At 75.8% G+C, this 114,229-nt stretch carries 106 protein-coding genes (1 of these 106 cut by a window edge); 62 read left to right on the top strand and 44 right to left on the bottom strand.

Annotation, left to right across the window (positions count from 1 at the left end; all coding sequences use genetic code 11):
- Positions 1-1,703, top strand: partial view of an acetyl-CoA acetyltransferase gene (locus G1H19_RS23135; RefSeq protein ID WP_162392249.1) — the 3' portion only. 673 nt of this gene lie to the left of the window's left edge; the window shows 1,703 of its 2,376 coding nt (coding positions 674-2,376); the start codon falls outside the window, past its left edge; it ends in the stop codon at positions 1,701-1,703.
- A 252-nt stretch (positions 1,704-1,955) separates the two neighbouring features.
- Here the strand turns inward: G1H19_RS23135 and G1H19_RS09915 are convergent, their stop codons facing one another.
- A complete protein-coding gene (locus G1H19_RS09915; RefSeq protein ID WP_162392248.1) occupies positions 1,956-2,105 on the bottom strand; it encodes a Zn-dependent oxidoreductase in 150 nt (49 codons plus the stop codon).
- Positions 2,106-2,404: 299 nt separating this feature from the next.
- On the opposite strand from G1H19_RS09915, the gene G1H19_RS09910 reads away from it, so the two are divergent.
- From G1H19_RS09910 to G1H19_RS09885, 6 genes are all read left to right on the top strand, one after another.
- The gene (locus tag G1H19_RS09910) at positions 2,405-3,169 is read left to right on the top strand and encodes an amino acid ABC transporter substrate-binding protein (protein WP_235927880.1); all 765 of its coding nucleotides are present in this window, start codon (positions 2,405-2,407) and stop codon (positions 3,167-3,169) included.
- Entirely contained in the window at positions 3,166-3,834 is a 669-nt protein-coding gene (locus tag G1H19_RS09905; protein WP_174278031.1) for an amino acid ABC transporter permease, read from the top strand. Before G1H19_RS09910 ends, G1H19_RS09905 begins: the two co-directional genes overlap by 4 nt.
- Positions 3,831-4,586, top strand: a complete 756-nt coding sequence (locus G1H19_RS09900; protein ID WP_152727646.1) for an amino acid ABC transporter ATP-binding protein — start codon at positions 3,831-3,833, stop codon at positions 4,584-4,586. Before G1H19_RS09905 ends, G1H19_RS09900 begins: the two co-directional genes overlap by 4 nt.
- Before the next feature lie 236 nt (positions 4,587-4,822).
- Positions 4,823-5,275, top strand: coding sequence for a YybH family protein (locus tag G1H19_RS09895; protein ID WP_152727647.1), 453 nt, complete (start codon positions 4,823-4,825; stop codon positions 5,273-5,275).
- A gap of 47 nt (positions 5,276-5,322) precedes the next feature.
- Positions 5,323-6,243, top strand: a complete 921-nt coding sequence (locus G1H19_RS09890) for an alpha/beta fold hydrolase (RefSeq protein ID WP_152727648.1) — start codon at positions 5,323-5,325, stop codon at positions 6,241-6,243.
- 90 nt (positions 6,244-6,333) lie between these two features.
- The gene (locus tag G1H19_RS09885; protein WP_152727649.1) at positions 6,334-6,918 is read left to right on the top strand and encodes a TetR/AcrR family transcriptional regulator; all 585 of its coding nucleotides are present in this window, start codon (positions 6,334-6,336) and stop codon (positions 6,916-6,918) included.
- A gap of 75 nt (positions 6,919-6,993) precedes the next feature.
- Here the strand turns inward: G1H19_RS09885 and G1H19_RS09880 are convergent, their stop codons facing one another.
- From G1H19_RS09880 to G1H19_RS22585, 3 genes are all read right to left on the bottom strand, one after another.
- Positions 6,994-7,911 carry a hypothetical protein gene (locus G1H19_RS09880; protein WP_152727650.1) on the bottom strand — a complete coding sequence of 306 codons (918 nt, stop codon included), beginning with the start codon at positions 7,909-7,911 and terminating at the stop codon, positions 6,994-6,996.
- A gap of 88 nt (positions 7,912-7,999) precedes the next feature.
- Positions 8,000-8,512 carry a peptide-methionine (S)-S-oxide reductase MsrA gene (msrA, locus tag G1H19_RS09875; protein ID WP_162392247.1) on the bottom strand — a complete coding sequence of 171 codons (513 nt, stop codon included), beginning with the start codon at positions 8,510-8,512 and terminating at the stop codon, positions 8,000-8,002.
- A 50-nt stretch (positions 8,513-8,562) separates the two neighbouring features.
- On the bottom strand, positions 8,563-8,823 hold the full coding sequence (locus tag G1H19_RS22585) for a DODA-type extradiol aromatic ring-opening family dioxygenase (protein ID WP_202925738.1): 261 nt from the start codon (positions 8,821-8,823) through the stop codon (positions 8,563-8,565).
- Positions 8,824-8,892: 69 nt separating this feature from the next.
- Between G1H19_RS22585 and G1H19_RS23130 the strand changes: the two genes are divergently transcribed.
- Genes G1H19_RS23130 through G1H19_RS09860 form a run of 3 tightly spaced genes read left to right on the top strand, consistent with a single transcriptional unit; the run spans position 8,893 to position 11,349 of the window.
- Positions 8,893-9,591: an amidohydrolase family protein gene (locus tag G1H19_RS23130; protein ID WP_235927879.1), complete on the top strand. Its 699-nt coding sequence runs from the start codon at positions 8,893-8,895 to the stop codon at positions 9,589-9,591.
- 47 nt (positions 9,592-9,638) lie between these two features.
- The gene (locus tag G1H19_RS09865) at positions 9,639-10,310 is read left to right on the top strand and encodes a HEAT repeat domain-containing protein (RefSeq protein WP_152727651.1); all 672 of its coding nucleotides are present in this window, start codon (positions 9,639-9,641) and stop codon (positions 10,308-10,310) included.
- A gap of 4 nt (positions 10,311-10,314) precedes the next feature.
- The gene (locus G1H19_RS09860) at positions 10,315-11,349 is read left to right on the top strand and encodes a HEAT repeat domain-containing protein (RefSeq protein ID WP_162392246.1); all 1,035 of its coding nucleotides are present in this window, start codon (positions 10,315-10,317) and stop codon (positions 11,347-11,349) included.
- Positions 11,350-11,442: 93 nt separating this feature from the next.
- Here G1H19_RS09860 and G1H19_RS09855 read toward each other — a convergent pair whose 3' ends face one another.
- Entirely contained in the window at positions 11,443-12,174 is a 732-nt protein-coding gene (locus tag G1H19_RS09855) for an SDR family oxidoreductase (RefSeq protein ID WP_152727652.1), read from the bottom strand.
- 95 nt (positions 12,175-12,269) lie between these two features.
- Here G1H19_RS09855 and G1H19_RS09850 point away from each other — a divergent pair, with 95 nt between their 5' ends.
- The gene (locus tag G1H19_RS09850; RefSeq protein ID WP_162392245.1) at positions 12,270-13,118 is read left to right on the top strand and encodes a LysR family transcriptional regulator; all 849 of its coding nucleotides are present in this window, start codon (positions 12,270-12,272) and stop codon (positions 13,116-13,118) included.
- A gap of 41 nt (positions 13,119-13,159) precedes the next feature.
- Positions 13,160-13,678, top strand: a complete 519-nt coding sequence (locus tag G1H19_RS09845) for a hemerythrin domain-containing protein (RefSeq protein ID WP_152727654.1) — start codon at positions 13,160-13,162, stop codon at positions 13,676-13,678.
- Positions 13,679-13,707: 29 nt separating this feature from the next.
- Here G1H19_RS09845 and G1H19_RS24490 read toward each other — a convergent pair whose 3' ends face one another.
- Together G1H19_RS24490 and G1H19_RS09835 are read right to left on the bottom strand one after the other, a co-directional pair.
- Positions 13,708-13,911, bottom strand: a complete 204-nt coding sequence (locus G1H19_RS24490) for a zinc-ribbon domain-containing protein (protein WP_162392244.1) — start codon at positions 13,909-13,911, stop codon at positions 13,708-13,710.
- 45 nt (positions 13,912-13,956) lie between these two features.
- On the bottom strand, positions 13,957-15,234 hold the full coding sequence (locus tag G1H19_RS09835; RefSeq protein WP_235927878.1) for a multidrug effflux MFS transporter: 1,278 nt from the start codon (positions 15,232-15,234) through the stop codon (positions 13,957-13,959).
- Positions 15,235-15,358: 124 nt separating this feature from the next.
- Between G1H19_RS09835 and G1H19_RS09830 the strand changes: the two genes are divergently transcribed.
- The gene (locus tag G1H19_RS09830; protein ID WP_152727655.1) at positions 15,359-16,024 is read left to right on the top strand and encodes a hypothetical protein; all 666 of its coding nucleotides are present in this window, start codon (positions 15,359-15,361) and stop codon (positions 16,022-16,024) included.
- Between the two features lie 21 nt (positions 16,025-16,045).
- Here the strand turns inward: G1H19_RS09830 and G1H19_RS09825 are convergent, their stop codons facing one another.
- Both G1H19_RS09825 and G1H19_RS09820 read right to left on the bottom strand, forming a co-directional pair.
- A complete protein-coding gene (locus G1H19_RS09825) occupies positions 16,046-18,070 on the bottom strand; it encodes a purple acid phosphatase family protein (protein WP_152727656.1) in 2,025 nt (674 codons plus the stop codon).
- A gap of 143 nt (positions 18,071-18,213) precedes the next feature.
- Positions 18,214-18,573 carry an ArsR/SmtB family transcription factor gene (locus tag G1H19_RS09820; protein WP_162392243.1) on the bottom strand — a complete coding sequence of 120 codons (360 nt, stop codon included), beginning with the start codon at positions 18,571-18,573 and terminating at the stop codon, positions 18,214-18,216.
- Positions 18,574-18,656: 83 nt separating this feature from the next.
- Between G1H19_RS09820 and G1H19_RS09815 the strand changes: the two genes are divergently transcribed.
- The gene (locus G1H19_RS09815; RefSeq protein WP_152727657.1) at positions 18,657-20,075 is read left to right on the top strand and encodes an FAD-dependent oxidoreductase; all 1,419 of its coding nucleotides are present in this window, start codon (positions 18,657-18,659) and stop codon (positions 20,073-20,075) included.
- Positions 20,076-20,099: 24 nt separating this feature from the next.
- Here the strand turns inward: G1H19_RS09815 and G1H19_RS09810 are convergent, their stop codons facing one another.
- The 3 genes from G1H19_RS09810 to arsB are packed head-to-tail and all read right to left on the bottom strand — an operon-like array spanning position 20,100 to position 22,128.
- Positions 20,100-20,561: an arsenate-mycothiol transferase ArsC gene (locus tag G1H19_RS09810; protein ID WP_152727658.1), complete on the bottom strand. Its 462-nt coding sequence runs from the start codon at positions 20,559-20,561 to the stop codon at positions 20,100-20,102.
- Entirely contained in the window at positions 20,561-20,983 is a 423-nt protein-coding gene (locus G1H19_RS09805; protein ID WP_162392242.1) for an arsenate reductase ArsC, read from the bottom strand. Before G1H19_RS09805 ends, G1H19_RS09810 begins: the two co-directional genes overlap by 1 nt.
- 11 nt (positions 20,984-20,994) lie before the next feature.
- Positions 20,995-22,128, bottom strand: coding sequence for an ACR3 family arsenite efflux transporter (arsB, locus tag G1H19_RS09800; protein WP_152727660.1), 1,134 nt, complete (start codon positions 22,126-22,128; stop codon positions 20,995-20,997).
- Between the two features lie 121 nt (positions 22,129-22,249).
- Between arsB and G1H19_RS09795 the strand changes: the two genes are divergently transcribed.
- Positions 22,250-22,615 carry an ArsR/SmtB family transcription factor gene (locus G1H19_RS09795; protein WP_235927877.1) on the top strand — a complete coding sequence of 122 codons (366 nt, stop codon included), beginning with the start codon at positions 22,250-22,252 and terminating at the stop codon, positions 22,613-22,615.
- Positions 22,616-22,680: 65 nt separating this feature from the next.
- Here G1H19_RS09795 and katG read toward each other — a convergent pair whose 3' ends face one another.
- Genes katG through G1H19_RS09780 form a run of 3 tightly spaced genes read right to left on the bottom strand, consistent with a single transcriptional unit; the run spans position 22,681 to position 25,947 of the window.
- Complete coding sequence (katG, locus tag G1H19_RS09790) at positions 22,681-24,942, bottom strand: catalase/peroxidase HPI (protein WP_162392241.1); 2,262 nt, start codon at positions 24,940-24,942, stop codon at positions 22,681-22,683.
- The gene (locus tag G1H19_RS09785; protein WP_162392240.1) at positions 24,939-25,424 is read right to left on the bottom strand and encodes a Fur family transcriptional regulator; all 486 of its coding nucleotides are present in this window, start codon (positions 25,422-25,424) and stop codon (positions 24,939-24,941) included. Before G1H19_RS09785 ends, katG begins: the two co-directional genes overlap by 4 nt.
- A gap of 52 nt (positions 25,425-25,476) precedes the next feature.
- Positions 25,477-25,947 carry a heme-degrading domain-containing protein gene (locus G1H19_RS09780; RefSeq protein WP_162392239.1) on the bottom strand — a complete coding sequence of 157 codons (471 nt, stop codon included), beginning with the start codon at positions 25,945-25,947 and terminating at the stop codon, positions 25,477-25,479.
- Between the two features lie 131 nt (positions 25,948-26,078).
- On the opposite strand from G1H19_RS09780, the gene G1H19_RS09775 reads away from it, so the two are divergent.
- The 7 genes from G1H19_RS09775 (at position 26,079) to G1H19_RS09745 (ending at position 32,862) form a co-directional block, all read left to right on the top strand.
- Positions 26,079-27,215: a lycopene cyclase family protein gene (locus G1H19_RS09775; RefSeq protein ID WP_162392238.1), complete on the top strand. Its 1,137-nt coding sequence runs from the start codon at positions 26,079-26,081 to the stop codon at positions 27,213-27,215.
- Between the two features lie 47 nt (positions 27,216-27,262).
- Positions 27,263-28,000: a beta-ketoacyl-ACP reductase gene (gene fabG, locus G1H19_RS09770; RefSeq protein ID WP_268895977.1), complete on the top strand. Its 738-nt coding sequence runs from the start codon at positions 27,263-27,265 to the stop codon at positions 27,998-28,000.
- 1 nt (position 28,001) lies between these two features.
- Positions 28,002-28,784 carry an enoyl-ACP reductase FabI gene (gene fabI, locus G1H19_RS09765; protein WP_152727664.1) on the top strand — a complete coding sequence of 261 codons (783 nt, stop codon included), beginning with the start codon at positions 28,002-28,004 and terminating at the stop codon, positions 28,782-28,784.
- Between the two features lie 221 nt (positions 28,785-29,005).
- Complete coding sequence (locus G1H19_RS09760) at positions 29,006-30,151, top strand: ferrochelatase (protein WP_202925737.1); 1,146 nt, start codon at positions 29,006-29,008, stop codon at positions 30,149-30,151.
- A 160-nt stretch (positions 30,152-30,311) separates the two neighbouring features.
- A complete protein-coding gene (locus G1H19_RS09755) occupies positions 30,312-31,316 on the top strand; it encodes a cyclase family protein (RefSeq protein WP_235927876.1) in 1,005 nt (334 codons plus the stop codon).
- Positions 31,313-32,080 (top strand): SDR family NAD(P)-dependent oxidoreductase, encoded by a 768-nt coding sequence (locus tag G1H19_RS09750; protein WP_202925736.1) that lies wholly within the window; start codon positions 31,313-31,315, stop codon positions 32,078-32,080. The genes G1H19_RS09755 and G1H19_RS09750 overlap by 4 nt, the downstream gene beginning before the upstream one ends.
- Positions 32,077-32,862 carry an SDR family NAD(P)-dependent oxidoreductase gene (locus G1H19_RS09745; RefSeq protein WP_162392237.1) on the top strand — a complete coding sequence of 262 codons (786 nt, stop codon included), beginning with the start codon at positions 32,077-32,079 and terminating at the stop codon, positions 32,860-32,862. Before G1H19_RS09750 ends, G1H19_RS09745 begins: the two co-directional genes overlap by 4 nt.
- Positions 32,863-32,890: 28 nt before the next feature.
- Here the strand turns inward: G1H19_RS09745 and G1H19_RS09740 are convergent, their stop codons facing one another.
- Positions 32,891-33,673 carry a hypothetical protein gene (locus tag G1H19_RS09740; RefSeq protein ID WP_162392236.1) on the bottom strand — a complete coding sequence of 261 codons (783 nt, stop codon included), beginning with the start codon at positions 33,671-33,673 and terminating at the stop codon, positions 32,891-32,893.
- A gap of 57 nt (positions 33,674-33,730) precedes the next feature.
- On the opposite strand from G1H19_RS09740, the gene G1H19_RS09735 reads away from it, so the two are divergent.
- On the top strand, positions 33,731-34,168 hold the full coding sequence (locus tag G1H19_RS09735; protein ID WP_235927875.1) for an NfeD family protein: 438 nt from the start codon (positions 33,731-33,733) through the stop codon (positions 34,166-34,168).
- 83 nt (positions 34,169-34,251) lie between these two features.
- The gene (locus tag G1H19_RS09730) at positions 34,252-35,403 is read left to right on the top strand and encodes an SPFH domain-containing protein (RefSeq protein WP_235927874.1); all 1,152 of its coding nucleotides are present in this window, start codon (positions 34,252-34,254) and stop codon (positions 35,401-35,403) included.
- 128 nt (positions 35,404-35,531) lie between these two features.
- Here G1H19_RS09730 and G1H19_RS09725 read toward each other — a convergent pair whose 3' ends face one another.
- Positions 35,532-36,476 carry an RNA polymerase sigma factor SigF gene (locus G1H19_RS09725; protein ID WP_235927873.1) on the bottom strand — a complete coding sequence of 315 codons (945 nt, stop codon included), beginning with the start codon at positions 36,474-36,476 and terminating at the stop codon, positions 35,532-35,534.
- The gene (locus G1H19_RS09720; RefSeq protein ID WP_152727666.1) at positions 36,473-36,967 is read right to left on the bottom strand and encodes an ATP-binding protein; all 495 of its coding nucleotides are present in this window, start codon (positions 36,965-36,967) and stop codon (positions 36,473-36,475) included. Before G1H19_RS09720 ends, G1H19_RS09725 begins: the two co-directional genes overlap by 4 nt.
- Before the next feature lie 243 nt (positions 36,968-37,210).
- On the opposite strand from G1H19_RS09720, the gene G1H19_RS09715 reads away from it, so the two are divergent.
- The gene (locus G1H19_RS09715) at positions 37,211-39,031 is read left to right on the top strand and encodes a SpoIIE family protein phosphatase (protein ID WP_152727667.1); all 1,821 of its coding nucleotides are present in this window, start codon (positions 37,211-37,213) and stop codon (positions 39,029-39,031) included.
- A 57-nt stretch (positions 39,032-39,088) separates the two neighbouring features.
- Positions 39,089-40,096 (top strand): DNA topoisomerase IB, encoded by a 1,008-nt coding sequence (locus tag G1H19_RS09710; protein ID WP_235927872.1) that lies wholly within the window; start codon positions 39,089-39,091, stop codon positions 40,094-40,096.
- 89 nt (positions 40,097-40,185) lie between these two features.
- Here G1H19_RS09710 and G1H19_RS09705 read toward each other — a convergent pair whose 3' ends face one another.
- Both G1H19_RS09705 and G1H19_RS09700 read right to left on the bottom strand, forming a co-directional pair.
- Positions 40,186-40,587: an STAS domain-containing protein gene (locus G1H19_RS09705; protein WP_162392235.1), complete on the bottom strand. Its 402-nt coding sequence runs from the start codon at positions 40,585-40,587 to the stop codon at positions 40,186-40,188.
- A gap of 270 nt (positions 40,588-40,857) precedes the next feature.
- Positions 40,858-41,292, bottom strand: coding sequence for a hypothetical protein (locus tag G1H19_RS09700; protein WP_152727670.1), 435 nt, complete (start codon positions 41,290-41,292; stop codon positions 40,858-40,860).
- A gap of 180 nt (positions 41,293-41,472) precedes the next feature.
- On the opposite strand from G1H19_RS09700, the gene G1H19_RS09695 reads away from it, so the two are divergent.
- From G1H19_RS09695 to purU, 5 genes are all read left to right on the top strand, one after another.
- Positions 41,473-42,048: a DUF1360 domain-containing protein gene (locus tag G1H19_RS09695; protein ID WP_152727671.1), complete on the top strand. Its 576-nt coding sequence runs from the start codon at positions 41,473-41,475 to the stop codon at positions 42,046-42,048.
- Positions 42,049-42,181: 133 nt separating this feature from the next.
- Positions 42,182-43,135, top strand: coding sequence for a non-homologous end joining protein Ku (ku, locus tag G1H19_RS09690; protein ID WP_152727672.1), 954 nt, complete (start codon positions 42,182-42,184; stop codon positions 43,133-43,135).
- 41 nt (positions 43,136-43,176) lie between these two features.
- Entirely contained in the window at positions 43,177-44,124 is a 948-nt protein-coding gene (ligD, locus tag G1H19_RS09685) for a non-homologous end-joining DNA ligase (protein WP_152727673.1), read from the top strand.
- On the top strand, positions 44,121-45,056 hold the full coding sequence (ligD, locus tag G1H19_RS09680) for a non-homologous end-joining DNA ligase (protein WP_162392234.1): 936 nt from the start codon (positions 44,121-44,123) through the stop codon (positions 45,054-45,056). The genes ligD (G1H19_RS09685) and ligD (G1H19_RS09680) overlap by 4 nt, the downstream gene beginning before the upstream one ends.
- A 50-nt stretch (positions 45,057-45,106) precedes the next feature.
- Positions 45,107-45,979 carry a formyltetrahydrofolate deformylase gene (gene purU / locus G1H19_RS09675; RefSeq protein WP_202925735.1) on the top strand — a complete coding sequence of 291 codons (873 nt, stop codon included), beginning with the start codon at positions 45,107-45,109 and terminating at the stop codon, positions 45,977-45,979.
- Between the two features lie 15 nt (positions 45,980-45,994).
- Here the strand turns inward: purU and G1H19_RS09670 are convergent, their stop codons facing one another.
- Entirely contained in the window at positions 45,995-46,858 is an 864-nt protein-coding gene (locus tag G1H19_RS09670) for an alpha/beta fold hydrolase (RefSeq protein ID WP_162392233.1), read from the bottom strand.
- Positions 46,859-47,281: 423 nt separating this feature from the next.
- Between G1H19_RS09670 and G1H19_RS09665 the strand changes: the two genes are divergently transcribed.
- From G1H19_RS09665 to G1H19_RS09620, 10 genes are all read left to right on the top strand, one after another.
- A complete protein-coding gene (locus G1H19_RS09665) occupies positions 47,282-48,241 on the top strand; it encodes a hypothetical protein (protein WP_235927871.1) in 960 nt (319 codons plus the stop codon).
- Positions 48,238-49,278 (top strand): methyltransferase domain-containing protein, encoded by a 1,041-nt coding sequence (locus G1H19_RS09660; RefSeq protein WP_235927869.1) that lies wholly within the window; start codon positions 48,238-48,240, stop codon positions 49,276-49,278. The genes G1H19_RS09665 and G1H19_RS09660 overlap by 4 nt, the downstream gene beginning before the upstream one ends.
- Positions 49,275-50,345 carry a Gfo/Idh/MocA family protein gene (locus G1H19_RS09655; protein ID WP_162392232.1) on the top strand — a complete coding sequence of 357 codons (1,071 nt, stop codon included), beginning with the start codon at positions 49,275-49,277 and terminating at the stop codon, positions 50,343-50,345. The genes G1H19_RS09660 and G1H19_RS09655 overlap by 4 nt, the downstream gene beginning before the upstream one ends.
- Positions 50,342-51,217 (top strand): MBL fold metallo-hydrolase, encoded by an 876-nt coding sequence (locus G1H19_RS09650; protein ID WP_174278030.1) that lies wholly within the window; start codon positions 50,342-50,344, stop codon positions 51,215-51,217. Before G1H19_RS09655 ends, G1H19_RS09650 begins: the two co-directional genes overlap by 4 nt.
- On the top strand, positions 51,214-52,674 hold the full coding sequence (locus G1H19_RS09645) for a YcaO-like family protein (RefSeq protein ID WP_202925734.1): 1,461 nt from the start codon (positions 51,214-51,216) through the stop codon (positions 52,672-52,674). Before G1H19_RS09650 ends, G1H19_RS09645 begins: the two co-directional genes overlap by 4 nt.
- Entirely contained in the window at positions 52,671-53,534 is an 864-nt protein-coding gene (locus tag G1H19_RS09640) for a sugar phosphate isomerase/epimerase family protein (RefSeq protein WP_152727676.1), read from the top strand. Before G1H19_RS09645 ends, G1H19_RS09640 begins: the two co-directional genes overlap by 4 nt.
- Positions 53,531-54,739, top strand: a complete 1,209-nt coding sequence (locus G1H19_RS09635; protein ID WP_162392231.1) for a glycosyltransferase family 4 protein — start codon at positions 53,531-53,533, stop codon at positions 54,737-54,739. Before G1H19_RS09640 ends, G1H19_RS09635 begins: the two co-directional genes overlap by 4 nt.
- Positions 54,736-55,446, top strand: coding sequence for a PIG-L deacetylase family protein (locus G1H19_RS09630; protein ID WP_162392230.1), 711 nt, complete (start codon positions 54,736-54,738; stop codon positions 55,444-55,446). The genes G1H19_RS09635 and G1H19_RS09630 overlap by 4 nt, the downstream gene beginning before the upstream one ends.
- A gap of 158 nt (positions 55,447-55,604) precedes the next feature.
- Positions 55,605-56,912 (top strand): MFS transporter, encoded by a 1,308-nt coding sequence (locus G1H19_RS09625; protein ID WP_152727678.1) that lies wholly within the window; start codon positions 55,605-55,607, stop codon positions 56,910-56,912.
- Between the two features lie 1,701 nt (positions 56,913-58,613).
- Entirely contained in the window at positions 58,614-59,864 is a 1,251-nt protein-coding gene (locus G1H19_RS09620) for an AI-2E family transporter (RefSeq protein WP_162392229.1), read from the top strand.
- 38 nt (positions 59,865-59,902) lie between these two features.
- Here G1H19_RS09620 and G1H19_RS09615 read toward each other — a convergent pair whose 3' ends face one another.
- A complete protein-coding gene (locus G1H19_RS09615) occupies positions 59,903-60,853 on the bottom strand; it encodes a proteasome assembly chaperone family protein (protein ID WP_162392228.1) in 951 nt (316 codons plus the stop codon).
- 163 nt (positions 60,854-61,016) lie between these two features.
- On the opposite strand from G1H19_RS09615, the gene G1H19_RS09610 reads away from it, so the two are divergent.
- Positions 61,017-61,340 (top strand): DUF3253 domain-containing protein, encoded by a 324-nt coding sequence (locus G1H19_RS09610; RefSeq protein ID WP_235927868.1) that lies wholly within the window; start codon positions 61,017-61,019, stop codon positions 61,338-61,340.
- A 22-nt stretch (positions 61,341-61,362) separates the two neighbouring features.
- On the opposite strand, the gene G1H19_RS09605 is transcribed toward G1H19_RS09610, so the two are convergent.
- On the bottom strand, positions 61,363-62,592 hold the full coding sequence (locus tag G1H19_RS09605) for an AI-2E family transporter (protein WP_235927867.1): 1,230 nt from the start codon (positions 62,590-62,592) through the stop codon (positions 61,363-61,365).
- 270 nt (positions 62,593-62,862) lie between these two features.
- Here G1H19_RS09605 and G1H19_RS09600 point away from each other — a divergent pair, with 270 nt between their 5' ends.
- From G1H19_RS09600 to G1H19_RS09590, 3 genes are read left to right on the top strand one after another with little or no spacing between them, the layout of a single operon-like run.
- Entirely contained in the window at positions 62,863-63,330 is a 468-nt protein-coding gene (locus G1H19_RS09600) for a PPOX class F420-dependent oxidoreductase (protein WP_152727680.1), read from the top strand.
- Between the two features lie 38 nt (positions 63,331-63,368).
- A complete protein-coding gene (locus G1H19_RS09595; RefSeq protein ID WP_152727681.1) occupies positions 63,369-63,983 on the top strand; it encodes a hypothetical protein in 615 nt (204 codons plus the stop codon).
- Positions 63,980-64,507, top strand: coding sequence for a hypothetical protein (locus G1H19_RS09590; RefSeq protein WP_162392227.1), 528 nt, complete (start codon positions 63,980-63,982; stop codon positions 64,505-64,507). Before G1H19_RS09595 ends, G1H19_RS09590 begins: the two co-directional genes overlap by 4 nt.
- Positions 64,508-64,516: 9 nt before the next feature.
- On the opposite strand, the gene G1H19_RS09585 is transcribed toward G1H19_RS09590, so the two are convergent.
- Both G1H19_RS09585 and G1H19_RS09580 read right to left on the bottom strand, forming a co-directional pair.
- Positions 64,517-64,894: a hypothetical protein gene (locus G1H19_RS09585; RefSeq protein ID WP_152727682.1), complete on the bottom strand. Its 378-nt coding sequence runs from the start codon at positions 64,892-64,894 to the stop codon at positions 64,517-64,519.
- A gap of 316 nt (positions 64,895-65,210) precedes the next feature.
- Positions 65,211-66,770 (bottom strand): UDP-N-acetylglucosamine 1-carboxyvinyltransferase, encoded by a 1,560-nt coding sequence (locus G1H19_RS09580; RefSeq protein WP_152727683.1) that lies wholly within the window; start codon positions 66,768-66,770, stop codon positions 65,211-65,213.
- 112 nt (positions 66,771-66,882) lie between these two features.
- Here G1H19_RS09580 and G1H19_RS09575 point away from each other — a divergent pair, with 112 nt between their 5' ends.
- Together G1H19_RS09575 and G1H19_RS09570 are read left to right on the top strand one after the other, a co-directional pair.
- On the top strand, positions 66,883-67,446 hold the full coding sequence (locus G1H19_RS09575) for a hypothetical protein (RefSeq protein ID WP_162392226.1): 564 nt from the start codon (positions 66,883-66,885) through the stop codon (positions 67,444-67,446).
- A 40-nt stretch (positions 67,447-67,486) separates the two neighbouring features.
- Positions 67,487-68,242 (top strand): dienelactone hydrolase family protein, encoded by a 756-nt coding sequence (locus tag G1H19_RS09570; protein ID WP_152727684.1) that lies wholly within the window; start codon positions 67,487-67,489, stop codon positions 68,240-68,242.
- Positions 68,243-68,287: 45 nt separating this feature from the next.
- Here the strand turns inward: G1H19_RS09570 and G1H19_RS09565 are convergent, their stop codons facing one another.
- Genes G1H19_RS09565 through G1H19_RS09555 form a run of 3 tightly spaced genes read right to left on the bottom strand, consistent with a single transcriptional unit; the run spans position 68,288 to position 71,717 of the window.
- Positions 68,288-68,629, bottom strand: coding sequence for a UBP-type zinc finger domain-containing protein (locus G1H19_RS09565; RefSeq protein ID WP_162392225.1), 342 nt, complete (start codon positions 68,627-68,629; stop codon positions 68,288-68,290).
- Complete coding sequence (locus G1H19_RS24485; RefSeq protein WP_152727685.1) at positions 68,626-70,056, bottom strand: ATP-binding protein; 1,431 nt, start codon at positions 70,054-70,056, stop codon at positions 68,626-68,628. Before G1H19_RS24485 ends, G1H19_RS09565 begins: the two co-directional genes overlap by 4 nt.
- Positions 70,053-71,717, bottom strand: a complete 1,665-nt coding sequence (locus tag G1H19_RS09555; protein WP_152727686.1) for an NAD(P)/FAD-dependent oxidoreductase — start codon at positions 71,715-71,717, stop codon at positions 70,053-70,055. Before G1H19_RS09555 ends, G1H19_RS24485 begins: the two co-directional genes overlap by 4 nt.
- A gap of 286 nt (positions 71,718-72,003) precedes the next feature.
- Between G1H19_RS09555 and G1H19_RS09550 the strand changes: the two genes are divergently transcribed.
- Positions 72,004-73,074, top strand: a complete 1,071-nt coding sequence (locus tag G1H19_RS09550; RefSeq protein WP_152727687.1) for a lysylphosphatidylglycerol synthase transmembrane domain-containing protein — start codon at positions 72,004-72,006, stop codon at positions 73,072-73,074.
- Positions 73,075-73,093: 19 nt separating this feature from the next.
- Here the strand turns inward: G1H19_RS09550 and G1H19_RS09545 are convergent, their stop codons facing one another.
- Both G1H19_RS09545 and G1H19_RS09540 read right to left on the bottom strand, forming a co-directional pair.
- Complete coding sequence (locus tag G1H19_RS09545) at positions 73,094-73,486, bottom strand: cupin domain-containing protein (protein ID WP_152727688.1); 393 nt, start codon at positions 73,484-73,486, stop codon at positions 73,094-73,096.
- 84 nt (positions 73,487-73,570) lie between these two features.
- Positions 73,571-74,995 carry a lipopolysaccharide biosynthesis protein gene (locus G1H19_RS09540; RefSeq protein ID WP_152727689.1) on the bottom strand — a complete coding sequence of 475 codons (1,425 nt, stop codon included), beginning with the start codon at positions 74,993-74,995 and terminating at the stop codon, positions 73,571-73,573.
- 76 nt (positions 74,996-75,071) lie between these two features.
- Between G1H19_RS09540 and G1H19_RS09535 the strand changes: the two genes are divergently transcribed.
- Both G1H19_RS09535 and G1H19_RS09530 read left to right on the top strand, forming a co-directional pair.
- Positions 75,072-76,814, top strand: a complete 1,743-nt coding sequence (locus G1H19_RS09535) for a hypothetical protein (RefSeq protein WP_162392224.1) — start codon at positions 75,072-75,074, stop codon at positions 76,812-76,814.
- Positions 76,811-77,017, top strand: coding sequence for a hypothetical protein (locus G1H19_RS09530; protein WP_152727690.1), 207 nt, complete (start codon positions 76,811-76,813; stop codon positions 77,015-77,017). The genes G1H19_RS09535 and G1H19_RS09530 overlap by 4 nt, the downstream gene beginning before the upstream one ends.
- A 152-nt stretch (positions 77,018-77,169) precedes the next feature.
- On the opposite strand, the gene G1H19_RS09525 is transcribed toward G1H19_RS09530, so the two are convergent.
- The gene (locus G1H19_RS09525) at positions 77,170-78,339 is read right to left on the bottom strand and encodes a glycosyltransferase family 4 protein (RefSeq protein ID WP_202925732.1); all 1,170 of its coding nucleotides are present in this window, start codon (positions 78,337-78,339) and stop codon (positions 77,170-77,172) included.
- Positions 78,340-78,405: 66 nt separating this feature from the next.
- Between G1H19_RS09525 and G1H19_RS09520 the strand changes: the two genes are divergently transcribed.
- The 3 genes from G1H19_RS09520 to G1H19_RS09510 are packed head-to-tail and all read left to right on the top strand — an operon-like array spanning position 78,406 to position 84,572.
- Positions 78,406-79,167, top strand: coding sequence for a class I SAM-dependent methyltransferase (locus tag G1H19_RS09520; protein WP_202925731.1), 762 nt, complete (start codon positions 78,406-78,408; stop codon positions 79,165-79,167).
- A gap of 54 nt (positions 79,168-79,221) precedes the next feature.
- The gene (locus tag G1H19_RS09515) at positions 79,222-80,220 is read left to right on the top strand and encodes a PorA family protein (RefSeq protein ID WP_152727691.1); all 999 of its coding nucleotides are present in this window, start codon (positions 79,222-79,224) and stop codon (positions 80,218-80,220) included.
- Positions 80,221-80,276: 56 nt separating this feature from the next.
- On the top strand, positions 80,277-84,572 hold the full coding sequence (locus G1H19_RS09510; RefSeq protein WP_152727692.1) for an alpha-(1->3)-arabinofuranosyltransferase: 4,296 nt from the start codon (positions 80,277-80,279) through the stop codon (positions 84,570-84,572).
- 309 nt (positions 84,573-84,881) lie between these two features.
- Here the strand turns inward: G1H19_RS09510 and G1H19_RS09505 are convergent, their stop codons facing one another.
- Positions 84,882-86,501: an acyltransferase family protein gene (locus tag G1H19_RS09505; protein WP_152727693.1), complete on the bottom strand. Its 1,620-nt coding sequence runs from the start codon at positions 86,499-86,501 to the stop codon at positions 84,882-84,884.
- 220 nt (positions 86,502-86,721) lie between these two features.
- On the opposite strand from G1H19_RS09505, the gene G1H19_RS09500 reads away from it, so the two are divergent.
- Entirely contained in the window at positions 86,722-88,056 is a 1,335-nt protein-coding gene (locus G1H19_RS09500) for an MFS transporter (RefSeq protein ID WP_162392223.1), read from the top strand.
- Positions 88,057-88,141: 85 nt separating this feature from the next.
- Here G1H19_RS09500 and G1H19_RS09495 read toward each other — a convergent pair whose 3' ends face one another.
- From G1H19_RS09495 to G1H19_RS24480, 4 genes are all read right to left on the bottom strand, one after another.
- The gene (locus G1H19_RS09495) at positions 88,142-88,675 is read right to left on the bottom strand and encodes a GNAT family N-acetyltransferase (RefSeq protein ID WP_162392222.1); all 534 of its coding nucleotides are present in this window, start codon (positions 88,673-88,675) and stop codon (positions 88,142-88,144) included.
- A gap of 86 nt (positions 88,676-88,761) precedes the next feature.
- Positions 88,762-89,931 (bottom strand): benzoate/H(+) symporter BenE family transporter, encoded by a 1,170-nt coding sequence (locus G1H19_RS09490; RefSeq protein ID WP_152727695.1) that lies wholly within the window; start codon positions 89,929-89,931, stop codon positions 88,762-88,764.
- Between the two features lie 194 nt (positions 89,932-90,125).
- Positions 90,126-90,758, bottom strand: coding sequence for a hypothetical protein (locus G1H19_RS09485; RefSeq protein ID WP_152727696.1), 633 nt, complete (start codon positions 90,756-90,758; stop codon positions 90,126-90,128).
- Positions 90,755-91,879 carry a type VII secretion protein EccE gene (locus G1H19_RS24480; protein ID WP_152727697.1) on the bottom strand — a complete coding sequence of 375 codons (1,125 nt, stop codon included), beginning with the start codon at positions 91,877-91,879 and terminating at the stop codon, positions 90,755-90,757. The genes G1H19_RS09485 and G1H19_RS24480 overlap by 4 nt, the downstream gene beginning before the upstream one ends.
- Before the next feature lie 207 nt (positions 91,880-92,086).
- Between G1H19_RS24480 and eccB the strand changes: the two genes are divergently transcribed.
- The gene (eccB, locus tag G1H19_RS09475; protein WP_152727698.1) at positions 92,087-93,535 is read left to right on the top strand and encodes a type VII secretion protein EccB; all 1,449 of its coding nucleotides are present in this window, start codon (positions 92,087-92,089) and stop codon (positions 93,533-93,535) included.
- Between the two features lie 5 nt (positions 93,536-93,540).
- Here the strand turns inward: eccB and G1H19_RS09470 are convergent, their stop codons facing one another.
- Positions 93,541-94,881: a S8 family serine peptidase gene (locus G1H19_RS09470; RefSeq protein WP_152727699.1), complete on the bottom strand. Its 1,341-nt coding sequence runs from the start codon at positions 94,879-94,881 to the stop codon at positions 93,541-93,543.
- Positions 94,878-96,308 (bottom strand): type VII secretion integral membrane protein EccD, encoded by a 1,431-nt coding sequence (gene eccD / locus G1H19_RS09465; protein ID WP_162392221.1) that lies wholly within the window; start codon positions 96,306-96,308, stop codon positions 94,878-94,880. The genes G1H19_RS09470 and eccD overlap by 4 nt, the downstream gene beginning before the upstream one ends.
- Positions 96,309-96,452: 144 nt before the next feature.
- Between eccD and eccCa the strand changes: the two genes are divergently transcribed.
- The 5 genes from eccCa to G1H19_RS09440 all read left to right on the top strand — a co-directional run bounded on the left by eccCa (position 96,453) and on the right by G1H19_RS09440 (position 103,165).
- Positions 96,453-100,451 (top strand): type VII secretion protein EccCa, encoded by a 3,999-nt coding sequence (gene eccCa / locus G1H19_RS09460; protein ID WP_162392415.1) that lies wholly within the window; start codon positions 96,453-96,455, stop codon positions 100,449-100,451.
- 110 nt (positions 100,452-100,561) lie between these two features.
- On the top strand, positions 100,562-102,118 hold the full coding sequence (locus G1H19_RS09455) for a hypothetical protein (RefSeq protein WP_152727701.1): 1,557 nt from the start codon (positions 100,562-100,564) through the stop codon (positions 102,116-102,118).
- A complete protein-coding gene (locus G1H19_RS09450; protein WP_152727702.1) occupies positions 102,115-102,456 on the top strand; it encodes a hypothetical protein in 342 nt (113 codons plus the stop codon). Before G1H19_RS09455 ends, G1H19_RS09450 begins: the two co-directional genes overlap by 4 nt.
- Before the next feature lie 75 nt (positions 102,457-102,531).
- On the top strand, positions 102,532-102,852 hold the full coding sequence (locus G1H19_RS09445) for a hypothetical protein (RefSeq protein WP_152727703.1): 321 nt from the start codon (positions 102,532-102,534) through the stop codon (positions 102,850-102,852).
- Positions 102,853-102,865: 13 nt separating this feature from the next.
- Positions 102,866-103,165 carry a hypothetical protein gene (locus tag G1H19_RS09440; protein ID WP_152727704.1) on the top strand — a complete coding sequence of 100 codons (300 nt, stop codon included), beginning with the start codon at positions 102,866-102,868 and terminating at the stop codon, positions 103,163-103,165.
- Positions 103,166-103,199: 34 nt separating this feature from the next.
- Here G1H19_RS09440 and G1H19_RS09435 read toward each other — a convergent pair whose 3' ends face one another.
- From G1H19_RS09435 to G1H19_RS09415, 5 genes are all read right to left on the bottom strand, one after another.
- A complete protein-coding gene (locus G1H19_RS09435; protein WP_162392220.1) occupies positions 103,200-104,039 on the bottom strand; it encodes a 5-oxoprolinase subunit C family protein in 840 nt (279 codons plus the stop codon).
- Positions 104,036-104,668: a 5-oxoprolinase subunit B family protein gene (locus G1H19_RS09430; protein ID WP_152727705.1), complete on the bottom strand. Its 633-nt coding sequence runs from the start codon at positions 104,666-104,668 to the stop codon at positions 104,036-104,038. The genes G1H19_RS09435 and G1H19_RS09430 overlap by 4 nt, the downstream gene beginning before the upstream one ends.
- A complete protein-coding gene (locus G1H19_RS09425; RefSeq protein ID WP_152727706.1) occupies positions 104,668-105,420 on the bottom strand; it encodes a LamB/YcsF family protein in 753 nt (250 codons plus the stop codon). The genes G1H19_RS09430 and G1H19_RS09425 overlap by 1 nt, the downstream gene beginning before the upstream one ends.
- Positions 105,421-105,476: 56 nt before the next feature.
- Positions 105,477-106,961: a S10 family peptidase gene (locus G1H19_RS09420; protein WP_152727707.1), complete on the bottom strand. Its 1,485-nt coding sequence runs from the start codon at positions 106,959-106,961 to the stop codon at positions 105,477-105,479.
- A gap of 67 nt (positions 106,962-107,028) precedes the next feature.
- Positions 107,029-108,387: a cytochrome P450 gene (locus tag G1H19_RS09415; protein WP_152727708.1), complete on the bottom strand. Its 1,359-nt coding sequence runs from the start codon at positions 108,385-108,387 to the stop codon at positions 107,029-107,031.
- Positions 108,388-108,713: 326 nt separating this feature from the next.
- On the opposite strand from G1H19_RS09415, the gene G1H19_RS09410 reads away from it, so the two are divergent.
- Complete coding sequence (locus G1H19_RS09410) at positions 108,714-108,881, top strand: hypothetical protein (protein ID WP_162392219.1); 168 nt, start codon at positions 108,714-108,716, stop codon at positions 108,879-108,881.
- 6 nt (positions 108,882-108,887) lie between these two features.
- On the opposite strand, the gene G1H19_RS09405 is transcribed toward G1H19_RS09410, so the two are convergent.
- Positions 108,888-112,250 carry a phosphatidylglycerol lysyltransferase domain-containing protein gene (locus tag G1H19_RS09405; RefSeq protein ID WP_162392218.1) on the bottom strand — a complete coding sequence of 1,121 codons (3,363 nt, stop codon included), beginning with the start codon at positions 112,248-112,250 and terminating at the stop codon, positions 108,888-108,890.
- 214 nt (positions 112,251-112,464) lie between these two features.
- Between G1H19_RS09405 and G1H19_RS09400 the strand changes: the two genes are divergently transcribed.
- On the top strand, positions 112,465-113,541 hold the full coding sequence (locus G1H19_RS09400) for an aldose epimerase family protein (protein WP_152727710.1): 1,077 nt from the start codon (positions 112,465-112,467) through the stop codon (positions 113,539-113,541).
- The last annotated feature ends 688 nt before the right edge of the window (positions 113,542-114,229 follow it).

Below are 114,229 nucleotides of genomic sequence, written 5' to 3'. Positions count from 1 at the left end.
ACGCCGCGGCGCCGGTGGAGCGCGACGCCGTCGAGCTGGTGACCCCCACGGAGCGGAACAGGCCGATCGCCGATCCCTACCCTCGGTACCTCGTCGCCCGCGACCAGGTGAACCAGGGCGCAGCCGTGCTGCTCATGTCGATCGCGGCAGCGCGACGGCTCGGCGTACCGGAGCAGAAGTGGGTGTTCCTGCACGGGCACGCCGACCTGCGCGAGCGTGACCTGCTCGAGCGCGCCGATCTGGGCAGCGGGCCGGCCTCGGTGCTGGCGGCCCGGCACGCCCTGCAGGTCGCCGGCCTGGCGGTGGACGACATCACGACGTTCGACTTCTACAGCTGCTTCCCCGTCGCCGTGTCCACCACCGCCGTGGACGGTCTCGGCCTCGCCGCGGACGACCCCCGCGGACTCACGCTGACCGGCGGGCTGCCCTTCTTCGGCGGCGCCGGCAACAACTACTCCATGCACGCCGTCGCCGAGACCGTGCACCGGGCGCGCACGGCCCCGGGCACCTTCGGGTTCGTGGGTGCGAACGGCGGCATGCTCAGCAAGTACTCCGTCGGGATCTACTCCACCACACCCGTGGCATGGCGTCCCGACGACAGCGCCGCCCTGCAGGCGCAGATCGACGCGTGGGAAGCGCCGGCGCAGACGCTCAGGGCGAACGGCTGGGCCATGGTGGAGACCTACACGGTCAAGCACGACCGCGCCGGCAACCGCACCGGGATCGTCGTCGGCCGGCTCGAGGCCGATGGCCGCCGCTTCCTCGCCATGACGACGGAGGGGGACGAGGCGATCCTCGACGTGCTCTCGGTCGGTGAGCCGATCGGGCACCGGGTCCACGTCAGGTCGACGTCGCGGGGCAACCGGGTGACGACCACCGACTCCCGGATGGCCGAGCTGCATCCGGTCCGTGTCCCCGGCTTCCGGGACCACTACGACGACGTGCTGATCCGCCGGGACGGTCACGTCCTCGAGGTCACCATCGACCGCCCGGAGCAGCGCAACGCACTCACGCCGCCTGCCAACGACGAACTCGACGACGTCTTCGACGCCTTCTTCGCCGACCCGGACCTGTGGGTGGCCGTCCTCACCGGCGCCGGTGACAAGGCCTTCTCCGCCGGCAACGACCTGCTGTGGACCGGCAGCGGCAAGCCGATGTGGGTGCCGGAGAACGGCTTCGCCGGCTTGACCAGCCGCCCCTCGCTGCCCAAGCCGGTCATCGCGGCGGTCAACGGCTTCGCGATGGGCGGCGGTTGCGAGATCGCGCTCACCTGCCACCTCGTCGTCGCCGACGAGACGGCGGTGTTCGCGCTCAGCGAGGTGCGGGTCGGCCTCATCGCCGGCGCAGGTGGTCTCGTCCGGCTGCCGAGGACGGTGCCGGCGAAGCTCGCCAACGAGATGATCCTGACCGGCCGACGGCTCACCGCCGACGAGGCGCTCGCGCACGGGCTGGTCAACCGCGTGGTCCCGGCCGGCACCGCACTCGAGGGTGCCCGCGCCCTGGCCCGGGACATCATCGCCGCTTCCCCGACCTCGGTGCGGATCTCGTTGCAGGTCATGGAGGGGACCCAGGGCATCGCCGACACCATCGAGGCCGTCACCCACCCCACCGCCGCGATCGACGACCTCCTGCTCAGCGAGGACATGGTGGAGGGCCTCACCGCCTTCGCCCAGAAGCGCGCGCCGCAGTGGAAGAACAGGTGACCTGGTGAACGGGGTCCACGAACCGGTCGTCACCACGCGTTCGCGACCACGGGAGTCGAACGGTGACCCCGCAGGTCGCTCGGCCCGCCCGTGGCCACTGCACGGCGCTCGCTGCTGCGCCAACGGATCGACGCTCGGTTCGACATGACCGCACTCACCTGTCGACGATCACGGTGCCGCGCTCATCTCTGAACCAGCTGGCGGCCTCGACCGGCGGGCGGTCGGCGAGGAGCTCGCGACCTCGGGTGGGTCTCACGACAGCAGGTGGTGGGTGTCGGCGGACTGCACGCCGGCCGGGGAGGCGTCGTGCAGGGTGTGACCTGCACCCGCGTCCGGCTCGGGGACGTCGACGACGTCGAGGACCTCGAGCCCGCCGGAGCGGATGACCTGGACTGCACGCATGCCCGCAGGCGATGCGGCGGCGGGACCGACGGCGGGCGGGCGGCCCCGCCCCGGCGGCCGCACCGCGCGACCGTGCCGGCGGACGCCGTGGTGCTCCGGCCGTTCGCGCGACGACCGGTGACGGGCATCGACCGTGGCCGGGGGAGGAGGAGATCCGGTCGATCGCGGTGTGCGACCGGCGACCCTGCGGAATGCTCCGGCCCGGGAGCGGTTGTCCACGTGGCAGGACACAGACCTGCCGCGAGTCCACCTCCCCTGACCCCATGAACCCGGAGCCCAGCGTGCGTACCCGCCTGCCCGTGACCGTTGCTCTTGCCACCGCCCTGCTGCTGACGTCGTGCGGCGGGAGCTCCGACGACGCCGGAGGCGGCAGCGGCTCGGACGACGTGCTGCGCGTCGCGACCGAGGGCACCTACGCGCCCTTCTCCTTCCACGACCCGGAGAGCAACGAGCTGACCGGCTACGACGTCGAGGTGGCCCAGGCCGTCGGTGACGAGCTGGGCATGCAGGTCGAGTTCAGCGAGACGCAGTTCGACGCGATCTTCGCCGGCCTGGAGGCCGACCGGTACGACGTCATCGCCAACCAGATCGGGGTCAACCCCGAGCGCCAGGCGAAGTACCTGTTCTCCACGCCGTACACCTACTCGAACGGCGTCGTGATCACCCGGGCCGACGACACCAGCGTCAGCTCGCTGGCCGACATCGCGGGCAAGAGCAGCGCGCAGTCGACCACCAGCAACTTCGCCGAGGTCGCCACGGGGGCCGGCGCGACGATCGAGGCCGTCGAGGGCTTCACCCAGGCGATCACGCTGCTCAAGCAGGAGCGCGTCGACGTCACCGTCAACGACAGCCTGGCCTTCCTGGAGTACCAGAAGACCACCGGTGACCAGGACGTGAAGATCGCCGCCGAGATCGACGACGCGAGCGAGTCGGCCTTCGCGTTCCGCAAGGACGAGACCGACCTGCAGACCCGGGTGGACGGCGCACTGGAGACGCTGAAGGCCGACGGGACGCTGGCGGAGCTGTCGGAGAAGTACTTCGGCGAGGACGTCAGCGCGGAGTGAGCGGGATCGACTGGGACCTGGTCCGCAGCAGCCTCTGGCCGCTGGGCCGGGAGCTGCTGCAGGGGACGCTGCCGCTGACGGCGGTGACCTTCGCGCTGGGGCTGGCCCTGGCCGTGCTGGTCGCGCTCATGCGGCTGTCGGGCAACCGGCTGGTCTCCGCACCCGCCCAGTTCTACGTCTCGGTCATCCGCGGTACCCCGCTGCTGCTGCAGCTGTTCATCATCTTCTTCGGGCTGCCGTCGCTCGGCCTCACCCTGGACCCGTGGCCGAGCGCGATCATCGGCCTGTCCCTCAACGTCGGGGCCTACGCCTCCGAGGCGGTGCGGGGCGCGATCCTCGCGGTGCCGCGCGGGCAGTGGGAGGCGGCGATGACCGTCGGGATGGGGCGGGTGACCACGCTGCGCCGGGTGGTGCTGCCGCAGGCGGCCCGGATCGCCGTCCCGTCGCTGGGCAACACGCTCATCTCGCTGGTCAAGGACACCTCGCTGGTCTCGGTCGTCCTGTTCACCGAACTGTTCCGCCAGGCCCAGATCATCGCCGGGCAGACCTTCGAGTACTTCACGCTCTACGGCGTCGCCGCCGTCTACTACTGGGTGGTGTGCCTCGTGCTGTCCTTCGGTCAGACCCGGCTGGAGGCCAGGCTCTCCCGGCACGTGGCCGCATGACCGCCCCGCTGCTGGAGGCCCGCGGGCTGGTCAAGTCCTTCGGCGACAACCGGGTGCTGCGCGGCGTCGACGTGGCGGTGCCGGCCGGATCGGTCACCTGCCTCATCGGGCCCTCGGGCTCGGGCAAGACGACGGTGCTGCGCAGCCTCAACGGGCTGGAGACGCCGGAGTCCGGCACGGTCCGGGTCGGCGACGTCGAGCTGGACTGGTCGGCCCGGCCCGACGCCCGCGCGGTCGCCCGGCTGCGCGGGCAGAGCGGGATGGTCTTCCAGGCCCACAACCTCTTCCCGCACCTGACCGTGCTGGACAACGTGACCTCCGGGCCGGTGTTCGCCCAGGGCCGGCCGCGTGCGGAGGCGCAGGAGGAGGCGCGGGCGCTGCTGGCCCGCGTGGGCCTGGCCGACAAGGCCGACTCCTTCCCGGTGCAGCTGTCCGGCGGGCAGCAGCAGCGCGTCGGCATCGCCCGGGCGCTGGCCACCCGGCCGGAGGTGGTGCTGTTCGACGAGCCGACCAGTGCCCTGGACCCGGAGCTGGTCGGTGAGGTGCTGCAGGTGATGCAGTCACTGGCCGCCGAGGGCTGGACGATGGTCGTGGTGACGCACGAGATGCGCTTCGCCCGGCAGGTGGCCGACCAGGTGCTCTTCCTCGACGGCGGCGTGGTGGTGGAGCACGGCCCGCCCTCGGCGGTGCTCGTCGAGCCGCGCGAGGCCCGTACCCGGCAGTTCCTGCAGCGCCTGCTCGACCCGCTGTAGCCGCGACCGGTGGGTGGCCGGATGGGGCGGCGCCGTGTCGGGTCGACGGCGCAGACCGCGGAGGTGCCGCCGCCCCGACCGTCGTGCGACGGGTGACACCCGGGGTGCGGTCGTCAGGCTGTCCGGTCCGACGGGGGGGCTCGGTCACATCCTCATCTTGGAACGAATGGTCCAACATGGGTTAGGGTGGTGATCTCCCACGCATCGGTGGGTGCACCTGAACCGAGGAGTTCGAGTTGTCTTCTCCGACCACCATGTCCGAGGACGAGGTCGCCGTGCGGGCTCTGGTCGAGCGGCGGGCGAACGCCCTACGCACCAAGAGCGCCGTGCAGACGATGGCCACGCAGACCGCCGACTACGTGCAGTACCCCCTGGTGGGGGTGCTGGAGTACGCCGGGGAGACGGCGATGACCGAGGCCGACTTCGACGCCGTCTTCGCCGGCATGGACGGCCCGGTGTCCTACGAGACCCACGACCTGCACGTGACGATGGCCGACCGGGTCGCCGTCACCCGGAGCCTGTCGAGGATCAGCGCCACGATGGTCACCGGCGACGTCATGCAGATGTGGTTCCGCAAGACCCTCGTCCTGGAGAAGGTCGACGGGACCTGGCTGATCAGCCACGAGCACGAGTCGGTCCCGATCGCCGGCGACGGCACCGGCGCGGCCGCGACCGGCCTGGCCCCCTGACCGGTCCCGCGACGCGACCACCCCACCATCCACAGAAGGGCACGACCATGACCGCAGTACAGGACACCACCGGGCACAGCGAGGCCCTCGCCCGCGGCTTCGAGGGCTTCGCCCTCCGGTCGGTCACCCGGGACGGCGTCACCATCGGCTACCGCATCGCCGGCACCGGCCCCGCGGTGCTGCTGGTCCACGGCTGGCCGCAGAGCGGCTACACCTGGCACCAGGTGGCCGCCGACCTGGTCGCCGACCACACCGTCGTCGTCCCCGACCATCGGGGAGCCGCCGGGTCGGACAAGCCCGACGCCGGCTACGACAAGGCGACCATGGCCGCCGACCTGCACGCGGTCCTCGCCGACGCGGGCATCCCGGTCGCCCACGTCGTCGGCCACGACATCGGGACGATGATCGCCTACGCCTTCGCCCGCCGGTTCCCCGACGCGACGGCGACGCTCACCTTGATGGACGGCTTCGTCCCCGGCACGCCGATGTTCAGCACGGTCATGAGCAGCCTCGGGCCCTGGCACTTCGGCTTCCACAGCCAGGTCGACCTCGCGGTCGCGCTCGTCACCGGCCGCGAGCGCGCCTACTTCGACCACTGGTACGACTCCGTCATGGTCGACCCGGCGCGGATGCCCGACGCGGATCGCGACTTCTACGCAGCACAGTTCCAGGCCCCCGGCGCCCTGGCCGCCGGCTTCCGCACCTACCAGGCGGCCACCACGGTCGACGCGGCCGAGAACGAGCGCGCCCTCGCCACCGACGGCCGACTGACGCTGCCCGTCCTGGGCATCGGTGGCGCGGCCTCCCTCGGCCCCTACCTCCCGGCCGTCCTCGCCGATGTCGCCGACGACGCGGCTGTCGTGTCGATCGAGGGCGCCGGGCACTTCCTGGCCGAGGAGGACCCCGACGCCGTGGCCACGGCCCTCCGCGACTTCATCGCGGCCCACCCGGGTGATGCCGCCCGGTGACGGCGTTGCACCATCGTCACCGGGTCCGGTCGGTGGCGGGTCGCACGGCGCGCGGTCGCCCCGGGCTCCACGGCAGAGGAGGTGTCGACGATGGTCGGGCGCAAGCAGTTCGACCCGGACGTCGCCCTGGACGCCGCCACCCGGTTGTTCTGGGAACGGAGCTACTCCGCTGCCAGCATCACCGACCTGGTCGCGGCCACGGGTCTGAGCCGCGGGAGCCTGTACGCGACGTTCGGCGACAAGCAGGCGCTGTTCCTCGCCTGCCTGCAGCGCTACGTGGAACGCGTCGGTGAGGCGTCCCGCACGGCGGTGGCCGTCCCGTCCGACGACGTCCGGGTCCAGGTGATGGCCGGCTTCGATGCCGTCCTGGACCGGATGGCCGACCCGACACGGCCCGCGGGCTGCCTGCTGGCGCAGACCGCCGCCGAGTCCAGCGCGTTGGACCCGCGCGTGCAGGCGGCGGTCCAGCGCATCCTGGACGACGAGGTGGAGCAGATGTCCCGCGTGCTCCAGCCGCACGCGCATCGGGCCGACGTCGACGTGCGCTCGCTGGCCCGGTTCCTGGTCGGCACCGCGCAGGCCCTGGCGGTGCTGCACCGGGCGGGCACGCCGGTGGGTGAGCTCCGGGAGACCGCCGCGCACGCACTGCGGGCGCTGGACGTCCTGCGGCCCTGACGAGCCGGGACCCACAGCGCTCGGACCGGGCACCGCGCGACCGCGGCTGCCCGGCGCCCGGCCGGCCGCGCCGGCTCAGGTGACCGGCAGCGTCGCCAGCCGCGCGGCCAGGTCCGCGTTGCGACGCAGGAACGGTGCCCACCCGTCCGGCGCACCGGTGTCGGGCGTCGCCCGGGAGCAGGTCTCCTGCTCCCAGGCACGCAGCCGCCCGCCCCGGAACCGGAGTCGGACCAGGACACCGTCGGACCAGGCGGTCACGTCCCGGGCGGCGTCCGCACCGGGCACGGTGACGCGCTGCGGCGCGACCACCCAGGCCAGCGCCTCGATCTCCTGCTGGAGCCGGGCGGCGGCCTCGTAGGCCTGCCCCTCGGCGGCGGCGTCGCGCCGGGCGGTGAGTGCGGCCAGCGCGGTGGCGACCGCCGTCGGCTCGCGGTCCAGCACGGCCGCCACGGCGTCCGCGAGCTGGGCGACGGGGGTGACCCGCCCGCCGCGCACCCGGGCCAGCTCCCGTTCAGCGGCGGTGCGGGCCGGGCCGGCGTGGCCGATCGGGTACAGCCGCCCCAGCCCGGAGACGGCGAGCTGCACCTTCGTGGCTCCCAGGTAGGGCCCGAACAGCCGCACCCCCGGTGCCGGCCGCCGTGCCGGGGCGAGCCCGAACAGCGGCGCCTCGGGGCAGGCGTCCAGCCGGATGCAGACCGGCACCTCCGCGCCGCCGACGACGCGGTTCCACGGCGGCAGCCCCCGCTCGAGCAGGTTGCGCTCGGCCCAGGCCGCCTCGTGCGCGGAGTCGCAGACCAGTGCCTCGATCCGGGCGACGCGGGGCACCATCCGGCGCAGGTGGCGCCGGTCGCGCAGGTCGCCCCAGTAGGAGCTGACCCGGCGGCGCAGCTCCCCGGCCCGCCCGATGTACAGCACGCCCCCGCCGGCGTCCCGGAAGCGGTACACGCCCGGGGCCACCGGCAGTGCGGCCACGGCGTCGGGTCGGGTGGGCACGCCCCCATGATGGGTCCGGGCGCGGCGCCGGTGACGGCGCCGCGCCCCACGTCCCCCGCCGGTCACGCCCGTGACCGGCGGGACCGGCTCAGGCGGTCTGCGCCGCCCGGCGCGGGAGCACCCAGCCCGGCCGCACGAAGTGGCAGGTGTAGCCGTACGGGATCTTCTGCAGGTAGTCCTGGTGCTCCTCCTCGGCCTTCCAGAAGGGGCCGGCGGGCTCGACCTCGGTGACGACCTTGCCCGGCCAGATGCCGGAGGCGTCGACGTCGGCGATGGTGTCCAGGGCGACCCGCTGCTGCTCGTCGGTCGTGTAGTAGATCGCCGAGCGGTAGCTGCGGCCCACGTCGTTGCCCTGCCGGTCCTTCGTGGACGGGTCGTGGATCTGGAAGAAGAACTCCAGCAGCTCGCGGTAGGAGATGACCTCGGGGTCGAAGACGATCTCCACCGCCTCGGCGTGGTCGCCGTGGTTGCGGTAGGTGGCGTTGGGCGTGTCGCCCCCGGAGTAGCCGACCCGGGTCGAGACGACGCCGGGGCGCTTGCGCAGCAGGTCCTGCGCGCCCCAGAAGCAGCCGCCGGCGAGGATCGCGGTCTCAGTGGTCACGGATGTGCCTCCCTCTGTGTCGAGCACGTCGGGTGAACGCCGGGAGCCGCTCAGCTGTTTCCGCCCGGGCGGTCGTCGAACAGCGCGATGCCGGCGGCGGTGTTCGACGCGGGCACGAAGTAGTCGGCGTGCACGCGGGTCACCTCGGCGTCCAGTGCCCCGCGCATCACCAGCCACATGATCATCTCGATGCCCTCGGAGCCGGCCTGCCGGACCAGCTCGTCGCGGGAGAGTGCCGCGTGCTGTGCCGGGTCGGTCTCGATCGTCTGCATCCACCACGCGTCGAACTCGGGGTTGACGACCTCGGCCATGGCGCACCACGTGGGTGACGCGTCGGTGAGCCTGCGTTGGCCCGGCGCTGCGACGACCTGGTGCACCGGGTGACGACGCTGTACCCCGATCAGTTCGTCGGCGTGGCGCAGCTGCCGCAGTCGCCCGACGCGGGGCTGGAGTCCTCGTTCGCCGAGCTGCGCCGCTGTGTCGAGGAGCTCGGGTTCGTCGGGTGCGACCTCGATCCCGATCCCAGCGGCGGCTCCTGGAGCGCCCCGCCGCTGACCGACCGCAGCTGGTCCCCGTTCTACGAGACGATGGTCGCCCTCGACGTGCCGGCCATGGTGCTCGTGTCGGCGTCGGCCACGAAGGCGTTCCACGCCACCGGCGCCTACCACCTCAGCGCGGACACGACCGCGTTCGTGCAGCTGGTGCAGGGCGACCTGTTCGGCGACCTGTGCGGGCTGCGGCTGGTCATCCCGCACAGTGGCGGCGCGGTGCCCGACCACTGGGGCCGCTACCGCGGGCTGGCCGACATGCTCGGCCGCTCGTCGGTGGCGGCTGACCGGGGCACGGGCGGCGGGACCACCGGCAGCCCGCCCCGGGACAGGGCGACCAGCACGTCACCGCGCTGCCGATCGCGGCCCCGGCCACGCCGCCGAGGGCGGAGAGCAGCACCGCCTCGGCGAGGCACTGCGCCGCCACGTGACCGGGTGGCGCCCAGCTCGGCTCGCGCGTACGGCACGCCCACCATGCCACGCTCAGGTCGGCGCCCGGGACGCACCGCCGGCGACGAGGACGCGTCTTGACCTTGACACCGTGTCAGGGTCTTCGATCGGCGGTGGAGGTGATCGCCATGACCGACCAGGACGACGTGCCGACGTCGCGCCGCCTGACCACCCTGCTCGGCGACCCCGACCCGTCGGTGCGCCTGCGGGCAGCGCTCGCAGCCGGGACACGGCCGGCGAGCGAGCAGGTCGACGTGCTGGTGCGCCGTTGCGCGGTGGAGCCGGAGTTCGCGGTTCGGGACATGCTGACCTGGGCGCTGACCCGGCACGACCCGCAGGTGACCGTCGACCGGCTCCTGGCCGAGCTCGGCTCACCGGTGCCGCAGGCGCGCAGCCAGGCGTTGCACACCTTGTCGAAGACCGGTGACCCGCGCGCATGGCCGGCGCTCACGACCGGGCTCCTGCAGGACGCCGACGACGAGGTGGCCCGCGCAGCCTGGCGCACCGCCGTGGCCCTCGTGCCCGCGTCCGGCGCCGCCGCGCTCGCGGACACCCTCGTGACGCAGCTCGGCCGGGGGGGTCGCGACACCCGGCTGAGCCTGAGCCGTGCGCTCGTCGCCCTCGGCGGAGCGGCGAAGATCGCGCTGCGGCGGGCGTCGGAGGACCCCGACGAGGAGGTCAGCGCGCACGCCCGCGCCACGGTGCGGCTGGCGCTGGACCCCGAGGACGGGCGCGACGCGGCGGTGGCCGAGGCGACCAGGGTCCTCGCGCTGCGCGGGGCTCCGCTGGTCGACGGCTGACCCCGTGCGCATCGGGGAGGTGGCGGCGCGCTCGGGGATCAGCACCCGCATGCTCCGGTACTACGACTCTGTCGGGCTGGTGTCGCCCTCGGGTCGTACCAGCGCTGGGTACCGGCAGTACCGCGACGATGACCTGCGCCGGTTGTTCCACGTCGAGGCCCTGCGCGCGCTCGGTCTGACGCTGCAGGAGGTCGCGACGGCGCTCGAGCACCCCTCCTTCAGCGCGGCGGACACCATCGAGGCGGTGGCTGCCCGGATCCGGGAGCGGCTGGCCAAGGACGAGGAGTTGCTGCGCGGGCTGGCCCAGGTCCGGGCGAGCGGCCCGGTGGTCTGGTCGGACGTGCTGCAGGCCATCGGGCTGGTGCGCGGCCTGGGCGCCAGCAGCCCGTCGGCCCGGCAGCGCACCGTGCTCTCCCTCCGAGAGCAGCGCCGTGGGCACGCCGCCCTCCTGGCGCAGGCTGCCGTCGAGGAGGCGGACCCCCACGTCGGCGGCGCCCTCCGCTGGGCGCTGGCCAGGTCCGGGGACGACGGCCTGCAGGTGCTCGTCGAGGCGCTGCGCTCGCCCGCGCCCGAGCCGCGGCGGCGGGCGGTCGAGGCACTGACGAAGATCGGCACGCCCGCCGCGGTCGCCGCTCTGGCCGCTGCGGTCGGGCACCCCGACCCACACGTCAGCGGCCGCGCCGCACTGGTCTGCGGCGCCCACGGCGACCTGACCGCCGTCCCGCGGCTCGTCGCCCTCGTCGTCGAGGGCCGTGACGACGTGGAGGCTGCGACCGTCCTCGGGCGACTTGCTGCCCGGCACGACCGGGTGGACACGATCACGGCCGCACTCGGCACGGCGCTGGAGGACGCCGACGACGCGGCGCGACGCCGGGTGGCCGCCGCCCTGGCGGACCTGCCCGGGCCGTCCGCGGCGGTGGCCCTGGCCGGGCTCGCGACCGACCCCGACCCGGCGGTGGCCCTCACCGCCACGGCGGTCCTCCGCGGGTGGGCCGGTCGCGGGGACCGGGCCGGCGGTGTGCCGTCGACCGGGAGCTGAGCTCACCGGCGTGCCCGGCCCGCGGCGGCCGGGTCAGCAGGCCCGGGACGAGAACGGTCGCATCGGCGCGCCGCCGTCACCAGGGCACGACCGTCACCAGGGCACGACGCCGTCGTCCTCGAAGAAGCCGCCGGTGGGCCCGCCGTCGGGCAGGGTGGCGAGGCGGACGGCGGTCGCGGCGCCCTGCTGCGGGGTGCGGTGACCGCGGAAGCCGTTGAGGTCGGTGGCGACGAAGCCGGGGCACGCGCAGTTGACCAGGACGTCCGTGCCGGCCAGCTCCTTCACGTACTGCAGGGTGACCGCGTTGAGGAAGGTCTTGGAGGGCGAGTAGGCCACCGAGACCGGGCCGGTGGTCGTCTCGCCGCCGGGTCCGGACTGGCGGGTCAGGGAACCGACGCCGCTGGACATGTTGACGATCCGCGGCGAGGCCGACCGCTGCAGCAGCGGCAGCATGGCGTTGGTGACCCGGATGACGCCCAGGACGTTGGTCTCCACGACCGTGCGGATCACGTCGAGGTCTGCGGTGGTCGGCTGCTGCTGCGCATCGCCGGTGATGGCGGCGTTGTTCACCAGCGCGTCCAGGTGCCCGGACCGCTCGGCGACCAGCTCGGCGGCGGCGGCCACGCTGCGGTCGTCGGTGACGTCCAGCGGGACGCCGAAGGCGTCGACGCCGGCGTCCCGCAGCCGGGTGACGGCCGCCTCCCGCCGGGCGTCGTCCCGCGCGCCGACCCCGACGGCGTAGCCCAACGCCCCCAGACCTGCCGCGATCTCGTAGCCGATGCCCTTGTTCGCCCCGGTGACCAGGGCGGTTCTCGTGTCGCTCATGGAGTCGAGCCTGCGCGCCGACCAGCGGCCCGTCCACGACCAGGTGTGTCCTGGCCGATACCGCACGGGTATCGGTCGGAGTCCTACCATGGGTCGTGGACACCCGGGAGCTGCGGTACTTCGTCGCCGTCGCCGATGAGCTGCACTTCGGCCGGGCGGCGCAGCGGCTCGGCATCGCGCAGCCGCCGCTGTCGCGGGCCGTCAGCCAGTTGGAGCGACGCCTGGGTGTCGTGCTGCTGAACCGCACCAGCAGGGCGGTGACCCTCACCGACGCCGGTGCCGTGCTGCTGCACGAGGGCCGGATGGCGCTGGACGCGATGGAGGCCGCCGAACAGCGCACCCGCCGCGCGGCCGCCGCCTCGGCCGGCGACGGGGGCATCGTGCTCGCGATCAAGGCCGGGGCGTCCGCGGAACTTCTGGCGAAGCTGCTGCACGCCCACGCGGCCGAGCCCGGCGCCGTGCCGGTCGACGTCCTGCTGTGCGGCCCCGCGCAGCAGGGACCTCTCTTGCGCACCGGCAGCGCCGACGTCGCCGTCCTCCACCTGCCCTTCGACGACACCACCGGCCTGGACACCGACGAGCTGGTCACCGAGGGTCAGGTCGTGGTCCTCCCGTCAGGCCACCCGCTGGCCGCCCACCGGGCGCTGCGTCTCGGCGACCTGGCGGACGTCCCCGGGCTGCCGCACCCGCGCTGGCCACGGCCCGACGGCTCCTACCCGGACGGTCCCGGCCCCGAGGTGCGCGACCACACGCAGCTGCTGCAGCTGATCTCCCTGGGGCGGACCCTGTTCGTCGCGCCGGACTCCGTCCGGGCGCAGCTGCGCGACGACGTCGTCGCGGTGCCGGTCGTGGACGCCCCGCTCGTCACCACCGTCATCGCCTGGCCCCCGCACAGCCGCTCCCTCGCGGTGGCCGCACTCGTCCGGACGGCGCTCCGGCTGTGACCCGCGCCTACCTCCGCGTCGGCGGGGGTAGGCGGCCCGGCATGTCCGACTTCGAGATCACCGCCCTCGTCCTGGCCGAGCACGAGGTCTTCCGGCGGGAGTTCGCCGCGCTCGACGACCTCACCGGTCAGGAGCTCGCCGCCGCCTGGTCGGCGCTGCACGCCCGGCTCGAGGTGCACGCCGTCGCCGAGGAGCAGCTGTTCTACCCACTGCTGGCCCAGGAGGCCGACGGCGAGCAGGAGACGGCCGAGGGCGTGCACGACCACAACGAGATCCGGCACGCCGCGGCCGCCGTCGACGAGCAGGAGGTCGGCAGCGAGGCGTGGTGGGAGGCGGTGCGGGCCGTCCGGCAGGTCAACGCCGACCACATGGCCGAGGAGGAGACGGACTTCTTCCCCCCGTTCAAGGAGTCGGTCGACGACGAGCAGCGCGAGGCCCTGGGCATGCGCTGGCTGCAGTTCCATGACGAGCACGAGCAGGCCCACGGGCTGTCCGGTGCGGACGCCGAGGTGGCCGAGGTGGTCGCCACCGAGGTGCCCGAGGGCGACCCCACCGTGTGATCGCCTGCGGGACCGCCGGCACGGACGGCTCAGATCGCGACGGCGGTCCCGCAGATGCCGCAGACCTCCAGCTCCTGGCGCTTCCACCGGGCCAGCGGCACGAAGAACACGCTGAACTGCCGGTACTGCCGCACCCGCCCCCACGTGGTGGTGTTCGAGCAGCGCGGGCAGGTGCGGGTGGCGCCGGGGCCGAGGTCGCGCTGCTTGGTGCCGAAGCTGAAGAAGAAGAACACCGGGTCAGCGTAGGCAGCCGGCCCGGCCTCGGCCGGGTGGAGAGCTCAGTGCCCGGCCACGACCGGGTCCGCGTCGACGTCCACCAGCAGCCACGGCCGGACGACGCTCACCAGCACCGCCACCGCCAGCAGCATGCTCACCAGCACGACCGCGCCCATGGCGACGGCGTCGTTGCCCAGCAGCCCGACCAGCGGGGACACCGCCGCCCCGACCCCGAACTGCACCGCGCCGAGCAGCGCCGCCGCGGAGCCGGCCGAGTCGCCGTGGTCGGCGAGGGCCAGTGCGGGGGCGTTGGGCAGCGCCAGGCCGGCCGCGAAGAGCACCGCCCACAGCGGCAGCACCACGCCCCAGATGCCGCCGGCGCCGGTCAGCGCGAGCAGCAGCAGGACCGCCCCGGCGACCGTGCCGGCCACCGTGCCGGTGACCAGGATCCCGGCGGGCGACCAGCGGCGCAGCAGCACCGGGTTCAGCTGGGTGGCGCCGATCAGCCACACCGCGCCGGCGCCGAACAGCAGCCCGAACTCCTGCTCGTCCAGCCCGTACTGGCGCTGGTACACGAACGACGCCCCGGACACGTAGGTGAACAGCGCCGCCATGGTCAGCCCCGCGACCACGATCAGCCCGACGTAGGTGCGGTCGCCGAACAGCCCGCCGTAGGTGCGCAGGGTGCCCACCACGCCACCGGACCGGCGCCGCTCCGCCGGCAGTGTCTCCTTCAGGCCGAACAGACCGAGCAGCATCACGAGCAGGCCGTACACCGCCAGCACGGCGAAGACCCCGCGCCAGGAGGTGAACCGCAGGACCTCTCCGCCCAGGGTGGGCGCGAGCACCGGCGCGACGCCCATGACCAGGAAGAGCCGGGACAGCATGGTCGCCCCGGCCCGGCCCTCGAACAGGTCCCGGACGATCGCCAGCGCCACCACGCTCGTGGCCGCGGTGCCCACGCCCTGCAGCACCCGGAGCACACCGAGGGTGCCGATGTCCGGTGCGACGAGCACCAGTGCCGAGGCCACCACGTGCAGCGCGGTGCCGGCCAGCAGCGGCCCGCGGCGGCCGACCGCGTCCGACAGCGGCCCGATCACCAGCTGGCCCAGCGCCAGGCCCAGCAGCGTGCCGGTCAGCGTCAGCTGCACGGTGGCCGACGTCGTCCCCAGGTCGTCGCGCAGCGCGGGCAGCGCCGGGAGGTACATGTCGATGGTCAGCGGCCCGAGCGCCACGAACGCGCCCAGCACCAGTGCCAGGCGGGCCATCGGCGGTGGGCGGAGGGCGTCGGCGGGGCGCGGCGGGGGAGCGGTCGTGCGGGTGCGCGCGGAGAGCGTCACGGGGTCCCTCAGGGTCGGAGCGTCGTCGGAGGTCCTCGTCGACCTCCCAGGGCAAGCCGCCGGGCAGCCCGGACATTCCTGCCGGGCGTCCGGCTGTGCTCCGGGACTGCCGATGCAAGACGGCGTGAGCACTGCCGCCCGACGAGGGGCCGACCGGCGCCGGGGCGGGGTGCCGGGGGTGCTCCTCGACGGCGGCGCGCGGTCGGCGGGCCCGGTGACCCGGCAGCCGGGACTGGACGACGTGCTCGACGCCCTCGACGAGGTGCTGCCGCTGTCCTCGGCGCTGGCCACCACGCTGCTGCTCGTCGGGCTCGGTCGCCGGCGGCAGCACCCCGCACCCGTCCTGGCGCGGGCCACCGCCGTGGTCCTGGACTCGTTCCGGCACGACGACTGGCTGGGCCGGCCGTCCGCGGAGCAGGTCGTCGCCGTCCTCAACGGCACGGCGGACGACGCGCAGAGCGTCGCCGCCCGCGTGCTCGACCGGGTCGACGCCGCCGGCTGTGGCCTGCGCGTGGTGGTCGGCGTCGTCGAGCTGCGCGCCGACCTGACCGCCCAGGAGGCGCTGGACCACGCCGCCGACGCCGTCACGGTCGCCCGGGTCCTGCGGACGCGACGGGTCGTGCACCACCGCCTGCCACGCGGCGCCCCCGCCGAACCGCCCGCCGGCCGGCGGACGGCAGGGGCGCCCCGGCCGGCCGGCCTGGACGTGCTGCTGCCGCCGGCCGCCGTCCCGGCCCCGCGCCGCCCGGCCCGGTCCGCACCGGCCCGGGTCACCCCGGCGCCGGGGTGACCCGGGCGGCGGTCGGCGTCCTCAGGCGGGGAGCAGGCTGCCGACCGGCTCGTCGCCGTGGGGCAGCAGCAAGCTGCTCGGGGCCGCGCCCGGGTGCTCGGTGAGGCCCTGCCCGGCGACGCGGGTGAGCGTCACCCGGTCGATCTCGGTGAACGGCGTGCCCGACCCGGGCAGCGCGTCGGCCAGCGTCCGCAGGGTCATCGTCGTGGTGCCCCCGCGGCGGGCCGGGACGACGTCGACGGCCAGGAACGCGTAGTCGTCGTAGCGCACCTGCGACCAGTCGATCTGCTCGGGCACCTTCGTCCCGGCGCCGAAGCCGCCGGTCGTCGTCGTCCCGTCGGTGGACCAGACGTAGCTGTTGACCACCGTGCCGGTGTTGTTCTCCAGCGTGTTCGGGCCGCCCAGCGGGCGGTAGCCGCGGTAGCGCTGACCTTCCGCCAGTGCCTGCGGGCCGGACGGCGTGACGCCGGGCGGCGGCGGGGCGGCGGCCGAGGGGGCGGGCCGGAACTGGTAGCGGGGGCGCCCGCCGGAACCCACGGTCACGTAGATCGTGCCGTCCGTGGCCGGGCTGACCGTCGCGCCGTCCGGGGCGTCCCGGGTCTTCCGGCCGTCGCGGATCGGGTCGGTGCGCTCGAAGACGTGGTTGTGGCCCTGCACCACCAGGTCGACCTGGTACCGGCTGGTCAGCGGGTCGAGCACGGCGCGCACGCCGCCGTCGGAGGCGTGCTGGTTGGTCGTGGAGTAGGCGCAGTGGTGCAGGAACAGCACGATGAAGTCGATCGTCCTGGTGCTCCGCCAGGAGCGCAGGGTGCGCTCCAGGTACTGCTGCTGGGCGCCGGCCGAGTAGCCGGTGTTCGTCTGGATCTCCGCGGACAGGTCGTTGGCGTCGACCGAGATCACGCCCACGTTGCCGTAGGTGAAGTCGTACACCGACGGGCAGCCGCGCGGGCCGTTGCCAGGCAGGTCGAGCCGGGCGAGGTGGCCGCCGTACCCGTGCGTGTCCGAGCCGCCCAGGGCCTGCGTGTTGCCGTACAGCGGCTCCATGTCGTGGTTGCCGGTGGCGAACATCCAGGGCGTCGAGGCTGCCTGGGACTCGATCTGGCGGAGGAAGACGTCCCAGACGTAGGGGTTGTAGTTGTTCTTCCCGGGGGGCGCCGACCCGGTCAGCGCCAGGGTGTCGTCGGCGGGCAGCCCGGTGCCGCTGGGGTCGGCGTAGCAGATGTCGCCGGCGAGCAGCGTGAACACCGGCCGCTGGGTGCCCATCAGGTTCGTCTGGGTCACGGCGGGCGTGCGGTCGGTGCCGGCCTGCCCGGCGACCGGGTCGGTGGCGTTGTAGTAGTTGTTGTCGAAGACCCCGCCGGGCCAGGTGCCGCCGGCCGCGGTGACCACCGCGGGGTCCGCGCCGAAGGCGTAGCCGGGGTCGGTGGGTGCGGCGTTGGTGCCGACGTCGGCGAAGGCGGTGAAGGTGAACGGCGCCAGCTCGCCGGTCCGGCCGCCGACCACCTGCGGCTCGGTGGTGAACGACGCGTCGCCGGTGACCGTGCCGTCGGACAGCCGGATCCGGTAGTGGTAGCTGCAGCCGGCGCGCAGGTGGTCCATCACCGCCTTGACGTAGAACTGGCTGCCCACCGGCCCGCCCGGGATGGCGTACTGGCCGACCAGGTGCACGATGTCGGCCGGCACCCGGGTGCCGTAGCTGCCGGGCGCGGAGCCCACGTCGACCCAGGCCCGCAGGTCCCGCGGGAGGCTGCCGGTCTTGCTGACCACCTGGGCGCTGACCGCCATCGACCGACGGGACGACGCGGCCAGCGTCGGCACGAAGGACAGGTGCCGGCCCGAGACGGCCAGGCCGGCTGAGCCCGGCGTCCCGCCGCCGGTGGCCATGGCGCGGGACGCCAGGCCGAACTGGGCGAGCAGGATGCCGCCGGCCCCGGCGGTGACCGCCTTGAGCGCGTCCCGGCGGCTGATCCGGGAGCGGGCGAGCAGCCCGGCGTTCCACTCGGTGTACTCGTCGACGGTGCGGGGGCCTCGGCGGATCGGCGACATGCCCGCAGTGTCGTTGCTTCGTGCATCCACTTCTGTGGCAGGCGGGGGAACGCGGGGTGAACACCGGCTGGGAGGTGCCTGGCAGGGCGGCTCTCCGTGGCGCTCGGCTCGGGGGTCGGGCCGGGTCGGGGGTCAGGTCGGCCTCAGCGACAGCAAGCCTCGACGCCGGCCGGGGTCAGCGCGGCCAGCGTGGCCAGCGCCCGCACCGGCCCGGCGAGGGCCTCGCAGCACAGGGCGTGGACGTTGCTGCGGCCCCGCGGCGTCACGGTGACCAGGCCCTGCTCGCGCAGCAGGGCGAGATGGTGGCTGACCAGCGTCTGCCTCATGCCGGCCGCCTCGGTCAGCTCGCGCACGCTGCGCGGGCCCTCGGCGAGCAGCAGCACCAGGTGCAGCCGGTTCGGGTCACCCAGCGCCTTCAGTCGGGGGGCGAGCAGGCGGGCGCGGTCGGCGGGGGAGGTGAGCTCGTCGACGCCGAGCAGGCGGACGTCCAGGTCCTGGGGCACGCGCCCATTGTGCAGCACGAGCGTTGTTGACAACAGTCGACGCTGTTACGTTGGTGCGGTCCCCGAGCGAGGAGCTGAGCAGCATGGTCACCACGGTCCCCGGCGCGACCCCCGACCTGCCCATCGTCGTCATCGGAGCCGGCCCCGTCGGGCTGGCCGCCGCCGCGCACCTGCTCGAGCGTGGCCTGGCACCGCTGGTCCTGGAGGCCGGTGCCCGGGCCGGTGCCGCGGTCGCGGCGTGGGGGCACGTGCGGCTGTTCTCCCCGTGGGAGTACGACGTCGACGACGCCGCCGTCCGGCTGCTGGAGCGCGCCGGCTGGGAGTCCCCGGCCCGCGACGACCTGCCGACCGGCGCCGACCTGGTGGAGCAGTACCTCCGGCCGCTGGCCGCGACGCCGGAGCTCGCGCCGCGGATCCGCACCGGGACCCGGGTGGTCGCGGTCGGCCGGCAGGGGGTGGACAAGACCCGCACCGTCGGCCGGGACGGTCGCCCGTACCTCGTGCGCACCGTGCGCGGGGGCCGCACCGAGGACGTGCTCGCCGCCGCCGTCCTCGATGCCTCCGGCACCTGGGGCCGGTCCAACCCGCTGGGCGCCGCCGGGCTGCCCGCCGTGGGGGAGGAGCACGCCGGACCCTGGCTGGCCGGGCCGCTGCCCGACGTGCTGGGCGCCGAGCGGTCCCGCTTCGCCGGCCGGCACACCCTGGTGGTCGGGATGGGGCACTCGGCGGCGAACACGCTGCTGGCACTGACCCGCCTGCAGGCCGAGGAGCCGGGAACCGAGATCACCTGGGCGGTGCGCGGCCGGTCCCCGGCGCGGCTCTACGGCGGCGGGGACGCCGACGGCCTGCCGGCCCGCGGCCTGCTGGGCAGCGACCTGCGCGCCGCGGTCGGGCGGGGGGCGGTGCGGCTGGTCCGCGAGTTCGCCCTGCGCGAGCTGGCCCCCGGCCCGGGCGGCCGGCTCACCGTTCTCGGCACCGCACGGGACGGCGAGGACGTGGAGCTCGCCGTGGACGCCCTGGTGGCCGCCACCGGGTTCCGCCCGGACCTCGGCCTGCTGCGGGAGGTGCGGCTGGCCCTCGACCCGGCTCTGGAGGCGCCGGTCGCCCTGGCTCCGCTGATCGACCCGAACGCGCACTCCTGCGGGACGGTGCCGCCGCACGGCGAGGCGGTGCTCGCCCACCCCGACGCCGGCTGCTACGTGGTCGGCGCGAAGTCCTACGGCCGGGCGCCGACCTTCCTGCTGGCCACCGGCTACGAACAGGTCCGCTCCATCGCCGCGCACCTGGCGGGCGACGCCGCGGCCGCGGCAGACGTGCGCCTGCACCTGCCCGCGACCGGCGTCTGCGCGACCGACCTCGGCGCCCGGGAGGACGCCGAGGCCGAACCGCGCGGGTTCCCGACCGGCCGCAGTCACGGGTGGTCCGCCGAGCCGGTGGCCGGCGACGGCACGCCCACCGCGTGCTGCGGCACCGTGCCGGTCACCGCCGGCGCCGCCGGCTGAGACCACCGTGGGCGGCCGGGGAGGTCAGCGCCCGGCGCCGCCGGCGCCGGGGAGTCGACCGGTGAGCCGGCGGTACAGGTCGGTCACCCGGGCGTCGATGTCGTCGCGGACCAGCCGCATCCGCTCCAGCCCGTCGATGCCGCGTGCGGACGGCTCGTCGGTCACCCAGGTCTCGAACCGTGTGCCCGGGGCGGCGGCCGCGACCACGGCCGGGTCGAGCTGCGCCTCGGCGCCCAGCGTGACGACCACGTCGGCGTCCGCGACGAGCCCGGCCGTGACCGCCCGGGGCCGGGCGGCCGTGATGTCCACCCCGACCTCCGCGAGCGCCTGCGCGGACAGGGCGTTCACCGCGCTGCCGGGCGAGGTGCCGGCCGAGGCGACCGCCACCGACCCCCCGGCGGTGCGCTGCATCAGCCCGGAGGCCAGCTGTGACTTGCCGGCGTTCCTCACGCAGACGAACAGGACCCGCGGTGGCGTGCCGTCCATCAGGGCGCCGATGCCGGGACGGTGACCCCGAGCTCGGCGAGCAGGCCGCGGATCCGGGCCTCGATCTCGTCGCGGATGGGCCGCACCGACTCGACGCCCTGCCCGGCCGGGTCGTCCAGCGCCCAGTCCAGGTAGCGCTTGCCCGGGAAGACGGGGCAGGCGTCACCGCAGCCCATGGTGATCACCACGTCGGAGGCCTGCACGGCGTCGGTGGTGAGCACCGTCGGCCGCTGGTCGGAGATGTCGATCCCGACCTCGGCCATCGCGGCCACAGCCGCCGGGTTGACCGCGTGGCCGGGCGCGGAACCGGCGGAGCGCACCTCGACGGCGTCCCCGGCGAGGTGGCGCAGCCAACCGGCGGCCATCTGGGACCGGCCGGCGTTGTGCACGCAGACGAACAGGACGCTGGGGGTGTCGGGCACGGCTGGGCCTCTCAACGGGTCGGGCGGGCGGCGGGTGCGGGCTGCGGGACGGTGGGGTCGCCGGGGAACCAGCGCCGGGCCGCCCACAGCGACACGTACACCAGCCCCACCAGCACGGGCACCTCGATGAGCGGGCCGACCACCCCGGCCAGTGCCTGCCCGGAGGTGACGCCGAACGTGCCGATCGCGACGGCGATGGCCAGCTCGAAGTTGTTGCCGGCCGCGGTGAAGGCCAGCGTGGCGGTCTTCGCGTAGCCCAGCCGCAGCCGCATGCCGAGGGCGAACGACCCGCCGAACATCAGCGCGAAGTAGACCAGCAGCGGCAGGGCGATCCGGGCGACGTCCCAGGGTGCGGAGGTGATGGCGTCGCCCTGCAGGGCGAAGAGCATGACGATGGTGAACAGCAGGCCGTAGAGCGCGACCGGCCCGATCCGGGGCAGGAAGCGGCCCTCGTACCAGGCGCGGCCCCTGGTGCGCTCGCCGACCGTGCGGGTGAGGAAGCCGGCCACCAGCGGGATGCCCAGGAACACGAGCACGCTGAGCACGATCGACCAGACGCTGAAGTCCGCCGACGTGGTCGAGAGCCCCAGCCAGCCGGGCAGCACCTGCAGGTAGAACCAGCCCAGCGCGGCGAACGCCACGATCTGGAACACCGAGTTGATCGCGACCAGCACGGCAGCGGCCTCGCGGTCGCCGCAGGACAGGTCGTTCCAGATGAGCACCATCGCGATGCACCGGGCGAGCCCGACGATGACCAGACCGGTGCGGTACTCCGGCTGGTCGGGCAGCAGCAGCCAGGCGAGGGCGAACATCAGCGCCGGCCCGAGCACCCAGTTGAGCACCAGCGAGGCCACCAGCAGGCGGCGGTCGCCGGTCACCCGGTCCAGCTCGGTGTAGCGCACCTTGGCCAGCACCGGGTACATCATCAGCAGCAGCCCGACCGCGATCGGCAGGCTGACGTCGCCCACCCGGACGGCGTCCAGCGCGTCGTCCAGGCCGGGCACCAGCCGGCCGAGCAGCAGGCCGGCGGCCATCGCGGCCACGATCCACACCGGCAGGAAGCGGTCCAGGGTGGACAGCCGCGCGAGCACCGGGGTGTCGACGTCGGGGTGCGGTCGCGGGTCGTCCGCGACGGTGTCGCTCATGGGGCGGCGGGCCTCTCGTCGGCACTCGGCCACGGGACCCGACAGGGATCGACCGCGGTCCATCGATGCCGACTCTGCCGGAGGTATGGACGGGCGTCAATGTCCTGGGCAGACTGTGCCGGTGGACACCCGGGGCACACCGACCACCGTCCCGGCCGCGTGCTGCCCACCGGCGGCCCTGGCCGCCGGCCTGTCCGGTCAGCAGGCCGCCGACCTCGCCCGCCGGCTCAAGGCGCTCGCCGACCCGGCCCGGCTGCGGCTGCTGTCGCTGATCGCCGGCAGCCCCGCCGGCGAGGCGTGCGTCTGTGACCTCACCGACCCGCTCGGGCTGACCCAGCCGACGGTCTCCCACCACCTCAAGGTGCTCGTGGACGCCGGTTTCCTGGCCCGCGACAAGCGCGGCGTGTGGGCCTGGTTCTCGATCGTGCCGGGCGCGATGGAGACGGTCGCCGCGCTCCTGCCGGGGGCGGTGCCGGCGCGCGCCTGACCGGGCCCGGACGCGCCGGTGCCCCGGCCCGCACGTGGCGGACCGGGGCACCGGGAGCAGGCGGCTCAGCGCAGGTCGAAGCGGTCCAGCTCCATGACCTTCACCCAGGCGGCCGCGAAGTCCTGCACGAACTTCTCCTTCGTGTCGTCGGAGGCGTAGACCTCCACGATGCCGCGCAGGATGGAGTTCGAGTTGAGCACCAGGTCGACCGCGGTCGCCGTGCGGACGACGTTGCCGTCGGCGTCCAGGCCCTCGTAGACGCCCTCGTCGTCGATCGAGGTGCGCCACTGGATGCCGAGGTCCAGCAGGTTGCGGAAGAAGTCCTGCGAGAGCACGCCGGGCCGGTCGGTGAACACGCCGTGCTGCACCCCGCCGGTGTTCGCGCCGATCACGCGCAGGCCACCGAGCAGGACGACCATCTCCCGCGCGGTGAGCTCCAGCATGTAGGCGCGGTCGATGAGCAGGGTCTCGGGCTCCAGCTTGCTGCCCGGCTGCAGGTAGTTGCGGAAGCCGTCGGCCCGCGGCTCCAGCCAGCGGAAGTTCTCGACGTCCGTCTGCTCCTGCGAGGCGTCGGTGCGGCCCGGGTGGAACGGCACGGTGACCTGCACGCCGGCGTCGGCCGCGGCCTTCTCCACCGCGGCGGTGCCACCGAGCACGATCAGGTCGGCCAGCGAGACCCGCTTGCCGGTCTGCGACTCGAAGTCGGCCTTGACCTGCTCGAGCACCGGCAGCACGTCGGTGACGCCCTGGTTGGCCGCCCAGCCGATCTGCGGCTCCAGGCGCAGCCGCGCGCCGTTGGCGCCACCGCGCTTGTCGGTGCCGCGGTAGGACGCCGCCGCCGACCAGGACGTGTGCACCAGCTGCGACACGGTCAGCCCGGAGGCCAGCAGGCGCGCCTTCAGGTCGGCGATCTCGGCCTCGCCCACGAGCTCGTGGTCGACGGCCGGGGTCGGGTCCTGCCAGATGAGCTCCTCGGCCGGGACGTCGGGGCCGACGTAGCGGCTCTTCGGGCCCATGTCGCGGTGCAGCAGCTTGAACCAGGCGCGGGCGTAGGCCTCGGCGAAGTACTCCGGGTCGTTGTAGAACCGCTCGGAGATCTCCTTGAACGCCGGGTCGGCCATCAGCGCGAGGTCCGTGGTCGCCATCATCGGGGCGTTCTTCTTGCCCTCGATGTGCGCGTCGGGGACGAGCTCCTGCGCCTCGGGGTTCTTCGGCTTCCACTGCTTGGCGCCGGCCGGGCTCTCGGTCAGCTCCCACTCGTAGCTGAACAGCATCTCGAAGTAGGTGTTGTCCCACTGCGTCGGCGTCGGGGTCCAGGCGCCCTCGAGACCACTGGTGATGGTGTCGGCACCCTTGCCGGTGCCGTACTGGCTGACCCAGCCGATGCCGTTGCCGTGCACCGGGCAGCCCTCGGGCTCCGGGCCGACCAGCTCGGGGTTGCCCGCGCCGTGGGTCTTGCCGAAGGTGTGGCCGCCGGCGATCAGCGCCACGGTCTCCTCGTCGTTCATGCCCATCCGGCTGAAGGTGACCCGGATGTCGTGGGCGGAGGCCAGCGGGTCCGGCTTGCCCTGCGGGCCCTCCGGGTTGACGTAGATCAGGCCCATGGTGACGGCGGCGAGGTGGCCGTCGTCCAGGTCGAGCGGAGCGTTGTCGGCATAGCGCTCGTCTCCGAGCCAGGTGTCCTCCGGGCCCCAGAAGACCTCACCGGGCTGCCAGTTGTCGGCGCGGCCGAAGGCGAAGCCGAACGTCTTCAGGCCCATGTCGTCGTGCGCCACGTTGCCGGCGAGCACGAGCAGGTCGGCCCAGGAGAGCTTGCGGCCGTACTTCTGCTTGACCGGCAGCAGCAGCCGGCGGGCCTTGTCCAGGTTGGCGTTGTCCGGCCAGCTGTTCAGCGGGGCGAAGCGCTGCCCGCCCTCGCCGCCGCCACCGCGGCCGTCGGCGATGCGGTAGGTGCCCGCGGCGTGCCAGGACATCCGGATGAACAGCGGGCCGTAGTGGCCCCAGTCGGCCGGCCACCACTCCTGCGAGGTGTGCATGACCTCGACGATGTCGCGCTTGACCGCCTCGACGTCCAGGGTCGCGACGGCGGCCTTGTAGTCGAAGTCCTCACCCAGCGGGTCGGAGTCCTTCGACGTCTTGTTCAGCACCTGGACGTCGACCTGGTTGGGCCACCAGTCGCGGGTGGTGCGGGGGCGGCCGTTGGAGACCGGCTCCGGCGCCTTGATCGCCGGGTTCTCGCTCTCGCTGGTGCTCGCGCTCTCGGTCTTGACGACCTCGGTCTGGTCGAAGTCGGCGGTGTCGACCTGGGACTTGTCGTGCTCGGTCACGGAGTGCCTCTCTGTGCAGCGGGACGGTCGGTGTCGGAGACGGCAGGGCGTGCGGCGCAGGAGGCGCAGCGACCCCAGTAGATGACCTCGGCCTCGTCGACGAGGAAGTCGGGGTGGGCGGGGGACTCGCCGGCCCAGGGGACCAGGCAGGGGGCGGCGCCGGCGGCGCAGTCGACGTCGCTGATCACGCCGCAGGACCGGCAGACCAGGTGGTGGTGGTTGTCGCCCACCCGTGCCTCGTAGCGGGCGACCGAGCCCTGCGGTTGGATGCGCCGGACCAGGCCCCGCTCGGTGAGCACCTGCAGCACGTCGTAGACCGCCTGGTGCGACACCGTGCCCAGCCGGGCCCGCGCGGCGCCGATCAGGACGTCGGTGTCGACGTGCGGGTGGTCGTGGACGGCGTGCAGGACGGCGAGTCGCGGACGGGTGACCCGCAGGCCTGCCGCGCGCAGCACGCGCTCCAGCTCCTGGGGGTCCGGCACGCCGCCATCCTCACCGCTTTCCTGGAACGAGTCAACATTGCGGCGGGCCGGCTCAGCGGCCGAGGACCTCGCCCAGCACCCGGACGACGAGGTCGTGGTCCTCGCGCTGCGGCAGGCCGGACACCGCGACCGTGCCCACGCAGCCGGACCGGCGCACCCGCAGCGGGAACGCGCCGCCGTGCGCGGCGAACCGGGCCGGGTCCAGCCGCGAGCTCTGCTCGAAGGTGCTGCCGCCCATCCGGAACTGCTCGCCGACCAGCAGCGAGGAGTGCCCGTACCGGTCGACGACGGCGCTCTTGCGCTCCAGCCAGCCGTCGTTGTCCGCCGACGCCCCGGGCAGCGCGGCGTGGAACAGGCGCTGGCCGTTGCGGCGCACCGAGACGGCCACCGGCAGCGAGCCGGCCAGCGCGGCCGCGCGCAGCGCCGAGCCCAGTTCCCAGGCGAGGGCCTCGTCGAGGTGGTCCAGGACGAGCCGCTCCTCCTGCGCGAAGAGCTCGGCCAGCAGGGTGCCCGGGTCGCTCACGCGGCCTCCCGATGTCGTGGGGTCCGGGCGACCAGTCTGTCCGACGTCCCGGTCCGTCCGGCGCCCCGCTCCGTCCGGCGCCCCAGCGGGGCCCTCGCGCCCCCGTCGTCCCGGTGTGGTCGGCTCTGCGCGTGCAGCGGACAGCCGACGTCGTCGTCGCCGGGGCCGGCCCGGCCGGTCTGGCGGCCGCCGCGGCGTGCGCCCGGGCGGGACGGGACACCGTGGTCGTGGCGCCGTCCTTGGAGCGCTGGCCGCACACCTACGGGCTGTGGGCCGACGAGTTCGCCGCGGTGGCGCCGGCGCTGGGCCTGGACGCCGGGGCGGCCGCGACCGTGTACCCGGCCACCGTGGTCCGCACCCGGGCCGGGGGGGAGCAGCGGCTGCCCCGGGCCTACGCCCGGCTGCGCAACGAGGTCGTGCACGCCGCGCTGCTGGAGCAGGTCCCGCGGCGGGTGCGGGGCCGGGTCACCGGGCTCACGGACACCGCGGTCACCCTGGCCGACGGCAGCCGGGTCGAGGCCGGCGTCGTGCTGGACGCCCGCGGGTCCGGACCGGGCCGGGCGCAGCAGCGGGCCTGGGGCGAGGTCGTCGAGGCCCCCGTGCCGGACCTGGTGCCGGCCGGTGGCGCGCTGTTCATGGACCTCGCGGTGCTCGCCGAGGCCGGGGCGCCACCGGCGTTCCTCTACGGCTTCGACCTGGGCGACGGCAGCACCCTGCTGGAGGCCACCTCGCTCGCCGCCCGGCCGCCGGTGCCGCTGCCGGACCTGCGGCGCCGGCTGCACCGGCTGCTGGACCACCGCGGGCTGCGGCCGGTGGGCCCGCCGGAGAAGGTCGCCATCGCCCTGGACGCCGCCGCCCGCCGGGGGCCCGGGGTGCCGATCGGTGCCGCGGCCGGCCTGGTGCACCCGGCGACCGGGTACAGCGTGGCGTCCTCGCTGCGGCTGGCCCCCCGCCTGGCGGCGGCACTGGGCCACGGGGCGGACGCACCCGCGCTCCGCCGGGTGGTCGCCGCGGCCCGTCCACCGGGCACCGCCCGGTTGCTCGCGCTGGGCCGGGAGGTGCTGCTGCTGCGCGACGCCGACGCCCTGGACGCCTTCTTCGCCGGCTTCTTCACCCTGCCGCCGGAGACCTGGGCCGCCTACCTCGACGTCGGCAGCCCGGCCCGCGACGTCGCCCGGGTCATGTGGCGGACCTACCGCGCGCTGCCCGGCGAGCAGCGCCGGCGGCTGCTCGCCGACAGCGCGCGGCTGGCGGCCCGGCGCTGCTGACCCGGTGCCCCGGCTCCATCCGGTGCACCCCGCCGGGTACCCCTAGGGTGATCACGACGCAGTCGACGCAGGGGGTGCACGTGGGCAGGTCGGTGCTGGTGACCGGCGGGAACCGCGGGATCGGGCTGGCCATCGCCCGCTCGTTCGCCGAGGCGGGCGACAGCGTGGCGGTGACCCACCGCGGCAGCGGCGCCCCGGACGGCCTGTTCGGGGTGCGGTGCGACGTCACCAGCACCGAGGACGTCGACCGCGCGTTCACCGAGGTCGAGGAGCACCAGGGCCCGGTCGAGGTGCTGGTGAGCAACGCCGGCATCACGCGGGACGGTCTGCTCATGCGGATGAAGGAGGCCGACTTCACCGACGTGCTGGACGCCAACCTGACCGCCGCCTACCGGGTGGCCAAGCGGGCGACGCCGAAGATGCTGCGCGCCCGCGCGGGGCGGATGGTCTTCGTGTCCTCCGTGGTCGGGCTGCTGGGCTCGGCCGGGCAGACCAACTACGCGGCGAGCAAGGCCGGGCTCGTGGGCCTGGCCCGCTCGATCGCCCGCGAGCTGGGCAGCCGCGGCATCACCGCGAACGTGGTGGCGCCGGGCTTCGTGAACACCGACATGACCGCGGAGCTGGGGGAGAAGCGGGCCGCCGAGATCCTCGGCCAGGTGCCGCTGGGCCGGTACGCCGAGGCCGAGGAGGTCGCCGGCGTCGTCCGGTTCCTGGCCGGCGAGCACGCGGGGTACATCACCGGGGCGGTCGTCCCGGTCGACGGCGGACTGGGGATGGGGCACTGACATGGCAACTGTGGGAAGCGGCATCCTCGAGGGCAAGAAGATCCTGGTGGCCGGCGTGCTGACCGAGGCGTCGATCGCGTTCTCCGCGGCGCGGATCGCCCAGGAGCAGGGCGCCACCGTCGTCCTGTCGAACTTCGGGCGCGCGCTGTCGCTGTGCCAGCGGATCGCCAAGCGGCTGCCGCAGGAGGCCGCCGTCGTCGAGCTGGACGTGACGGACGCCGAGCACCTGTCGACCCTGGCCGACCGGCTGCGCGAGCACGTGGACGGCCTCGACGGCGTCGTGCACTCGATCGGCTTCGCGCCGCAGGAGGCCATGGGCGACGGCTTCCCCGAGGTCGCCTGGGAGCACGCAGCCACCGCGTTCCAGGTGTCCAGCTGGTCGCTGGCCTCGCTCACCCACGCCTGCCGCCCGCTGTTCGGCTCGTCGGCCTCCGTCGTGGGCCTCACCTTCGACGCCACCGTGGCCTGGCCGGTGTACGGCTGGATGGGCGCGGCCAAGGCGGCGCTGGAGTCGACGTCGCGCTACCTGGCCCGCGAGCTGGGCCCGGACGGCGTGCGGGTGAACCTGGTCGCCGCCGGGCCGCTGCGCACCATGGCGATGAAGTCGATCCCGGGCAGCGCGCAGTTCGAGGAGGCCTGGGAGAGCCGCGCACCGCTGGGCTGGTCGGTCACCGACACCGAGCCGTCCGGCAGGGCCATCGCCGCGCTGCTGTCGGACTGGTTCCCGGCCACCACCGGCGAGATCGTGCACGTCGACGGCGGCTTCCACGCCGTCGGCGTCTGACCCCCACCCAGCGCCCGCCCACCCAACCAGCCACCCCAACCGGCCCTTCCCGCGGTAATGGCCGCCCGGGCCCCCGGCCCTTTCCGCGGAAGTGGCCGCCGTGCACGGCCGTTTGCGCGGAAATGGCCGCTCGGTACCTGGCTGTTTGCGCGGACGTGGCTGCCGGGGGCCCGGCGGACGGCCCGGTGCCCCGGCCGGTCGCGCGTGGGTACCGTTCCGTTGTGCCCAAGCAGTCCGACGTCGCCCTCACCCCGCCCGGCCAGGCGCCGGACGAGGACCCCTCGCTCGCCGTCCGCAACAACGGCGGTGCCGATCCCGGGAGCGCACCGCCGCCGCCGGGCCGCCGGGAGGCGGTGCTGGTGCTGTCCTTCGGCGGGCCGGAGGGTCACGACGACGTGATGCCGTTCCTGGAGAACGTGACCCGCGGGCGCGGCATCCCGCCCGAACGGCTGGTCGACGTGGCCGAGCACTACCACCACTTCGGCGGGGTCAGCCCGATCAACGAGCAGAACCGGGCCCTGATCGCGGCGGTCGAGGCCGACTTCGCCGCGGCCGGGCTCGACCTGCCGGTCTACTGGGGCAACCGCAACTGGACGCCGTTCGTCGAGGACGTCTGGGCGCAGATGGCGGCCGACGGCATCGAGCACGTGTACGTGTTCCCGACGTCGGCGTTCGCCTCGGCGTCCGGCTGCCGGCAGTACCACGAGGACGTCGCCCGGGCTCGCGCCGCGACCGCCGGCGAGCCCGGTGGCAACGGCGGCCCGACGGCGGAGAAGCTGCCGCACTTCGGCGACCACCCCGGCTTCGTGCAGGCCAACGCCGACGCGCTCGCCGCTGCGCTGGCGACCCTGCCCGAGGACCAGCGGGACGGCGCCCGGCTGGTGGCCACCGCGCACAGCATCCCGGACGCCATGGCCGCCAAGGCCGGGCCCACCGGTGGTGCGTACCAGGCGGAGCTGATGGCCTCGGCGCGGCTGGTGGTGGACGCGGTGGCGCCCGGCCGGGAGTTCGACCTGGTGTGGCAGAGCCGCAGCGGCCCGCCGTCGGTGCCGTGGCTGGAGCCGGACGTCAACGACCACCTGCGGGCCCTGGCCGCCGAGGGTGTGCAGGCGGTGGTGCTGTTCCCGATCGGGTTCGTCAGCGACCACGTCGAGGTGATCTGGGACCTGGACAACGAGGCCGCGGAGACCGCCCGCGAGCTGGGCCTCGGCTTCGCCCGCGCCGGGACCGCCGGCACCCACCCGCGCTTCGTCGGCATGGTGCGCGAGCTGGTGGCCGAGCGCCGGGCCGGCGCCCCGGCCCGGCTGGGCACCAACTGCCCGGCCGCCTGCTGCTTCGTGCAGCGGCCGGCCCGCCCCGCGCGCTGACCCCGAGCGGATCAGCCGCGTGCATGAGCGGCATCAACGGATCGACCTTCCCGGGGTTATCTCCAGGTCGCAGAGTGGTCCTCATCTCATCGAGGAGGACACGCGTGCAGGCGCAGAGCATCGACCCCGCTGGTCACACGGCCGCACCGGGCGTGACCCGGTGACCGGCACGCCGGTGGCGCCCGCCATCGACCGCACGGATCCCGAGGGTGCGATCGCGGCGGCAGCCGCCCGCGTCTCCAACTGGGGGCGCTGGGGTGCCGTCGACGTGCTCGGCACGCTCAACTTCCTGGACGACGCCGCCCGGCTGGCCGGGGCCGCCACCATCCGCCGCGGGACGGCGATCTCGCTGTCCCAGGCGTTCGGCGGCGACGGCCCGCAGAAGGGCTGGCGCCGCCGGATCAACCCGCTGCACGTGATGATGGACAGCGGGACCGACTCCGCCTTCGGCGTGCAGGGCTTCCCGCACGGTGCCGGTGGCGCCGACGACATGATCACCATGCCGCTGCAGTGCTCGACGCAGTGGGACGGCCTGGGCCACATCTTCGACCACGCCGTCGCCTGGAACGGGCGCAAGGCGCCGGAGGTCGTCGACGGCATGGGCGACCACGTCACCGGCATCCAGACCGTCGGGGCCCGGATGGCCGGGCGCGGGGTGCTGCTGGACGTCGGGCGGGCGCTCGGCACCGACGGCGAGCTGCCGGACGGGTTCGCGATCACCGCCGAGCACCTGGCGGCCACGATCCAGGCCCAGGGCGAGTCCGCCCACGTCCGCCGCGGGGACATCGTGATGGTGCGCACCGGCCAGCTGGCCCGGGTGCGCCGCGGCCTGGCCGCCGGGGCGGGCTGGGGCGACTACGCCGGCGGCCCGGCGCCGGGCCTGTCCTTCACCACCGCCGACTGGCTGCACGGCAGCGAGATCGCCGGCCTGGCCACCGACACCTGGGGCTTCGAGGTGCGGCCCAACGAGTTCGACGAGGCCTTCCAGCCGCTGCACCAGGTGGTCATCCCGCACATCGGCCTGTTCCTCGGCGAGATGTGGGACCTGGAGGAGCTCGCGGCCGACTGTGCCGCCACCGGTCAGTGGGACAGCTTCCTGGTGGCCGCGCCGCTGATGGTCACCGAGGCCGTCGGTGCCCCGCTGCACCCGGTCGCCATCCGGTGACCGGACCGACCGGCCGGCTGGCCGGCAAGGTCGTGGTGGTCACCGGGGCCGGGCGCGGGCAGGGCGCCGCGTTCGCGCGGCGGCTGACCGCGGACGGCGCCACCGTGGTCGGTCTCGACCTGTCCGCGGAGCCCGTCGAGCAGCTCGACGGCGTCCGCTACGTGCAGCTCGACGTGACCGACGCCGGCGGCTGGGCGGCGCTGGGCGCCGACCTGGTGCAGCGGCACGGCCGGGTGGACGGGCTGGTGGCCAACGCCGGCATCACCTGGCGGGCCCGGGTGCCCGACGCCGCACCCGAGGACGTCGCCCGGGTACACGCGGTCAACGTGCTCGGCACCCTGCTGGGGATCCAGACGGTCACCCCGCTGATGGCCGGTGGCGGCTCGATCGTGGTGATCGGGTCGGTGGCCGGGCTGACCGGGCACTACCCGGTGGCCTACACGGCGAGCAAGTGGGCGCTGCGCGGCGTGGCGAAGGCCGCCAGCCTGGAGCTGGGCCCGCGCAACATCCGGGTCAACATCGTGCACCCGGGATGGATCGAGACGCCGATGAGCGCCTCGGCAGCCCCGGCCTTCCGGGCGGGCAACCTGGCCGAGACACCGCTCGGCCGGCTGGGCACCGTCGACGACATCACGCCGCTGATCACCTTCCTGCTCAGCGACGACGCCACCTACATCTCCGGTGCCGAGATCCCCGTCGACGGTGGGCTGAGCGCCCACGGCGGCACGAAGTCGATCAGCGACGCGATGAGGGAGCCCACGTGAGCCGGCTCGCCGGCAAGGTCGTGCTGATCACCGGTACCGGCAGCGGCCAGGGCCGGGAGGCCGCGCTGCGGTTCACCGCCGAGGGCGCCACCGTCGTCGGCACCGACGTCGACGCCGACGGTGCCGCGCAGACCGTCGAGCTGGTGCGCGCCGCCGGCGGGCAGATGGACAGCACGCACCCGCTCGACCTCGGCGACGAGCCTGCCGTCCAGGCGTGGGTGGACGCGGCCGCCCACCGGTACGGCGGCATCGACGTGCTCTACGCCAACGCCGGGGCCACCCGGTTCTCACCGGTCGCGGAGATCAGCTACGCCGACTGGTCGTTCGTGATGCGCAACGAGGTCGACATCGTCTTCCTGCCCGTCAAGCACGCCTGGCCGCACCTGGTCGCCCGGGGCGGCGGCAGCATCCTGCTGATCGGCTCCACCGCGGGCGTCACCGGCTCGGTGACCAACCCGCGGCTGGCGCACACGGCCAGCAAGGGCGCCGTGGTGGCCATGGCGCGTCAGCTGGCCGGTGAGGGTGCCCGGCACGGCATCCGCGCCAACAGCATCAGCCCCGGGATGATCGCCACCCCGGCGACCAGCGGTGACCTCAACGACGCGGACTCACCGCTGCTCGGCATCGCCCGGCACATCCCGCTCGGGCGGGTCGGCACGCCCGCCGAGGTGGTCAACTGCGCCGTGTTCCTGGCCAGCGACGAGGCCTCCTACGTCACCGGCGCCAACCTGATGGTCGACGGCGGCTGGTCCGCCGTCCTGCCCGGCCCCGCCACCCACTGAGGACGCCGCCGCGCGAGGGCCCGGGGGTCTAGCGGGGCACCGCGTTGTAGGCGGCGGTGGTCGCCTCGCGCAGGGCCTGGGCCAGCGGGCGCAGCGCCTCGTCGCGGGCCCGGGCCTGCGCGTGGGTCACCGCCGCGCCGGGGGCGTCGGCCATCGCCAGGTCCAGCACCCGGGACAGCCGGGAGGCCCGGCCGAGCACCGACAGCGCCAGCGGCTCGTGGTCCGGCGGCAACCCCGGGGCGGAGGTGGTCCGCGCCAGCCCGGCCAGCAGCGCGGGCACCTCGGGGTTCCAGCGGGCCAGGTCCAGCTCGGCCAGGGTGCGGGCGGACCCGGCCACGGCCAGGTCCAGGGCCCCGGACGCCGCCCGCAGCGTGCCCTCCACCGGCGGCGGGGGCGGTGCGACCCCGGTCAGGTCGAACGCCGTCCAGCTCACCATCTCGGTGCCCAGCTGCTCCGGCACCAGCGCCACGGTCGAGCCCACCGCCGCCTGCCCGGACTCCAGCGCCAGCGACACCAGTCCGGGCACGGCCGGCAGGTCGCGGACGTCGCCGGGGGCCGGCAGCACCAGCCGCAGCCGGCGCTCACCCCGGCTGAGCAGCGCGCTCAGCGCCCAGCCGAGCGGGACGGCGTCCCCGGCGGCGGCGTCGGTCACCCCCGGCATGCCGACGACGCGGTGGGCGGTGCCCGGCGCCCTGCCCCCCGACCCCGCCCCGTCGCCGGTCACGGCGTCCAGCGCCTGGTCGTAGGACGTGCGACCGGTGAGCCACGCGGTCGACCAGACGGCGAAGCGGCCGGCGGGGTAGTCGTGCACGGTTGCCGAGGCTACGACGTACCGGGCCGTCGGGGGGAGCCGTGTCAGACTCCTCACGTGGCCTGGCTGTTCTGGTTGATCGGTGCGGTGGTGCTCGCCGTCGGCGAGGTCTTCCTTCTGGACCTCGTGCTGCTGATGCTCGCCGGGGGTGCTCTGGGCGGGCTCGCCGTGGCCCTCGTGGCCGGCGACGCGTACGCCCTGCAGGTCGGCGCGTTCGCGCTCGTCTCGGCCGGGTTGCTCGGTCTCGTCCGGCCGGTCGCCCGGCGCCACCTGGAGACCCGCAGCTCCGAGCAGGTCGACGGCCCGGCGGCACACGTGGGCCGCACCGGCGTGGTGACCCAGCGGGTCGACCACCGCGACGGCCGGGTCAGCCTGGGCGCCGACGTGTGGAGTGCCCGGACCGAGTACGAGGGCGCGGTGTTCGAGGTCGGCGAGACGGTGCGGGTCATGGCCATCGACGGCCCAGTGGCCGTCGTCGCCGACACCGTGGGGTGAACCCGCCCGGCCGGGCGTGACCTCCCCGGGCCCGGGGAGCAGGATCAGCGCCGCACACCACCGAGGACCGGAGGACCACCATCGTGGCTGCACTCATCGCCCTGGCCGTCATCGCGCTGTTCGTGATCGTCGTGCTGATCAAGAGCGTGACGATCGTGCCCCAGGCCCAGGCGAAGGTGGTCGAACGTCTCGGCCGCTACAGCCGCACGCTCTCCCCGGGCCTGGCGCTGCTGGTGCCCTTCGTCGACCGGGTCCGGGCCACCATCGACCTGCGCGAGCAGGTCATCTCCTTCCCGCCGCAGCCGGTGATCACCGCCGACAACCTGCAGGTGGGCATCGACACCGTCGTCTACTTCCAGGTCACCGAGCCGCGGCTGGCCGTCTACGGCATCGCCAACTACATCACCGGCATGGAGCAGCTGACGACGACGACGCTGCGCAACGTCGTCGGTGGGCTGAACCTGGAGGGCGCGCTGACCGGCCGGGACGGGATCAACTCCCAGTTGCGCACCGTGCTGGACGGCACCACCGGGCCGTGGGGCCTGCGGGTGGCGCGGGTGGAGATCAAGGCGATCGACCCGCCGCCGTCCATCCAGGACTCGATGGAGAAGCAGATGCGCGCCGACCGCGACAAGCGGGCGGTCATCCTCACCGCCGAGGGTGCGCGGCAGTCCTCGATCACCACGGCCGAGGGCCAGAAGGCCGCCCAGATCCTCTCCGCGGAGGGCCAGAAGCAGGCGGTCATCCTGCAGGCCGAGGCGGAGCGGCAGAGCCGGATCCTGCGCGCGGAGGGCGAGCGGGCGGCGCTGTTCCTGCAGGCGCAGGGCCAGGCGAAGTCGATCGAGACGGTGTTCAAGGCCATCCACGACGGCAAGCCCGACCAGGGCCTGCTGGCCTACCAGTACCTGCAGACGCTGCCGAAGATCGCCCAGGGCGACGCGAACAAGATGTGGATCGTCCCCAGCGAGTTCAGCAAGGCACTGGAGGGGCTGTCCCGGCTGGGCGGGCCCGGTGAGGGCGACGGCCGGTCCTGGCTGGACGTCGGCACCCCACCCGCCGGGCCGCCGAGCGCCCCGGACCCGTCGCTGGACACCGCGTCGTGGTTCGACTCGAACCTGCCGCCGGCCGCTGACCAGCCCGAGGCGAAGATCTCGCTGTCCAGCATCGCCGACCAGGGCCCGCTGCTGCCCCCGGTCCCGCCGATCTCCGACCTCACCGACCCGCCGCAGCAGTAACCGACGGTCCGGCACCTGCAGAGCCCGATCGAGCGGGGCCCGGAGGGTCCCCGAGGAGGGCTGGACGTGCTCCGGGCTCCGGGGCACGGCTCCTGGCCGCGGTCGGAGCCCGGAGGGCGACCAGGTGCTCAGTCCTTGAGCAGGCCCTCGCGGAGCTTGGCCAGGGTCTGGCTGAGCAGCCGGGACACGTGCATCTGGGAGATGCCGATGTCCGCGGCGATCTGCGACTGGGTCATGTTGCCGAAGAACCGCAGGATGAGGATGCGGCGCTCGCGGGCGGGGATGGTGGCCAGCAGGGGCTGCAGCGACTCCCGGTACTCCACGCCCTCCAGCGCGGCGTCCTCCGAGCCCAGGGTGGCGGCCAGGGTGGGGGAGTCGTCCTCACCGCTCAGCCGCTCGTCCAGGGAGCTGCTGCGGTAGGCGTTGGCCACGGCCAGCCCCTCGAGCACCTCGGCGCGCGGGATGCCGAGGAACTCGGCCAGCTCGCTCGGCGTCGGTGCCCGACCGTTCTTCTGCGCCAGCTCGCTGACCGCCGCGTTCAGCGAGAGGTGCAGCTCCTGCAGGCGGCGGGGCACCCGCACCGACCAGCCCTGGTCACGGAAGTGCCGCTTGATCTCCCCGGTGATGGTGGGCACCGCGAAGGACAGGAACTCCACACCCCGGGAGGGGTCGAACCGGTCGATGGCGCCGATCAGCCCCAGCGTGCCCACCTGCAGCAGGTCGTCGAAGGGCTCGCCGCGGTTGCTGAAGCGGCGGGCGAAGTGCCGGACCAGCGGCAGGTGCTCCTCCACGAGGACCTCCCGCAGCCGCTCGCGGCGCGGGTCGTCCTTCTCCAGGCCGGCCAGCTCGGCGAACAGTGGCGCGGTGCGCTCGGCCCGCTTCCGGTTCTCCGACATGGGCGGGTCCGGCGTCGGGGTGTCCGTGCCCACGACCTGCATCGGCGCTGTCTCGATGTCGGCGTGCAGCGCGCGCCGGCCGGCCGCGTCGTCGGGAACCGGCACGGCCGGCGCCACCGGCGTCTGGTCCGCGGGCCCGTCGTCCGGGGCGCGGGACGTCATGGTCGACCGGGTCACGGGACGACCGTGAGGTCGGCGCCCGGCCCGGCCAGGCCGCCGAAGGGGACCCGCGGCAGGTGCTTGTCGATGGAGATGGTCGCCACGGGGCTCTCGCTGCCGTCACCGGCCGGCACCTTCGCCTGGGTGGACGCCCCGGCGTCGACCACGTCGACCAAGGTGGCGAGCACGGCCCAGCCGAAGCCGTCGCGGGGTACATCGACGGTGCCGACGGTGGGCACCCACGCCTCGATGTGCAGGCCCGACCGGGTGGCCTCGAACACGACGGTGAGCGGGGCGTCGTCGGCGGCGACGGTGGCCAGGGTGGCGCACGCCTCGTCGACGGCCAGGCGCAGGTCCTCTACGGCGTCCAGGTCGAAGTCCATCCGCATGGCCAGGTCGCCGGCCATGGCCCGCACGGCGGGGAGCTGTGTCGGCGACGTCGGCACACGCAGTTCCAGCCTCTCGGCGCGGCGCGCCCCGTCAGCCGTGGTGCCGGTGGTGTCGGCCATCCCGTCTCCCGCTCCTTCTGTCGTCCCACCGGCGCTCGGCCGAGCACCGGTGTGCGTTCCGCGTCCTGGCCCGGCGTCCGGACCGGGTGGTCCCGGTGGTCGGGGCAGGCCGGTGGACACCACGTCGGGCGTATCGCTGCGCTACCCGGGCGCGCGGGCGGTGAAACCAGCGGTCGAGGCCGGTCACCGGAGTGGCTGACCTGCGGTTGCCACGCGGCCGAGCCTGGGGTTCCCTGGCCCGAGATGAGCCCGAGCCCACCGGAGCAGACCCCGGGTCCCCGCGCCGAGCGCGACGCCCGGCTGCTGGCGGCTCTCCGGGTGACGGGCCGGGCGCTGTGGGCGGTGGACGGCGACGGGGTGTTCTGGGCAAACGCCCGGGCCCAGGAACTGGCCGGCTCCGGGGGCGGCCTGCCGGTGGTGGGCGGCCGGCGCCTGGACGAGCTGGCGGCGGCGGTCGTGCGGGACGGCGTGGAGCAGCGGACCCGCGGCGCGCTGGGCGGCCCGGACGCCGACGGCCCGCAGGTCCTCGCGTCGTCCTGGCTGCTCGACCTGGACGGGCGGCCGGGCGCGCTGGTGGTGCTGGATCCGCACGGCGGGACCCTGGAGGACGCCGACCTGGTCGAGCAGGTGCAGCACGCGCTGCTGCCGCCGACCCTGCCGCTGCTGCCCGGGATGCGCCTGTCGGGCAGCTACCACCAGGCCAGCCGGGTCGGGTCGGCCGGCGGTGACTGGTACGACGCGGTCCCCCTCGGTGGCGGCCGGCTGGCCCTGGTCATCGGGGACGCCGTGGGCAGCGGCGTGCCCGCAGTCGGCGCGATGGGCCGGCTGCGCGGGGCGGTGCGCGCCTCCGCCCAGCGCGACCCGGAGCCGGCCGGGGTGGTCGCCGCGCTGGACGCCTTCGCCGCCGGTACCGGCGACGTCGACGGCGCCTCGGTCTTCTATGGCCTGCTCGACGCCGCCACCGGGCGGCTGAGCTACGCCGCCGCCGGGCACCCGGCGCCGATCGTGGTGCACCGGGACGGCGCGAGCAGCACGCTGGACGTCGAGCCGCGCCCGCCGCTGGGCACCGTCCCCGGTGTGACCGCGACGGTCGGCGCGTGCGTGCTGGAGCCGGGGGAGACCCTGGTGCTGTTCAGCGACGGTGCCCTGTCCGCGCTGACCGGCGGGCCCGCGGAGGGCATCCGGCTGCTGGCCGAGGCCAGCCACCGGGCGGTGGTGGCGCTGGAGGCCGACCCGGACACCGACATCGCCGGCACGGTGGCCGAGATGCTGCGCGGCCGCTTCGACCGGCCGGACGACGTCGCCGTGCTGGTGGCCCACCGGCGGGCCAGCACCCCCGGTCCGCTCGTGCTCGAGCTGCCCGCGGTGCCGGCCGGCCTGTCCGGGGTCCGCCGCCGGCTGGGCACCTGGCTGGCCACCCTGGGCATGGCGGAGCGGGACCGCGTCGGCCTGCTGGTCGCTGCGGGGGAGGCCTGCGCGAACTCCGTGGAGCACGCCTACCCCGAGGGCGAGGCGGGGCTGCTGCACGTGCACGCCGACGTCGACGTCGACGGTGTGCTGACCGTCGTGGTCCGGGACGACGGCCGGTGGCGCACCCCGGACCGTGAGCCCGGCGACCGGGGGCGCGGGCTGCTGATCATGCGGCAGATGGTCGACCAGGTCCTGCTGGAGGAGACCGGCGGCACGACCGTGACCTTGTCCGTGCAGCTGCGTCGCGGCGGGGACCGCGAACGGGAACAGCCTGTCGGCGGGGCCGAGGACCTCGCGGTGGTCGACCGGACCGGTCCGCTGCCGGTGGTCCGGGTGTCCGGGGCGCTGGACGCCGGCAACGCCGAGCAGATGCGGATCCGGCTGCTGGAGGCCAGTCGCGGCGGCACCACGCCGTGCGTGCTGGACCTCACGGACACGGCGCTGTTCAACTCGGCCGGTGTCCGGGTGGTGTTCGCCGTCGCGCGGATCGCCCAGGCCGAGGGCTGGCGGCTGACCGTGCGGACCCATGCCGAGGGCATGGCCGCGCACGTGCTGGGCATCAGCGGCGCGTCCTCGCTGGTCGATCTGGTCTGAGCCACCCGGCGGGGTGAGCCGGGTTTGCGGGGGCCGCCGGCGGCGCACCCACACCAGGTGAGACTCCGCCGCAGCAACGTGCACGGCCCGGGCTGGACCCGGCGCCGCGCCGGGAAGGGCTTCGCCTACTTCGACGAGTCGGGCACCCTGGTCCGGGACGAGCGGGTCGACCGGGTGAAGAGCCTGGCGATCCCACCGGCCTGGCGGGACGTGTGGATCTGCCCGTGGCCCAACGGCCACATCCAGGCCACCGGCACCGACGCCGCGGGCCGCCGCCAGTACCGGTACCACGAGGAGTGGCGCACCCGCCGGGACGCCGCCAAGCACGAGCGCGTGCTGGAGATCTCCCACCAGCTGCCCGACGTGCGGGACGCCGTCGTCGCCGCGCTGCGCACCCGCGGGCTGAACCGGCAGCGCGTGCTGGCCTGCGCGGTGCGGCTGCTGGACCTGGGCGCCTTCCGGGTGGGCAGCGAGCAGTACGCCGAGGACAACGGCACCTACGGCCTGGCCACGTTGCGCCGCGAGCACGTCTCGGTGCGCGGGGAGCGGGTGTTCTTCCACTACACCGCCAAGGGCGGCATCGAGCGGGAGGTCGAGCTGCTGGACCGGCCCACCGCGACCGTCGTCCGGGCGCTGCTGGAGCGGCCCGCCGACCAGGGCGGGGAGCTGCTCGGCTATCCGCTCGCCGACGGCAGCTGGCACGACGTGACCAGCGACGAGATCAACGCCTACCTCAAGGAGATCAGCGGCGCCGAGATCACCGCCAAGGACTTCCGCACCTGGACGGCGACGGTGATGATGGCCGCCACCCTGGCCGAGGGGGAGCGCCCGAGCTCGGTCACCGCGCGCAAGCGGGTGCTCAAGGAGGCCTACACGCGGGTGGCCGAGCAGCTGGGCAACACCCCGGCGGTGTGCCGCAAGAGCTACGTGGACCCGCGGGTGGTCGACCGGTTCGAGCACGGGGAGACCGTCGCCGAGGCGCTGCGCGAGGCCGCGGACGCCCCGGACGACCGCACCGCGCAGCGGGTGGTCGAACAGGCCGTCTGCCGACTGCTCAGCGCCTGAAGGCTGCTCAGCGCTTGAAGGAGGGCCCCCGTGCCCTCCACCGCTCGCACGCTCGCGGCGGGACCCTGCACGGGGGCCGTTCCATCGGGTTACGAGGTGGTGCTGCCGTCGACGATGGTGAACAGGTCGATCAGGCCGGTGACCTCCAGCGGGCGGGTGACCGCCCGGGTGGAGGCGACCAGGCGCAGGCCCACGTCGCGGGCCCGGGCCGCCTTCTGCGTCTCGACCAGGACGGCGAGACCGGCGGAGCCCAGGAACTGGACCCCGCACAGGTCGATGACCAGCTCGGTGGGCTGGCTCTCCAGCTGGTTGTCCAGCGACGAGCGCAGGACCGGCGCGGTGAAGGTGTCGACCTCGCCGACGACCGTCACGGTGACAGTGCCGTCGGCATCCGTGGACGTCGACAGGGTGATCACGTCGTCGAAGGGAGCGTCGGTGTCCTCGCCGGACACGTCGCGCTGGCCCTCGGCGGGCAGGTCGGATGAGGTCACGGAGTGCAGCTCCTCTCAGGGGTGTGCCACGCGGGCACACCTGGCCACGCGAACCTACCGCTCGACGAGGTCCGGGGCCCGGCGGGCCGGGGGCACGCTGGTGGGCCCGCGTCCGGGAGGGCCCGGCGCGGGCGGGGGCAGGCTGGTGGTTCAACCGTGCGTGAGCTCCAGACAACCACAACGGCAGGCTGCACCCCAACCCGGACGACGGCAACCCGGCTCGCGCCCCTGGCCAGGGGTGCGAGCCGGGTTGCCGGTGCGTCGGGTCGGTCAGCCGTCGATGACGTGCACCGCGCTCTCCTCGGGGCCCTGCCCGCCGACCGGCTCGTCGCCGACGGCGAGCACGTCGTCGGTGGTGCTGTCGGTGCCGGAGCTCGTCCCGGGGATGCGGTCGTCGTCCTGGTGCAGCTGCACGGAGGTGCGGCGCGGGTCCTCGGCCGGGCGGGCGCCGGCGTCCACCTCGGAGCCGATCTCGTCGGTGACGTCGGGCACCTCGCGGTCGAGCCGGCCGGTCAGGTCCTCCCCGGTGGCCTGCTCGGCGGCCGTCGTCCCGAAGTCGACGGTGGCGGTGGGTCGTTCACCGGGCTCGGGCAGGAACTCCGGGTCCTCGTTCCACTGCTGCTCGGGGCTGCCGTCCTGCAGGTCGGGGATGCCGTTGTCCTCGAAGGAGATGTCCCGGGCGGTCTGTCCCTCTGGCTGGGTCATGCGGGCGTCTCCGTCCTGCGCGCACCGGGGCGCGCGCGTCGTCCGTCCCAGGGGACGGGAGGGCCGGTCGGGTGACCGGCGTCGTGGCCCGGCCCCTACCCGCCGTCCGCCCGACCATGCCCGGGAGATCCGGGCGCCGGGGTCCGGGTGCCGCCGGCACGGCCGGGGTAGGGGCGCGGCATGTCCCTTGCAGACACCCTCACCGACCAGGTCACGCGGATCGGCGGCCCGGTACGCCGGTGGGCCCGCACCCAGCAGCAGGAGTACACCCACGGCGAGCCGCGCCCGCTCGCCGCCGACCTCGGCGCGATGGGCGTCTACCTCGGCCTGGTGTCCGCCGCCGCCGGGGCGATCCGGGTCTCCGGTCGGGAGCTGCCCACCCGCATCCCGCTGGCCGACGCGGTGCTGCTCACCGTCGGCACCTTCCGGTTGGCCCGGCGGATCGCCAAGGACCCGGTGACCAGCCCGCTGCGCGCGCCGTTCACCTCCTACCAGGGCACCTCGGGCGAGGCCGAGATCGCCGAGGAGGTGCGGGAGCACGGCGGCGTGAAGCACGCCGTGGGTGAGCTGCTGACCTGCCCGTTCTGCCTGGCGCAGTGGGTCGGCACCGGCTTCGTGCTCGGCTACGTCACCGCGCCGCGGGCCACCCGGCTGGCCGCGCTGACCATGACGATGGTGGCCGGGTCCGACGTGCTGCAGTTCGTCTACGACGGCATCCAGAACGGCGCCTTCCAGCCGGGGGACACCGGGGCCTGACCCGGCGCACACCCGTGCGGGTGACCTGGGCACACCTGGTGGCGCCGGGCCTGGGCGGGGTGGCCCGTCGACCCCTATCGTGTGGCCCTGCCGGGTCCGGTGCGTGTCCGGGCCATCGGGTGAGGAGGCAGCCATGCGATCGATCTGGCGCGGGGCGGTGTCCTTCGGCCTGGTCAGCATCGGCGTCAAGCTGTACTCGGCGACCGAGGACCACGACATCAAGTTCCACCAGGTGCACAGGACCGACGGTGGGCGGGTCAAGTACAAGCGGGTCTGCTCGGTCGACGGCGCCGAGATCGAGTACGGCGACATCGCCAAGGGATACGAGCTGCCCGACGGACAGCTCGTGGTGCTCACCGACGCCGACCTGGACGAGCTCCCGCTGAGCACCCGGCGCGAGATCGAGGTCCTCCAGTTCGTCGACCAGGCCCAGATCGACCCGGTGCACTTCGAGAAGACCTACTACCTGGAACCCGACCCCTCGGCCGTCCGGCCCTACGTGCTGCTGCGCACCGCGCTGGAGAACGCCGGGCAGGTCGCGATCACCAAGATCGCCATCCGGCAGCGCGAGTCGCTGGCCGCGCTGCGGGTGCTGGACGGCGTCCTGGTGCTGCACACCATGCGCTGGCCGGACGAGATCCGGACCCCGGACTTCGGCTTCCTCGACGAGGACGTCGAGGTGCGCCCGCAGGAGCTGACCATGGCCGAGTCGCTGATCTCCACGATGGCCGGTGACTTCGACGCGGCCGCGTTCACCGACGACTACCGGGAGGCCATGGCCGCGCTGCTGGAGGCCAAGCAGAGCGGCGGCGAGGTGCGCGAGGCGCCCGAGGCCACCGACGACGACGGCGCCGCGGTGGTCGACCTGATGAGCGCGCTGCGGCGCAGCGTGGAGCGCGCCCGCGGCGGTGACGCCCCCGCCGAGCCGGCCGCGGAGCCGGTCGCCGACGAGGCCCCGGCCGCGCCGGCGCGGAAGGCGACGAAGCGGGCGCCGGCGCAGGAGCCCGCCGCGGACGCCGACGACGCTGCCGCCCCGGCGAAGAAGGCGCCGGCCAAGCGGGCGTCCCGGTCGCAGAAGAGCGCCTGAGCGCCGTCCCCCCGGACCCGTGGCCGGGTCCGGTCGCCCCGATGCTCGCCGTGTCCGGGCCGCTGCCGGCGGCCGGCGAGGACGACCGGTGGGGCTACGAGTTCAAGTGGGACGGCGTGCGCGCGGTCAGCGCCACCGCCGGCGGCCGGCTCGCGCTGCGCGCCCGCAGCGGGATCGACATCACCGTGCGCTACCCCGAGCTCGCCCGGCTGCCGGCCGCGCTGGCCGGTCGGGACGCCGTGCTGGACGGTGAGGTGGTCGCCCTGGACGGGCTGGGCCGGCCGGACTTCGGCCTGCTGCAGAACCGGATGCACCGCACCGGGCCGGAGGTCGCCGGGCTCGCCGCCGCCGAGCCGGTCAGCTACCTGGTCTTCGACCTGCTCGCGCTGGACGGTGCGGACCTCACCGCGCTGCCCTACGCCACCCGCCGGGCCCGGCTCGACGAGCTCGGCGTCGCCGGCGGCCGCTGGACGACCACACCCTGGTACGCCGGGGACGGGTCCGGCGTGGGCAGCACCGTGCAGCAGGCCAGCCTGGCCAACGCGCTGGAGGGCGTCGTGGCCAAGCGACTGGACTCCGGCTACCGGCCCGGCGCCCGCTCGGCCGAGTGGCGCAAGGTGAAGAACCTGCGCACCCAGTCCGTCGTCGTCGGCGGGTGGCGCCCCGGCGCGGGCCGGCGGGCCGGCGGCATCGGCTCGCTGCTGGTGGGGGTGCCCGACGCCGACGGCGGGCTGGTGTTCGTCGGCCACGTCGGCACCGGCTTCACCGACCGGGTGCTGGACCAGCTGATGGCCGCCGTCCGGCCGCGCCCGGCGTCACCGTTCCGGGAGGTGCCGCGCGAGGTGGCCCGTTACGCCCAGTGGGTGCAGCCGGAGCTGGTGGGGGAGGTGGCCTACGGGGTGCGCACCCGCGACGGCCGGCTGCGGCACCCCGTCTGGCGCGGACTGCGCGACGACCTGACAGTGGAGCAGGTGGTGACCGAACCGTGAGCCCGACCCGGCAGCGGGTGCAGGTCGAGGGCCGCCAGCTGGAGGTCAGCAACCTGGACAAGGTGCTCTTCGGCGAGGTCGGGTTCACCAAGGCGATGGTGATCGACTACCACGTACGGATCGCGCCGGTGCTGCTGCCGCACGTGGCCGGCCGGCCGGTCACCTTCACCCGCTGGCCGGACGGCGTCGACGGGCCGAGCTTCTTCGAGAAGAACAGCGCCCGGCACGCCCCGGCCTGGGTGCGGCGGGTGACCGTTCCCTCCCCGGGGAGCACCCGGGGACGGGAGACGCTGGACATGGTGCTGCTGGAGACCGTGCCCGACCTGGTGTGGTCGGCCAACATGGCCGCACTGGAGGTGCACGTGCCGCAGTGGCGGGTCGGTGCGGACGGCGTGCCGGAGCTGCCGGACCTGCTGGTGCTCGACCTCGACCCCGGACCCGGCGCCGGGATCGCCGAGTGCTGCGCGGTGGCCGAGCGGCTGCGCCGGCTGTTGGTCACCGACGGGCTGCACCCGGTGGTGAAGACCTCGGGCTCCAAGGGCATGCAGGTGTACGCGCCGATCAGCTGCGCCGACGCCGACCACCCCAGCCGCTACGCCCGGGACCTCGCCCAGCAGTTGTCCCGGGAGACCCCGGAGCAGGTGGTGTGGCGGATGGAGAAGGCGCTGCGGCCGGGCAAGGTGCTGGTCGACTGGAGCCAGAACAACACCGCCAAGACCACGGTGGCGCCCTACTCGCTGCGGGCCCGGGCCGGGGCGACCGTGTCCACCCCGCTGGACTGGGCCGAGGTCGACGGCGTCCGGGACGGCGCCGACCCCGCGACCCTGCGCTTCGACACCGCCGCGGTGCTCGACCGGGTGGAGCGGCTCGGTGACCTCTTCGCCGTCCCGGAGCGGCACCGGGCAGCCCTGCCGGAGGTCCCGGCGCGCTGACGGGCGCCCTGATCATCACCGGCGGCGGCCGGGCTGGGACGATCACCGGCGTGCCCGCACCCGATCCCCGTACCGCCGACGTCGGCCGCCTCGTCGTCCGCTGCCCCGACCGCCCCGGCATCGTGGCGGCACTGTCCGGGCTGATGGCCGACGCGGGGGCCAACATCGTGGACTCCCAGCAGCACTCCTCCGACCCGGCCGGCGGCACCTTCACGCTGCGGCTGGAGTTCGTGCTCGCCGACCTCGCGGCCCGCCGGGCGGAGCTGGAGGCGCGGCTCGAGGCGCTCACGGGGGAGTTCCAGCTCACCTGGCGTCTCACGCTGGCCGCCGACCGGCCGCGGGTCGCGGTGTTCGTGTCGAAGACCGACCACGTGCTGCAGGAGCTGCTGTACCGGGTGGGGTCGGGGGACCTGCGGGCCGACATCGCCGTCGTCGTGTCCAACCACCCCGACCTCGAGCCGGTGGCCCGGGCGCACGGCGTGCCGTTCCACCACGTGCCGGTCACCCCCGACACCAAGGCCGAGGCGGAGGCCCGTGCGCTGGAGCTGGTCGGCGACGTCGACCTGGTGGTGCTGGCCCGCTACATGCAGATCGTGTCGGCCGACTTCTGCGCCCGGTTCCCGGAGCGGCTGATCAACATCCACCACAGCTTCCTGCCGGCCTTCGTCGGCGCCAACCCCTACCAGGCCGCGGCCGACCGGGGCGTCAAGCTGATCGGCGCCACCGCGCACTACGTCACCGCCGAGCTCGACGCCGGGCCGATCATCGAGCAGGAGGTCGCCCGGATCGACCACCGGGCCACCGTGGAGGACATGCGCCGGGTGGGCCGCTACGTGGAGCGCCAGGTGCTGGCCCAGGCGGTCACCTGGCACGTGGAGGACCGGGTCATCGTCGACGGCGCCAAGACCATCGTCTTCGCCTGACGCGGCACCCGCGGGTCAGCCCGCGGTGCGCCGGTCGACCGCGGCCAGGTGCTCCTCGACCGCGTCCAGCAGCGGGCCGAGGACGGCGGCGCCCAGCGCGTGCCCCATCCCCGGCACGGTCACCGTGCGCGCGCCGAGGGCGGCGGCCAGCACCGCGGCCGTGGGCGGCGGGTAGGCCGGGTCCGCGGGCGCGTCGACCACCAGCGTCGGGACGCCGGTGCCGGCCAGCTCCGCGCCGCGGTCCAGGCCGCCGGTGCCGGCGAGGGCGTGCGCGACGGGCATGTCCGATCGCCCGCTGTGCCGCACCACGCGCAGCTCCAGCGCCCGGAACTCCGCGCCGTCGAACGGCGTCCCGCTGCCGTTGAGGGCCCGCCAGTGCGCCACCCGCCACTCCAGCTCGGCGGCCTCGTCCCGCGGCTCGGCCATCGTCGCCCACACCGCGAGCAGCTCCGGGGCCGGCCCGGGCAGGTCGGCGGCGCCCGGCGCGCCGGCCAGCGGGCCGGTGCAGAACAGGGTCGCGCTGCGCATCCGGTCGGGGTGGTCCAGCAGCAGCAGCTGGGTGAGCAGCCCGCCCATCGACATGCCGACCACGTGCGCCCGCTCGATGCCCAGGGCGTCCAGCACCCGGACGGCGTCCTCGGCCAGCTCGCGCAGCTCGTAGGGCCGCGCGTCGAAGCCCCAGGTCGAGCGGCCGGTGTCCCGGTGGTCGTAGCGGACGACCCGGTGACCGGCTGCGGCGAGCCGGTCGACCAGCGCGTCGGGCCAGACCAGCCCGCTGCTGGCCGCGCCCATCACCAGCAGCACCGGGGTCGCGGCGTCGTCCCCTCGCTCCTCGACCCACAGCTGCGTGCCGGGCGCGACGTCCACGAGGTGTTCCACGCCGCCACCCTGTCAGCGCGCGCCGCGGCGTTCCACCCTGTTCCGCGCCGGCGCTGGCGCCGGACCGGGCTGCGGCGCAGGTGCTCGACTGCGCGGTCGGGGTCGCCGACACGGCCGGACGCGCCCGGGACGACGACCACAGGTGTGCACCCGCCCGGCCGGGGCAGGGACGGGGGACGCGCTCAGCCGGTGGCGCCACCCGACAGGCGGGGGCGGGCCGGCGCCCCGGCTCGTCATCTGACTGCCGGCACAGGTCGGTCGCGCCCGGTCATGTGAGAACTCAACCAGTTGCCCGGCATCCGATGCTGATGCAACCTCGTGGGGGCGCCGGTGGTCGAGCCCGCGCCCCGGTCCGTCCCGCGGCCGTCCGCCGCCCTCGGCCTGCCGTCGCCGACACCGCCCCGCCCGTCGAGAGGAGTGCACGTGCCGCACCCGCCGTCCCCCGCTGCGCTCACCACCGACCCCCGCGCCGGGACCCACCCGGGCACCGCCGCCCTGGCGCGGCTGCGCCCCCTGCTGGCCGAGATCGGTGACGCCAAGCGCGTGCGGGTCGCCGGCGCCGACGGGTCGCTCGCCGAGCAGGCCTTCGCCCGCGGGTGGGCCCGGCTCGTCGAGGGCGAGGACCCCGCGGTGGTGGCCCTGTCCGAGACCGCCGCCGCCGTGGCCCGGGCACGGCTCGCCGGCATCGACGCGGCCGTGCTGGCCGGTGCCGGGCTCGCCCCGGACGACGCGGCCGCGGTGCTGCGCCGCGGGTTCGACGAGGTCGCCGGCGTGCTGGACGGCGCGCTGCGCGACCGGCTGCGCGACGCCCTGCCGCTCGTGCGCACCCCCGCGGTGCCCGCCCCGCTGCTGGTGCCCCGGCTCATCGCCCAGCCGCGGGCCGGCGCGACCGCACCCGGGGTCGCCCGGATCATGGTCGAGCCGCCGGAGAGCCACGGCGACCACTGCCTCACCGTCGCCGTCTACGGCGTGCTGGTCGCCCCGGTGTTCGGCGCCGACCCGGTGCCGCCGTTCCTGGTCGGGATGGCCCACCACCTGCACAACGTGCTGCTGCCGGACGCCGGGTTCGCCGGTGAGGTGCTGCTCGGTGACCACCTCGACACCGTGATCGGCACCCTGGAGGCCCGGGAGCTGGCCGTGCTGCCGGCCGGGCTGGCCGGGCGGCTGCGCACCGTGCTGGCCCTGCGTGCCGACGCCGTGGCACCGGAGTCCCGGGCCTTCCACACCGCCGACGTGCTCGACCGGGTGCTGCAGGTGCACCACCACGCGCGGGCCGCGGCCTTCACCGCCGGCCAGGCCCTGGACGACCTGGAGCTGGTGCACGCCGGCCCGGTCCAGGCCTTCCACCACGAGGTGCTCGCCGCCGCCGGGCTGGCCTCGTGACAGCTGGCCCGGTGACCGCCGCGGTGGCCACCGCCCCGGTGGTCGACGGCATCCCGTTCGCCCGGGCCGGGCGGGAGGAGCTGCAGCAGCGGGTGCGGCAGCTGCTGGCCGACGGCGACGTGGACGGCGCCCGGGTGGCGCTGCTGGCCGACGCCGACGACTGGTGGGGCGAGGCGCCCCCGCCGCCGGAGCAGCTGGCCTGGGTGGTGCACGCCGCGACGCTGCGGGAGGCGATGGACCTGCTCGGCATGGGCCGGGTGGGCGACTACTTCGCACACCGCTGGTCCGACCCCACCTACCTGGCCGGGCTGGCGCTGCTGGGCCGGCACTGGCCGGCCGGGCGGCCGGTCGTGGAAGTCGCCTGCGGGGTGGGGCACTACCTGCGGGAGCTGCACCGCCGTGGCTGCACCGACCTGCTCGGCATCGACGTCGTCTGGGCGAAGCTGTGGCTGGCCCGGCGGTTCGTGTGCCCGGAGGCCGCGTACCTGTGCGCGGACGTGACCGCCGGCGGCCTGCCGACCGTCGACGGTGACCGCTACGTGTTCTGCCACGACGCGTTCTACTTCCTGCGCGACAAGCCCGCCGCCGCCGCGGCGCTGCACGCCCTGGCCGGCCCCGGCGGCACCGTGGTGGTCGGGCACGCGCACGTGGCCGACCCGTCCGGGGCCCCGCTGACCGCCTCCGGGTACGCCGAGGTGCTGGGCACCGGCCTGCTCTACGACGACGCCGAGCTCACCCGCGCCCTGCTGGAGCACCGCGCCCCGCAGCCGGCACCGGCGCCGGTCCTGGAGGCCAGCGAGGCCGTGGCCCTGGTGGCCGGCGACCCGCTCGGGCCCGCGCCGGTGGACCTGGGCGAGCCGGTCGGTCCGCTGCGGCCCAACCCGCTGTACGTCGACGGGGAGCTGCGCTGGCCCAGCGAGCGCTACGCCGCCGAGTACGGCCCCCGCTCGGGGTACCTGCCGTCCCGCTGGCCCGACCCGCTGCCCGCCGACGCCGCCCGGCGCCGGCTGCTGCTCGACCTGCCGGAGGCCTGGTGACCACCGTCGACCGGGGCAGCGCCGGCGGGGGCAGCGCCGGCCGGGGCAGCATCGGCTGGGGCATCGCCGGCTGCGGCTGGGTGGCCCGCGACCACGCCCTGCCCGGCCTGCTGGCCACCGACGGCGCGCGGGTGGTGGCCCTGCACGACCGGGACCCCGCCGCGATGGCCCGGATGCCGGTGGAGACCGCCACCCGCAGCACCGACCTCGCGGAGTTCCTCGCCACCCCCGGCCTGGACGCGGTGTACGTCGCCTCGCCCAACCACGCGCACCGGCCGCTGGTCGAGGCCGCGGCCGCCGCCGGGAAGGCGGTGCTCTGCGAGAAGCCGCTGGCCGCCGACGTGCCGGACGCCGAGGCCGTGGTCGCGGCGTGCGAGCGGGCCGGCGTGCTGCTCGGCACCGCCTTCGACCAGCGCTTCCACCCCGCGCACGTGCGGCTGCGCGCGCTGCTGCCCCGGCTGGGCACGGTCACCGCGGTGCGGATCGTCTACTGCTGCTGGCTGCCCGCGGACTGGACGCCGGACGGGCTGCCGCACGACAACTGGCGGGTAGACCCGGCCCGCGCCGGCGGCGGCGCCGCGATCGACCTGGCCCCGCACGGCCTGGACCTGGTCGGCGTCCTGCTGGGCGAGGACGTGAGCACGCTGCACGCGGTGCTGCAGCAGCGGGTGCACGACTACCCGGCCGGTGCCGACGACGGCGCGCTGCTCGCCGGCAGCACCCCCGGCGGGGTGCTGGTCAGCCTGCACGTCGCCTACAACACGCCCGACGAGCTGCCCCGCCGCCGGCTGGAGGTGGTCGGCACCGCGGGCCACGCGGTCGCCGTCGACACGATGGGGCAGACCGCCGGCGGCTCCCTGACGTGGTCCGCCCCGGAGCCCACCGACGTGCCGTTCGGCGACGGCGACCCGTTCGCCGCGCAACTGGCCGCCTTCACCGCCGCGGTGGCCGGCCGCGCCCCCTGGCCGTACCCGGCCGCCCGCGACCTCGGCCTGCACCGGCTGCTGCTCGACGCACTCGGCAGCGCCGCACCCGCATCCGCACCCAGAACCGGAGTCCCCTCGTGACCAACCCCTACCGCGGGCTGCTGCCCGACCTGCCGGCCTACGCCTGCACCAACTGCGGGCACTGGCAGCGCTGGCCGGCCCCCGGGCCGCTCACCTGCCCGGTCTGCGCCGACGTGCGCAACGCGCTGCCGGAGCACGGCTTCGAGTTCGTCACCGCCAAGGAGGTCGACGCCCAGGTCACCTCGCACTGGGGCCCGAGCGCGGTCGCCGGCATCACCGGCTTCGGCTGCACGCCGCGCTTCGGCCTGGACAGCCGGGGCTGGGTGATCGAGACCGACGCCGGCCTGGTCGGCTTCGAGGCCGCGCCCTGGTACTCGGCCGAGGCGCTGGCGCAGCTGCGACGGATGGCCGGGGAGCACGGCGGGCTGGACGTGCTCGCCTCCAGCCACGTGCACGGCTACGGCGCGCTGTGGCAGCTGCAGGCCGAGCTGGAGCCGGCCACGGTGGCGATCGGCGTGCGCGACCTGACCTGGACCAAGGCGTTCCGGGTCACCTGGCCGGTGGACGAGACCCTGGAGCTGGCGCCCGGGCTGACCATGCACCGCACCGGCGGGCACTTCGCCGGGCACAGCGTGCTGCACGACGCCCGCCGCGGCGTGCTGTTCTGCGGCGACGCGCTCAAGGTCGACCTGGACGACGCCGGCGCCCCGGTGGCGCTGAGCGCGCACAAGGCCTTCCACGCCCAGATCCCGCTGAGCCACGCCGAGCTGCGGGAGTACCGCGGGGTGGTCGCCGAGCTGGACTTCGGCGCGGTCTACACGCCGTTCGAGGGCGTCGTCGGGGTGACCACCGAGCACGTCGTGCACCTGGTCGACCGGCTGCTCGCGGGGCGCCCGGACGCCGGCCCCGTCCCGCTGGAGGAGCTGTCGTGACCCCGGCCGAGCGGTACCTGGCCTCCTACCCGGCCGGCTCGGTCACCGAGTTCCCGGTGGTCGGCATGGACGTGTTGGAGGTGCACCTGCACAGCGCCGTCGTCGCGGCGACCGGTGGGCACCCCGGCGGGTCCGGCCTGGGCTACGGCGCCACCGCGGAGGAGGCCCGCACCGGCGCGCTGGGTGAGATGACCGAGATGGCGCTGTCCGGCCGGGCACTGCAGCCGCAGGAGCGGGTGCAGGCCTCCTACGCCGAGCTCGTCGCCCGGCGCAGCGCCGACCGGGTGGCCGACCCGCTCACCCTCTGCCTGGAGGCGGGGTCGGACTACACGCCCGACCGCCCGCTGCAGTGGCTGCCGATGACCCGGCTGCGCGACGGCGAGCAGGTGCTCGTGCCCGCCGAGCTGGTCGCCTCCACCCCCGACGACCTGCCGGGTGCGCCGCCGCCCGGTGGCTGGCTGACCACCCCGATCAGCAACGGCCAGGGCGCGCACACCGACCCGGACGCCGCCGTCGCGCACGCCCTGCTGGAGATGCTGCAGCGCGACGGCAACGCCACCGGCTTCCGGGCGATGGACCGGGGTGTGGTCGTCGACCTGGACGGCGTCACCGACCCCGACTCCCGCGCGCTGCTGGCCCGGCTGGACGCCGCCGGCATCGACGTGGTGGTGAAGCTGGCCAGCACCGAGCACGGCGTCGTCGACGTGTACGCGGTCGGCTGCTCGCGCGACGGCAGCGAGCCGGTGCCGGTGATGGCCACCGCCTGCGGGGAGGCCGCGCACCCCGACCGGGAGGCCGCGGTCCGCAAGGCGCTGCACGAGTTCGTCGCCGCCCGCAGCCGCAAGGCCCTGATGCACGGCCCGCTGGACGTCGTCGCGCGGGCCACCCCGCCCGGCTACCTCGACGCCTGGACCGCCGGGCACCCGCCGGACCGACTGGCCGAGGAGGACCGGGCACTGCGGGCGATGCTGGACTGGGCCCGCCGGCCCACCGGCGACCTGGTCGACCGGCTGCGGGACACGGTGCTGTCCCGGCGCTCGACGGTGCGGCTGGCCGACCTGCCGCGCTGGTCCGGAGACGACCTGCACGCCCACGTCGTCGGCGGCCTACACGCCGAGGGGCTGGACGTGCTGGTCCAGCTGCAGCCCTCCGACGGCGAGGCGGTGGCCGCCAAGGCGGTCGTGCCCGGCCTGGAGGTCGAGACGATGAGCTACGGCCGGATCGGCGAGCGCGGGGTGGCCCGGCTGCTGGAGCGCGGCGACCCGCTCGTCGCCGTCGGCAGCGACCCCGGGGGCTGGGCGCGCGTGCTGCTCACCGCCGACGCCGAGCAGCGCCTCGGCGGCCCCGCCTGGTTCGACCGTGCCGGGGCCGACGCCCGGGTCGGCGACCTCTACGCCCTGTACCGCGAACCGGGCCGCCACGTCGTGGCCCTCCACCTGCAGAAGGAGCTGGCATGACCTCCACCGCCCACCACTTCCGGTACGCCTACAACACCAACGGCCTGGCCCACCACCGCCTGGACGACGCGGTGGAGATGCTGGCCGAGAACGGCTACGCCGGTGTCGCGCTGACCCTGGACGTCAACCACTTCGACCCGTTCGTGCCCGACGTGATGGCCCGCGCCGAGGCGCTGCGGGCCCGCTGCGACGCCCTGGGGCTGGGCGTGGTGATCGAGACCGGGGCCAAGTTCCTGCTGAACCCGAGGGTCAAGCACGAGCCGACGCTGGTCACCGCCGACGCCGACGCGCGGGCCCGCCGGCTGGCCTACCTGCGGCTGTCCTGCGACCTGGCCGAGGTCCTCGGCGCCGAGGCGGTCAGCTTCTGGACCGGCGTGCCCGGGCCGCACACCAGCCCCGAGCAGGCCTGGGCCTGGGCGGTGGAGGGCGTGCAGGCGCTGGTGGACAGCCACGGCGGGCGCGGCTACTCCCTGGCGATCGAGCCCGAGCCGGGCATGCTGGTCGGCGACGCCGGCGAGTGGGCGACCCTGCACGAGCGGGTACCCGGCGTCGACCTGGCGCTGGACACCGGCCACTGCATCGTGGGCGGTGCCTTCGAGCCGGAGGACGCGGTGCGCGCCTTCGCCCCGCACTTGGGCAGCATCGCCCTGGAGGGCATGGCGCGGGGCGTGCACACCCACCTGCCGCTCGGCGAGGGCGACCTGGACCTGGTGGCCGTGCTCAGCGCCATGGCCGAGGTGGGCTACGACAAGCTGGTCACCCTGGAGCTGTCCAGCGACTCCGGTCGGGCCAACGAGATGATCCCGACCGCGATGGACACCCTCGCCAAGGCGGAGGCCGCCGCCGGCATCGCACCGTGAGGATCTGCCTGGTCAGCCGGCGGTACTGGCCGGCCGTCAGCGGCATGAGCGTGTACGCGGAGAACCTGCTGCGCGAGCTCGTGGCGCTGGGGCACGACGTCGTCCTGGTCAGCCAGTACCGGGACGACGCCGCGGGCACCGCCGTCTACGGCGGCGGGCCGCCGCCGGCCGAGCGGGTGCCGGCCGGGGTGCGGGTGGTCGCGCTGCCCAGCCGGGGCGAGACGGTGGTGCCGGCCGACTTCGAGGCCGACACCGCCGAGCTGACCCGTGCGGTGGTCGAGCTGCACGCCGAGGCGCCGTTCGACGTGCTGCACGCGCAGTACGGCTACCCACCGGGCCTGGCGGTGCTGGCCGCCTCCCGGGAGACCGGGGTGCCGAACCTGGTCAGCATCCAGGGCGGCGACGGGCACTGGGTGGGCACCTGCTGCACCACCCACCACGCCGCGATGACCGCGGTGCTCGACCACGCGGGCGCAGTGCTGATCGGCTCGGCCAGCTTTCGGGACGAGGTGGTCGCGAACCTGGGCACCGACCCGGCCCGGTTCACCATCGTCCCCGGCGCCACCGACACCGCCCGGTTCACCCCGGGCCCACGCCCGCTGGGCAGCCTGGCCGACCCGCCGGTGCTGCTCTTCCACGGCCGGGTCGACCGGCGCAAGGGCGTGCTGGACCTGCTGGAGGCGCTGCCGGACGGCGTCCGGCTGCTGGTCTCCGGGATCGGCCCGGACCTGGAGGAGGCACGGGCGCGGGCCGACGGGCGCACCGAGTTCCTGGGCTACGTGCACCCCACCGACGCCCCCGCGGTGTACCGGCGGGCCGACGTGTTCGTCAGCCCCACCTACAGCGAGGGCTTCTCCAACACGATCCTGGAGGCCATGGCCAGCGGCCTGCCGGTGGTCAGCACCGACAGCGTCGGGGTCGTCGACTGCCTGACCAGCGACGTGGACGGCCTGCTGCACGAGCCCGGCGACGTGCCCGGCCTGCGCAAGACCCTGGAGCGGCTGCTCGGCGACGGGGCGCTGCGCGCGCGGCTGGCCGGCACCGCCCTGGAGGAGGTGCGCCGGCTCTACTCCTGGCCGGTGCTCGCCCGGGCGGTCGACGCGCAGTACCGGGCCCTGGCCGGCACCACCCCGGACACCGGCTGGACCCTGCCCGACGAGGTCGACGGCACCTGCCGGTTCCGGGCTGCGGCCCACCTGCTGTGAGGGTGCTGGCGGTCAGCCCGCACCTGGACGACGCCGCGTTCTCCGTCGGCGCCACGCTGGCGGTGCTCGCCGACGCCGGGCACGAGGTGACGGTGCTGACCTGCCTCACCCGCAGCGTGCCCGACCCGACCGGCTTCGCGCTGGCCTGCCAGACCGACAAGGGCCTGGGGCCCGACGTCGACTACATGGCGCTGCGCCGGGCCGAGGACGCCGCCGCCATGGCCGTGCTCGGCGCCCACCCGGTGCACCTGGACCTGCCCGAGGCACCGCACCGGGGCTACATCAGCGCCGGTGACCTGTTCGCCGGCGTGCACCCGGGCGACGACCTGTGGCGGCAGCTGGCCGACGCCCTGACCGGGTACGAGGCCGACCTGTGGCTGGCCCCGCAGGGCCTCGGCGGGCACGTCGACCACCTGCAGGTGCTGCGCGCGGTCGCCTCGCTGGACCGGCCGACCGCCTGGTGGCGGGACAGCCCCTACGTGCTGCGCGCGCCGGACGCCGTCCCCGGGGCGCACCTGCCCGGCGGGGTGCAGACCCGCGAGCTGCCGGGTGACCGGGGACGGCGGGCCGACGCCTGCGCCTGCTACACCACCCAGCTCGGCTTCCAGTTCGGCGGCCCGGACGCCATGCGCGAGGCGCTGGCGGGGCTGGGGGAGCCGCTGCTCGCCGGGCCGGCTGCGCGCACGGTGCTGGACGCCCTGGGCTGAGCCGCCCGCCCCGACGCCCCGCCCCGACGCCCCGCGCCGGGTGGCCCCGGGTGGTGCCGGTCCGCACCGGTTCCTAAGGTCGTCGGGCACGGCCGGTGCCCCCGGTCGTGCCGGTCCGCGCCGCCGCGCGGTCCGACGCCCACACCGGAGGTCCCCCCATGGTCAGCACACCCCTGCACGAGCAGGACGAGAGCCGCCGGGGCCGGGGAGCCGGCTGGGTGACCTCGCTGTGCTGGGTGGCGGTCCTGCTCGACGGGTTCGACCTGGTGGTGGTCGGCACCGTGGTGCCCACGCTGCGCACGCCGGCCGGGTACGACCTGTCACCCGGCGGCGCCACCGCCGTGGTCACCATCGGGCTGGTCGGCATGATGATCGGCGCGCTCGCCACCGGTGCGCTCACCGACCGCTTCGGACGGCGCCGGGCGCTGATCGGGGCCGTGGCGTTCTTCTCGCTGTTCACCCTGCTGTGCGCGGTCGCGCCGAACGCCGAGGTGTTCGGTGCGCTGCGCTTCCTGGCCGGGCTCGGGCTGGGCGGCTGCCTGCCGACCGCGATCGCCATGGTGAACGAGTTCTCCCGCGGCAGCCGCAGCGGGCAGGCCACCACCCGGGTGATGACCGGCTACCACGTGGGCGCGGTGCTGACCGCCGGGCTGGCGATCGTCGTCGTCGAGCCGCTGGGCTGGCGCTGGATGTTCGTCATCGGCGCGCTGCCCGCGCTGGTCGTGGTGCCGCTGATGCTGCGCCGGTTGCCGGAGTCCCCGGCCCACCTGCTGGCCACCGGACGGCGCGCGGACGCCGAGCGGGTCGCCGCGCAGCACGGGCTCGCCCTGGCCGAGCCGGCCCTCGACGCCGGTGGCGCGCCGGAGGCGACGTCCACGCTGGGCACGCTGTTCGGGTCGGCCTACCGCCGCACCACGCTGGTCGTCGGACTCACCTCGTTCATGGGCCTGCTGCTGGTCTACGGGCTCAACAACTGGCTGCCCACGATCATGCGGGAGGCCGACTACGACCTGGGCGACGCGCTGGCCTTCCTGCTGGTGCTCAACGTGGGCGCGATCGTCGGGCTGCTGGTCGCCGGCCGGGTCGCCGACCGGATCGGCATCCGGGCCGCCGGCATCGGGTGGTTCGCCGCCGCCGCGGTCTTCCTGGCGTTGCTGTCGGTGCGGCTGCCGATCGCCGGCATCTACGTCATGGTGTTCCTGACCGGCTGCTTCGTGTTCAGCGCGCAGGTGCTGGTCTACGCCTTCGTCAGCGCCAACCACCCGCCGCAGGTGCGCGCCACCGCGCTGGGCTGGTCGGCCGGCGCCGGTCGCATCGGCGCCATCACCGGGCCGGTGATCACCGGTGCCCTGCTCACCGCGGGTCTGGCCTTCCCGTGGGGCTTCTACCTGTTCTCCGCCGTCGGCGTGGTGGGTGCCCTCTCGCTGGTCGCGGCGCGGGCGAGCCGGGCCGGCGCCCCCGGCTGACGGACGCTCCTCCCGCCGGGCCGGCGCCCGCGGCTGACGGACGCCTCCGCGCGCCGGGCCGGCGCCCGCGGCTGACGGGCGCCTCCGCGCGCCGGGCCGGCGCCCGCGGCTGACGGGCGCCTCCGCGCGCCGGGCCGGCGCCCTCCCGCATGGGACGCGCGCGGAGCGCGAGCGGGCTCCGCGGCCGCCTGGTCCCAGCCGGACGGCACCGACAGCGCCGCCCGTCCCCGCCCTCCGGCCGTCGACGGCGGGCGGAACCGGGCATGTGCCCGCCGTCGGCCATGCTCGGCCGGTTCGTGGCCGGCCCAGGGCCACTGCTGCCCCGCGGCGCGGGTGCCGCGGGTGCCGGCGGGTGCCGGCGGGTGTCCGCGAGCGCTCGGGCAGTGGCCCGTCGTCGGCCGTGTTGAGTCGGTTCGTGGCCGGACCGGGGTCATTGCTGCCTGGCAACGCGGGCGTGGTGCGGATGCCGCGGGCGGCGCGGGGGCGGGAGGCGGCGCGGGCGCGAACACCGGGGACGCCGGTGGCCTGGGTTTCGCGGGCGGTCGGGCAGTGGCCCGTCGTCGGCCGAGCTGAGCCGGTCCGTGGCTGGAGGGGGGCCACTGCTGCCTGGCGGCGGGCCAGCGCGGGGGGCCGGGGTGGCGCGGGCGGCGCGGTGTTCGCGAGCGCCCGGGCATTGGCCCGCTCTCGGCCGTACCGAGCCGGTTCGTGGCCGACGCGGGGCCGCTGCTGCCCGGCGGTGCCGCGGGCGGCGAGTGGCGGGGGCGGTTGGGGGCGGTGTGGGCGTTCGGGGTGCCGGGGGTGGCGTCGGTGACGCGGGTGTCCGCGAGCAACTGGGCATCGGCCCGTCGTCGGCCGTGAAGGGCCTGTGCGTGGCCGGCTAGAGGCCACTGCTGCCCTGCTGCCCTGCTGCCCTGCGGCGCGCGTCGCCGGTGCCGGGGCGTCGCGGGCGGTCGGGCAGTGGCCCGTCATGGGCCGAGCTGAGCCGGTCCGTGGCCGGATGGGGGCCACTGCCGCCCGGCGGCGCGGCGCGGCGCGGGTGGGGCGGGGCGCGGGTGGTCGGGGATCGGTCTGCGGTCGGCCGTTCACCGTCGACCTGCGCCCGGGACGGCGCTCGCTCGGGGGTCGGGTCTGGTCTCGCCGGTGAGCTGACCGCACCCGACGCCGTGCCGCACCCGTCCCGGTGGCGGACACGCCCTGCCCCTGCATGGCCACCGCCGGGGACGCGGGGGAGACTCCCGGGAGGACCTGTACGACGCGGGGGAAGCGGGGAACGGCATGGCGGTGTGGCCGGTTGTGCGTGCACGGTCCACGCCCGCCCAGTCGCCGGCTCCCTCGGAGCAGCCGACGGCGCCGCTCCGCCACGGCGCGGCGACCCCCGGCCCACCGGCCATCGACCCCGCGGAGCCGGCGGACACGACCCGGGCGGCGCACGGGCCGGCCGAGCGCCGTTCCGCGGCGCGGCCGTGGTCGGCTCAGGCTGCACCGCGGCACGCGTCCCCGGCACCCGGGTCAGCGCCCGCGCCGGATCACCCGGCCGTCGCGGCCGGTCCGGCGGCCCACGTCGTCCCCCTCCCGGCCGCCCCCGCGCGGACGGCGCCCACACCGGCCGACCTGCACCCGGGCACGGACGCGCTGCCCGCAGACGGCCGGTCGGCAGGTGCACGACCGGCCGACGACCCGCCCCCCGCGGGCGCGCCCTCGGTGGACGTCCTGCCGGGGGACGGGGCGCCCGGCGACCCGCTCGCCCCCGGCACCCCCGACGGCCTGGCCGTGGCGAACCGCGCGCCGGCCGGTGCGCTGCCCCGCTGGCTCACCGTGCTGCTCGGCCTGGCCGCGGCGACCGTGGCCATCGCCGGCCTGCGGGAGATCGCCTGGCTGGTGGGCCCGGTGCTGCTCGCCGTCGTCGTGGTGGTGGCGCTCGCGCCGGTGCAGCAGGCGCTGGACCGGCACGGCTTCCCCCGGTGGCTGTCCACGGTGGTGCTGCTGCTGCTCGTCTACGGCGTGCTGCTCGGGCTGGTCGGGCTGATCGTGCTGGCGGTGACCCAGTTCGCGCTGCTGCTGCCCGACTACGCCGACGAGGCCAACGCGCTGCTCGCCGGTGTGACCGACGACCTCACCCGGGCCGGGCTCGACTCCGGCCAGATCTCCGACCTGGTCTCCCGACTGGACTACGGCCAGCTGGTCAGCTTCGCCACCGGCGCGCTGTCCCGGCTGACGTCGCTGGCCTCCACGCTGGTGCTGGTGCTCTCGGCGCTGCTGTTCGTCACCCTGGAGTCGGCCGGCTTCTCCCGGCGGCTGGCACTGGTCGCCGCCGAGCGCCCGCACCTGCCGATCGCCCTCGGCCTGTTCGCCCGCGGCACCCGCAGCTACCTGCTGGTCAGCTCCTGCTTCGGGGCGCTGGTCGCCGTCGGCGACTACATCGTGCTGAGCTGGCTCGGCGTCCCGCTCGCCCTGCTGTGGGGCCTGCTGTCGTTCATCACCAACTACGTGCCCAACATCGGCTTCGTGCTCGGCGTGGCCCCGCCGGCACTGCTCGGCCTGCTCCACGGCGGCTGGAGCGAGCTGCTGGTCATCGTGATCGCCTACTCGCTGCTCAACTTCGTCGTCCAGACGCTGGTGCAGCCGCGGTTCGTCGGTGACTCGGTGGGCCTGTCGATGACGGTCACGTTCCTGGCGCTGCTGTTCTGGTCCAGCGTGCTCGGCGCGCTCGGGGCGCTGCTGGCCATCCCGCTCACCCTGCTGGTCAAGGCACTGCTCGTGGACGTCGACCCGCGCGGCCACTGGCTGGACGTGCTCCTCCGGGAGGAGCCGCGGGCGCCCCGCACCAAGCGGGCGCGGCGGCGGGTGCTGGACCGCCGGGCCGCGCTGGAGTCGGTGCGCGCGCACGTGCACGTGCCGCGGTTGCACGGTCGACCTCCGGACTCCGACCGTGGCCACGACCCGTCCCCCTGACCGGTGCCACGTGTCCGCCCCTGCTCCGGAGGGTCCGGCTACTCGCCGGGACGGCGGCGGTCCTGCTCGGCGAGGAAGCGCTCGAACTGGGCGCCGATCTCCTCACCGCTGGGCAGGTCACCGGTCGAGCCGAGCATGCCGGTGTCCTCCCGCGAGGACGTGAAGGCGTCGAACTGCTCCTCCAGCTGCGCGACGACGGCGGCGTTCTCCGCCGATCGGCCGATCTGCTCGTCGATCTCGGTCCGGTTGGCCTCGGCGGCCTCGCGCATGGTCTCGGTGGGCAGGATCAGCCCGGTGAGCGCGGACAGGTGCTCCAGCAGCGTCACCGAGGCCGCCGGGTAGGTGGCCTGCGCCAGGTAGTGCGGCACGTGCGCGGCGACGCCCAGTGCGTCGAGACCGGCCTCACCGGCGCGCAGCTCCAGCAGGGCACCGATGCTGCCCGGGATCCGCATCTCGCCCCAGTACAGCGGGTAGGACTCGATCAGCGCCCGCCGGGTGGCGTGCGCGGTGACCGTGACCGGGCGGGTGTGCGGCACCGGCATCGGGATGGCCTGCATCGCGAACAGCCGGGTGACGCCGAGGCGCCGGGCGATCTGCAGCACCGCGGCGGTGAACCGCTCCCAGGCGAAGTCGGGCTCGTCGCCGTGCAGCAGCAGGAACGGCGTCCCGGCGTCGTCCTGCAGGGCGTGCAGCTCCAGCGTCGGGGACGCGAACGCGGCGTAGCTGTCACCGGTGAACGTCATCCGCGGCCGGTGCCCCCGGTAGTCGACCAGTGCGTCGACGTCGAAGCGCGCGATCGTCTCGTGCGGCAGGGTGGCCAGCAGGTGCGCCCCGGCGAGGGCACCGGCGTGGGCGGCGTCGAACTCCCCGGCCAGGTCGTGCACGAGCACGAGGTCGGGGCGGGTGGCCGGGTCGGGGGCCTCCGCGCGGGCGAGCAGCTCGTCGGCCGCGGGGAGCAGCTCGACGAGGTCTTCCGGACGCTGGGCCACGGGTCCTCCTCGGACGTCGGCGGTGGGCACCGGGGCGGTGCCCGGTGCGGGGTTCGTCCGGTCAGCCCACCGGACGCCCCGCTCATTCCCATCGTCCCCCGCCCGGGCCCCCACGGCGCGCGGCCGGCTGGCACGGGCGCGGCGGACGGCGCACGGTGGTGCCGTGGACGACGACCCGCCGGACCCCGACCACCAGCTGGACGGTGCCCCGCGCCAGGAACCGGACCGGGACCTGGACGCGCGACTGGAGCGGGCGATCGGTGACCTGCTGGACCGCCGGCGAGCCGACGCGTCGATCTGCCCGTCCGAGGCGGCCCGGCTGGTCGACCCCGACGGCTGGCGCACGCTGATGCCCGCGGCCCGGGCCGCCGCCGGCCGGCTCGCGTCGGCCGGCCGGGTGCAGGTCACGCAGCGTGGCGAGGTGGTCGACCTCGCCACCGGCGTCCGTGGCCCGGTCCGGGTCCGTCGTCCCCGGTCGCCGGGGTGAGGCGGCGCGGGGCGGCGGTCGCTCAGCTGTGCCGGGACCGCGTCTCCCCGCCGCCCGTCGGACCGTCGCCGCCGCCGGCCGGCGCGGTGCCCAGGGCGGAGCCTCCCTCGGGGGCCGGGCTGTCGGCGGCGTTCGTGAGCTGCAGCTGCATGCCCTCGATGGTCTGCGCCGGTTCCTTCCCGTCCAGGGCGTCCCGGGTGTAGCGGTAGACGACCGCGAACAGGGCCGCGACCGGGACGGACAGGAAGGCGCCGATGATGCCGTACAGGCTGCTGCCGGCGGTGACGGCGAGGATGACCACGGCCGCGTGCAGGTTCAGCCCGCGCCCCTGCAGGATCGGCTGCAGCACGTTGCCCTCCAGCTGCTGGACCAGCAGCACGATGATCAGCACGAACAGTGCCGTCTGGGGGCTGTTGCTGACCAGCGCGATGAGCACGGCGAAGCCGCCGGCGACGAAGGCGCCGATGATCGGCACGAAGGCGCCGAAGAAGGTGAGCACGGCCAGCGGCAGCACCAGCGGGACGTCGAGGAAGAACAGCCCGATGCCGATGAAGAACGCGTCGACGAAGCCGACCAGGGCCTGCTGGCGGATGAACTCGGACAGCGTGGACCAGGACCGGGCCGACAGCGCGGCGACGTGCGGGGCGGCCCGGGGCCCGGTCTGCGCCGCCAGCCAGGGCACCCAGCGCGGGCCGTCCTTGAGGAAGAAGAAGGTCAGCAGCAGGGCCAGCACCACGTTGAGCAGGGTGTTGCCGATCGCGGTGGCTCCGGTGACGGCGTAGCCGGCGATGTTCTGCGCGTTGCTCTGCACCGTGTCGATGACCGAGTCGACGGCGTCGTCGATCTGGCCCTCGCCGAGGTCGAACGGCGGCCCGGCCAGCCACTCCTGCACCTGCTGCAGGCCGCCGGTGACGCCGTCGGCGAGTTCCTCGACCTGGTTGACGACCTGCGGGGCGATGACGGCGACCACACCGACGATCAGCGCCAGGAAGACCAGCAGCACGGTGGCGGCGGCGAGCGCCGGTGGCCAGCGGTGGTTGCGCAGGAAACGGGTCGCCGGCCAGAGCACGGTGGCCACCAGCAGGCCGAGGATGACCGGCAGCAGGACGTTCCAGAACAGGCCCAGCACGTACCAGATGCCGATCGCGGCGACGGTCACCACGATGAGCTGGGCGGCGACCACGGCGACCTTGGTCAGCGCGGTGCGCGCTCGCTCGCCGCGCTCCCAGTCGGGGGGTGGTGCCTGGGTCACCGCAGCGTCACCACCGGGGGGCGTCGCGGCGTCGTCCGTGCGGCCGGCCGGGCTCCCGGTGCTGCCGGCTGTGGTGTCGTCGGTACCCACCGTGCTCGGGCCGGTGCTGCTCGCGCCGGTGGTCGAGCCGGTCCGTGGTGAGGGATCAGGGTCGGCCATGGACAGATCCCAGCACAGTCCCGGCCGTTGCACAGGGTGATCGTGGACGGAGGGCGCCTCCGGCAGGCCACCCAGGGCGGGGACGTCGGACCACCGTCGTAGGTTGGCGGCATGCCCTCGATCGCCACGAACAGACGCGTCGACCGTGACCAGCTGCTGGAGTTCCTGCGCCCGCGGCACCACGCCGTGCTGTCCACCCGCCGGGCGGACGGCAGCCCGCAGATGTCCCCGGTCAGCTGTGGCGTCGACCCCGAGGGCCGGATCGTGGTCAGCTCTTACCCGCAGCGGGCCAAGGTGGTCAACGCCCGCCGCGACCCTGCCGTCTCGCTGCTCGTGCTCTCCGACGAGTTCGACGACGCCTGGGTGCAGGTCGACGGCACGATCGAGGTGCTCGACCTGCCCGAGGCGCTCGAGCCGCTGGTCGAGTACTTCCGGTCGATCAGCGGCGAGCACCCGGACTGGGATGAGTACCGGGCCGCGATGACCCGCCAGGGCAAGGTGCTGCTCCGGGTCACGCCGACCCGCTGGGGTCCGGTTGCCACCGGCGGCTTCCCGCCCGAGCTGGCCGACAAGCCCTGAGCCTTGCTCTGATCGGTGCAAGGTGTTTGACTTGCCTCATGGTGTTCGTGCTCACAGTCGACCAGCGGAGCAGTCGCCGTGGTCCGGACCGGGTGGCCGACGTCCTGGACCGGCTCAACGCGAGCACGGCTGCGGTGTTGCGGTTCGAGCGCACGGCCGGTGACGAGTTCCAGGGCGTGCTGCTGGAGGCCGGCGCCGTCGTCGACGTGGTACTCGACCTGGCCCGGCTGCAGGGCTGGAGCATCGGCGTGGGCGCCGGCCCGGTCGACACCCCGTTGCCGGACAGCACCCGTGCCGCGTCGGGCACGGCCTTCCTCTGTGCCCGCCGGGCCGTCGACGCCGCCAAGCAGCGCCCCGTACGGGTGGCCGTCCGCGGCCGCTCCGAGGCCGACGCCGCCGATGCCCAGGCAGTGCTGACCGCCCTGGTCGCGCTGGTGCAGCGGCGCAGCGCGCAGGCCTGGGAGGCGATCGACGTGGTGGCGCAGGGGCACACGCAGACCGAGGCCGCGGCCCGGCTGGGCATCACCCGGCAGGCGGTCGGGCAGCGGCTGGCCGCGGCGCAGTGGGACCTGGAGGGCGAGCTGCGCCCGACGGCGGCACGGCTCCTCCTGCGCGCCGAGGGTCCGCCGACCGCTGCGGGGGTGGCACGGTGAGCGGGATCGTGCTGGTGCTGCTGGGCGTGCTGGTGCTGCTGTCCGCGGTGGCGCTGCGCGCCGGCACCGACGGCGTGCTGGGCCGGGTGGTCGCCGGGGTGCTGACGCTGCTGCTCGGCGGTGCCGCCTGGGTGGCCTGGGCGGCGCCGGGCACGGCGTCGACCGGGTCGCTGGTGCTGGCCACGGTGCTGGCCGTGGCCGCCGCCGGGCTGGGCGGGGGAGCGGTGGCCGTGGCCGTGCTGGACGCAGCCGACCCGGGCGGCCCCGCGGTGCGCGGCGGTCCCAGCGACCCCGACGTGCTCCGCGGCGGTGCCTGGATCGGCGCCCTGGAACGGATCGGGGTCACCGCCACCCTGCTGGTGGGCTGGCCGGAGGGGCTGGCCGTGGTGCTGGCGGTCAAGGGCCTGGGCCGCTACGCCGAGCTCAAGGACCCGGCCGCCGCCGAGCGCTTCATCCTCGGCACGCTGGCCAGCGTGCTCTGGGCCGCCGGGTGCGCGGGCGTCGTGGTGCTGCTGCGGTCGTGAGGGGCAGCGCTACCCCGTGACCGTCACCTGCTCCGGCGACACCGCCCGGACCGGCGAGGGCTGGTCACCGACGAAGACCTCGATCGTGTACGGCCCGTGAGGCAGCGGCGGCAGGACGTCCGGGGCGGGTGCGCACAACGGCATGGCGGGTTCGACGTCCACCGCCGACTGCGCGCACTGCTGGTAGCTGGCTGCGAGGGTGGCCGTGGTCCGCCGCTCACCGCCCGGCGGGATGAACAGTGCCTGCGTGAACTGGCAGTCGACCGTCGGTCTAGGCCTGGCGGTGTACGGGATCGTCGGGCCGCTCGATCCCGCGTCGACGAAGGGCACCGCCGAGCAGCCCGTCGAGACGGCGACATCGGTCCCCGAGACGTTGCGCAGGTTCACGACCACCTCCACGGTCCTGCCGCCGGCGATGCCCTCCGGCGCACGAACACGGTGATCCGCTCGCCCACTGCTCTGCTCATCGGTCCCCTCGCTGGCCTCCCTCAGGAGACGCCCCGACCGACCGATGACCGCTGCGTCCGTGACCAGACCGTGACCATCCGCTGCCTTGCCCGCCGCTCCCCGGTGCGTCGCCCGCTCACCATCGCGGGCGACGCACCGGGAGAGCGGGCACGGCAGCGCACGGGCGGGCGCACCCGCCTCGTCCCCGGGCCCCGCGGCGCGCGCAGCATGTCGTGGGGAGGGACGAGGTCCTCCGTCAGTCGTGGAAGACCTCGATCTGGGCGCCCATCTCCACCAGCCGCTCGTACAGCTGCTCGTAGCCGCGGGCGATGATGTCCACGTTGCGCAGCACCGACGGGCCCTTCGCGGCCAGCATCGCCAGCAGCAGGCAGACGGCGGGACGCAGCGCCGGCGGGCAGACGATCTCCGCCCCGGACCAGCGGGTCGGGCCCTCGACGAGCACCCGGTGCGGGTCGAGCAGGCGCACGTCCGCACCCAGCCGGGTCAGGTCGGACAGGTGGATGGCCCGGTTGTCGTAGACCCAGTCGTGGATCAGCGTGGAGCCGGTCGCGGTCGCGGCGATGACGGCGAAGAACGGCAGGTTGTCGATGTTGAGCCCCGGGAACGGCATCGGGTGCACCTTGTCGATCGGGGCGCGCAGCTGCGAGGGGTGCAGCGTGATGTCCACCAGCCGGGTGCGCCCGTTCTCCGCCGGGTACTCCGCCGACAGGTCGTAGCCCAGCCCCATCTCGCCGAGGATCGCCAGCTCGATCTCCAGGAACTCGATCGGCGCCCGGCACACGGTCACCTCCGAGGAGGTCACGATGCCGGCGGTCAGCAGGCTCATCGCCTCGACCGGGTCCTCGCTGGGGGTGTAGTCCACGTCGGCGTCCAGCACCGGGCGGCCGTGCACCACCAGCGTGGTGGTGCCGAAGCCGTCGATCCGCACGCCGAGCTGCTCCAGGTACAGGCACAGGTCCTGCACCATGTAGTTCGGGCTGGCGTTGCGGATGGTGGTGGTGCCGTCGTGCCGGGCGGCGGCCAGCAGGGCGTTCTCGGTGACGGTGTCCCCACGCTCGGTCAGCACGATGGAGCGGTCCCGGGACACCGGGGCGGTGACGGTGGCGTGGTACTCCCCGGCGTGCGCCTCGACGTCCAGGCCGAAGGGCCGCAGGGCGATCATGTGCGGTTCGATGGTGCGGGTGCCGAGGTCGCAGCCACCGGCGTAGGGCAGCTCGAAGGTCTGCGCCCGGTGCAGCAGCGGGCCGAGGAACATGATGATGCTGCGGGTGCGCCGGGCGGCGTCGGCGTCGATGGCCGCGAGGTCGAGCTGGTCCGGCACGGCGATGGTCAGGTCCCGGCCGGTCTCGTCCCAGGTCGCCGAGACGCCGATGGAGCGCAGCACGTCGAGGATCCGCTCCACCTCCACGATCCGGGCGACGTTGCGCAGCGTGCTCACGCCCCGGTTGAGCAGCGAAGCGCACAGCAGTGCGACCGCGGCGTTCTTCGAGGACTTCACGATCACCCGGCCCTGCAGCGGCCGGCCGCCGACCACGCGCAGGTGGGTGGGCCCGACCGGCCCGGGCGTGCCCGCCCCGACGGTGATCAGCTCGGACTCCAGGGCCGCGGACAGCCGACCGAGCAGCTCGAGGGTGAGGTTCTGGTTGCCCTGCTCGATCCGGGCGACCGCGCTCTGGCTGGTGTTCAGCCGTTCGGCCAGCTGGGCCTGGGTGAGGCCGTGGTGCTGGCGCGCATCGCGGACCAGGCCGCCGATCTGGCGCAGGGACTGGCTGGTGGCTTCCTCGGTGAGCGACATCGTCACGCACGATATCTCAGATGTGATATCGGTCGCGGGGAGGTCCGGGGGGCCGGAGGGGACCGCTGGGTCCATGATGGACGACCCACCGAACCACCCGCGAGGAGGGCCCGTGCCCGCACCTGCTGCAGCGTCCCCGACCCCGGCCGGCGAGGCCGCCCGCAACCGTGACCTGCTCGGCATCTACTGCAACGACCACCTCGCCTCGGCGTCCGGCGGTGTGGAGCTCGTGCGCCGGGTGCTCGCCCAGCACGACGACGGGCCGTGGGCAGCCGACCTCCGGCAGCTGCTCGCCGAGCTGCGGGAGGAGCGCGCCGCCCTCCAGGCCACCGTCCGGGCCCTCGGCCTGCCGGTGCGCGGCTACAAGCAGGTGGCGGTGTGGGTGGGGGAGAAGCTGGCCCGCGGCAAGCTCAACGGCCGGCTGCTGTCCCGCTCACCGCTCAGCTCGGTGGTGGAGTTCGAGTTCCTCACCGTCGCGGTGCTGGCCAAGCGCTCGGGCTTCGAGACCCTGCGCGCCCTGGCCGACGTCGAGCCCCGGGTGGACGCCGCACTGTTCGACCGGCTGATCGACCAGGCCGACCGGCAGCACCGCTGGCTGGCCACCGCCCGGCGGCAGATCGCGGCCGACGTGTTCGGCGGCGACCCCTGGTCGGCCGAGGCCGCGGCGGACACCTGAGGGACACGCGTCGTCCAGGCCGGTGCGGTAGAGAGGGCGCATGTGCCACGACCACGACAGCCGCCCGCCCGCCCCGCCGCGCACCGGTGACGTCGCCGAGCGCGGCACCCTGACCCTCACCGCCGCCGACGGCACCGCGTTCAGCGCCGCCTTCGCCGCACCTGTCGCCACGCCGCGGGTCGGCGTCGTGGTGCTGCCGGACATCCGGGGGCTGCACCCCTACTACGTGGCGCTGGCCGAGCGGTTCGCCGAGACCGGGGCGGTCGCGGTGGCGCTGGACTGGTTCGGCCGCACCGCGGGGCCGGCCGAGGGCGGCACCCGGGGCGAGGACTTCGACTGGGGCACGCACGTCCCGCAGACCACGCCCGAGGGCATCGACGCCGACATCACCGCCGGCATCGCCTACCTGCGCAGCCGCACGTCGCCCGACCTGCCGGTGGTCACGGTCGGCTTCTGCTTCGGCGGCAGCCACTCGTGGCGCCAGTCCGGCGGCGACCTGGACCTGGCCGGGTGCGCCGGCTTCTACGGCCGGCCCTCCATGGTGGGTGAGGCGGCGGAGCGGGCCAGCCGGCCCACGGTCATGCTCATCGCCGGCAGCGACCAGGCCACCCCGGTCGAGGACCAGTTGGCCCTGGCTGAGACGATGCGGGCCGCTGGCGCCGAGGTGGACGCGACGGTGTACGACGGGGCGCCGCACTCGTTCTTCGACCGCGCGTTCGGCGAGTGGGCCGAGGCCTGTGACGACGCGTGGCAGCACGTGCTGGCGCTCACCGACCGGGTGGCGCTGTCCGCCTGAGCCGGCCGCACCCCGCTCCGGCCGAGCCCGCCGTACCCGGGCGGCTCAGTGCAGGTGGCGCTGCCAGTCCGCGGGCACCCGCCCGGCCGGGCCCGGGGCGGGCTGGTCCAGCGGCCGGTGCTGCGGGTCGGCCAGGGCCGGCCCGCGGGCGTACGCCTGCGCCGTGTAGTCCCACCACCAGTCCTCACCCGGCTCGAAGCTGGTGATCAGCGGGTGGCCGCTGCTCGCGGCGTGGCCGCGGGCGTGCCGGGACGGCGAGGAGTCGCAGCAGCCCACGTGCCCGCAGGCGGCGCAGCGCCGCAGGTGGAACCACCACCCGCCCGCCGCGTCGCACTCCCGGCAGCCGGTGCCACTGGGCAGCGCGTCGGGGTCGATCGGGTCGGTCACGGCGCGGCCTCCGGAGGGGTGAGCGGGATGCGGACACGGAAGCGGGTGTCGCCGGGGACGGAGCTCACCGACAGGTCACCGCGGTGCTTGTGCACCACGATCCGCCAGGAGATGTCCAGGCCCAGGCCGGTGCCCTGGCCGACCGGCTTGGTGGTGAAGAAGGGCTCGAACACCCGCGGCTGGACGGCGGGGTCGATGCCCGGGCCGGTGTCGCGGACCTCCACCAGCAGGTGCTCGCCGTCCCGCGCGGTGTGCAGCGTGAGCGTGCCGCCGGCCTCGCCCATGGCCTGCACGGCGTTGTCGATGAGGTTGGTCCAGACCTGGTTGAGCTCGGCGGCGAGCACGGTGACCTGCGGCAGGCTGCGGTCGTAGTCCTTGACCACGCGCAGGGTCTCCGGGAATCGGCCCTTGAGCATGATCAGGGTGCTGGTCAGCAGGTCGTGCACGTCGACGGTCTGCACCGGCGCCCGGTCCAGCTGCGAGTACTGCCGGGCGGCCCCGACCAGCTGCGAGATCCGGGTGGTCGCCGAGACGATCTCCGCGGTGAGCAGCTCCAGCTCGACGGTGCCGGCCAGCCAGCGCACGATCCCGTCCAGCGACCCGGGCGGCACGTGCGTGGCCAGCTCGTCCAGCCAGGCAGGGTCGATGCCCACCTGGGCCAGCCCCGCGGCGAGGTCCCAGCCACCGGCGACGTCGTGGTCCTCGAACCACTCGCCGAGCTCCTCCTCCCGGTCGGCGGCCTCCAGCGCGCTCAGGTCGGGCGCCGTGGCGACCCGCGCCACCGCCTTGTCCTGCAGCGCCACCATCGCGAGGACGACGTCCCGGTCCAGCGGCGCCTCGGCGACCCGGCGCAGCTCGGCCCGCATCCCGGCCAGCCGGTCGCGCAGCGCGCTGGTGGCCCGGACCGCGGCACCGGCCGGGTTGTTCAGCTCGTGGGTCAGCCCGGCCGACAGCGAGCCCAGGGCCAGCAGCCGCTCCCGCTGGCCGATCGCGGCCTGGGTGTTCTGCGCGCCGAAGAACAGGCCCTCCAGCAGGTGCACCGCCATCGGGAACCAGGTGGTCACCAGCTCGGCGAAGCGGGCGGCGTCGAGCACGAAGAACCGGGACGGGACGACGACCCGCAGCGAGTTGCTGTAGGTCTGCGGGATGCGGTTGCCCAGGTAGGCGGTGAACGCGCCGCCGTACACGCCGCGCTGGGCCGTGCGGGTGACCTCGACGTCCTCGCTCCCGACCCGGCGGGACAGCGCGATCTCGCCCTCCACCAGCACGTACAGGCAGGTCGCCGGCTCACCCTCGCGGTAGGCGTGGCCGGGTTCCAGGTCGACCAGCTCGCCGTGCCCGCACAGCCACTCCAGCTGCTCGTCGTCGAGCGCCTCGAACAGGAACAGCGTGCGCAGCAGCTCCGGGTCGCACGCCGGCGCGGTCAACTGGACTCCAGGTAACGGTGCACCAGCATGACCGCCATGGCGCCCTCGCCGACGGCGGCGGCGACCCGCTTGGCGGAGTCGGCGCGCACGTCGCCGGCCACGAAGACGCCGGGCACGCTGCTCTCCAGGTGGTACGGCGGCCGCTCGGTGGTCCAGCCGCCGGCCTCCACCACCAGGTCCGGTCCGGCCAGCACGAAACCCAGCCGGTCCCGGGCGACGACGCCGTCCAGCCAGTCGGTGCGCGGGGCGGCGCCGATGAACACGAACAGCCAGCTCGCGTCCACGGTCTCGGTCGTGCCGGAGACGTGGGTGAGGGTCAGCCGTTCCAGGTGCTCCTCGCCGTGCACCGCGCTGACCTGCGTGCACGGCCGGACGCTCACGTTGTCCAGCGCGGCCAGCTGCTCGATCAGGTAGTGCGACATGGACGCCTCGAGGGACTCCCCGCGGATCAGCAGCGTCACCGAGCGGGCGCTGCGGGCCAGGTGCACCGCGGCCTGCCCGGCGGAGTTGGCGCCGCCGACGACGTACACGTCCTGCGCGGCGCAGCTGCTCGCCTCGCTCTGCGCCAGCCCGTAGAACACGCCGCGGCCGGTGAGCGCGTCGATGCCCTCGGCGGCCAGCTGCCGGTAGGACACCCCGGTGGCCAGCACGACGGCGTGCGCGTCCAGCGACGACCCGTCGGCGAAGTGCACCCGCCGCGCGGACCCGGCCACCTCCAGGCCGACGACGTCCCGGGTGGTGACCAGCTCGGCGCCGAACTTCACCGCCTGCCGGCGGGCCCGGTCGGCCAGCTGGGCGCCGGAGACGCCGTCGGGGAAGCCGAGGTAGTTCTCGATCCGCGAGCTGGTGCCGGCCTGGCCGCCGGTGGCGGTGCGCTCGACGAGGATCGTGCGCAGGCCCTCCGAGGCGCCGTAGACCGCCGCGCCCAGCCCGGCCGGGCCGCCGCCGACCACGATCAGGTCGTAGAAGTCCGTCTCCGGGGTGGTCGGCACGCCCGTGCGGTCGGCCAGCTCGGCGTCGGTGGGGGCCAGCAGCGCGGTGCCGTCCGGGGTGACCACCAGCGGCAGGGCCAGCGGGTCGGCCCCGGCCGCGGCGAGCAGCCGCTCGCCCTCCGGGGAGTCGGACAGGTGGAAGCGGTAGGGCACCTGGTTGCGGGCCAGGAAGTCGCGGATCTCCGAGGAGCGGGCCGACCAGCGGGCGCCCACCACCCGGGTGCCGGCGACCGGCCGCCGGTCCTCGTGCTGCCAGGCGCGCAGCAGCCCGTCGAGCACCGGGTACAGCTTCTCCTCCGGCGGGTCCCACGGCTTGAGCAGGTAGTGGTCCAGGTCGACGAGGTTGATCGCGTCGATGGCGGCGCCGGTGTCCGCGTAGGCGGTCAGCAGCACCCGGCGGGCGGCGGGGTACACGTCCATCGCCTGCTCCAGGAACTCGATGCCGCTCATCTGCGGCATCCGGTGGTCGGCCAGCAGCACCGCCACCTCGTCACCGCGCAGCTTCATCTCCCGCAGCGCCTCGAGCGCCGCGCGTCCGGACTCGGCGCGGACGACGCGGTAGCGGTCGCCGTAGTGCCGGCGCAGGTCGCGGGCCACGGCGCGGGACACGGCCGGGTCGTCGTCGACGGTGAGCAGGGCCGGGCGGCGCTCAGGGGCGGGCGCGCTCATCGGGTGCCGGGGCGGGGGGTCAGGCAGGGGCTCGCCATGGCGGCGACGATACGGACGCGCACCGGGCGAGGACAGGGCGCGCCCTCGCCCGGTGCGCGCGCCCGGCTGCGGGGACCGGGTGGGGGCGGGACCACCCTCCCGGGCGAGTACGCCGCCACCGGCAACCGGGGAGAAGTACCGTCCACGCCGTGCCCACCCCTGCCCGCCGACCGCCGCTGCGCGCCCGGCCGGGCGCCGGGGCCGCCGGCCGCCGCCGGTGACCGTCGACGGCCTCGAGCCCCCACCGGTGACCGACCGGCCACGGCGCTGGCTCCGGGTGCTGACCCCGGTGGCCAGCCTGGCCGTCGTCGCGGTCCTCGTGGTGGCCGGCCGTGACCGGTTCGTCGACGCGATCGGCAACCTGACCGGGGTGCGCTGGCGCTGGGTGCTGGCCGCGGCGGTGGCCGAGGCCGTCTCGATGGGGGCACTGGCCCGGCAGCAGGCCCGGCTGCTGCGCGCCGGCGGCGGGCACGCGCCGCTGAACCAGGTCGTCGCCACCACGTACGCCGGCAACACCATCTCCGTCGGACTGCCGGTGGCCGGTCCCGCCGCCGGCACCCTCTACACGTTCCGCCGGCTGCGCGAGCTGGGCAACGAGCCGGCGCTGGTCAGCTGGGTGCTCACCGTCTCCGGGGTCTTCTCCACCGTCTCGTTCGCGGTGGTGATCGCGGTCGGGTGCGTGCTGGTGGGCTCCCCGGCCGGGGTGGTGGGGGCGCTGCTGGCCGGCGTGGTCGCGGTGGTGCCCAGCGTGGTGCTGCTGCTGGCGCTGCGCAGCCCGGCCGCCCAGGAGCGGGTGGTGGGCTGGGTGGTCCCGGTGGTCGGCTGGGTCGCCGCCCGGGTGCGCCGGCTGGACGGGCCCCGCGCGCAGTCGGCGGTCTCTGGGCTGGTGCGCCAGCTGGGCTCGCAGCGGCTGGGCCGACGGGACGCCGCCGTCGTGGCGGGCTGGTCGCTGGTGAACTGGCTGGCCGACGCCGCGTGCCTGGCGCTGGCGCTGGTCGCCGTCGACGTCCCGGTGCCGTGGACCGGGATCCTGATCGCCTGGGCCGCCGGGGCCGGCGCGGCCACGCTGGGGCTGACCCCGGGCGGGATCGGGGTGGTGGAGACGGCGCTGACCGCGGCGCTCGTCGGGGTGACCGTGCCCCTGCCGGACGCCGTGTCGGCGGTGCTGGTCTACCGGTTCATCAGCCTGTGGCTGGTCTTCGCCGTCGGGGCGGTCCTGCTGGCGCTGCCCCGGCGGGGGCCGCACAGCCGCCCCCGACCCCGGTCACCGGCCGCTGCCCCGGGCGAGCCGGACGGGCGCACCCCGCCCCCGCCGTGACGGCGGGGGCGGGGCGGGCTCACGCCGTCGGCGGCTCGTCCTGGCCGGCCTCCTCGAGCGCGTCGGCCTCCTCCTTGGTCGTGTGCACGGCGCCATCGGCGTGGTCCGGCGGGCCGTAGACCGTGTAGAGCACCAGCGGGTTCGGGCCGGTGTTCACGAAGTTGTGCTTCTTGCCGGCCGGGACGACGACGAGGTCGCCCTGGGCGACCTTCTTCTTCTGCCCGGACACCACCGCCTCGCCGGTGCCGCTGACGAAGGTGAGGATCTGGTCGTTCCCCTCGTGGGTCTCCTCGCCGATCTCCCCGCCCACGGGGATGGTCATGATGACCAGCTGGGTGTGCTCGCCGGTCCACAGCACGCGGCGGAAGTCCGCGCTCTGCTCGGCGACCGTGGCGATGGTGAAGTGGTCCATGGGGCGAGGTGCTCCTCGGGTCGTGGCGGGTGCGTCGCCCCCGATCATGCTGGTGCCGCGCCCGCCCCGCAGCCCGTCACCGGGTCAGGAGCGCCGGCCCGGCCCGGAGGTGGGGGCGTCCTCCCGTGGCCGCAGGCACGCCTGCGGGTCGCCGGCGGCGTCCGCGCGGCGCGCCTCGGCGGGGGAGATGCCCAGGTCGGCGCTGCTGGTGGTGTCCATCGCCAGCACCTCCTCCGGCTCCCGGTGGTCGACGGCCTCGGGGTGGTGGGCCTCGAAGCGCATCCGCACCAGCCCCAGGACGACCAGCGACGTGGCGACCGCGCAGGCGGTGATCGCGATGGTCACCGGCGAGACCCGCCCGGTGGCGCTCAGCACACCCACCGTGACCACCTCGAGACCCGCTGCTCCCCACGCGGTCAGCATGGCGACCCGGTCGGCGCGGGCGATGCCCGAGTACAGCAGCAGCTGCGCGATGGCCAGCGCGGTGCCGGTGGTGGCGAACAGCCAGACGGTGCCGCCGAGCTCCGCGCCGTACTCCTCCCCACCCAGCACGCTGAGCGCCGAGCCGCGCAGCACGGCGGTGGCCAGCACCAGCAGCCCGCCGATCCCGGCCACCAGCAGCACGGCCGAGGGCAGCGCCCGGCGGCGCTGCTCGGGGTCGGCCAGCTTGGGCACCAGCATCACCCCGACGCCCTGCGGCAGCCAGAAGGCGATCTTGAAGATGATCGAGCCCACCGCGTACTCGCCGGCCTGCTCGGCGGTCAGGTGGTGCCGGGCCAGCAGCAGGTCCAGGTTCACCAGCAGCACGAAGCCGAACAGGGCGCCGGCGGCATGCGCCACGCCCACCAGCAGCCCGCGCGGGGGCCGGGCCAGGCCGGGGCGGCCGGTGCCCAGCCAGGTGCCCGCCGCGCCGAGCCAGGCGCCCACGGCCATGCCGGCCAGCGCCGACGTCGAGGTCCCGCCGAGCAGCAGCCCGGTCGCGGCGCCGACCATCTTGGCGCCGCCGAACGTGGCGGTGACGACGGCCAGCCGGCCGTACCGCCCGGCGCCCTGCAGCATCCCGTCGTACCCGCCGACCAGCGTGTGCGGCACCAGCACCAGGGCCAGGAACGCCACCGGCGCGACCGAGGACAGGTGCAGCAGCTCGGTGATCGGCCAGGTGCCCAGCAGGCCCACCGTGCCGACGCCCGCGGCCACCAGCACGGTCACCCCGTGCACCCGCGGCAGCGACGACGCACCGCGGCGGGCCGCCCCGCCCAGCCGCAACGCGGTGACCGTCTGCAGCGCGGCGGCCGGCACCACACCGATGAGCAGGACGTTCAGCAGCGCGGCCAGCTCACCGAAGGCGCTGGGCGCGAGCACCCGGGTGGCCAGCAGGGTGAAGACGTAGGCCAGGCCGTTGACACCCAGCAACGTCAGGGACAGGAGGGCGGCCGGCGCGACGGCCAGCGAGCCGGCACGGGCCGGCACGTCCGGGACGGTGCCCGGCAGTGTGGTGCCTGCAGTCACGACACTCCTCGACCGAGTTGGCTACTGGCTGGTAACTCCCGCGGTACCGTACGTGCTCCGGTGGGCTGGAGGCCAGGTGACGGTGCAGTGGGTCACTCCTGATGAGCAGCCCTGGGTCGCCCGCTGGGGCTCCCTGGCCGTCGCCCTGCTGGTCACCGCCCCCGTCCTCGCCCCCGGGTTCGTACTGGTCGGCGACATGGTGTTCGTCCCGCAGCAGGACCTCGACCGGGACGCCCTGGGCCTGGCCGGCGGGCTGCCGCGGGCCGTGCCGGCCGACGCGGTGACCGCCCTGGTCACCGCCGTCGTGCCCGGTGACCTGGTGCAGAAGCTCGTCCTGGTGGGGATCGTGCTCACCGCGGTGCTCGGCGCCGCGCGGCTGGTGCCGCCCGGACCGGACGGCCGCCGCGGCGTCGCGGCCGCCGCGGCCGGGCTCGCCTACGGCTGGAGCCCCTACCTGGGCGAGCGGCTGCTCATGGGTCACTGGAGCCTGCTGCTGGCCTACGCCGCGCTGCCCTGGGTGGTGCGGGCCGCGCTGCGCCTGCGGGCCGGCGACCCCGGGGCCCTGCCCCGCCTGGTGCTGACCCTCGCCCCGGCCGCACTCACCCCGACCGGCGCGCTGCTGGCCGGTGGCGTCGCCCTCGTGGTGGTGGGCCGGCACCGGGCGGCGGGCCCGGTCGCGGCCGGGGTGGTGCTGCTGTCGCTGCCCTGGGTGCTCGCCGGCCTGCTGCACCCCGGCGGCGGCGGGTCCGACGGCGCGGGCGTCGACGCGTTCGCGGCCCGCGCCGAGGGCTGGGGCGGCACGCTCGTCTCGCTGCTGGGCACCGGTGGCATCTGGAACGCCGACGCCGTCCCCGGCAGCCGCACCTCGGTGCTCCTGCCGGTGGTCACCCTGCTGCTGGTCGGGCTGGCCGCGTGGGGCTGGCGCACGCCCGGTGCCCTGCGCGGGCCGGGTGGCCGGCTCGTGCTGCTCGGCGCCGGTGGCCTGCTGCTGGCACTGGCCGGCACCGTGCCCGGGGCCCGGGAGCTGCTGCGGCTGGTGGTCGAGGACGTGCCCGGCGGCGGTCTGCTGCGCGACGGGCAGAAGTGGGTGGCCTGGTGGGCGTTGCCGCTGGCCCTGGGTGTCGGGCTCGCCGCCCGCCGCGCCGCACAGCTGCGGCTCGGCCTCCCCGTGGGCCACGCCGTCCTGGCCCGGGTGCTGGTGGCCGCCGCGCTGCTGCTGCCGGTGGTGGCGGTGCCGGACCTGGCGTGGGGCGTGGGCGGCCGGCTCCAGCCGGTCGAGTACCCGGCGGACTGGTCCGCCGTCCGGGAGGCCGTCGCCGCCGACGACGGCCCCGGCGACGTCCTGGTGCTGCCCTTCAGCGCGGTCCGGGCGTTCGGCTGGAACGACGACCGCCCCCAGCTGGACCCGGCGCCGCGCTGGCTGCCGCGCACCACGCTGGTCAGCGACCTGCTGGTCGTCGACGGCCGGGCGGTGGACGGCGACGACGCCCGGGCACGTGCGGCCGCGGCGGTGGCCGGTGACCCGGCGGCGCTGGCCCGGCTCGGCGTCGGCTGGGTGCTGGTGGAGCGGGGCACCCCGGGCGCGGCCACGCCGGCCGGGCTGGCCGGGCTGGACCGGGTCGTGGACGGCGAGTGGCTGCAGCTGCTGCGGGTGCCCGACGCCCAGGAACCGCCGGCACCGGCGACGTCCCGGCTCGTCGCGGTCGTGGCCGGGCACCTGCTCGCAGGGGGGAGTGTGATCGTCTCCTGGTTGTGGCTGGCCGGATCGGCGGTTACCGTGTCGCTCCGTCAGCGTCATCCAGGAAAGCGGTACAGATGAAGACGTTCCTCGCCCTCAAGTCACTGCTCGCCGTCAAGTCGGTCGCGGCAGTCGCGGCGGTCGGTGTCGGTGCTGTCGTGGCCGTCGGCGGAGTCGTCGCGGCCGGTGCGGCCCTGGACCCCGACCGGGGTCTGCAGGTCGAGTCCGGCAGCAGTTCCACGCAGGACACCCCGCCCGACGTCCTGGACTACGGCTCGCGCTGACCCGGACGGCGGCCCCCGGCCGCCTCCCCTGACGCCGCACGACAGAGGTCCCGCCCCCTACGGGGGAGCGGGACCTCTGTCGTGTGCGGAGACGGGTCGACCGGACCTCGGCGTCCGGTCCCGGGTGTTCCCGGGGACCGGACACCGCTGTCTCAGTCGACCTGGAGCGAGGCCAGCGGGCCGCGCGCCAGGGCGCGGACGGCGGGCCGGCGCGAGCGCTGCGCCGCGGCGCCGAGGGCGCGGGCGAAGCCGGCGACGCTGCGCGGCCAGCTGAAGGTGTCCGCGTGCTTGGCCGCGGCCGCACCCATGACCTCGCGGGTCTCCTCGTCGGCCAGCAGCCGGGCCACGGTCTCGGTCATCTCGTCCAGGTCGTCGACCAGCACACCGGTCTGGCCGTCGACCACGGACTCGTTGATGCCCCCGGCCGAGCGGTAGGCGATCGTCGGCACGCCGTGCCCGGCGGCCTCGGTGACCACGATGCCCCAGCCCTCCTTGACCGACGGGCACAGGTGCAGCCACGCCTCGGCGAGCCGCTCGTGCTTGTCCTGCTCGCTCACGTGGCCGTGGAAGCGCACCATGTCCGCCACGCCGCGCCGCTGCGCGTGCGCGCGCAGCTCGTCGGCCCACCAGCCGTCGCCGACGATGTCCAGCACGAGGTCCGGCACCTGGTCGCGCAGCCGGGCGACCACCTCGATGGCGTGCTCGATCTGCTTGTGCGGCACCAGCCGGGACACCAGCACCAGGCGGGGCCGCTCGGCCCGCACGGCCTGCACCGGCGGGCGGGGGTCGGTGCCGTTGTGCACCACGTCGATCCGGACGGCGTCCACGCCGAGCTCGGTCAGCTCGGTCGCGGTGGCCCGCGAGACGGTCACGTAGCGGCAGCGGCGGTAGACCCGGGGGGCGACCTGCGACTCCACCCACCAGCCGACCGCGCCGCCGAGCTTGCCGAACAGGATCGGCCACTGCTCCCGGTGCACGTGGTGGACCAGGACCAGCACCGGCGTGCGGGTGACCAGCGGGCTCAGGAACGGGACGCCGTTCTGCACGTCCACCACCAGGCGGGGCCGGCTGCGCAGCACGTGGGCGAGCCCGCGCGGGTACACGCTGAGCCGGCCACCGCGCCGCACCACGCGGACCCCGTCGACGACCTCCTCGGCGGGTGCGCCCTCGTGGGCGGCACAGAACATCGTCACCCGCACCCCGGCGGCGGCGAGGCCCGCGACCATGTGGTGCACGTAGCGTTCGGAGCCCCCGCCCTCGGGGTGCGAGATGTCGCGCCAGTTGAGGACGAGGACGTCGGTCGGCGGTTGTCCGGTGCGCACCGGCGCGACCCTACCGGGCAGTAACGTGCTCTTCGCCACCCCAGATGATGACGATCGGAGCCCTCCGTGCCGCACTCGGCCACGCTCGCCCGCTCGGTGACGCTGTTCCGGGCGTTCCTCAGCGAGCAGACCGACCCCGACGCGTTCTACGGCACGCTCGCCGACGACTCGGTGCGCCAGCTCGGTGACCACGTGCCACTGCACGGCGCCACCGTCCTGGACGTCGGTGGCGGCCCGGGGTACTTCCGGGACGCGTTCGTGCAGGCCGGGGCCACGTACGTGGGCATGGAGCCGGACGCCGGCGAGCTCGCCGGGCTGGGCACCCCCGGCATGGTGCGCGGCAGCGGCGAGGCCCTGCCGGTGCGCACGGCGTCGGTCGACGTCTGCTACTCCTCCAACGTCCTGGAGCACGTGGCACGGCCCTGGCTGATGGCCGACGAGATGGTGCGTGTGACGAAGCCCGGGGGCACCGTCTTCCTCAGCTTCACCCCGTGGTTGTCACCCCACGGGGGGCACGAGACGGGGCCGTGGCACTACCTGGGCGGGTACCGGGCCCGGCGCCGCTACGTGCGGGAGCACGGCCGGGAGCCCAAGAACCGCTTCGGGGAGTCTCTGTTCGCCGTCTCCGCCGGTGCCGCGGTGCTGTGGGCCCGGCAGTGCCCGGACGCCGACGTCGTCGCCGCGTACCCGCGGTACCACCCGTGGTGGGCGCAGTGGATCGTCCGCGTCCCCGGCCTGCGGGAGGTGGTGTCCTGGAACCTCGTGGTCGTCCTCCGTCGGAGGGAGGATCCTGTCGAACATGTTGGAAATCACGCTACCCATGAGTAACGTGCGCAGCCGCGACGCCGTCGGAGCCGTCGCCGAACCCGAAGGAGGCCCCACGTGCGTGGACGCGCCGTAGGACTGGTGCTGCTCGGCCTGGGCACCTTCATGCTGGTCGCCGCTCTGGCTGTGCGGTTCGTGCTCGTCCCCGAGCTCGTGAAGGTGGACCTGGACCAGTCGGCGACGCCGACGGCGATCGCCGACGACCTCACCTACTTCGACCTGGGCACCCTGCAGCCGGTGACGAACGACGAGGGCAGGGCCAACCAGACGGTGCAGGGCGACCCGAACGCCCCCGAGGCCGATCCCGACACCGCGGTCTGGAGCAGCGGCACGTCGATCCTGAGTTCCCGCGGGGACATCCTGACCACCACGGAGTTCCGGGTCTGCCTGGACCGCAGGACGGCCGAGGCGGTCGGCAACTGCGGATCGGCCAGCGTCGACGGCGAGCCCGCCGACATCCAGGGCCTCACGATCACGTTCCCGATCGGCACCGAGCAGCGGGACTACACCTGGTTCAACTCCACCGTCGGGCAGTCCTTCCCCGCGAGGTACGAGGGCGAGGACACCGTCCAGGGGCTCGACGTCTACCGCTTCGTCACCGAGGTCCCGGCGACGACGATCCGCCAGGAGGAGGTGCCGGCCGCGCTGGCCGGTGCCCCGGGCGACGGCAACGTGACCGCCGACGTCGTCTACTCCAACGTCCGCACGATGCTGGTGGAGCCGACCACCGGCGTCATCATCTCGGCCACCGAGAGCCCGAACGTGGTGTTCCAGGGTCCGGACGGCGAGACCGGCATCACCTACCTCTCCGGCGACTTCACCGCCAACGAGCAGACGGTCGCGACCCAGGTCGACCTGGCGTCGGACAAGCGTGACCAGATCCGCGCCGTCACGACGACCGCGCCGATCGCGCTCGGTGTGCTGGGCCTGCTGCTGCTCGTCGGTGGGCTGCTGCTGTTCCTGCGGGCCGGCCGGGGCGGCGACGTCGCGGCCCATGACCGGCACGCCGAGGCCGACGAGGACGACCGGGAGTTCTTCCAGCTGCAGGGGCGCTGACAGGGGCACGTGCAAGGCTGCACCGTCAACACACCGACCCCTGACCTCGTGAGCTGATGGCTGCACCCACCCTGCTCGAGCAGTCCGACGCTGCCCCCGCCCGCACGCCGGGCGGGGGCGGCGCCGTCCCGGTCCCCCCGGCCGCGGGCACACCCCCGCCGGCCTCCCGGCTGGTCCACCGGCTGCGGCTGGCCGCGGTCTGCCTGGCCTTCACCGGCCTGGCGCTGTCGCAGAACCCCAACCGCATCGTCGCGGACACCAAGCTGGACCTGGCGATCAACCCGCTGGGCCTGCTCGGGCGCGCACTGTCGCTGTGGGACCCCGAGGGCTTCGCCGGCCAGGTGCAGAACCAGGCCTACGGCTACCTGTTCCCGATGGGGCCGTTCTTCGTCCTCGGTGACGCGATCGGCCTGCCCGTCTGGGTGGTGCAGCGGCTCTGGCTGGCGCTGCTGCTCAGCGTGGCCTTCCTGGGCGCCGTCACCCTGGCCGAGCGGCTGCGCATCGGCACCCCGGGCTCCCGGCTCGTCGCCGGGCTGGTCTTCGCCCTCGCCCCGCGCATGATCAGCGGCCTGGGCGCCACCTCGATCGAGGTGCTGCCGATGGCGGTCGCGCCGTGGGTGCTGGTGCCCCTGGTGACCGGGTCCCGCACCGGGTCACCGCGCCGGGCCGCCGCGCTCTCCGGGGTCGCGGTGTTCTGCGCCGGCGGTGTGAACGCCGTCGCCGCCTCCGCGGTGCTCCCGCTCGCGGCGCTCTGGCTGCTCACCCGGGAACCCGGCCCGCGGCGCCGCCGGCTGATGGCCTGGTGGGCGGCGTCGGTGCTGCTGGCCACCGCGTGGTGGTCGGGCTCGCTGCTGCTCCTGGGGCGGTACAGCCCGCCGTTCCTGGACTACATCGAGACCGCCGACACCACCACCGCCCGCACCGAGCTGACGCAGACGCTGCGCGGCACGTCGCAGTGGCTGGCGTTCCTGTCCACCCCGGACGGACCGGTGTGGCCGGCCGGCTGGGAGCTGGTGCGCAACACCCTGCCGGTGCTGGCCACCGGCGTCCTGCTGGCGGTGGGCCTGTTCGGGCTGACCCGGCGGCACCTGCCGCACCGCACCTGGATGGTGCTGGGGCTGCTGACCGGGCTGGTGCTGGTCACCCTGGGGCACCTGTCCACCGTCGAGGGTGTGCTGGCCGGCCCGCTGCACACCGCGCTGGACGGGCCGCTGTCCCCGCTGCGCAACGTGCACAAGTACGACCCGGTGCTGCGGCTGCCGTTGGCGCTGGCCGTGGCCCACGTCGTCGGCCGGGCCTGGGACCGGGGGCGTCAGGGTCCGGGTACCCGCCCGGCCCGGCTGCTGCTCGGGAGGGCGGGCGCGGCCCTGGTGGTGCTGGCACTGCTGAGCACCCTGTCGCCTGCGCTGGAGGGGCGGCTCACCGCCCCGCGCGGCTTCATCGACCTGCCGGGCTACTGGGACCAGACCGCCGACTGGCTGGCCGACCGGCAGAGCAGCGGGCGGGCCCTGCTGCTGCCCGGCTCCACCACCGGCCAGTACGTCTGGGGCGACACCGGCGACGAGCCGATGCAGCCCCTGGCCGAGTCGCCGTGGGAGGTGCGCAACGCCATCCCGCTCACCCCGCCCGGCCACATCCGGACGCTCGACGCGGTCGAGGCGCAGCTCGCGCGGGGCACCGGGTCGGCCGGACTCGGCCCGTTCCTGGCCCGCTCGGGCATCGAGTACCTGGTGGTCCGCAACGACCTGGCCAGCGGTGCACTCGCCACCCGCTCGGCGCTGGTGCACGAGGCGCTCGCCGCCTCGCCGGGCATCACCCGGGTGGCCGGCTTCGGCCCCCGCATCGAGTCCGGTGCGGTCCCGGGCCGGGTCCTGGACTCCAACCTGGCGCCCCGGGTGCAGGCCGTCGAGGTGTTCGAGGTGCGCGACGCCGCCGACGAGGTCACCGTCACGCCGCAGTCGGGCGCCGTCACCGTGCTCGGCGGACCCGAGGGCGTGCTGGCCGCCGCGGAGCGCGGCCTGGTCACCGGCCGCCCCGCCCAGCTGGCCGACGGCACCCAGGACACCGGCGCGCCCATCGTGGTCAGCGACGCCCTCGTGCGCCGGGAGCGCAACTTCGGTGCCATCAACGACGCCTCGTCGGCCGGCCTGACCGCCGACGACCCGCTGCGGCTGGACGCCCCCGCCCGGGACTACCTCATCGACGGCCAGGACGCCCAGCAGAGCGTCGTCCGGCTGGACGGCGGCGCGGTGTCGGCGTCGAGCTCGGCCTCCGACCCGGACAGCCTGCAGGGCAGCCGGCCCGACCAGCAGCCCTACGCCGCCCTCGACGGCGACCCCACGACGTCCTGGCAGCCGGCGGACCGGCTCGGGGACCCGCAGCCGGTCTGGTGGCAGGTCGACGCCGCCGAGCCCCTCCGGGCCGAGGGGCTGAGCCTCGTGCTCGCCGACCCGCAGCTCGCCCCGACCGAGGTGCGGATCACCACCAGCAGCGGCCAGCTGGACGCCCCGCTGCTGCGCACCGACCAGGCGCAGTACCTGCCGCTGCCCGTGGGCCCGACGTCCTTCGTCCGGATCACCGCGCTGCCGGTCGAGGGCGCCGGCGGCGACCCGGCCCTGCACCTGGCCGAGGTGGCGGTGCCGGGCCTCACCGTCGACCGGTCGGTGGTCACCCCGGCACCGGCCGGCGCGGTGGACGCCTACGTCTTCGACTCCGCCGACCCCGCCCGCTCCGGCTGCGTGGACGAGCCCGACCGCACTGTGCGCTGCAGCACGGACCTGGTGCGCGGCGCCGAGGAACCGGAGGGTGTCGACCGGGTGCTCACCGTGGCCGAGCCGGCCGACTACGACGTGTCCGTGTCCGCCACCCCGCGACCGGGCCCGGGCCTCGACGCGCTGCTGGACCGCGCGGCGGTGGCGTCGGCGGCGAGCTCCCCCGACCGGGGCGTCGCCCACGTCGTCGGTGCCACGGCCAGCAGCCAGGCGGTGCCCGACCCGCGCGGTGGCCCGTGGGCCGCCGTCGACGGCGATCCCGGGACCACCTGGTCGGCCGCCGCCCTCGTCGGCTCGGCCGACGCCGACGCCGGTGGCTCGCTCAGCCTGCGCTTCGACAGCCGACGCACCGTGGACCGCATCCGGCTGGTGCTGAACCCGGCCGCCGCTGCTGCCCGCCCGGTGCAGGTGGAGATCGATGACGGGGCCGGCGGCCTGCTGCGCACCGTCACCCTGGACCTGGACGGGGCGGCGACCTTCGCCCCGCTGACCACCGACCGGGTGACGCTGCGGTTCCCCGACCCGGACTCGCTGGCCACCTTCGACCCGCAGACCCGGCTCTCGACCGGCCTGGGCGTCGGCGTCAGCGAGGTCGAGCTGCCCGGCGTCGTCGGGCCGGACCCGGCCACCGTCGTCGACCTGCCCTGCGGCACCGGCCCCACGATCACCGTGGACGGGAGGGTGCAGCAGACCCAGCTGACCACCACCCTGGGCGACCTGACCTCGATGGCCTCGCTGGCGCCGGTCACCTGCACCGCCCCGGCGACCACCGGCGAGCTGGCCGCCGGGGAGCACCGCTTCACCGCGGCCAGCACCGCGAGCCTCGCCGTCGAGTCGGCCACGCTGACCCGGATCGGTGGGGACCTGGCCGCACCGGCGCCGCAGCCGCTGCCGGTGGAGGTCACCCGCTGGGACGCCGAGCACCGCGTGGTGTCGGTGCCCGAGCGGTCCGAACCGGCGCTGGTCGTCGTGCCGGAGAACGTGAACCCGGGCTGGCAGGCGACCCTGGACGGCGTGCCGCTGGAGTCGCGGACGGTGGACGGCTGGCAGCAGGCCTACCTGCTCCCGGCCGGGTCCGCCGGTGAGCTGCGGCTGGACTTCGCCCCCGGCGCCACCTACCGGGCCGCGCTCGGGGTGGGCCTCCTGGCGCTGGTGGTGCTGGCCGCCCTGGCACTGCTGCCCGCCCGAGGCCGCAGGCTGCCCCCGGTGGGTCCGCGCCGGGTGGACGCGACCGTCGCCGCAGCCGGCGTGCTGCTCATCGCCCTGTCCGCGGGCTGGGTCGGCGTGCTCGCCGTGGCGGTGCTGGCCGCCGCGCGCCGGTGGTGGGCGCCGGCCCGCCGGCTGCTGAGCGGGACGGCGTCGGGCGTGCTCGCCGGTGGACTCGCCGTCGCCGCGGTGGCGTGGCTGGCGGCCGACGGGGCGAGCAGCGGCGAGACCGGGCGCCAGGTGCTCGCGGCGGTGGGCGTGGCGGTGGTGCTGGTCGGCCTGTTCCCGGCCCGCGGCTGGGCCTGGCGGCGTCCGCGCCGCCGCCCCGCCGCCGCGGCGGCGTCTGCGGCCGGCACGGAGCCCGAGCCGGCCTGACCGCCGGCGCCGCGCCCGCCCCGCCGTCGACGGCCCCGCCCCGCTGTCGACGGCCGTCCCCGCCGGGGGCGACGGCGGGACCCGGCTGGTCCGCGGAGCGGGGGCTGGTGCCGTCGAACGGTCGGCGGGGCAGGGTCACCGTCGGCACGGTCGGACGTGCCGGTGGTGACCTGGGTGTGCCTCCCCACGGGGCCGGAGCGCCGACGTCCTGACCCGCCGGGGTACCGACTGCCGCCAGAGCGCACGTGTCAGCGCCGAGCCCGGACGACGCCGGTCGTTCGCGGAGCTCGCGTGCGCCCGGCTCCGTGGTCAGGCGGTGGGCGGCGTGCTGTCCTCGGTGTCCTCGCCCGTCGTGGCCGTCCGGGGCCGGGAGGTCCTGCGGCCACGGACCCGCTTGCCGGCGCTGCGGCCGGCCGCCGCGGTCGAACCGGTGCGCGGGGCCGCGGCGTCGCCACCGGATGCTGCCGTGGGCGCCGGGGTCGAGTCCGCGGCGGCCTCTTCTGCGGTGACCGCGGCGACCGGGCTGGTCCCGGGGACCGGCGCGGTGGCCACCGCCACACCGCCCGCGGCCCGGCGGCGGGCGCCGGCCGGGGAGTCGGCCGGGGCGCCGGCCGGGGCGTCGTCCGGGAGGGGCTGGGTGGTGGGCGGGTCGGTGGGGGAGACGTGCGTGGAGGCCGCGTCGGCGCTCCCGGGGAGCACGCCGTCGGCGTCCCGGGTGGTGCCGGTGTCCGCCGGCCGGGGGGTGGCGAAGAGGTTGCGCCAGCGCTGGGCCGGGGCCTCCACCAGCTGGTAGCTCAGCCAGCCGAACAGCACGCCGAGGACCCAGGTCAGCAGCAGCACGCCGTAGAAGCTGCCGCTGAACAGCGGCATGTCGAGGACGGCGTAGATGCCCACCAGCGCCGGCAGGTGCAGCAGGAACAGGCCGTAGGAGATCCGGCCGAGGAACTGCAGCGGCGCGCTGGAGAGCACGGCTCGGGTGCGGCCGGCGCGCTGGTCGCCGAACACCAGCGGCAGGACGAACAGCGTCGCGACGACCGTGTACAGCACGTTCTTGGTGACCGCCTGGAACGGGGTGGGTGCCACCAGCAGGATCGGCCCGGCGAGCGGGCTGAACGCGATCCACAGCACGCCGGCCGCCGCGGCCCAGCAGGTCCAGAGGCTGGAGCCGAGCTCGTGCGCGGCCCGCACCGGCCACCAGTCCGGCTCGCAGACGGTGAGCACCGCGAAGGCCATGCCGACGCCGAACCAGGCGAGGTAGGAGGGCAGCCAGGTGCCCGCCGTCCCGTCGTCCGGGCTGGTGGCCCACACCCAGGCCAGATAGGCGAGGCCCGCCACGCTGAGCACCGCTATCCCGCCCAGCAGCCGGCCCGGGCGCCAGCTGCCGTCCCGGGACAGCCGCAGCAGCGCGGCGACGAGGAAGGGCAGCGCGACGTAGAAGGCGACCTCGGTGCACAGGCTCCAGGTGTGGGTCAGCCCCTCGGCGACGCCGTTGCCGGTGTAGATCTGCAGCAGCGCCAGGTGCTCCCACCACGTCGTGAAGCTCTGCCCCTCGTTGATCGGCAGGAACAGCAGCGCGACGAAGACGGTGACCCAGTACGCCGGCAGCACGCGCAGACCGCGGCGCCACAGGTAGCTCAACCGGCTGGGCTGCTGCCGGCCGGTGCGCGCGGCGAGGAACATCGGCCGGGACAGCAGGAAGCCCGAGAGCACGAAGAACACCGCGACGCCGACGTCCAGCCGGGCGTACAGCCGGCCGATGTTCCCGCCGGTGTAGTCGTCGGTCCAGAAGGCCACGTGCGTGACGACGACCCCGGTGGCGGCGATGGCGCGGGCGGCGTCCAGGCACGGGTAGTGCGGTGCCGCGGGTGCCGGCGCGGGCGTCTCCGCCGTCGGTCCCGGCGCGCCGGTCTCCAGTTCTGTCGCGCTCATGAGGTGCTCCACTCGCCGCCCGGGACAGGTCCTGGTCCGCAGCGTACGAGGCGCACGCCGGATCTGGCTCCCCCGGACCGTGGCTGCGGACCCCGCAGGGGGTGGGACCGGCCGGCTCCCGGCCACGGATCGGGTCCCGGGGGCCGCCGGCGTCACCCGGGTGAGCAGCACCACCGGGGGTCGGGGAACAAGCCGTGGCCGCGACGTCCTTGCCCCGGAGGTGACGACGCCGACGACGACGACCCGACCGTCGACCCGGGCCTACGCCGTCTGGCTGGTGGGGCTGCTCGCCTACGCCGTGGCCGTGTTCCACCGGGCGTCGCTCGGGGTCGCCGCCACCGACGCGCAGGAGCGGTTCTCCGCCGGCGCCTCGGTGGTGTCGCTGTTCCTGGTGCTCCAGCTGGTGGTCTACGCCGGCATGCAGATCCCGGTCGGTGTGGCACTGGACCGCTTCGGCTCCCGGCGCATGGTGCTGGCCGGGGCGGTGACCATGGCGCTCGGCCAGCTGGTGCTCGCGCTGGCCACCGACGTGCCGACCGCCATCGCCGCCCGGGTGCTCGTCGGCGCCGGGGACGCGATGACCTTCATCAGCGTGCTGCGGCTGGTCTCGCTGTGGTTCCCCGGCCGGATGGTCCCGGTGGTGACCCAGCTCACCGGCATCCTGGGTCAGGTGGGCTCGATCGTGGCGGCCTACCCGCTGGTGAGCCTGCTGGCGGCGACGTCGTGGCGCAGCACGTTCCTGGGCGCCTCGGCGGTGGGGCTGCTGGTCGCCGTCCTGGTGGTGGTCGCGCTGCGGGACGCCCCGCCCGGTTCCCCGGTGATGCCCCCCACGGACGCCGGGCAGGTGCGCCGCAACCTGGCACTGGCCTGGCAGGAGCCGGGCACCCGGATCGGGCTGTACACGCACCTGGTCACCCAGTTCTCCGGCACCGTGTTCGCGCTGCTGTGGGGCTACCCGTTCCTGACCGTGGGCGAGGGGCTGTCGGCCGGCCAGGCCGCCGGGCTGCTCACCCTGCTGGTGCTGGTCGGCATGCTGGTCGGCCCGCTGCTCGGCCGGCTGTGCGCCCGCTGGCCACTGCGCCGCTCCGCGCTGGTGTTCGGCATCCTGGCCGCCACCGCGGCGGTCTGGACGGTGGTGCTGCTGTGGCCCGGACGGGCGCCGCTGCCGCTGCTGGTGCTGCTGGTCGTGGTACTCGGCACCAACGGCCCCGGCTCGATGATCGGCTTCGACTTCGCCCGCACCGAGAACCCGCCCGCGCGGCTGGGCAGCGCCAGCGGCGTGGTGAACATCGGCGGCTTCGTGGCCTCGCTGGTCACGATCCTCGCCATCGGTGCGGTGCTCGACGTCCTCACGCCAGGGTCTTCCACCGCGTACAGCCGGGACGCGTTCCGGGCCGCGTTCTCGGTGCAGTACGTGTTCTGGGCCATCGGTCTGGTGGGGGTGCTCCGGCACCGCCGGCAGCTGCGCGCCCGGCTGGCCCGGGACGGCGTGGTGCTCGCGCCGCTGCACGTGGCGGTCGGTGCCCGGCTGCGGGGCGGCTCGGCGTACCAGTGAGCCGACCGGGATGCGGCGGGTCGGTGCCCGGGTCGGGCGGTGGCCGCAGGCACCGAGGGGTCACCGTCGGCACGTCCGGCCGTGCCTACGGCGACCCGGGCGTGCCGACGGTGAGCGCTCGGCGGTAGCGCACCTCCGACAGGACCGCGCCGCCCTGCGTGTCGTGTTTCGTGCGCCCGTCCGGCACCCACCCGCCGGTCTCGTAGAAGCGGCGGGCCCGCCCGTTGTCGTGCAGCACCCACAGCGTCACGTCGGTGAAGCCCTGCGTGGCGGCCGCGGTGAGCACCGCGGTGGTCAGCGCACGGCCGGCGCCGGTGCCCCAGGCGTCGGGGTGCACGTAGAGGGTGGTCAGCTCCGCGGTGGTCGCGGGGTCGGCGTCGTCGTCCCGGGCGGGGGTGGTCTGGACGAACCCGACGACGCCGTCCCGCTCGGCGACCAGCGTGGTGCTGCGCGGGTCGGGGGCACTGAGCAGGCGGGTCCAGCCGGCGCGGTACCGGTCGACGTCGAGCCCGGCGAGCAGCGCGTCGGGCAACAGCCCCCGGTAGCCGGCCCGCCAGCCGGCCACGTGCACGCCGGCGATCCCGGCGGCGTCCTCGACCAGGGCGGGGCGGATCAGCACGTGACCACGATGCCTCCTCACCCGGCGCCGGCCCGTGCGGCGCGCGGCCGGCACAGCAGGGTCACCGGCGGCCCGTCCTGCCGTTCCTACGGTGACGCGGGGGCGAGGTCGCCCGCGGGGAGCGGGCGCCGCCAGGGCCAGAGCGCGAGCCCGACGACCAGTGCCCAGAAGGCGGGGCCGATCCCGGCGATCGACGTGCCGCTGACGGCGACCAGGAACGTGGCGGCGACCGGCACCCGCGACCCGGCCGCACCGAAGGCGGCCGCGACGGAGGCGGCGAGCACCGGCACCAGGGCGAGCCCGGCCGCGGCCTCGACCAGACCCGCCGGTGCGCTGACCACCAGCGCCGCCACCGCGGCGGACACCAGTGCCAGCCCCACGTGGCAGAGCCCCGCGGTGCGGGCCGCCCGGTAGCGCGCGGTGGTGTCCGGGCCGGCCTGGGGACCGGCGGACAGGGCGGCGCTGATCGCCGCCAGGTTGATCGCGTGACCACCGAACGGGGCGCCGAGCAGGGTGCCCACGCCGGTCACGGTCATCGCCGAGCGCCACGGCACCCGGTAGCCGAACGAGGCGAGCACGGCGACGCCCGGCACGTTCTGCGACGCCATCGTGACCACGAACAGCGGCACCGCCACACCGACGAGCGCGGCCACGCCGAGCTCCGGCGTCGTCCACTCCAGGCGCGGGACGACGTCGGCGGGGGACAGGCCGCCGTCCCGGGCGGCCAGCACGCCGACGATGCCCAACGTCACCAGGAACGCCGCCGGCACGGCCCACCGGGGAGCGAGCCGGTCGAGCACCGCCCACACCACGATGACCGGCACCACCAGCTCCGGGCGTGCCAGCGCCCCGGTCACCGGCGCCAGGCACAGCGGCACCAGCACCCCGGCGAGCATGGCCTGCGCCAGCGGTGTGGGGATGGCGGCGATCAGCGTGCCCAGCCGCGGCCAGGCGGCGGTCACCAGCACCAGCACCCCGACGACGACGAACGCCCCGACCGCCGCCGGCCACGACGGCGTGCCCGCGGTGGCCAGCAGCGCCGCACCCGGCGTGGACCAGGCCAGGGTGATCGGCATCCGGGTGCGCTGGGCCAGGAACACCGTGCCGGCGCCCATGGTGAGCGACAGGACCAGCAGCCCGGAGGCGGCCTGCGCGTCGCTCGCGCCGACCGCGCGCAGACCGGTCAGCACGACGGCGAAGGAGCTCAGGAAGCCGACCAGGGCGGTGACCGCGCCGGCCACGCTGGTGGTCGACATGCGCCCCCCTCGGTTCGTCGCACGTGGGCGCGCAGCGGACGGAGGGTGTCCTCGTGCGCTGGTCGACGGCCTGCTGGACGGTAGCCGAGGCAGGTGCCCGGGCCGCGGACCAGGTCACGGTGTCGGCGTGCGCCCCTCGCCGGTCTGCCGGACCCTCGTGGACCAGCAGGAGGCGGGACCGTGGGCCGGCACCGTCAGCCCAGCGCGGCGGTCTCCCGCGCGGTCGGCGCCCACCGGGCCACGTGCAGCCGGCCGCGCACCACCGCGGCGAAGTCCGGCGGGGAGAGCAGGTCGATCTCGCGCACCGACGCCGCGTCCGTGCTCGGGGACAGCGCCGCCACCGTCCGCCCCGACCCAGGCCGGGCCAGCAGCACCTGCGCGCCCAGCCACCACGGGGAGCGCAGCGACGCCCGGGTGGCGCCGTGCACGACGGTGGTCCAGCGGTGCCGGGCGAACTCCGGCCGCGGCGGCTCCGGCATGTCCACCACCAGCGCCCGGGGCGCCACCGACCCCTCCAGCGGCCAGCGGGTCAGCCCCGGCGTCACCAGCACCGGCGGGTTGCCGCCGGCCCGCTGCACACCGGCCCAGGACCGGGGGTCGGCGGTGACCACGGTCAGCTCGCAGCCCGCGCCGAGCAGCCGCAGCGCCATCAGCCGCAGCAGCTCCGGCAGGTCCAGCACCGCCACCCGCACCTGCTCGTCGGCCAGCAGCGGCAGCCGCAGCGGCCGGCCGTCCGGCCGGTCCCCGATCGGGATGCCCGGCGCCTCCAGCCCGAAGCTCGACTCCAGCGACGACGGCACCACCCGCCGGGCGCCCGGCCCACTCACGGCTGCACCGTGGTCAGCAGCGGCAGCAGGTCCAGCGGGCCCCCGCCCAGGGGCAGCGTCAGCGCGACCGCGGCAGCGGTGCCGGCGGCGGGCAGCTCCCGCACCGCCCGGTGCCCGGCCAGCTCCGCCACCGCCGCGGCGGTGGCGGCCTCGTCGTGGCCGCTGAGCCAGCCCGCCCCGCGCACGGTCCAGCCGCGCGGGTCCTGCACGTCGACCGCCACCGACAGCACCGCCCACGTGCACGTCGCGGTGGCGAACAGGCCGGCGACCTCCGCGGCCTCGTCCGGGTCGACGTCGACGTGCCCGGCGCGGCCGGCCGGGACGGCCATCTGCCGCACCAGGGTGGTCAGCGCGTCGCCGTCCAGTGGCCGGTTGCGCAGCCCGTCGGCGCGCAGCGCGGCCGACACCCGGTCGACGGCGGCGGCCAGCGCGGCCTCCGCCCCCGCCGCGCCCCCGCCGTGCGCGGCGACGACGGCCGGCGCGCGCAGCGGCTCCAGCCGCAGCACCACGTGCGCGGTGCGCACCACCGCGCCGGCACCCAGGTCGCGCCAGATCGCCGCCGCCGGGGACCCGGTGCGCCCGGCGGCGCCGCCGGGCGTGCCGGAGGTGAGCCGCACCTGCACCGAGCAGAGTGCCGCGGGGTCGGCGGCGGCCAGCGCGGCGACCCGGCCCAGCGGCAGCCGCAGCGACGCCGACGGGTCCGCGCCGACGTCGACCTCCAGCGTCGCCGCGATGCCCTGCGCGTCGGCGAGCACCCCGATCGGCCCGCTGGTCCGGCTGACCACGTCGCTGACGGCCAGGCCCCACGGCAGCCGGTGGGCGTCGTCCCGGTCGGTGGCGGCGCCGTCCGGGCCGGCGGCGAACTGCTCGTGCTGCCCGGTCGCGGCGCGCCGCCAGCGCAGCGACACCAGGCCCGCCAGCACGACCAGCACGCCGGCCACCCCGGCGACGACGCCGGCCCGGCGCGGGCCGGCCACGCCCAGCGCGGCGACCGCGGCCAGGCCCTCCACCAGCAGCACCGCCACCAGCACCCGCCGCCCGCGCCCGACCGGCCGCGGCACCCGCCGGGGCAGGACGGCACTGCCGGGTCGGGCAGCGGTGCGGGGCGGGGCGTCGACCACGGTGCGGCCCTCCAGGGCAGGACGGCCCCGGCAGGGCCGAGAGGGCGGACGGGGATCGGACGGCGGGACGGCGTGGGTCCCCATGCTAGGGCCGGGATCGGTCAGGATCGTGCTGCCCGGCCGAGCGCGTCGGCCCGCGCGCCGGGCCGCCGTCCGGCCTGCCCGCACGCCGACCGGCGGACGGCCCGACCCGCGCGAGGAGGACCCGTGCCCACCCCGCGCGAGCAGGTCGACTCCTACGCCCACGAGGTCCGCCGGCAGGCGATGGCACTGCTGCAGGGCGAGGAGCCCGGCCCGGTCGACCCCCGCCGCCGGCTCAACCGGGCGCTGGTCGGCGGCGTCGTGGTGGGGGTGCTCGCCCTGGCCGTCAGCGGGGTGGTCGGCCTGCTCACCGGCAACGGGGAGACCTCGCTGCCGGACTCGGGCACCGTGCTCGTCTCCGGGACCGGCGACCGGTACGTGGTGGTGGACGGCGTGCTGCACCCCGCCCTGAACCTGGCCTCGGCCAAGCTGCTCGGCGGCGCGGGCGTGACGACGGTGTCGCCCTCGGCGCTGTCCGGCGTGGACCGCGGCCTGCCGGTGGGCATCCCCGGCGCACCGGACGCGCTGCCGGCGGCGGAGGACCTGCACACCGCGGCCTGGGACGTCTGCTCGGTGGCGCCGCGCGCCCGGGACGCCCGGGCCGAGGTGCAGGTCGCCGTCGGCGGCCGGCTGCCCGCCGCCGCCGTGCTGCCGGCCGACCAGGCGGTGGTGCTGACCGTGCGCGGGGACCCAGCGGCCCGGTCGTTCCTGGTCGCCGGCGGCCAGCGGTACGAGGCCACCCCGCAGGCCCGGGCGCTGCTGGGCCTGGACCGGGTCGTGCCCACCGAGGTGGAGCCGCAGGTGCTGGACCTGCTCCCCGCCGGGCCGCCGCTGGCGGTGCCCGCGGTGCCCGGTGCCGGCGGCCTGCCCACCGTGCCGCTGCCGTTCACCGCCACCGTCGGCGACCTGGTCAGCACGGCGACCACCAGCCGGCCCGGGACCAGCTACGTGGTGCTCGGCACCGGGCTGGCCCCGGTCGACCCGTTCGCGGCGGTGCTGCTGGCCGGACAGGCCGCCCGCACGGTGCCGGTCACCCCGGACGTGCTCTCCGGGCTGCCCGCCGACCTGCGCCCGCCGGTGCCGGTGGGCTGGCCGCGCCGGCTGCTCGGGCTCACCGCGGTCGCCCCGGGGGCGCCGCTGTGCCTGGGCCACGATCCCGGCCGGGCGCCGGTCGACGGCGCCGCCTGGGCGGTCACCGTGCGCACCCCCGCCGACGCCGACGTGCCCTCCGGGCTGAGCCCGGTGCGCCCCTCGGCGGGCACGCTGCCGACCGTGGCCACCACGGTCGTCGTCCGGTCCGGCAGCGGCACGCTGGTGCGGGCCACGACGACGTCGGGCGGGGACGGCTCCTACCGGCTGGTGCTCGACGGCGGCCTGCAGTTCCCGGTCGCCGACGCCGACGCGGTCTCCCGGCTGGGCTACGACCCGGCGGCAGCGGTCGACGTCCCGGACGCCTTCCTGGAGCTGGTGCCGGCCGGGCCGTCGCTGTCGGCGCAGGCCGCGGCACAGGAGTACGGCGGTGGGCCGGTCACGGTGGTGCCCGGAGGCGCGGCGGCGCCGTCGCCGGGCGGCTGAGCCGCTCAGCTGCGCTCGGGGGCCTCCACCAGCTGGGCCCGGTTGGCACCGACCATCACCGCGTCGGAGTCCGAGCCCAGCCCGTCGGCGGTGACCGGGACGACCGCGTGCCGGGCGCCCCGGGGGGTGGCCGGTGCGGGGCCGGGCCGCCAGCCACGGCGCCGCCCGGCGCGCAGGGCCACCCCGGCGACGAGCGCGACCACGGCGGCCAGCGCCAGCAGCGACGCCCAGCCCAGCGCCGCGCGGGCCCGGGCCGCGGCGGGGTCGGCGGCGTCCACGTCCGGCACCGCCACCCGGCCGACCACCACCGGCCCGGCGGCCGCGGCCGGCCCGGCCGGCAGCACGGCGGACAGCGAGGCGAACGGGTCGACCACGCCGTGCCCGACCGAGGTGTCCCGGCCGGAGGGGTCGGCGTCACCGGGGGCGACCGCGGTCTGCTGCACCCGCCGCACCACCTCCGCGGCCGGCAGCGCCGGGTCCAGCGAGCGGATCAGCGCTGCCTGCCCGGAGACGACGGCCGCGGCGAAGCTGGTGCCGGTCACGGCCACGAAGCCGACCCCGCCGCGGTCCACCGTGGTCAGCGAGGCACCGGGTGCGCCCACCGAGATCCAGTCGCCGCGGGTGGTGGTCAGGCTGAGCCCGTCCGCGCCCACCGCAGCCACCGCGAGCACCCCCGGGTAGGCCGCGGGGTACCACGTCCGGCCGGCGTCCTGCGCCGCGTCCTCGTTGCCCGCCGCGGCCACCACCACGACGTCGCGGGCCAGCGCGTACTCCACCGCGGCGCGCACGTCCGGGTCGTCCACCGGGCGGGCGAAGGACAGGTTGACCACCGAGGCGTGGTCGGCGGCGTCCCGGATGGCCGCGCCGACCAGCGCGGACGGGGCGTTGCCGATCTCGCCGGTGATCGACACCGGGTAGACGGCCGCATCGGGGGCGACCCCGGAGACCCGGTCGTCGCCGGCGGCGGTGCGCCCGGCCACGATCGCGGCCACCTGGGTGCCGTGGCCGTCGCAGTCCTCCTGCCCACCCGGGGTGATCGCGTAGACCTCCGGGGTGGGCACCGGGCTCAGCGCGGTCCCGGTCTGCACCGCCCCGGCGAGCTTCGGGCTGGCCGGGTCGACGCCGGTGTCCACCACGGCGACGGTCACCCCGGCGCCGCGGGTCAGCTGCCAGGCCCGGTCCAGACCCAGCCGGTCGACCAGCGGGTCCCGGGGCGCGGTGGCCGGCAGCGGCACCCCCGGCAGCGGCGGCCGGTCGCACGCGGCCCGGGCCGGTGCCGCCCCGGGCACCTGCAGCACGCCGAGCAGCAGGGTCACCAGGACCAGCAGCCCGGTCCGGCCCCTCACGAGCCCAGGTGGAACAGCGTGCGGTAGACGTCCCACACGCCGAGCACCAGCGGGGGCAGTGCCAGCAGCACGAGGAACTCCAGCAGGTCCAGCAGCCGCCCACCGCGCGGCGTGCCGCCGGTGCGCCCGGCCGACGTGCCCACGACCAGCCCGAGCAGGCCCAGCAGCAGCAGCGCCGGCAGCAGCACCCCCAGCCCGGCGGTGCTCCCGGCCTGGCCCGCACCCCAGCTCAGCAGGGCACTGCCGGCAGCCACGACGACGGCGGCGAGCGCCGCGAGCACGGTCACCCCGACGGCGGCGCGCGAGGAGTACAGCCGGGCGCGCAGCACCAGGGCCACCAGCAGCGCGGCGACCAGGCCCAGCGACCAGGCCGACGGGTCGGCGGCGAGCACGCCCACCCCGACGACGGTGACGGTGAGCGCGCCTGCCGACGACCCGACCAGCAGCGCCCGCGCGGTGCGCACCCGGTGCCGGGTGCGCTCCACGTCGACGGCGGCGTCCAGTCCGCGCAGCTCGGTGGGACTGGTGGCCAGCCGCGGCCGCTGCACCCCGGCCAGCCGCAGCGAGGCCACCGGCAGCAGCGTGGTCACCGCCAGGCCGAGCGGGGCCGCGATCGCCGCGGCCTGGACCGCGCCGGCGTCCAGCAGCACGCCCACGGTCAGCGACATCCCGGCCAGCAGCAGGCCCAGGCCCCACCCGGCGGCCACCGGCTCGCCGCCGCCCACCACCCCGGGCACGACGACGGCGACCACCAGCGCGGCGGCCAGCCCGACGAGCACCCGGTTCGCGCCCCACGGCTCGTCCGGCACCAGCGCCGCGCCCACCCCGACGGCGGGCACCGCCAGGCCGGCGGCGAGCACCCCGGCCGCGACGTCCCCGGCGGCCCGGGCCAGCGCGCCGCCGCCCAGCAGCAGCAGGACCCCGGCGGTCACGGTCGCCGCGGCCTCGACCACCCCGTGCCGCGGGCCGGTGGCCAGCACGGCCAGGGCGAGCAGCACCGCGGCCACGCAGGCGGCACCGGCGGCCGCGCGCCGGTCGGCGACCGACCAGCGCTCGCGCACGCCGTCGGCGCCGACCAGCTCCACCACGTCGTCGAACAGCGGCTCGTCCACCGGGTCGGTCCGGGGGCCGAGCACGAGCACGTCGCCGTCGCGCACGCCGTTGCCGGCCAGGCTCTGCGACAGGTCGAGCGCCCGGCCGTCCAGGTCGCGCAGCCCCCAGCCGCCGTGCGGGGCGCCGGCGGTGCCGCTGCGGTCCAGCGGCTGGCCGACGAAGCGCAGCACGGTGGGCATCACCGCCACCACCGGGACCACCGAGGGCACCGACAGGTCGGCCCGGGTCTGCGCCGTGGCCACGGTGATCCGGCAGAAACCGGTCGTCGCCCCACTCGTCGACGCGCTGGTCGACCCACTCGTCGACACGGTCACGCGGGTCTCCTCGGCGATCTCGGGACGGGTGAGGAGCAGCCTAGGAGTTGCGGCGGGTCACCGGCCCGCGACGCTCCGTACGGGTACGGTCCGGGGGTCCCGGCCGTCTCGGTGCCCGGGCCGACGACCGGGGGGCTCGAGGCGGTGGCGACGGTCTTCTTCCGGCGCCCGCCGCGGGTGCACCCGCCACCGGTGCCGGTGGGCGACGTCCTGGTGCAGCCGCCGCCGGAGCTGCCCACCGACGACGGGGCCAACACCTGGCTGACCGCGCTGCCGGCGCTGTCCGGGCTGGGCTCGGTGGCCTACATGTTCGCCGGGCCGGCCAACCCGGTCACCTACGTCGCCGGCTCCATGTTCCTGTTCTCCTCCCTGGCCATGGTCGGCGGCAGCGTGCTGCGCTCCCGCTCCACCACCCGGGGCAGCGCCGAGCAGTCCCGCCGGGACTACCTGCGCCACCTGCGCCGCGTCCGGCGGGACGTGCGCGGGATCGCCGCGGCCCAGCGGGAGCTCGGGGCCTGGCGCGGTCCGGCGCCGGACCAGCTGTGGACGGTGGCCGGCAGCGCCCGGCTCTGGGAGCGGCGCCCGGCCGACGAGGACTTCGGCCTGCTGCGGATCGGCACCGGCGACCAGCAGCTGATGTCCACGCTGGTCACCGGGGAGTCCGCGCCGCTGGAGGAGCTCGACCCGCTCTGCGCGACGGCGCTGCGCCGGTTCGTCGTCACCCACGCCACCGTGCCGGACAGCCCGCTGCTGCTCGCGGTGCGCCGGCTGGCCGCCGTCCGGCTCTCCGGCTCCCGGGACGACGCCCGCGCGCTGGCGGCCGCGCTCGTGTGCCAGGCCGCGGCCTTCCACGCCCCCGGTGACCTGCGGATCGCGGTGGCCACCCGCGACCCGGAGGACCCGCGCTGGTCGTGGGTGAAGTGGCTGCCGCACGCCCACGCCCCCGACCTGACCGACCACGTCGGCCCGGTGCGGCTGATCGACCCCTCGCTGGCCACGCTGACCGAGCTGCTCGGGCCCGACCTCGCCCGGCGCCCCCGGTTCAACCGCAACGCCGAGCCGGACGCCGAGTTCGCGCACCTGCTGCTGGTGCTGGACGGCGCGCTCACCGAGGGCGCGGACCTGGTGCTCGGCGCGGACGGGTTGGCCGGGGTGACGGTGCTGGACCTGGACGGCCACGCCCAGGAGCTGGCCGCCCGGCACGGCACCGAGATCACCCTGGACGAGCGGGCGATGAGCCAGCGGGTGGGCGACCGGCTGCGCCCGCTGGGCACCGCCGACGCGATGCCGGTGCCGCTGGCCGACGCCCTGGCCCACCAGCTCGCCGGCGCGCGGCTGGACACCGACGCGGCGCACACCGAGGAGATGACCGTCGACCAGACGCTGCCGCGGCTGCTCGACGTGCCCGACGCCGGGGCGCTGGACCTGGACCGGCTGTGGCGGCCGCGACCGGTGCGCGACCGGCTGCGCTTCCCGCTCGGCGTGGGCGCCGACCGCTCGGTGCTGGCGCTGGACGTCAAGGAGAGCGCGCTGGACGGCATGGGCCCGCACGGGCTGGTCATCGGGGCCACCGGGTCGGGCAAGAGCGAGCTGCTGCGCACCCTGGTGCTCGCCGCCGCCACCACGCACGGCCCGGACGTGCTCAACCTGGTGCTGGTCGACTTCAAGGGCGGCGCCACCTTCGCCGGGATGAGCCAGCTGCCGCACGTGGCCGCGGTGATCACCAACCTGCAGGACGACCTGTCGATGGTGGACCGGATGCGCGAGGCGCTGGCCGGGGAGATGAACCGCCGGCAGGAGGTGCTCCGCGACGCCGGGAACATGGTCTCGGTCCGCGACTACGAGCGGGCCCGGCTGCAGGGCGCCCCGCTGGCGCCGCTGCCCACGCTGTTCCTCGTGGTCGACGAGTTCAGCGAGCTGCTCAGCCAGAAGCCGGAGTTCGCGGAGCTGTTCGCCCAGATCGGCCGGCTGGGCCGCTCGCTGGGCCTGCACCTGCTGCTGGCCAGCCAGCGGCTGGACGAGGGCCGGCTGCGCGGGCTGGAGTCGCACCTGTCCTACCGGATCGGGCTGCGCACGTTCTCCGAGTCCGAGTCGCGCACCGTGCTCGGCGTGCCCGACGCGTACTCGCTGCCCAGCGCCCCGGGGCACGGGTACCTCAAGGCCGACACCGCGGGGCTGCGCCGGTTCCGTGCCGCCTACGTGTCCGGCCCGCACCGCTCGGCCAGCACGCCCGTGGAGGTGGAGGTGCGCCCGGGTGCGGAGGTGCGGGAGTTCACCGCCCGCTTCCAGGCCGGGTCCGCGCCGGAGACCGCCGCCGTCGACCCCACCCCCGCGGACGGCCCGGACGACGACGAGCAGCTGCCCGAGGACGCCACCGTGCTCGGCGTGATGGTCCGCCAGATGGTGGGCCGGGGCGTGCCGGCGCACCAGGTGTGGCTGCCGCCGCTGGACGAGCCCGACCCGCTGGACGCGCTGTGGCCCGACCTCGCCGTCCGGCCCGGGCGCGGGTTCGGCGCCCCGCCGACCGGCCCGGACCTGCAGGTGCCGGTGGGCGTGGTGGACAAGCCCTTCGAGCAGCGCCGGGACCCCCTGGTGGTCGACCTCGCCGGCTCCGGGGGGCACGTCGCGGTGGTCGGCGGCCCGCGCTCGGGCAAGTCGACCGTGCTGCGCACCCTGGTCGCCTCGCTGGCGCTGCGGCACACCCCGGCCGAGGTGCAGGTCTACGCCATGGACTTCAGCGGCGGCGGCCTGTTCGCCCTGGCCCAGCTGCCGCACGTGGGTGCGGTCGCCGGCCGCCAGGACACCGACGTCGTCCGGCGGATCGTGGCCGAGGTGGAGGCCGTCGTCGAGGCCCGGGAGACCCGGTTCCGGGAGCTGGACGTGGACTCGATGGCCACCTACCGGCAGTCCCGCGCCGACGGCCGGGTGCGGGACGACCCGTTCGGCGACGTGTTCGTGCTGGTCGACGGCTGGGGCGTGCTCCGGCAGGACCACGCCGACGTCGAGGAGCGGCTGACCGCACTGGCCTCCCGGGCGCTGACCTACGGCGTGCACCTGGTGCTGTCCGCGAACCGCTGGCTGGAGCTGCGGATGGGCCTGCGCGACCTGATGGGCACCAAGCTGGAGCTCAAGCTCGGCGACGCGCTGGACTCCGAGGTGGACCGCAAGGCCGCCCAGTCGGTGCCCGCCGGGCGGCCGGGCCGCGGGGTGAGCGCCGGCCGGCACCAGTGGCTGGCGGCGCTGCCCCGCATCGACGGCCGGTCGGGCACCACCGACCTGGCTGCCGGCGTCGGTCACCTGGTGCGCACCGTGCGGGAGGCGTGGACCGGCCCGGGGGCCCCGCCGGTACGGCTGCTGCCGGTGTCGGTGCGGCTGGCCGAGCTGCCCCGCCCGGCGACCGGCGAGCGGGTGCTCGTCGTCGGGGTGGAGGGCAACCGGCTGACCCCGGTCGCCGTCGACCCCCGCCAGGACTTCGGGATGCTGGTGCTCGGGGACGCCGAGTCGGGCAAGACCGGCTACCTGCGCACCGTGGCCCGGCAGGTGCTCGGCGGCTTCGAGCCGGCCGAGGCCAAGATCGTGCTGGTCGACTACCGGCGCTCCCTGCTCGGTGAGTTCGGCGGGGACGGCGTGCTCTCCTACGCCGCGACCGCGCAGCAGGCGGTGGACACCGTGGCCGGCCTGCTGGACGGGTTCGCCCGCCGGATGCCCGGACCCGACGTGACACCGGAGCAGCTGCGCACCCGCTCCTGGTGGACCGGCCCGGAGGTGTTCGTGCTGGTCGACGACTACGACCTGGTCGCCACCGGGACGGCCAACCCGCTGCTGCCCCTGGTCGACCACCTCGCCCAGGCCCGGGACCTCGGCCTGCACGTGCACGTCACCCGCCGGGCCGGGGGCGCGGCCCGCGCCCTCGCCGACCCCTTCCTGGGCCGGCTGCGCGAGCTCGGCACCGCCGCCGTGGTGCTCTCCGCCCCGCGCGAGGAGGGCGTGCTGCTGGGCGTGCGGCCGGCACCGGCCCGCCCCGGCCGGGGCACGCTGGTGCACCGGCGGTACGGCACCGTCCCCGTGCAGCTGGTGCGCACCGACGCCGCGCACGACGAGGTGGCCGGCGTCCCGGAGGGACCGGCGCCCGCGTCCGGCTGAGCTGCCGGCGGCGCTGCCCCGATCGGGTGAAGTCCACGCGCGCAGGCGCCCCGGGCGGCCGGGGTCGGGCAAGCTCGGTGCACGCCCGCCGCACCCGGAGGACCGCACCCGTGCCCCAGTACGCCTTCGAGGACGCCTACGCGCGGCTGATGAGCCCCGCACCGCAGCAGCAGGCGGTCAGCTCCACGTCGTGGCGCAACCTCGCCGCCGCCGCCCGGCTGCAGGCCGAGCAGCTGCGCTCGCAGGGCTCCACGGTCAACCAGGACGCCGGCACCTCCGGGGTCGCCGCGCAGGAGCAGGCCGAGGTGCGCGCCGCCTGGTTCGTCGCGGTCGCGGAGGGCGCCGAGGACCTCGCCGGGCGGATCGACCACGTCGTGCAGGTCGGGCTGCAGTCGCAGACGTCCGCGGAGGCGGCCCGGGCCATCGCCGACCAGGCGGCGCAGCAGCTGTCCGCTCCCGACGTCACCGCTGCGCAGGAGCAGGCCTACCTGCGCGCCCGGGAGAACGGCGCCAGCCGGATGAGCACCGCGGTGGACCAGTGGTCGACCGCCTACGACGGCCTGGCGGCACCCACCCCGCCGCCGGCTCCCGGCACCCCGGGCGCCGGCTCGCCGGCGTCGGCCCCCGCCGCGCCGTACGCCGGGGGCGCGGACAGCGGCTACCGGGGCGCGGTCGACGGGCTCCCGGCCCCCGCCGGCCCCGGACCCACCGGCGGCGCCCCGGCGGTCGGGGTGGTCGGTGACGGGCCCCGCCCGACCGGCACGGTCGGCACCGGGGACGGCGGCGGCGCCCAGCCCGCCCCGGCCCTGGCGCCGGTGCCGATCCAGCCCGGTGCGCCCGGCAGCATCACGGTCGGGGCCGACGGCGGTGACTTCGCCGGCTGGTTCCGGGACCCGACCAGCGGCTTCTACGTCGACCCCTCCACCGGGCGGGAGTTCGACCCGGCCACCTCGCGCTGGGTGGACCCGGTCACCGGCCGCCCGTTCGGCGAGGCCACCCAGTACGCGACGCGGCTGGAGGGCGTCGGTGGCGCCTCGCTCACCGGTGGCCTGCTCGGCGACGGCGCCACCGGCGTCGGCGGTGCCGGCTGGAGCCGCATGTTCGCCGGCGGTGCCGGCACCGGTGGGCTGGCCGCCGGCTACGGCGGGTTCCTGCCGCCGTCCCTGGCCGCGAGCAGCCCCGCCCAGGGCCGGGCGTACGCCACGGCCCGGGACACGATGGCCGTGCGCAGCGCCACCGCGAGCCGGATGCTGGCCCGCGAGGACGCCCTGCGCACCGGCCACCCCTACGCCCCGCCGGTGCAGACCGCCGCCGGCGCCGGCGCCGGCACCGCCCGGCGCACGAGCCGGTCCACCAGCGACGAGGCCCTGTTCTCCACCGCGTCCTCCCGGGCGGCAGCCGCCCGCGGTGGCGCCCCCGCCGCCGCGTCGCTGCCGGCCGGCGCCCCGGCCGGCCGGGGCGCCGGGAGCGAGCCGGCCACCGCCCGGGCCGGGGTTCGCGCCGGCGAGCCGGGCGGGCAGCAGACCCGCAGCTGGCTGCCGCCGACCCAGGCCGGCGGCGCCGCCGACCGGGAGGCCGCCCGGCGCGACCGGCCCGACTGGCTGGTCGAGGACGACCTGTGGGGCACGCCGCCGGCGTCCCCGGCCGTGCTCGACGGGAGCCGATGACCGTGCCGACCTTCTCCTACGACAGCGAGGGCGTGCGTCAGGGCGGGCGCACCGCCGTCCAGGCCTCCGACCAGGAGGCCGCGGCCACGGCCACCCTCTCCGGCGCGACCGTCCCCGGCGGCGCCTTCGGTGGGGTGTCCCAGGCCGGTGGCCTGGCCGGCGCCCTGGAGAGCGCCCGCAGCGCGCATGCCGCGGCCGCGCAGGTCACCACGGCGAACCTGCAGACGCAGGGGGACCGGGCCGCGGCCACCGCCGACCTGGGCGACGACAACGAGGCGGCGACCACGAGCCTGGCCCCCCGGAAGGCCCAGGCGGGAGCCGTCAGCCAGGGGATGTGAGCCGCGCCGCGGCACACCGCTCGACGCGCAGGACGGGACCTCCCCGCCCTGCAGGACACCGGACAGGAGTGACCAGTGAGTGACCTGAAGATCAGTTTCGAGGAGGTGCACGCGGCGCAGCAGGTCGTCGCGGGCGCCATCACCGAGATGGAGGACCTGACCAAGCAGATCCTCTCCCAGGCCGGCCTGTCCCAGGCGGCCATGCAGGCCCCGGCCGGTCAGGTGACCGCGGAGACCTTCGACGGCATCGGCGGCGCCGGCCGCGCACTGTCCGAGGTGCTCACCCAGCTCCAGCACGACCTGTCCAGCATCCAGTCCCAGGCCGCCGAGGGCTCGGACGCCGCCACGAGCATCGCCCGCTCCGCGTCGTCCGCCGCCGTCGCGTCGGCGATGTGAAGGAGAACCCCTGATGAGCTACGGCGTCCTGAAGTTCGACACCGAGCAGATCGCCGCGATCTCCTCGGTCACCACCGCCCACCGCGAGCAGTGGGACTCCATCTGGAACGGCGTGCGCAGCAAGCTGTCCGCGACGGCGGCCGAGGCGCTGTCCAGCACCGTCGGCGGCTCGCTGGACCAGCGCAGCGCGGAGTACCACGCCAAGACCCAGCAGCACGTGGACAACATGGCCTCGCAGTCCAGCGCGGTGCAGCGGGTGGGCACCACGGCCTCGGACTACAACGACCAGATGACCCGCACGATCGCGGGCTGACCGCGCGCCGCGGGGAGGTCGGCCCTCCCCGCGGTCAGCCGCGCAGCCGCAGGAGCTGCCCGGGGCGCAGCTGGGCGCATCGGTCCACGTCGCCGTCGGTGACGTAGCCGATCACCGGGTAGCCGCCGGTGACCGGGTGGTCGGCGAGGAACAGCACCGGCTGCCCGGACGGCGGCACCTGGAGCGCGCCGCGCACCATGCCCTCGCTGGGCAGCTCGCGGGTGCTGGAGCGCTCCAGCGGGGCGCCCTCCAGCCGCACCCCGACCCGGTTGCTGTCGCTGGACACCACCCACGCCGTCGCGGTCAGCGCCGCCCACGCCGCGTCGGGGAACCAGTCCCGGCGCGGCCCGGGCAGCACCCGCACCGTCACGGTGCCGCCGGCCGGGTCCGGCACCGGCGCCAGGTCGACGCCGGGTTCCGGCCGGGTCGGGTCGCCGACCGGCAGCACGACGCCGGGGGAGAGCACGGCCGGCCCGAGCCCGGCGAGCAGGTCGGTGGAGCGGGAGCCGAGCACGGGCGGCACCGCGATGCCGCCGCGCACCGCCAGGTAGGTGCGCAGCCCGGTGGCCGGTGGCCCGAGCCGCAGTTCCGCGCCGGCGGGCAGGGTCACCGGCGCGTCGTGGCACGAGGAGCCGGCGCACCGGGCGCCGGTGGTGGTCACCAGCACGTCGGCGTCGGCACGGACGGCCAGGCCGCCGAACGTCACCTCCACCGTGGCGGCGTCCTCGTCGTTGCCGACCAGCCGGTTGGCCAGCCGGTGCGCGGCGCGGTCGCACGCCCCGGACCGGCCGATGCCCCAGGCGGCCTGCCCGGGACGCCCGGCGTCCTGCACGGTGCTCAGCGGACCGGTGGCGAGCACGGTCAGCGCGGTCACCGGCCGCTCCCGACGTCGACGAAGCGCACCCGGGTGCCCGGCCGCAGCAGCGCGGCCGGGTCCCGGGACAGGTCGAACACGGCGAGCCCGGTGTGCCCCAGCAGCTGCCAGCCGCCGGGGGAGGCGCGTGGGTAGACGCCGCTGAACTCCCCGGCGAGCGCCACCGACCCGGCCGGCACCCGGGTGCGCGGGGTGGCCCGCCGGGGCACGTCCCACGCTCCGGCACCGGTCAGGTAGCCGAAGCCGGGGGAGAAGCCGCAGAACGCCACGGTCCACTCCTCGGCGGTGTGCCGGCGCACCACCTCGTCGGGGTCGCAGCCGAGCAGCTCGCCGACGTCGGCGAGGTCCGCGCCGTCGTAGTGCACCGGCACCTCCAGCAGCTCGCCGGTGCCGCGCCGGCCGGTCCGGGGCGTGGTGCGGCGCACCGCGGCCTGCACCGCCTCCAGCGTGGTGGCCGCCGGGTCGACGGTGAGCAGCACCGTGCGGGCGGCCGGCACCACGTCGACCACCCCGGGCAGCGGTTCCTCGACCAGGGCGGCGTAGAGGCCCAGCACCTCCTCCAGGTCGGCCAGCTCCACCAGCAGCGCCGTGCTCCCGCTGGGCAGGACGCGTATCCCGCCGCCGGGCATCAGCGGGCGAAGGACGCCAGCTGCACCCCGGCGTCGGTGAGCGCGGCCCGCACCCGGCGGGCGATGTCCACCGCCCCCGGGGTGTCCCCGTGCACGCAGATCGAGTCCGGGGTGAGGATCAGCGCGCCCCCGTCGGCGTCCGGCACCGGGTCGCCGGCGGCCATGGCCACGCAGCGGCGGGCGATCTCGTCGGCGTCGTGCAGCACCGCACCGGGCAGTCGCCGGGACACCAGCGTGCCGGTGGCGGTGTAGGCGCGGTCGGCGAAGGCCTCGTGCACCACGGTGAGCCCGGCGTCGACGGCCAGCTCCAGCCACGCGGACCCGGGCAGCCCGAGCACCGGCAGGGTGCGGTCGACGTCCAGCACCGCCTGCACCACCGCGGCGGCCTGCTCCTCGTGGTGCACGATCGCGTTGTAGAGCGCCCCGTGCGGCTTGACGTAGCGCACCCGGTCGCCGGCCGCCCGGGCGAAGGCCGCCAGCGCACCGATCTGGTAGACGACGTCGTCGGTCAGCGCCGCGGGCTCCATGTCGATGAACCGCCGGCCGAAGCCGGGCAGGTCGCGGTAGCCGACCTGGGCGCCGATCGCCACGCCCTGCGCCACCGCCCGCTCGCACACCCGCCGCATGATCGAGGGGTCGCCGGCGTGGAAGCCGCAGGCCACGTTGGCACTGGTGACCACGCCGAGCAGGTCGTCGTCCTCACCCAGGGTCCACTGGCCGAAGCCCTCGCCGAGATCGGAGTTGAGGTCCATGTGGTCAGCCTCTCAGGCGAACAGCTCGATGACCGGCCGTCCGTCGGGCCGTCGGGTCAGCAGGCGCGGGTGACGAAGTCGGCGAGGTCGGCGGACTGCTGCAGCCGGCTGGGCTCGTGCACGTACATCATGTGCCCGGCCTCGTAGTACGCCCACTCCACCCGGTCCAGCGCCGCCGGCGGCACCCGCAGGTGCGCCATGACGTGCTCGGCGGCGAAGTGCGGTGTCGCGCCGTCGTACCAGCCGCAGGCGATGTGCACCCGCATGTGCGGGTTGGCCTGCATCGCCGTCGTCAGGGCGCCGGTGGCCTCCACGGAGCGGCCCTCGAACTCCTTGTACGACCAGGGGTGCACCTTCGGGGTCAGCACGTTGTAGGTCAGGTCGCTGGCGTAGCCCAGCTCGCCGCGCAGGTAGGCGTTCAGCGTGGCCGAGTACGGGCCCATGATCGCCGCGGACGACGGGTCGTGGCCGGTCATCCGGGCGTCGTTGGGGTCGGCGAGCCAGCCGGTGAACCGCATGTCCAGCCGGCCGATCAGCGTCCGCTCCTCGCGCAGCAGCTCGGCGGTGAACGCGAACAGGTCCACCCGCAGGTCGGCCCGGTCGACGTAGCCCGGGCTCAGCCCGGTCAGCTCGGCGTACCGCGCGACGACGGCGCTGCGCTCCTCCCCGGTCAGCCGGCTGCCCCGGCCCAGTGCCCACGGCAGCTCGCGGGCGGCGAACTCCTCGGCCTCGGCGACCCGGGCGCGCAGCTCGCCGTCCACCCGGCCGTGGAAGTGCGCGGCGGCGGTGTAGGTGGGCAGGTAGAGGGCGTACCCCAGGTCGCTGCCCGGCTCGAAGTCGACCGAGCCGATGTCCAGCACCGAGGAGATCAGCACCAGGCCGTTGACGTACATGCCGCAGCCGGTGGCCAGGTGACCGGCCAGCGCTGCGGCGCGGGTGGTGCCGTAGGACTCCCCGGCCAGGAACTTCGGGGACAGCCAGCGGCCGTTGCGCGAGGTCCACAGCCGGATGAACTCCCCGACGCTCTCCACGTCGCGGGTGAAGCCGTGGAAGTCGTCGGCGGTGTGGCCCTCGTGGGTGCGCGAGTAGCCGGTGCTGACCGGGTCGATGAACACCAGGTCGGAGACCCGCAGCAGGGTCTGCAGGTTGTCGGCCAGCGCGTACGGGGGCGGGGCGAGGTCGCCGGCGTCGCCCATGACCACGCGCCGCGGGCCGAGCAGCCCCATGTGCAGCCACACCGACGACGAGCCCGGGCCCCCGTTGAACGCGAAGGTCACCGGCCGGGTCGCCGGGTCGGCGCCGTCGAGCACGTAGGAGGTGGAGAACAGCTGGGCGCGAGGCTGCACACCGCGGGACCGGCCGTCCTCCACGACCTCCTCGCGCAGCACCACCCGCCCCGTCGTCGCGGTGTAGCGCAGCGCGTCGGGGCCGCTGCCCAGCTCGTGGTGGGTGACGACGAGGTCGTCGGCCGGCTCCGGGACGGCAGCTGCCGGGCCCTCCGTCGGGGTGGGTGCGGGGGAGGGGCGGTCGTCGGCCGGCATGCAGGCAACCTACGACGCGCCGGCCCGGACACCGGGTGGTGGCCGGGCCCGCGCGGGGCCCGTCGGCTCAGGCGGGGGTGCCCAGCCGCACCGGCAGCCGGTCGTACCCGCGCAGCACCCGGGTCTCCCGGCGGTGCGCACCGGGTGCCAGGGCGAGGTCGGGGAAGCGGGTGAACAGGCTCTTCAACCCGATCTCGCCCTCCAGCTTGGCCAGCGCCGCGCCCAGGCAGAAGTGCGGCCCGCCGGAGAAGGAGAGGTGGTCGGCGGCGTTGGGCCGGCCGACGTCCAGGGTGTCGGGGTCCGGGAACACCGCGGGGTCGCGGTTCGCACCGCCGAGGAACAGCACGACGTGCGCGTCCTTCCCGACGCGCATCCCGGCCAGCTCGGTGTGCTGCAGGGCGGTGCGGTCGGTGGTCTGCACCGGGGACTCAAGGCGCAGGCACTCGTCGACCGCGGTCGGCCACAGGGTCTCGTCGGCGCGCAGCCGCTCCAGCTGGTCGGGGTTCTGCAGCAGCAGCCGGGTGCCGGAGCCGAGCAGGTTCACCGTCGTCTCGAAGCCCGCGGCCAGCAGCAGGCCGGCCAGCGACCGCAGCTCGCGCTCGGTCAGGCCCTGACCGCCCTCGTTGGCGACGACCAGCTGGCTGAGCAGGTCGTCCCCGGGATCGCGGCGCAGCCGGTCCAGGTGGTTGCCGACCCACACCTCGAACTCGGCCAGCGCCAACTGGGTCTCCCGGAACTCGGGCCAGGTGACGGCGATGTCGAGGCTGGAGACCACCCGCGAGCCGAAGTCCAGCACCTGGGCGTGCTCGCTGGCCGGCACCCCGAGGATGTCGGCGATCACCGTCAGCGGCAGCCGGGCGGCGTAGGCGGCGACCAGGTCGACCTCCGACGGGCCGGCGGCCAGCTCGTCCAGCAGCTCGTCGGCGACGGCCTGGACCTGGCCGCGCAGCCGGCCGATGGCGCGGGCGGTGAACACCGAGGACACCAGCCGGCGGTACCGGGTGTGCTCGGCGCCCTCGACGGCCAAGAGCGACGGCGGCTGGATCGGGTGCGGCGGACCGCCCTGGCCCGACCAGCGCAGCATCGCCCCCAGCGCCTGCGGCAGCTCGCTGCCGTCCCGCTTGACCCCGAAGGAGCTGCTGCGCAGCACCTCCTTGACCACCGAGTGCGTCGCGGTCATGTACGTGAGCCGGCCGCGCACCAGCGGGCCCATCGCGCGCACCTCGGCGTGCAGCGGGAACGGGTCGTGGTGTGCCGCGGGGTCGCCGATCAGCCGGGCCTGCACGTCGCCGCGCTTGACCCCCTGGCCGACGACGAGGCGCGGCAGCCCGTGCCGCAGCGCCCAGAACAGCATGCTGCGGGGACCGCGCGGGTTCACGACGGACGTCTGCTGCGCGGGGGTGTGGATCTCCCTGGTGCTGCTCATGCGCCGGCCTCTCGGATCAGGTGTTCGGTCATCTCCTGTGTCGCCTGGTCACATCATCACCCCTGACGTCCTGACGATGCACCCCCCTGGAGCGGCGACTGCTCCGGGGTACGGACGACGCGGCGCCACCGACCACGGCCGGCCGCGATCGGTGTGGTCCGACCGTCGTCGTACCGAGATCGGGCCGTCCCGTGCGACTCCCGTCACCCATCCGGCCGACGTCGTCGCGCGGAGGGGCCGGTGGTCGAACCGGCGCAGGTCGTCAGCGCAGCGCGGGCCACCTGCGCGGGGGGCGCCCGGCCGCGCACCTCGCCATCGACGCCGCCGTGCGCGCCCGGGACGCCGACGCCGCTGCCGGCGCGATGGAGTCGCACATCCGCTGGTCCGCCGAGCGCCCGCTCCCCGGCGACCCCCTACCGGTGACCCCCGACGTGGAGTGGGACCGGGTGGTGCACGGCCCACGCACCCTGGAGGTGGTGCTGGTCGTCGGCTGAGCGTGCTCAGCCGGCGGCGGCCGGGGTGCGGTCCCGGGCGGGCACCGGGTCGGCGCCGGGCAGCTCGCCGTCGGGACGCCGCGGCCGGCGCTGCAGGCCGGCCAGCACCAGCACGGTGCCGGCGGCGGACACCAGGTGCTGCACGTCGGCCAGGGCGTGGTCGAGCACCAGCGCGGCGAGCAGCACCGTGCCGACCGTGCTCAGCGCGGCGGTGCGCCATCGGCCGGACAGGGTCCACGCGACGGCGGCCAGCAGCGCCCAGGTGCCGGCCGACGAGCCGCCGTCCAGCTCGCGCAGGTGCTGGCCGGCGGCGTCCAGGCCGGTCCCGGCGAGCAGTCGGGTGGCCAGCAGCACCGGCACGCTGCCCACCAGGTCACCGAGCAGGAACAGCGCCGCGGTGCGCCGGCCGCCCAGCCGGGCCTCCGCCAGTGGGAACGCCAGCAGGCCCAGCGCGGCGTTGACCCAGACGAAGCCGGGGCTGGCCTGCACCACCGGGGAGGTCAGCAGCCGCCACAGCTGGCCGTGCAGCAGCAGCTCCCAGTTCGAGCCGGCCGCGGCCAGCAGCTCCCGGTGCACCCGCGGGTCGTAGGCGCCGCTGCCCATCAGCCACAGCTGGACGGCGGCGAACGCGGTGGTCACCGGCCAGCGCAGCGGCACGGTGCGCAGCCGCGACCACCGGCCCCGGGGCAGCTCGCCCAGCCGGGCCACCGCCACGGCGACGGCGGGCAGCTCGCCGGCGCTGCGGGCCACCACGTACCGGGCCTCCCAGCGCGGGCCCCACTTCTGCTTGAACGCCCGGAGCCCGGCGTAGGCGAACAGCGCCCCGCCGTGCTCGTACAGCAGCCGCATGACGGTGGCCGGCGCCCCGGGCTGGTCCTCCAGGCCGGTGAACGGCGCCAGCCCCAGGTCCAGCCCGCGCGCGCCCTCGGCCCGCGCCCGGTCGATCATCGCCACGAACAGCAGCTCCATGACGCCGTTGACCGAGCCGGGGCGGCGGCGCATCAGGTCGAAGGTGCGCTCCTCGGACCGGTAGGCCGGGAGCAGGTTGGTGAACGCCTGCACCTCGCCGTCGCCGTCCAGCACGGCCAGCACGGGTGTCTCCCGCAGCTGCGCGACGTCGAACTGGCCCAGGGTGAAGGTGCGCTCCCGGTGCCGGCCGTCGGCGCTCCAGGCGTCGGAGACGACCCGTAGCCGGGCGGCGTCGTCGTCGGTGAGGGGGTGGGGGAGCTCCTGGACGCGGTAGCCGGCCCGCTCGCACCGGCGCAGCGCGGAGCGCAGCGACTTGTGCTCGCGGCCCTCGGTGCTGAACGTGGTCACGTCGACCACCGCCTCCTCGCCGATCTTGGCCGCCACCAGCCCGAGTCCGGTGAGCAACGGCAGGTCCGCCTCGCCCACCTGGTGGAACGCCGGCCGCCAGCCGTTGCGCCGGCACAGCGCCAGGAACTGCTCGGCGGCCGGGCCGACCGCGTCCGGGGCGCCGATCGGGCCGCCCAGCGCGACCGCCGTGCCGTGGCTGAGTCCGTAGCCGACGAAGGCGCGTCCGTCCTCGGTGACCATCCAGTGCTTGTCCGGCAGCAGCTGGAAGTGCGCCAGCGCCGACGTCGCGTGCTCGGCCAGCAGCCGGCGCACCACGGCCCGGTCGGCGGCCGACTGGTGCCCGCCGGTGACCGCGGCCACCAGCAGCCCTGCACCGACCAGCACCACGCCGAGGGTGGCCAGCCGCACCGAGGCGATCAGCCAGGCCGCGTGCACGGTGCGCGGCTCGGCGTCGACGGGGAGCATGAGCAGCAGCCGCAGCGCGCCGGTCACCGAGCCGACCGCGGTGGTGCCGCCGCGGAACTGGTCGTCGAGCCGGTACAGCCCGACCGCGGCGTAGCCGGCCACCAGCAGCTCGCCGGCGACCAGGACGGCGAGTCCGCGGCGGGCCAGCGAGGAGTCCCCGCGGGCGGTGAACGCCTGCCGCGACGTACCGACCGCCAGGGTGGCCGCCCCGGCGACGAGCACGGCGACCGGCCGGTGCAGCGCCGTGGCCCCGGCGGTGGCGGTGCCGAGCGCGGCGACCGCGGTGGTCCACGCGGCCCGCCGTCCGCGCAGCAGGGCCCGGGCGATGAGCACCAGCACCAGGCCGCTGCCCAGCAGCAGGTAGTGGCCGCCCTCCACGGCGAGGAACGCCTGCCGGAACGGGTGCAGCCCGCGCTCCAGCGGCCGGGCGGTGTGCGTGCCCAGGGCGGAGGCCAGCCCGCCCACCCCGACGACCAGGCAGGCCAGCGCGCTGCCCCGGCGCAGCCACACCCCGGCGCGCGGGGACGGCGCCGGGCGGCCGGCGCCGCCGCGGATCCGCGACCAGGCGAGTCCGCCGACGGCGAGCGGCAGCCAGAACTCGGCCAGCCGGAACAGCGCGACGGCGGCCGTGGCGGTGGGCAGCTGCACGCCACCGGCGACCAGGACGGCGACCGTGCCGACCTCGACGACCCCCAGCCCCCCGGGCAGCGGCCCCACCGAGGCGAACAGCGCCGACGACACGTACGCCACCAGGGCCAGCCGCGGCTGCGCGCCACCACCTACGGCGGCGAGCGCGGCCAGCAGCATCAGCACCCCGGCCAGGTCCACCACGGCGGCGGCGGCCGCGGGCAGCAGCACGCGCGCCGGCCGGGACAGCGCCGGGCGCAGCGCGGCGGCCAGCGAGTCCGCCGGCGCCCAGGCGTCGTCCGGGGCGGGGCGGCGGGTGAGCCGGCTGCGCAGCCGGCGCAGCAGGACGGCGACGCGGCGCAGTGCGGCCGGGTGGCGGGCCGCGAGCAGCAGCGCGCCCAGCCGCGCCCCGAGCAGCAGCAGGAACAGCGTCCCGGCCAGCACGTCGGCCCCGGACAGGTCGCCGTCGGCGCCGAGCACCACGAGCCCGCCGGCCAGTACGGCCACGAAGCCGGCGTCGGCGGCGGTGGCGGCGAGCAGGTAACCGGCGCTCACGTCGGCGTCCGGCAGCCCGCGGCGGCGGCCGCGGCGCAGGAAGGCGGCCAGCCCGGCCATCCCGCCGGACTTCACCGCCGAGTTCAGCGCGACGGCGGCGAGCGAGGTGCGGGTCAGGTCGCGCAGCTCACCGCGGGCCGGCAGGCCGACCGCGGCCGAGGCGGTGGCGTGCACCGCGGTCCAGGCCGCGGACCACAGCACCAGGGCGCCGGCCAAGGCCAGCAGCCAGCCCGGGTGGGCGCTGGTGAGCAGGCGCAGCGCTCGGGTCAGGTCGGCGTGCTCGCCCCAGACGGCGCTGGCCACCGCGGCGGCCAGCAGCAGGGCGACCACCCCCCGCCAAGGGTGGCCGCCGGTGCCTGCCTCGCCGGCCGCGACGTCGCTGCGGGTGGCCTCGGCCGTGGACATGCTGACTCCCTGCTCCGTGTCCTGCTGCGCTGTGTCCTGCTGTCCTGCTGTCCTGTGTGCTGCTGTTCTGTGTCCCGGCGTGCGGGCAGCGGTCGGTCGGCTGTGACGATCACCGGGCCGGCCGCACGGGGGCTGCGCGTCGGCTGTGGGGTCGCTGCACGCGCCGGCCGTGCAGGGAGGGGCCGGGACCCGAGCGCTCTGCAACGATGCAGACATGGCTGAGAGCACCGTCGACAGTGACGTCCGCAGCGAGCTGTTCGGCCGCACCGGGTCCGGGGCGGAGGTGCACCGCTGGACCCTGCGCACGCCCGGCGGGGCGGTGGCGGCGGTGCTGACCCGGGGCGCGACCCTGCAGTCCTGGCGGGCGGCCGACGGCACCGAGCTCGTCGTCGGGCTGGCGGACGTGCCGGCCTACGAGGCGAGCACCGCCTTCTTCGGGGCCACCGTGGGCCGGGTCGCCAACCGCATCGCCGGCGGCCGGTTCACCGTCGACGGCGTGGAGCACCACGTCCCGACCGGTGGGGCCGAGCACGCGCTGCACGGCGGGGTGGACGGGTTCGACCGGCGGGTGTGGGAGGCCGAGCGGGTGCCGGGGGAGACCGCGGTGCGGTTCCACCTCACCAGCCCGGACGGCGACATGGGGTTCCCCGGCACGCTGTCGGTGCAGGTCACCTACGCGCTCACCGACGTGGACGGTGGTGCCGAGCTGCGGCTGGACTACCGGGCGACGACGGACGCGGCCACGCCGGTCGCGCTGACCAACCACGCCTACCTGAACGTGGACGGGGTGGGGTCGGGGTCGGTGGAGCGGCAGCGGCTGCGGATCGCCGCGGGCCGCTACCTGCCGGTGGACGCCGGTCTGATCCCGCTCGGCGAGCTGGCACCGGTGGCCGGGACGCCGTTCGACTTCACCGCCGAGCGGGAGATCGGGGCACACCTGCGGGACGCCGACGCGCAGCTGCTGCGGGCGCAGGGCTACGACCACTGCTGGGTCTTCGACGAGCCGTCGCCGGCGGAGCCGGTGCTCGTCGCCGAGCTGCGCGGGACGTCGGGCCGGCTGCTGCAGGTGCTCACCGACCAGCCGGCGGTGCAGTTCTACTCGGGCAACTTCCTGGACGCCGCCACCTCCACCGCCCAGGGCCTGCCCGTGCGCCAGGCCGACGCGCTCTGCCTGGAGACCCAGGCGCTGCCGGACGCGGTCAACCAGCCGGCCTTCGGCGACGTCGTGCTGCGGCCCGGGCAGGAGTGGCTCAGCACCACGGTCATGCGGGTGCTCGGCCCGGTGGGGTGAACCGGGGGCGATGTGCCGCCCGGGCTCCGGGCGTGGTCGTCGGTCGAGTGCCCAGGAGGTCCGCCCGACGCACGGGTTGAGCACCCAGGACGGGGTGCGCGGCGTCCGGGTGTGGCGATGGGGGTGGCCGGTCGCTGGCCGCCGCCGGGGGCGATGACGTGGTCGTCGGCGGGATGGGCAGCCGCAGGTGGGCTCGCGGGGCAGTCAGCCGCTCCGACTGCCCGGCGAGCCCAGCAGCTCGACCGTGCCAGCTGGACGACGGCGGTCCGGTCTACCCGGTGCCGGCGGACCCGGTCCCGAGCGTGCTCGGCTCGCCCCGGGTCCTCGTCGGCTCGGCTCGGCCCTGGTTCGGTCTGCTCGCCTCGGCCCTGGTGGGCCCAGGTCGGGTCGGCCTGGTGCTGGTCGGTCCCGGCCCGGTCGGCCCGGCTCGGCGCTGGTGGCCCGGCGCGGCTCGGCCCGGCGCTGATGGGCTCAGCGCTCTCGTGGGCTGGGCTCGTGCCCGGTCGGCTCGGCCTCTGTTGGCTCGGCTGTGGTCGGGTCGGGTCACATGGCAGGACCCCCGTGGGCGGACAGAATTCTGAAAGTCCTGATCAGCTGCGTGATCGGGCCGATTTCTGTCGTACCCCCTCCGTAGGTTCGTGGTCATGGAGGACGGCGGCGGGTTCGGGGTGGCGGTGTCGATCCGCGC

It is taken from the genome of Goekera deserti, assembly GCF_010685995.1.
Taxonomy (GTDB): Bacteria; Actinomycetota; Actinomycetes; order Mycobacteriales; family Geodermatophilaceae; genus Goekera; species Goekera deserti.
Note: the sequence above shows the minus strand (reverse complement) of the source record. Positions and strands in the feature narration are given on the sequence as shown.

Excerpts from the sequence above, each read along its gene's own strand:
- G1H19_RS09430 (WP_152727705.1), bottom strand. The coding sequence starts at position 104,668 with ATGCCCGGCGGCGGGATACGCGTCCTGCCCAGCGGGAGCACGGCGCTG.
- G1H19_RS09890 (WP_152727648.1), top strand. The coding sequence starts at position 5,323 with ATGACCGCAGTACAGGACACCACCGGGCACAGCGAGGCCCTCGCCCGC.
- G1H19_RS09845 (WP_152727654.1), top strand. The coding sequence starts at position 13,160 with ATGTCCGACTTCGAGATCACCGCCCTCGTCCTGGCCGAGCACGAGGTC.
- G1H19_RS09555 (WP_152727686.1), bottom strand. The coding sequence starts at position 71,717 with ATGAGCGCGCCCGCCCCTGAGCGCCGCCCGGCCCTGCTCACCGTCGAC.
- G1H19_RS22585 (WP_202925738.1), bottom strand. The coding sequence starts at position 8,823 with ATGGCCGAGGTCGTCAACCCCGAGTTCGACGCGTGGTGGATGCAGACG.
- G1H19_RS09405 (WP_162392218.1), bottom strand. The coding sequence starts at position 112,250 with ATGTCCACGGCCGAGGCCACCCGCAGCGACGTCGCGGCCGGCGAGGCA.
- G1H19_RS09505 (WP_152727693.1), bottom strand. The coding sequence starts at position 86,501 with ATGAGCGCGACAGAACTGGAGACCGGCGCGCCGGGACCGACGGCGGAG.
- G1H19_RS09420 (WP_152727707.1), bottom strand. The coding sequence starts at position 106,961 with ATGCCGGCCGACGACCGCCCCTCCCCCGCACCCACCCCGACGGAGGGC.
- G1H19_RS09715 (WP_152727667.1), top strand. The coding sequence starts at position 37,211 with ATGAGCCCGAGCCCACCGGAGCAGACCCCGGGTCCCCGCGCCGAGCGC.
- G1H19_RS09695 (WP_152727671.1), top strand. The coding sequence starts at position 41,473 with ATGTCCCTTGCAGACACCCTCACCGACCAGGTCACGCGGATCGGCGGC.
- G1H19_RS09815 (WP_152727657.1), top strand. The coding sequence starts at position 18,657 with ATGGTCACCACGGTCCCCGGCGCGACCCCCGACCTGCCCATCGTCGTC.
- G1H19_RS09450 (WP_152727702.1), top strand. The coding sequence starts at position 102,115 with ATGACCGTGCCGACCTTCTCCTACGACAGCGAGGGCGTGCGTCAGGGC.
- G1H19_RS09825 (WP_152727656.1), bottom strand. The coding sequence starts at position 18,070 with ATGTCGCCGATCCGCCGAGGCCCCCGCACCGTCGACGAGTACACCGAG.
- G1H19_RS09600 (WP_152727680.1), top strand. The coding sequence starts at position 62,863 with ATGCCCTCGATCGCCACGAACAGACGCGTCGACCGTGACCAGCTGCTG.
- G1H19_RS09625 (WP_152727678.1), top strand. The coding sequence starts at position 55,605 with ATGGTCAGCACACCCCTGCACGAGCAGGACGAGAGCCGCCGGGGCCGG.
- G1H19_RS09545 (WP_152727688.1), bottom strand. The coding sequence starts at position 73,486 with ATGGACCACTTCACCATCGCCACGGTCGCCGAGCAGAGCGCGGACTTC.
- G1H19_RS09855 (WP_152727652.1), bottom strand. The coding sequence starts at position 12,174 with ATGAGCGACACGAGAACCGCCCTGGTCACCGGGGCGAACAAGGGCATC.
- G1H19_RS09440 (WP_152727704.1), top strand. The coding sequence starts at position 102,866 with ATGAGCTACGGCGTCCTGAAGTTCGACACCGAGCAGATCGCCGCGATC.
- G1H19_RS09865 (WP_152727651.1), top strand. The coding sequence starts at position 9,639 with ATGACCGACCAGGACGACGTGCCGACGTCGCGCCGCCTGACCACCCTG.
- G1H19_RS09425 (WP_152727706.1), bottom strand. The coding sequence starts at position 105,420 with ATGGACCTCAACTCCGATCTCGGCGAGGGCTTCGGCCAGTGGACCCTG.
- fabI (WP_152727664.1), top strand. The coding sequence starts at position 28,002 with ATGGCAACTGTGGGAAGCGGCATCCTCGAGGGCAAGAAGATCCTGGTG.
- G1H19_RS09915 (WP_162392248.1), bottom strand. The coding sequence starts at position 2,105 with ATGCGTGCAGTCCAGGTCATCCGCTCCGGCGGGCTCGAGGTCCTCGAC.
- G1H19_RS09720 (WP_152727666.1), bottom strand. The coding sequence starts at position 36,967 with ATGGCCGACACCACCGGCACCACGGCTGACGGGGCGCGCCGCGCCGAG.
- G1H19_RS09400 (WP_152727710.1), top strand. The coding sequence starts at position 112,465 with ATGGCTGAGAGCACCGTCGACAGTGACGTCCGCAGCGAGCTGTTCGGC.
- ku (WP_152727672.1), top strand. The coding sequence starts at position 42,182 with ATGCGATCGATCTGGCGCGGGGCGGTGTCCTTCGGCCTGGTCAGCATC.
- G1H19_RS09530 (WP_152727690.1), top strand. The coding sequence starts at position 76,811 with ATGAAGACGTTCCTCGCCCTCAAGTCACTGCTCGCCGTCAAGTCGGTC.
- G1H19_RS09900 (WP_152727646.1), top strand. The coding sequence starts at position 3,831 with ATGACCGCCCCGCTGCTGGAGGCCCGCGGGCTGGTCAAGTCCTTCGGC.
- G1H19_RS09570 (WP_152727684.1), top strand. The coding sequence starts at position 67,487 with ATGTGCCACGACCACGACAGCCGCCCGCCCGCCCCGCCGCGCACCGGT.
- G1H19_RS09885 (WP_152727649.1), top strand. The coding sequence starts at position 6,334 with ATGGTCGGGCGCAAGCAGTTCGACCCGGACGTCGCCCTGGACGCCGCC.
- G1H19_RS09510 (WP_152727692.1), top strand. The coding sequence starts at position 80,277 with ATGGCTGCACCCACCCTGCTCGAGCAGTCCGACGCTGCCCCCGCCCGC.
- G1H19_RS09640 (WP_152727676.1), top strand. The coding sequence starts at position 52,671 with ATGACCTCCACCGCCCACCACTTCCGGTACGCCTACAACACCAACGGC.
- G1H19_RS09490 (WP_152727695.1), bottom strand. The coding sequence starts at position 89,931 with ATGTCGACCACCAGCGTGGCCGGCGCGGTCACCGCCCTGGTCGGCTTC.
- G1H19_RS09415 (WP_152727708.1), bottom strand. The coding sequence starts at position 108,387 with ATGAGCAGCACCAGGGAGATCCACACCCCCGCGCAGCAGACGTCCGTC.
- G1H19_RS09595 (WP_152727681.1), top strand. The coding sequence starts at position 63,369 with ATGGTGTTCGTGCTCACAGTCGACCAGCGGAGCAGTCGCCGTGGTCCG.
- G1H19_RS09580 (WP_152727683.1), bottom strand. The coding sequence starts at position 66,770 with ATGTCGCTCACCGAGGAAGCCACCAGCCAGTCCCTGCGCCAGATCGGC.
- G1H19_RS09810 (WP_152727658.1), bottom strand. The coding sequence starts at position 20,561 with ATGGACGGCACGCCACCGCGGGTCCTGTTCGTCTGCGTGAGGAACGCC.
- ligD (WP_152727673.1), top strand. The coding sequence starts at position 43,177 with ATGCTCGCCGTGTCCGGGCCGCTGCCGGCGGCCGGCGAGGACGACCGG.
- G1H19_RS09700 (WP_152727670.1), bottom strand. The coding sequence starts at position 41,292 with ATGACCCAGCCAGAGGGACAGACCGCCCGGGACATCTCCTTCGAGGAC.
- arsB (WP_152727660.1), bottom strand. The coding sequence starts at position 22,128 with ATGAGCGACACCGTCGCGGACGACCCGCGACCGCACCCCGACGTCGAC.